This window comes from Pedobacter sp. Leaf194, assembly GCF_001423945.1.
GTDB lineage: Bacteria > Bacteroidota > Bacteroidia > Sphingobacteriales > Sphingobacteriaceae > Pedobacter.
In genome coordinates this window covers 1-115,343 of the sequence record NZ_LMPU01000013.1, presented here as the reverse complement: position 1 = coordinate 115,343, position 115,343 = coordinate 1, and the positions used below count along the sequence as shown (strand labels likewise).

Genomic DNA, 115,343 nt, shown 5'->3' with positions numbered 1-115,343 from the left:
TGAGTGCAGAGAAAGCAGCTGCATTAGGCATTAAACCTTTGGCAAAAATAATTGGCTATGCAGATGCACAGCAGGCACCAGAGTGGTTTACAACTGCTCCATCCAAAGCAATTCCATTGGCTTTGCAAAAAGCAGGTTTAGATTTAAAAGCAGTAGACTTCTTCGAAATTAACGAAGCTTTTTCTGTGGTTTCAATCGCAAACAACCAGATTTTAGGTCTGGATGAGCAAATTGTAAATGTAAATGGTGGTGCAGTTTCTTTGGGTCATCCGCTTGGCGCATCGGGCGCCCGAATTGTGGTGACACTTTTATCTGTGCTTGAACAGAACAGCGGCAAAATCGGCGTTGCCGGAATTTGTAACGGTGGTGGCGGTGCAAGTGCGCTGGTTATCGAAAAAATGTAAATCTATCAAATGAAAAACATCAAATTTCTTCTTATTATTCTGGGGTTTTTGGCTACAAAACTACACGCTCAGCAAAATGCGACTAAACTTGATGTTTTTCAGGATAGCTTAAAAAATATAACGCTTCGCGTTTATAATGAGCAGCAAAGTGATGCAATAAAATTTGCGGAAAATGGCCGGTTTGTGAAAACGCTGGTTGAGGCATTAAAAGAACCAAATTCGTTTAATTATGGGTTCGATTCACTGAAAACAGTTTCGGTTGTTAACTCTCCCGACCAGGTTTTCAGAATCCTCTCCTGGTATGTTCAGTTGGAAAACGGCACTTACAGATATTACGGTGCCATTCAGATGAACAGTAAAAGTGGATTAAAATTATTTCCATTGATAGACCAAACGGAAAACCTTACAGATGCGAACGCAATTACCACGAACCAAAAATGGTTTGGGGCACGCTATTACGAAATTATTCCGGTTACCACATCTGGCAGATTGCCGTATTACGTTTTACTGGGTTGGAAAGGGAATACTACCGAAACGACAAAAAAAATTATCGAAATACTCTCTTTCGATAAAGAAAATGCCACTTTCGGTATGCCTGTGTTCGACGGAAAGGACCTTAAAGGTAAAAACCGCGTTATCTTCGAATATCAAAAGCAAAATGCGATGATGATGAAAACGGACAAAAAGGCTGGCCTGATTGTGTTTGACCACCTGACCCCTTTCGATGCTGAGATGGTCGGAAAATTTCAGTTTTACGGCTCAGATGGCAATACAGATGCATTTAAGATTGTGGGTGGAAGACTAAGACTGCAGGAGAACGTAGTTTTAAAAAATGAAGCAAGCCCAAGTGATGCGTTATATGCTGACCCAAGTAAAAATGTGAAACCAATCCGAAAATTTTAATGACTGCAGAAACGTAACTTATTCATTATTTTAGAGATAAGTTAAAAATTTGCTAGAATGCGCATCGCTCACTATATTGCGCCTTGTTATCAACACAAAAACAATACACAAATTTTGAAACCATAAACTAAAACCAACAAATGTTCTATGCAAACATCAGCTGAAACACTATCTATAAACCAGGAGAAGGAGCTGAATCTCCATTTGGAAAGTCAAGGGGTTTCTCCTGAAAAATTATTTAACCATCCGGTCGGGCTTTTCGTACTTTTTTTCACAGAGATGTGGGAAAGGTTCAGTTACTATGGAATGCGTGCCATTCTGGTTCTTTTCTTAGTGAGCGATTTAAGTAAAAATGGCTGGGGATGGCCAAGGCCGGAGGCACTACAACTTTATGCTTTATATACAGGGCTTGCCTATTTTACACCAATTATTGGTGGGCTGATTGCCGACAGGTGGACCGGTTACAGAAAGGCCGTTATCATTGGCGCTCTGGTGATGACCCTCGGACATGGCGCCATGGCTCTGGAAGGCATGAGTACAAACTTCTTTTATGTTGGCCTGCTTTTATTAATTTTAGGAAACGGCCTCTTTAAACCAAATATTTCATCAATTGTTGGCAAACTTTACCCGCCTATCAGCGATAAAAAAGATAGTGCATACGCAATTTTCTATATGGGCATTAACTCCGGCGCATTCATCGGGATGTTAATGTGCGGCTACATCGGTGAAAAAGTAGGTTGGCATTACGGCTTCGGCCTGGCTGGCATTTTCATGTTGTTTGGCATGCTGCAGTTTTACTTTGGTCAGAAAATATTTGGGGTAATCGGCTCTGCCATTCAGAAGGCAGAAAAAGTAGAGAAAGCTGATCCTACAGCGGAAGTTATGTCTCCTATTGTAAGGAAACAACGTTTATGGGTTGTGGGGATATTTTCAATTTTCACCATTTTCTTTTGGATGGTTTTTGAACAAGCAGGTGGCTCGATGACGATTTTTGCGAAGGATTATACGCTCAGAAATTTAACCGGAGGGGCTGCCCTAACGTTTAAATGGATTGATGCTATCCTAACAATTTTCCCTTTGGTTGCAGTTTCCTACGTGTTGTTTAGCTTAGCAACGAAAATTTTCAAAAAATATCCTGCTACGATACTTTTTACACTTTTAAGTTTTTTAATTATCTGGGGCATTGCCATTTGGAAGGTTACAAGAGAATTTAGTTCGGTTACAACAGAAGTTCCGGCTTCATGGTTCAGCGTTCTAAATTCATTTTTTATCGTTTCTTTAGCGCCTATTTTCTCAAAAATCTGGGAAACTAAATTTAACCCAAGCGGACCTGTAAAGTTTGGCATTGGCCTTATTTTAGTTGGCGTTGGTTTTGCTGGCCTTGCCTATGGCGGTTCAAGCATTCCGCAAGGCGCTACCGCGGCACAGGTAAGTATGTTCTGGCTAATTTTTGCTTACTTCTTCCATACCGTTGGTGAATTATGCGTATCTCCTGTCGGTTTATCGTATGTTAGTAAACTTGCCCCTGCAAATCTTGTAGGTTTAATGTTCGGCTTTTGGTTTACCTGTACGGCAATAGGAAATTACCTGGCTGGAGCCACAGGTTCCTTAATCGATAAAATAAGCTCGCAATATTCAATCTCTATATTCTTTTTAATTTTTACAGGGATTCCGATTGTTGCCGGCCTGATTATGCTTTCGTTAAATCCATTATTAAAGAAGTGGATGCACGGCGTTCATTAATTTTTATACAAAATCAACATTTAAAAGCCCGGTTTAAATCGGGCTTTTGGCTTTTAACATTTGTTCATGAGTGAAACACAAACCTTAAGCGAGATTCAGAATTTCGAAGGAAAATACCCTAAACAACTCTGGTATTTATCGTTGGTAGAAATGTGGGAGCGTTTTTGCTTCTATGGTATGCGTGGTGTACTGGCATTTTTCATGGTTGATCAATTGCACCTTTCAGATCAGAAATCGAATCTTCAATACGGTGCAATCCAGGCCTTTGTTTATGCCTTTACTTTCATAGGCGGTATTTTTGCCGATAAAATCTTAGGATTTCGGAAATCGCTCTTTTGGGGCGGCTCCTTAATGATTATCGGCAACTTAATTTTAGCTTTCAATCCTCAGGATTTGTTTTACCTGGGCATAACACTCTCCATTATTGGCACAGGTTTCTTTAAGCCAAATATTTCATCCATGGTTGGCGAACTTTACCACGAAAAAGACAATCGCAGAGATGCTGGTTACGGCTTATTTTACGCCGGAATTAACGTTGGAGGCCTTTTGGGCGGAGCGATGTGTATTTATTTAGGTAAATATTACAGCTGGCACCTTTGCTTCTTATCTGCAGCCCTGGTGATGGCCTTCGGCTTAAGCACTTTTATTTTCACAAAGAAATACCTTGGCCCAATCGGCAATTCGCCATTACTTCATTTGGCAAAAACCAAAAGGACGGCCTACGAAATTATTGTTTATGTTGGCTCATTATTGTGTATCCCATTGATTTTTATAATGGTAAAAAATACTGCCTTCACCGATTATTTCATGTACACAATCGGGGTGGTTGCGCTGATATATTTTCTCTATGAAATTTTTATGGTGAAGGAAAGAAAAGCACAATACAAGCTGTTTGCCGCTTTCGTTTTCATCTTCTGCTACTTCATTTTTATGGCTATTTCTGAACAGAGTGGTGGCTCGCTCTCTTTGTTCGCGAAAGATAATTTAGACCATAATCTTCTGTTTCTATCAATAGACCCGAATGTGGTTAACAATAGTGTAAACTCCCTGTTTGTGATTGTATTTAGTCCGATAGTTGGTATTTTATGGCTGTTAATGTACAAAAAGAAGATAGAGCCGAATACCGTTGTAAAGTTTGGAATAGGCTTTTTGCTTTTAGCGCTTAGCTTTTACGTTTTTTACGCAACAAGGTTCTTCGCAAATGAGCAAGGCATCAGTTCGCTAAATATTTTTACGCTTGCTTACCTTTTGCTTACACTGGGCGAACTTTGTTTGGGGCCAATAGGCATGTCGATCATCACAAAACTTTCTCCTAAAAAGATGTTCGGTATGATGATGGGTCTTTGGTTCTTGTCGAGTGCTTTTGGCCAGCTCGCTGCAGGCAAACTGGGCGCAGAAATGTCCAGCATAGAAAACGCTTCACTGATGACAAAACTCATGTCGTACACAGAGGGCTATAAACAACTGGCCATTTATTCACTTATCGCCGGGTTGGCATTAATAATTGTTTCGCCAATGATTAAAAAGCTGATGGCTGAAGTTAGGTAAATATCATTTTAATGGATTTTAGCCTGTTTGAAATGTATGATAAAGGTTTTTTCACATTAAATCTTTACTTTCGTGCCTTTCTAAACCAATAACAAATTTAATTGCAATAACGCGTGTCTGATAGTTTAGTAATCATACCTACCTATAATGAAAAGGAAAATATTGAAAAAATTATCCGAAAGGTATTTTCTTTAACACAACCTTTTCATGTCTTAATTATCGACGACGGTTCTCCCGATGGCACTGCAGAAATCGTTAAAGCACTTCAAAAGGAATACGCCGCCAACCTGTTTATACAGGAACGTGCTGAAAAACAAGGGTTGGGAACCGCTTATATTTTCGGTTTTAAATGGGCAATAGAAAAACAATACGCCTATATCTTTGAAATGGACGCCGATTTTTCGCATAATCCTGATGACTTGATTCGCCTGCGAGAAGCTTGCTTAAATGGCGCCGATGTGGCCGTGGGTTCGCGGTATGTAAAGGGCGTGAACGTAGTAAACTGGCCAATGGGCAGGGTTTTGATGTCTTATTTTGCCTCCATGTATGTTCGCATTATAACGAGAATAAATATTCAGGACGCAACTGCAGGGTTTAAATGCTACCGAAAAATTGTGCTTGAAACCATCCCTTTGGCAAAAATCAAATTTGTTGGTTATGCGTTCCAGATTGAAATGAAGTTTACGGCCATTAAATATGGCTTCAACGTAGTGGAAGTTCCGATAATTTTCACCGACAGAACCGAAGGAACTTCGAAAATGAGTACAAGAATATTTAGGGAAGCTTTTCTGGGCGTAATCCAAATGAAGGTGAACAGCTGGTTCAGAAACTATAAAAGATAGTTTATTCCTCTGTTTTACCTGCTCTAATCATCGCACCAAAATCTTGCTTTTTGTACATTGCGCTTACCGTTTGCGCAAGTCGCCTGGTTCTCGTTGCCTCAGTTTTTGCGTCATTTATCCACCTGATGAAATAGTTTTGATGGGATTTGGGTTGCGCTAAAAATTGTTCCATAAGAAAGCCTTCTTCTGATAAGCAGAGCTCCAGATCTTCGGGCATTTCAACTTTGAAATCTTTATCTTCTTCCAAAAACAGCGTTACTGCGGCGCCTTCTTCTTTGCCGAGTTTTTTGCGAAGCGCTCCTTTTAAGGCGATAATAAAATCACCCGCCCCCATCGGGATTGTCGCAATGCCATTAATTTCTACTGAATCTATTTTTCCTTTTACCCTAAAACTCTTTTTACAGTCGGCTTTAATTTTGTTTGCCAAAGCCGCAGGAATGAAAATGTAACTCCAGCCGGTTTTTTCACCCATAGACTGAAACTTCTCTATTTCTGCTTTAAAATTAACCATGCTTTAAAGATAAAAATTCTTTCCTTTAACCAACACCAACGGGATTTAAATGAATATCCAGTTTGGCAAACTTCAATACTTCTATACTCGGAAAACTAAACTCTTCCACAACTCTACCTAAAATCAAATAGCAGCCTTTACCTTTAAACGGATAAATGGGCGTAGCGTTTGGAAAGTGGTTCGTATCGAAAAAATCACCATTGGCATCAAGAAAAGTTCCGAACCACATTTTCGTATTTTTAACCGTATGTACCGTTTTTTCACAAACGTAGTTTCCAACCATTTTTACAATTTCACCAACGTGATTGTTTAAATCGCGAGCCATTATATCTCCGCGATAACTTGTTTTTAGTAAATCAAACATGCTACAACTGAACGGAAAATTCAACAACTCGAGTTCGGCATAGGCATCTTCTACCGCCGAGTTGTCAAGTTTAGGCAAGCGGAAATCTTTATGTTCGACACGAAAAAGTTCGGCATGGTTTAACATCTTCTGTTTGTGGCCCAAATGGGTGTACACATCCCAGAGCAATGTTTTTTTATCCTTTCCGGTAAAACGAAGTGCGCCCAGTCTGATGAGTAAAATGGCTTGTTCGAGGGTAATTTGGGTACGCTTTAAAAACTGCTCCAGGTTTTGGTAAGCACCGTTTCGCCTGCGCTCGGCCGGAATAAGGGAAATGAACTTATTTTCAAGACCCTGTACACCGGCAAAACCTAGGTACGCTTCATTATCCTCAATATTCACAACTTCGTCGCTATGGTTTACACAAGGAAGGTGCACGTTTGCACCGGTTTTTTTTAGCTCGTGTACATAAACCCAGCGACTGTAAAAGCCACCATAATTATTTAAAACAGCCACCATAAATTCCTTTGGATGATATGTTTTAAGGTAGAGACTCTGGTAACTTTCCACCGCGAAAGACGCCGAGTGTGCTTTAGAAAAACTGTAGCCGGCAAAAGATGAAATCTGCCGCCACACTTCGGAAATAAGGGCCTCCGAATGCCCTTGTTCCCTGGCAGAATTAAAAAATTTATTAACCAGCTCATCGAGAGCAAGCTTTGAACGGTATTTACCACTCATTGCTTTCCTCAAAACGTCCGAATCGGCCAGGTCCAATCCTGCAAAGTAATGGCAAACCTTTATTACATCTTCCTGGTAAACCATAACGCCGTAGGTTTCCTTAAGCTGTTTTTCCATCTCCTCACATAAATAAACGACCTTTTTCGGTGCGTGATAGCGCTCTATATATGCCTTCATCATCCCCGAACTCGCCACGCCTGGCCTAATAATAGAACTTGCTGCCACAAGCGTTAAATAATTATCGCAGCCAAGCTTCTTAAGTAATTGCCGCATCGCCGGCGATTCAATGTAAAAACACCCAATCGGCTGGCCTTCCTTTAAAATGGAATTTAAGTTTGAGTCGTTCTTAAACGCTTTAAAGTTATGGATATCAACCTCGATGCCTTTATTTTTCTTCACCAACTGAACGGCTTCCCTGATATGGCCAATGCCTCGCTGGCTTAAAATATCAAATTTTTCATATCCGATAAGTTCTGCCTCATACATATCCCACTGTACGGTTGCAAATCCTTTAGGGGGTAAATCCAGTGCAGAATAGTAAGTTATTGGCTCCTCAGAAATCAGGATTCCACCGGCATGGATTGAGCGCTGATTAGGCATCTCCCGCATAAGACTGTGCACCCTTCTTATTTTTTGATAGGTTGGGTTTTGAATGTTAATTTTCTCCTTAGTCTGGTCGCTGAAACTATCGATTTCTTCGGTCGACAGTCCCAGCACCTTTCCTATCTCGCGGATGACGGCCTTATCCTTAAACGTGCTCATGGTACCCAAAAAGGCGACATGATTTTCTGGGTACTTCTTAAAAATATAGCGCTGTATTACTTCCCGCTCATCCCAGGCAAAGTCTATATCAAAGTCTGGCGGACTGGTTCTTTTCTCATTCAAAAAACGCTCAAAATATAAATCAAGGTCTATCGGATCCACATCGGTTATGCACAGGCAGTAGGCAACGATGCTGTTTGCTCCAGAACCCCGGCCAACATGATAAAACTTCTTCTTCCCCATTGCAAAGCGAACAATATCGAAAGTGATTAAGAAATAAGCGCAATAATTTTTGAGTTCGATAATTTTAAGTTCCTTCTCCATTCTTTGCCTGGCGACTGAATTGTCCTTTCCATAACGATACTCCAGGCCTTTAAAAGCGATTCTACGCAACAGAATTTTATCAAATTCATCGCCTTCTTTGGTGTACGCAAGCCTGTTTTTCGATTTTGTGTCAGTCTCGAAATATGCACTCATGTCGCAAGCAATGAGCAGCGTTTTCGTATTCATCAACATAAAAGGATAAGCGGAATAATTTTGCTCCAGCTCAGCTTCAGCAATGAACATTTCATCCTTTAAGCATTTCGCTTCCTCTGGTACTTTCGTTAGCAGCGTATTCAATTCAATAGCCCGCAAATATTCGTGCAAACGATAACCGATCTTATTATTTATCGTAACAGGATGCCAGGCAACCAATTTTTCCTGCTGTTGCAATAAAGGATGTTTGAATAAATAATTGAGTTGACTCTGCCTTACACCCACAAACTCATTCCCTCTTAATTGGAAACTGAAATCCTTTTTGAAAGGATAAATTATAAAAGCATTTTCAAAAAGCGGAGCCGAATCAGGCAGCGGGACATCCTTTATATTGTGCAAACTCAAAAATTCGTTTAATTCCCGCATGCCCTCCTTATTTTTTGCAATTCCGATGTATAGAAGCTCGCCGTTCTTTCGAAATTCGATGCCCGTTACAGGTTTCAAATGATAAGGTTTGTTCCCCTTTTGCGTTTCATCAGATTCTTTATAAAGGCTTTGTTTATAGCATTCGCGGATAAATTCTGTGCAGCCTGTAGAATTATTAATATCTGTTAATACGAGCTGACTAATCTCGAGTTCGCGTGCGGCGGCGATTATGGTTGGAATATCCATAACGCCGTATTTTAAACTATAGGATGAATGCACGTTTAGGAACATAGCACTAACTATCGTTTCTTTTTGTCCCGGAAGAGATGTCCGAATTTATAAAGGTCCTTATTCTAGATTTTTTTCGCTCCTCATCTGCTTTGCTTCGCGGATTATACTTAACAACCTTGTTTTGTTCATCTCTTGCCGGTTTGGAAACAATGCATGCTTTAACAACAGATTCCACCCCGAATTGCTTTCTAACTCTATCCATTGCCTGGTACAAACCATATTCCTCCTCCGAAGTATGGTATAAACCGATTTGCTCGAAGCCATTAACCAGATGGGAAAACTTCACGCCAACCAGTCGCAGCAACATGCGCTTACTGTACAACTTCTGAAATAAATCATGCGCCTTCGCGATTAGAAAAGAATCTAATGCGGTGTAAGGGATTCGGGCCTGTTGGGTAACCGTTTCAAAATTTGAGTAACGGATTGTAACAGTTATGCAGGCGGTGAGTTTTTGCTGGCTGCGCAGTTCAAATGTTAAGTTTGTAACCATACCGGTAATTATGGATTTCATCTTGTTCACATCCATACTATCGTTTTCAAAAGTAGTTTGCGTACCTATGGATTTGCGCTCACGATAAGGAACAACCGGCGATAAATCAATTCCCCTGGCTTTTTGCAACAGGCTTAAACCATGGTCGCCTAAAATTTTAAACATAAGTTCCTGAGGGATGTCTGCCAGCGTTTCAATCTTCCTAACGCCCATCTCACTCAGTTTACGATAGGTCGCGTTCCCAATGCCTGGGATTTTATTCACCGATAAGGGATTGAGAAAGGGCCTTACTTCCGGAAAAAGAATTTCCATTTCGCCGTTTGGTTTGCATTCATTGGTCACCACCTTCGCCACAGTTTTGTTAACCGATAATCCAAAAGAAATAGGCAATCCTGTTTCAGTGATGATTTTTTGCCGCAGGTCTGATGCGAATTTCATACACCCAAAAAACCTGTCCATTCCAGTCATATCGATATAATGCTCATCTATACTTGCTTTTTCAAACAACGGAACCCGGTCTGCAATAATTTCAGTGATTTCATGTGAGGCTTTTGAGTAATCATCCATATTGCCTTTTACAAAGATTGCCTGCGGGCATAAAATTCTGGCTGTTCTACCGGGCATTGCCGCATGAACGCCAAACTTTCTGGCTTCGTAACTACAGGAGGTAACAACTCCCCGATCCGAACTGCCACCAACGATAACAGGCTTCCCGATAAGCTTTGGGTTTTTTCTCAACTCAACAGATACAAAAAAAGCATCCTGATCCATGTGAATAATTTGCTTCCCGCGCTCCATAATCAATATTTTGGTAAACAAATTTATACTAATTTATTTAGCTTTAAGATAGTTTTAATCTTTATTTACTAAAATTTTGCTAACATATTTAGTTTTAAGGATTTAATTAAACCTTTTTTCTTTTTATGCTGTTTTACTTAAACAAAAGCCAATATTATGAAAAACGAAAATCCAGCAGATAAATATCCTGTACCACCGTTCCCCAAGCAGGAACAATCTACGCCGGGAACTGAAGCCGAATTATCTCCATTAGCAGACCATGGCGAAAAATCTTACCGCGGCTCCGGCAAGCTTAACGGTAAAAAGGCAATAATTACGGGTGGCGATTCAGGCATCGGTAAAGCTGTTGCCATTGCTTTTGCACGCGAGGGTGCCGACGTATTAATTAGCTATTTAGACGATTCGGAAACCGTTGATGCAGAGGATACCGCCGAGTACATAAAAGCTGAAGGTAAAAAAGCGATTTTAATTAAAGGCGATATCAGAAGTGAAGCGCATTGCAAAGAAATAATAAACCTGGCTGTAGAAAACTTTGGCCAAATCGACATCCTTGTAAATAATGCTGCTTTTCAAATGGCTCGCGAATCTTTGGGAGAAATCCCTTCTGAAGAATGGGTTAAAACTTTCGAAACAAACATTCATCCGATGTTTTACTTAAGTAAAGCAGCAGAACCACACATGAAACCCGGAAGCAGCATTATAAATACCACTTCCGTAAATGCCTATTCTCCAACACCATTGCTTCTACCCTATGCCGCAACTAAAGGTGCGATACAGAATTTTACGGCAAACTTAAGTCAGATTTTATTAGAGGCAGGTAAAGGAATTCGAGTAAATGCCGTTGCACCAGGCCCCATCTGGACACCATTAATTCCATCTACAATGCCTGAACCTGAAAATTTTGGAAAAGACACGCCAATGGGCCGCCCTGGCCAGCCAGTAGAGGTTGCGCATGCTTACGTATTTTTAGCATCAGATGATGCGAGTTATGTATCAGGAGCTACCCTTCCGGTTACCGGTGGAAGAATCACAATTTAAAACCTAAAAATGAAGTATCATGGACAATAAAGATGAAAAGAACAATACAAACGAAGATGCCAAGAATTCGGGTACATCTGAAGAAAAGGCAAGTTTCGACCAGAATGGAGCAGGCGCTTCTGAAAAGTTTGGCCAGGCTGGCGAAAAACCTAACGAGTCGGGCGAAGAAGGCCCGGGTACAGTAAACAAAGAAAAAAAACCATAAAAAAAAGAGCCTTAATGGCTCTTTTCTTATTTTACAGCAAAGCGCTGAAACTACTTTTCGTAGATACTCATCTTTTCTGCCAGCTCGATAATGCTTTTTATTTTTAACTTCTGAAAAAGCCTAAGTTTATAAGTGCTAACCGTACCCATCTGTAAATTTAACTGGTTAGAGATTTCCAATACCCCAATTCCTTTTGTCAACAACTCAGCTACTTCCAGTTCTCTTGCAGATAGTTTTGTGAAAGGATTATCCGCATCATTGCCTAGAATACTGTTGAACATATTCTCTTTAACATTACGGCTCGAGTACCTGCTCCCTGCGAGGATTGTGGTTATCGCCGTCACAATTTCCGATTCTTCAGCATTCTTCGTCAAATAACCGGAAGCGCCCGCTTTTAAATAAGGAACTGCGTAAATGTTTTCATTGAGAGATGAAAATACCAGAATCTTAGCATTGGGCTGTACGAGTTTTATCTGGTCAATTACCTTTAAATTGTTCCCGCCAGGCAAATTTACATCTATAATAACAAGGCTCGGCGATTTTTCGGTTTCTATCAAGGCCTCTTGCATAGTTGAAGCATTTAAAATTTCGACACCCGCCCAGTAATCTGATATCAGGTTTTTTAGCCCTCGGCGGATGATTTCATGATCATCAGCAATAAGTACCGAAAAAGTACTTACAGTGTTTTTTGTTTTCATTGTTTGGATATTGGGATGAATGGGTGCTAATTAGTTTTATACTCAGGCATGATATTCCACTTTCGAAACAAGAATTTTTGTTTCTTCCGCTTGTAGTCGTAAATGTACAGAATTTATTAATTATGCTGAAGATAATAAACGGTCTTTTTATTACGCGATGCAAGTAATTACAAAAACTGTTTGACATTTATCATCATAATATTCAAAAACGAACGAAAATATTGTCTGCTGATTTTTCTAACCATCTAAAATTTGCTGGCAACAAGTCGTTTTGCTGGATGTTCATGCTGATGCCCGAGACAAGTCTGTCGCAACTTCGCTTCAACAATTTTCGGGCTCCATTATAAACTTGATGGTTTTTCTAACCTATATTTGCAACAAAAACAAACCAAATTATGAAAAAATTAAAATTAATGCTAAGCATAGCATGCTTCACAGCAATGCTGGCAACTACAAAGGCACAAGAAACCACAGCTACAAAACTTGCCGAGTGGGAACGGGCGAAAGCGTACACCAGGGAGTATCTGGAGGTGATGCCGGAATCGGGTTATGCGTTGAAGCCAACGCCACAAATGCGTTCTTTTGCAGAGCAAATGCTGCATTTAACTGATGCAAACTATGGTTTTGCAGCAACTGCCACAGGCGAAAAAAGTCCGTATGGGCTGGGAGAAGTAGAAAAAATTCAGGACAAATCAAAAGCAAACGTTACCAAAGTTGTTCTGGCCGGATATGACTACGTAATTGCCGCATTGAAAGCAATGTCGCCTAAGCAACTCGGCGAACACGTAAAATTCATGAACCGCTTTGATATGACAAAGGAAATGGTTTTCACCAAGGATTTTGAGCACCAAACCCACCACCGCGGTCAGGCGACTGTCTACCTCCGTTTGGCAGGCGTAACGCCACCACAAGAGAAGCTATTTTAAGATAACACCACCATCGAATGATAATCAGATTAGCCCAGGAGGAAGATATCCCAAGAATAATGCAGCTCGTAAAAAAGGTGGTGCCAGTTATGCGTGCTTCCGGCAACTATCAATGGGGAGATGATTACCCAAATCCTGAAGTGTTTAATGCAGATATTTCAATTAACCAATTATGGCTCTGCGAAATTGATGAGCAAATAGCCGGTATATCGGCAATTACGACAGATCAGGATCCGGAATATGCTGACGCTGGCTGGGACATCACAGAAACTGCTATTGTTACGCACCGGCTGGCAGTAGATCCGGATTATCAAGGCATGGGTGTTGCAAAGGCCCTGATGCAACAAGCGGAAAAAGTTGCAGCGCAATCTGAAATTAAAATTTTAAGAGTGGATACCAACAGCGAAAATATGGCTACCCGCAAACTTTTTCCGAAAATCGGCTATGAGTTTTGCGGCGAAATTAGCCTGGCCAAGCGCCCCGGACTTAAATTTTATTGTTATCAGAAATTATTATAAAGCTCAATGACGACACAATTTACAGGCCATGGCTCAGGTTGAGTATGCACTCCGGAACTTAAGTTCTATAAAAAAGCCCTTGTTTCAGCTGAAACGAGGGCCTTTTGTTATAACATATTTGGGATGTTCATGAATTGTAGATGTCGCCAATTACCGTTTCAACATCGTCTATCAGCTTGCGTTTGGCAATGTTCCAGGTATTTGGCGATGAAAAATCCTCAATAATTCTATCAAGGCTGTTTTCTGGAAGGTTTGTAAATCGCTTGAATTCGTTAACCAGGCTATATGAATCCATATCTCCGAAACCTCTAAGCTGCTGCACTTTTTTTAAAAATGAGCTCATTTGAGAAATTTTGTTGGGCGTTTCCATATCACAAATATAATTATTTGTCTGTTTTATAATACCGTAAAATCACCTTTTTATCAATAATCCAACAATTAATAGATAAGGTATACCTATCAGTGGGTAAAGCGCAGAAAAAAGTCGATATCATAGCTAAACTGGAAACCTTAGCGACAAAATTGTTGAAAACATCATTGCCGAATTTCACTTTGAGGTGTTATTTTTGCCGGCAATGAACTCCAGCTATCAAATTCTTTATCTTTTTGAGAACCCAGACATCTTAATAACTGAAATTAAGCGATTGGATTTACCTGCCGACGCCAAAGCAGACGAGCTTTATCATTGGCTGTTTCTGGAAAAAAGCTCGTTATCATTCATTAAACTCTGGTTCCGCTCAATGGATTCATCGTCGGAAATTGAAGAAAGATATTTTGAGCAGGGTTATTTAAAGTTTAACGAAACCGAGGCCACTTATATTGAAAAATATAACTCTTCGCAACACAAACTCATCAACCGAATTAAGGAAGCATCAAACCATGAAGTGCGAACGTATATTGATGCCTATTTAAAACAGGTTTAGAGCGGGGTAACATCAATTGGTTTTTTTCTCTGAAGGAATGTCAATCTCGGCATCTGTTTTTAAGGGCAGGCCAAAATTCGGCGTTCCGTCTGCATTCCAGCTAAACTTTTGCGCTCTGGGTGAACGAAAATTACCACAGCCTTGTCCTGGTTTATCATTGGCGTGATACAGAATCCAATCTTCCTTGCCATCAGGCGACTTAAAAAAAGAATTGTGGCCGGGAGCATAGACACCGTTTTCAACCGACTTTTGGAACACTGGTTTAGCAGATTTAACCCAGGCTTTAGCATTGAAGAAGTCGCTGTTTAAATCAGCGGAGAGCATACCTAAGGCATAAAAATCTGTCCAACAGCCACTTGCAGAGTAAATAATAAAAATTTTATTGTCGTGAATCAAAAACTGCGGTCCTTCGTTAACACTAACATGAGGTGGGTTGTTTGGATCGTTTAAATCGCCATGTTTTTCCCATTCAAATTCCGGCGAAGATATTTTCACCCGGTCACCATCTACTGTCCACGGGTTTTTAAGTTTAGCCATAAATATCTCCTGCTTTCCGTTTTTATCACCCTCCCATCCAGACCAAATCATATAAAGCTGTCCTTTAATTTCTGCTACATCTCCATCTATAGCCCATTTATTTGTCGGGTCAGAAATTTGTCCTTTAAAAACCCAATCAACCTGCATTGGGTCGGCAGAGGCATTTTCTAAAACATACATTCTGTGGTTTTCATTTCTGCCGTCGTCTGCAGCAAAATAAGCGTACCATTTCCCGCGGATATACATCACCTCCGGTGCCCAGATATTTTTCGAATAAGCGCCGGTTGCAGGCGCCTTCCAAATGGTTTTATGTGGTGCATCTTTTAAACCGGCCAGGCTTTTACTTTTCCAGAGTTCTACCCTATTGCCAGTGCTGTTTGTGTAATAATAATAGCCATCCTTATAAAAGCTATATGGGTCGGCGCCAGCAGGAAGCAAAGGGTTTTTAAAAGTTTGGGCATTTAAGGTTGCGGTGATGAAAAGCGCTAATAACAATAGGAATGTTCTCTTCATAAAAAGTACTATCTAAAACAAGGATTTTTCTTTTTTCACATCTGTAGCCGCATCAATCTTCGTTTAACAGTAAGCGGCACCAAACAGAATTTTCTTAAAAACTAAGATAAGTAAAACATATTAAAAGACAAGAACCATAACTTCAAAGCAAATAAAAATCGCTTTACTTGCAATTAAAGCACCTTTCGAAATCAGAAAAAAAATTTAAAGGGAGAAAAAAATTATCGCCTGACTAGATTCAATTGAATTTCATTTCATAATTTGCGCTCTTAACGGATAAGGAAATGGCTTCAGGTTTTTTTGCAATTTTGGATGATATAGCAGCTTTGATGGACGATGTAGCGGTAACCGCTAAAATTGCCACGAAAAAAACAGCCGGAATACTAGGCGATGATTTGGCTGTAAATGCAGAAAAAGCGACAGGTTTTCTATCCTCAAGGGAACTTCCTGTACTTTGGGCAATAACAAAGGGCTCATTTGTAAACAAACTTATAATTGTTCCCATTGCATTGCTGCTCAATGCTTTTTTTCCTGTTGCCATTAAATTTATACTGCTAATCGGTGGTTTTTACCTCGCTTACGAAGGCGCAGAAAAAATTTTCGAATACCTCTTTCACCGCTCAGAAGCTGTGCCGCAGTCCACTGAAGTTATAAAGGACGACAAGGATGCTGAAAAAGCGAAAGTCAAATCGGCCGTTACCACAGATTTTATCCTCTCCGTAGAAATCGTAATCATTGCATTGGGCACGGTGCTTACTGAAAATCTTACCTTGCAAATTGTTACGGTTTCCATTGTGGCATTACTGGCAACCATTGGTGTTTACGGAATTGTTGCCATTATCGTTAGAATGGACGATACCGGCTACAAGCTTATCAAACGCTCACAAAATAAAGGGTTTTTAAATGCAGTGGGCAATTTGCTGGTTAAAGCTTTGCCAATTCTAATCAGAATTTTAGCCGTTGTTGGCACCATTGCACTCATACTGGTTGCGGGCGGCATTTTCGTACACAACATTGACTACCTTCACCATTTATGGCCTGCTCTACCATCAATGGTTAAAGAATTTTTATTCGGCTTAATCGGTGGTTTTATTGCCTTGCTCCTTTTTACAATCGCGAAAAAGATATTCAAGCTTTTTAAAAAGTAATTCTCTACAATTTGACTTCGTTTAGTACAGGATTCTGACTGGCATTAACCTGATAGGTACTTATCTTATTTTCATCAGAAACTTCTACAATCCGGTAACCTTTGTATGCCGTTCCCCAATTGCCCCCAATGTGCGAATCAAAGAAATGCGGAAGTTTGTTTGTATAGAAAACGCTATCCAAACTGTGGTCGTGACCATGAAACACAGCCTTAATATTTGGGTACTGATGCAATAGACTAATCGTATCCGGACATTCTACAAACGGACTTTCTGGCACCCAAAAATGAGGTGGAATATGTAAGATTACGAAAACAGTTTCGAGTGTTTTAAACTTTTCAAATTCCTGTTTCAAAAATTTGTTATCCGGGCAAATATATGTCCCTTTCGTATCAGAAGTATTTGCCAGCACAAAACCAATTCCGTTCTTTTCAAACGAAAAATTGTCTTCGTAGCCGAATACAGACTTCCAGATTGTCGCATCGGCATGGTCGTGATTGCCCGGAATTGCATAAAACGGAACTTTTAGCCGGTCGTAATAATTCTTTTTCACTTCCGATAAAAGTTCAGGGCGGTCGTGTACAAGGTCTCCGTTTATAATTACGAAATCTAGTGGCGTTTGTTTATGAGCTTCATTTAACCAGCGCACAATATTTTCATGATCATTTTTAAAGTCAGTTCCGGGTTGACCATAGTGCCCGTCTGATGCAATTGCAAACCTTAATCTTGCCTTCTTTTCAGGATATTCTATGTTTTGCTGCGTTTCGCTTGCCGCTGAAATAACCGGAGCCAGCCCAGCCATAACAACTGAGGCCAAACTACTTTTTATAAAAAATCTTCTATCCGACATGGTTGTGTTATTGAGTTGAAGCAATATTAATCATCATCATCTTTTTTCTTTTTCTCCAGGATAACAAAAGCGCTCCTTTTCGGCGCAGGCATTACAGCGTTCTCACCCTTTACCGATTTCCAGATTACTTCATTTAAATCCAAATCCGGAGCAGAGTCTTCTTTTGCAAAATTGAAAAGTTCCGACCGTTTGCTGCTTTCATTAACCGCAACATTTCTATTATCAAGGTTGATTAAAGGCGTTATCACATTGTAGGGTGTAAAGTCTGGCTTATTGGTAAAGCATTCAAACAATGGCACCGCTGCTGCGTCATACTGGCTCATTGGCGGCAACCCAAGGATGAGTTCCATCGTTCTTAGAAAACCCGAAGTTGAATACATGGTATGAACTGCCGTTTTCTTTTTCACATAAGGCCCAACAACATAGGCGGGCGAACGGTGTGCATCAACGTGGTCGGGGCCGTTTTGAGCATCATCTTCAAGGATAAACACAACAGATTCTTTCCATATTTCGCTGTGCGATAACCGTTCTAATATCCTGCCTACGGCCAGGTCATTATCAGCAACAGCAGATTGAGGCGATACTTTGCCCTTTTTCTGTCCGCTGGTATGGTCATTTGATACCCTTAAAGTACTAAATTGCGGAACTGATTTGTTTACTAATAGAGAGTCGAAATCTTTTATCCAGGCATCGGCACGTACCTGGTCGGTAATATCCATATCGAAGCCTGGCGAGCTTGCACACATGTGCCCCTGAAGCGATTTTATATTTGCTTTTCCATAATCGCCAAATTCCCCATAACTGCGGTAAGATACTCCGGCCCGCTGGCAATAATCCCAGATAAAACCGCCTTTTGGATAGGTTACCGGGCGGCCGCCTTCATAATTGGTGGTCCCTCCGCGAGCGCCATAACTCGTTGGCCAGGTTTTTTCAACCACATCAGTTGCGTAGGCCGCCATACTCCAGTTGTGTCCATCAGCACTTACTTCAGCATCAACATAAAAATTGTCGAGCAACACGTAATTTTCGGCAAAAGCATGCTGGTTAGGCGTAATCTTTCTCCCGAAAAGCGTTAAACTCGAATCGCCATTTCCCTGAGGCATATCCCCAAGCACCTGGTCGTAAGTCCGGTTTTCTTTAATGATGTAAAATACATGCTTAATCGGCGACTGCTCGCCTTGCCTGCGGGGTATCGGGTTTCCCTCCTCGCCATCGGCAATTAAGGTTCTCTTATCCGTAAAGGGCGTATTGGCGTAAACCTGAGCTGTATATGCTTTCAGCTGCTCTACCTTTGGCACATCAATAAAAGATAATGTTCCCTTAAACAAGCCGGCGATATATTGTAACTTATTGTTTGCGGTGCTGCCCATCTGGTAGCCACTATTATCTGCTTTTGAAATGGGTTGTGGCCCCTGCGGGTTTGCCATAGAGGTGTTCCCCTTTCCATTGCTAACCATAATTTTTGACCCTACAACTTTAACGCTTGTCGGATACCAGCCTACCGGGATAAAGCCCTGACTCTGACTCGTTCCAGGCTTGCTCACATCGAAAACGGCCAGGCAATTGTTATCTGCATTGGCAATGTAAAGTGTTTTTTCATTGGCGCTTAATGCAAGTCCGTTGGTGGTAGAACCGGTTAGCTGCGTGGCGTATAATGTTGTTGCAATGGTTTCAACTACCTTATTGTTTAACGTGTTGATGACAGACACCGTGTTATCATTTGCATTCGCCACAAAGAGGTAATTTCCCTTTTTGTTTAGCAAAAGTTCGTTCGGATGGTCGCCAACGGCTATTAGGCTGGCAATTTTTTCGGCTGCGAGGTTTACAATAGCAATCGCCCGGCCGCCCCAAAGCGAAACGTAAAGAGAACTTTCATCAGGCGAGAGGATGCAACTGTAGGCAATAGCAGGCAACTGAATCTTTTTCAGAATTTTTTTCTCATCCGGATTTATAATATATAAGCTGCTGTCTTCTTTTGTTACCGTAAAAAGCCTGCTGTTATCTTTATTTACTGCAATACCCGCCGGACTGATTTTTCCTTTTGGCCACACCTCGCCCAGTTTAATGGTATCGCTCTTTGCAAGTTTGTTTGCGCTGATACCAAAATCCAGAATAATATTATCATTTCCACCAGACACATAAAGATGCTTCTCATCCCTGCTGAATGCTAATCCGTACCAAGATTTCTTTAGTATTTTTTCATCAAGAATCTGTTCCGTTCTTGTATCAATAAGCTGAACCGACTGGGTGCTTTGCCCATTGTTCGTAATTGCCGCAAACTTTCCGGAAGCACTTACCTGCATGTTCAAAGGCAAATCGCCAAGCTGAATTGAATGCCCTGCCGGACTAAGTTTCCATCCGTTAGGCAACAAAATTTGTTTACCACCCTGAATTTTTCCGGGTTGCTGCGCCACAGCGCTGTTGACGCAAAAGGCTGTAAATAAAATGAAAAGATATTTCATTATTGAATGATTTTATTTAATGATAGAGCGCCATCAAAAGTAAGCAGATGATGTTAAGTTTATGTTAACCGGAATATGAAAACACAAATATTACAAACCATTTTTTAATTGAATTTACTAAAATGCCCCAACAATTTCGCAACGATATTTCTTATCGTTCGTTCTTCAGCTTGTTTGGTTTCTCTGCCAGGGTTAACCGTTACAACTAACAGATTTGGTACTTAGCGCAAAAAATTTGTAAGTTAAACGGCAAAACATTTCTTCGCTTCGACCATGCATACACTGTTACCGTTTTTTTTGGCCATGATAGCGGCCATTGTTCTTTTAAATATGTGGGCAACGAAGCTCCGTGTGGCTTATCCGATACTACTGGTTGTAGCGGGCTTATTAGTTAGCTTTGTACCGGGTTTGCCGGTTGTTAAAATAGACCCCGACCTCATATTCTTTATTTTTTTGCCACCGCTTCTGTTTGAGGCATCATGGTCAATTTCCTTCAAAGAAATGAAAAAATGGTGGCGCATAATTGGCAGTTTTGCATTTCTTGTCGTTTTCTTCACAGCCCTTTCCGTAGCGCTGGTAACAAATCACTTTATTCCGGGTTTTAGCATTGCCATCGGGTTTTTACTAGGTGGAATTGTTTCACCACCTGATGCAGTGAGCACAGGCGCCATTATGAAATTTGTGAAAATTCCCAACTCTACTTCGGCCATTTTGGAAGGCGAAAGTTTGTTGAATGATGCATCCTCATTGATTATTTTTCGCTTTGCATTAGTTGCGGTTGGAACCGGGCAGTTTATATGGCAGGAGGCTGCAACGAGTTTTATATGGATGGTGGCCGGCGGCGCCGGAATCGGTCTTGCTCTTGCATGGTTCTTCGTTCAGGCGCATAAGCGATTGCCTACAGATGCGCCGTCAGATATCGTATTTACACTTATCGAACCCTATATTCTGTACTGGGTAGCCGAACAGCTGCACAGCTCGGGCGTTATGGCTGTAGTTTGTGGCGGGCTGTTTATGTCGGCCAGGCGAATGATTTTTTTAAACAGCGCCAGCCGGATTCGCGGTTACAGTGTTTGGGAAAGCTTTGTTTTCATTTTAAACGGAATCGTGTTTCTCATTATCGGATTAGAACTCCCTGAAATTGTTGCAGGCATAAAAGCGGAAGGAATTCCTTTGCGTCTGGCCATAGAGTATGGTTTTTTGGTCACTGGGATTTTAATTGCAGCAAGGATGATAAGTTCTTACGCAGCGCTAATCGCTACAACGATTTTCAGGCCAGGCGTAATGCCGCATGCCTCGTCGAAACGAAGGCGGTGGATGATGCCGCTTTTACTTGGATGGACCGGCATGCGGGGTGTAGTCTCCCTTGCCGCAGCACTGTCCATTCCTGTAACCTTAAAAAATGGCGTAGAATTTCCGCATCGAAATTTAATTCTCTTCATCACCTTCATGGTTATTTTACTCACCTTATTAATTCAGGGCCTTACACTACCCTACTTAATTAGCCGAACGCACTTTTTCGATGGCCTTCTCAGTGAAGAATCCGAACTAACATCGCGAAACAAAATGAAGCAAGGCCTGAAGCAACATGTTTACGAAGTGCTGAAAAAGAAATATGATAATGGATTACAGGGTGATGCTGGCATCGAAAAAATATTAAAACAATGGGAAGACCGGGCGAAAGCCAGCGATGACAGCTGGATGAATGAGCAAACAAAAATGGTTTTTATCGAACTTCTGGAAAGTCAGCGGAAGTACCTCACACAGCTCAATAAAGACTCTTCCATCGATGAAGAAATCATTCGTCAGCAATTCTATCAAATAGATTTAGAGGAAGAAAGATTGAAAATCATTTAGCGCAAGTTACAGCGCAAAAAGAAACACCTTGCGTGTTGCAAGGTGTTTCTTAAATATTTATCAGGTAAATGTATAGTAACAACCGTGGAAATCTGTAATTGTTTTCCTTATTTTTTATTTTTTTCATTTCTGCAGCGTTCGCTGCAATACAACACTTCATCCCAGTTTTGGGACCACTTTTTTCGCCATGAAAACGGACGCTGACAAGCTGGGCAAACTTTCGACGGAAGATTAGCTTTTTTAATCATTTTCATCAACCGAAGTTATTAAAAATTGCCGAGGTATAATTCTACCTTTTTGCAGGCTTTATTTATAGCAAAATCGTTGCAAATTAACCAGGATTTGTAGCCTCAATTTTACAGCGCAGTAATGCTGCATCGCTTATTTTAGCAAAAATTTTTAACCCTATGTTTAAATCTGTTTCATCTTTCGCATTTTTTGTAGCCCTAACCGCAACAACTTTAGCACAAACCACTACACCCGCAACCCAGACACCGCAGCGCAGGCGCAACGAACCCCGCCCGTATACGCTAACTATCGTGAACAATACTAAAGTAGCAATAGATTCGGCTAAAATAAACGCAGCTTTTAAAGCGACCTATCCTGCCTTCGCAACAGCAGATGGCTACCGCACAAAACGAGAAGTAACCATGCGGGTAATTGATACAGCAAACAATTTTACATTGAAGGCCGTTCCCGGAGAAATTGTTGCCAACAGTAAATGGATAAAAAAGAAGAAAAACCTCGCCAATTTCCAAATGAACCTGCAAGATGCTCTGCATCAAAACTGGTCGTCTGTTGACACCATAAAGAAAGATGGCTATCAACTGGTTTTCATTAATAAAAATTCTGCTTTCAATCCGAAAATTAAACAGGAACTGATTGAAACCTACTTCAAAGTTTTTCCTGTGCTGGTTAGCACTTTCAATGATAAAACAACGCATGATGTTGTTTTCGTAACTGATACCGCCTATAAAGGTGTGGCAGAAGCGAGTGGAAACCGAATTCTGTTTAGCACAACATATATGAATGCGCATCCAACCGACATCGACATCGTAACTCACGAGGGCATGCATCTTGTTCAGGGTTATGGTTATGGCTCTGGCCCGGTATGGCTAACTGAAGGTATTGCAGATTTTATCCGCTATAAATATGGTGTTGACAATGTTGGCTCAAAATGGGCCTTGCCTGCACTAACAGAAAAACATAACGAAAAGAAATACGAAAACAGCTACCGCGTAACTGCACGCTTTTTTGAATGGATAGACCAAAAAGTTAAGCCGGGTATGATTATTCAAATCGACAAGGAATTAAGAAACCATACCTACACTGCTGATACCTGGGTAAAACTTTCGGGCAAAACAATAGATGAGCTTTGGAGCGATTACGCCAAAAACCCTGAACTGAACCTTAAATATAGTGGTAAGGAAAGAATATAATTTGAAACAACATCTTGAGGCCGTTAGAAATGCTTTCTAATTGCCTCAAGATATTTTAAGTTATTCGTTTTCGCAAAGCCAATGTCATGACATTGATTAAACTGCACGAATGCCTTGAGTGCATCTGCAAACTTGTCGATAAGCTGATCATCCAAAATAACAGCTTCAAAATGAAGGTTATGCACCAATAAAACGCTTTTCTTTCGATCCGCTTTTGCGTCCATACGAGCAATGAACCGTTCGCCGGCGAGTATTGGCAGACAAAAATAGCCATAAAGCCTTTTGGGTGCAGGCACGAAACACTCCACCTGGTAATCAAATTCGAAAAAATCACTAAGCCGGTGCCGAAAAACATTTAGCACGTCAAAAGGCGAAAGAATAAAAACATCGTCTGCTAATTGCACATTAGTATTTGTCCCGGCCAGCATAAATAGCGGTCCTTTCACACCATTTACCTGAACGGGAAGAACCTCACCTTCCGCCAACATCTTTGCCAGTTCAGTTTTAACCAGATTTCCTTTTACCCTTCTCGCCCGCCAGTTCATTTCTTTTACAGAACATATTCCCAAAGCGCCTAGTGTTCTTTTAATGATGTAGCGGGCAAATTCTTCCGGAGCAGGCATTTCCATATCAATTTCCTGAGGGACCAGATTTAGAGGCACATCATAGCGTTTATGAAACTTACTATCGCGGCTGATCATTAAAACGCCCTGAAAATAGAGCCTTTCCAGCGCAACTTTCGCAGGCCGCCAATCCCACCAGCCCGTACTTGCTTCGACGCGGTCATCATCAAAATCACTTACTTTTACCGACCCGTCCCGTTCCACCCGATCGGTAATTTGTTGCATAAGCTGGCTTTCGGGCTTACTCAAGTCGATTGCCTTTGCTTTAAAAGCCTCCTTAACTGGCAATGAAAATCTATAATCATTCATTGGTAAGTAGCCAGATTCCGAGCTGAAATATTCAAACACCTTTCCATCGTCGCAAAGTTCGGCAAGCCAGCTCGTTTCATAATCCGGAACCCTGGCAAACAGTGCGTGGTGGTGTGCACGCTCTACAACATAATTTGTATCCAGCTGCAAATAGCCCAGATGTTCGATAAAACGGTAAGCTGCGTCAATTCCGTAGCCGAATTGCGCCTTGCCGGCCAAACCTGCAGCATTTATGATAATTTTTCTTGCTTCAGATTTCGTTAGGATGATAGTTTGCATCATACTAAATTAAGAAATTTGTTCGCTGATAGTTGATCGGCTTAAAGAAAGAAATCTGGCGATTATCGCCAGCGGTTCTTAAAAGCCAAGCTTAACACCCGTTTGCTTGCGAAGGCACCAGGTTGTCATGCAACGCAGGTTTTGCACATTTGTCGTTTTAATGGGCTCAGTCAATTCGGCGCCAAGCTTGCTGGTCAATTCAAGTAACATCTCCTGGTTAACAAGAAAACGTTCTGAATCATCGGGCAAAAGGTAACGGCCATTTCCTGTTGCTATAACGGCAGATTCGATGCCGATATTGGAAGCCAGCCTGCAAAATAAATATCCGCAAGGCTTTAATACCCGCCACATTTCATTCAACATGGCTTCGAAATGCGCCCGACTTTCGGCAAAGTGTAGCACTGCACTGCTGATTACCAAATCAAACTTATGGTTTTCAAAAGGCAGATCTTCTACCGGTGAAACCAGAAAATTTGCATCCAGACCTTTTGCAACATATTGTTTTGCAACATGTTTCATTTCTGCAATGGCTTCAGGATTCAGATCTACACCATAAACATCGAAGCCGTTTTTTAGAAAATACAGAAGATTTCGCCCCGTTCCGCAGCCTGCATCTAAAATGGTTTTAGAATTTGCGTAAGTTCCCTTTAGCAACTGGTCAAAAAGATAAATATCGATGTTCCCGAAGGCATCCTGAAGATTATAACTGGCGCTCATTTAACTGCAAATATAAAGAATGAAAGCATCGAAAATACTTTGGCTTTAGAAACAAATCTCTTCAAATTCTACAGATTATTTTCATCATCGTCCAGAAAAAGCTTTATATTTCTTCACGATGAGCTGGAAAGATGGCAAGGGCATGCCATCCGGCTTTGCCCTTGTTGTTTAACCAAAAATACGGGTGGCTTCGAAACACCCAGATAAATGTTGCTAAATATTATTTGCTTTTTACTTACTTTAACTCAAGAATGTATTCGCCTTTTGCAGGTATCGAGATTTTTGAATCGAATGCAAATGTCTTTCCTGTGAGCACATCTTTTCCGCCTGTAAATCCCTTAGTGACGTCAGTGAAGCGTTCCATAGTCACATCCTGTTCTTTAAGGCCGCTGTTCAACATCACTAAAACCGCTTTTCCAGCCTTCATTCTTCCGTAAACATAAATACCATTCCGGGGTGCATAGTGCATCATTGTCCCCTGCGTTACCGGAATGCTCGTTTTGCGCCACTGAAGCAGCTTTTGCAAATAATCCCATGCCTCATTCTGCAATTCGCTACGCCCGGCTTTTGTAAATTCATCTCTCTTATCTCCCGGCCAGCCGCCCGGAAAATCTACCCTTAAGCGGCCATCCCCATCTTCTTTTGTACCAACCATTAATACTTCTGTGCCATAATATATCTGCGGAATGCCACGTGTGGTTAAAAGCAAAGCCAATCCCTGCTTGTATCGTTTAAGATCATTATCCTCCTTTCTGCTAAACCGGCTTAAATCGTGGTTATCCAGGAAAGTAAGCATGTTGTATGGGTCGGCATAAATAAAATCCTGAGCTATATCTTCAAAAATATCATTCAGATATCCGTTATCTGTCTGGCCATCAAATGCTTTTTGCATGGCAAAGGTGAGCGAAAAATCCATTGGTGTTTTCAGATATGGATTTTTCTTATTCAAGGCCGACTTTGCCTGCCACCACGCTGGCGATGTGGCTTTGTTATACCAGGTTTCGCCAACAATATTGAAATTTGGGTATTCATCATAAACTTCCTTGTTCCACCTGGCCAGAAAATCAAAATCCATGTATGAATAAGTATCTTGTCTTATGCCGTCGATTCTGGCATATTCAATCCACCAGATGCTGTTTTGGATTAAATAAGTTGCAAGATGAGGATTTCTTTGATTGAGATCCGGCATGCCTCTTGTAAACCAGCCATTCAAAAAAGTGTTTCTTTCGGTAGGTGATGCATGTATGTCCATAACGGAAACCGTAGCATGGTTGGTTTGCAGGAAAACACCATCGTTGTTGATCCAGTTTTTGGCGGGCAAATCCTTCATCCACCAGTGCGAGCTACCGCAATGGTTTAGCACCATGTCCATCACCATTTTCATCCCTTTCTGGTGCGTCGTTTTTGTCAGTTCTTTAAACTCTTCATTCGTACCGAAGCGTGGATCAGAATTATAAAAATCGGTTATGGCGTAACCGTGGTAAGAGCCGCCCCGCATTTTGTTTTCCTGTATAGGATTAAGCCAAACGGTTGTAATACCGAGGTCTTTCATGTAATCTAATTTCTGGCTAACCCCTGCGTAATCACCACCATGACGGGCATTCGGGCTATTTCTATTCACCGAAACACTATCCCAATTGTCATTCGCAGTGTTTCCATTTGCAAAGCGATCCGGCGTAATCAGGTACAATACATCGGCAGCGTTAAAGCCCGAAGCACCCGATTTATCCGTACGGCTTTTTATTGGATACTTGTAAACAAACTGCTCGGCGCCCAAGGCAAAAGTGATGGGAACATTTCCGGCTTTTGCAGTTTTGGCTACGTTAACGTACAAAAATACATAGTTAGGGTTTTCTACCTTAGCCGCTGATTTTAAAGTAACCCCCGGATAGTTAATGCTTACTTTTGCATTCGCGATGCCCGGCCCGTAAATTAGAATCTGGAACTCTGATTTCTTCATGCCGGTCCACCAATTGGCGGGTTCTACCCTGCTTATTGCAATCTTCGCGAAAGCGCTTGCCGCATTCAGAAAAAGCAGAAAAAACAGCATATTAAATATTTTTATATACATCGCTAGTGGATTTTTAATTTTTAAAACTTACTATTTTGTCAAAACCAGATATTGATATGGTTGCATCTTAAGCGCACCATTTAAACTAACTTTAGTCCCGTCAAAAGCATTCTTCCATTGCTTACCCGCAATGGTTGCAGGCAAAGTGAAGTCCACCTCTTTGTTCCTCAAGTTAGATAAAACGAGCACTTGCTCTTTCCCAAGGGATTTGGTAAAAGCACACACATCATCACTGCTGTATGAGGCCAGTTCGCCCCTTCTAATGGCATTACTTTTATTGCGGAAAGCAATTACCTTTTTGTATTCTGCGGTTACTTCGCGGTTTGCATCGCCAAGCGCCCAATCTATTCTGCGGCCGGTAAACGGAAAGGTAAGGCGAAAGGGCGTGCCTATTTCCTGCCCGTTGTAAACCATGGGGATGCCCTTCATATAGGCGACAACTACAAACGCCGCCATTGAACCGCTTTTACCGCCAAAAAGTTCAAGTGGTGTTCCGTCAGAACCATTTACATCATGATTGGTTAGGTAACGAACCACAGCCTGCCCTTCCTCGGCATCTTTAAAATCACGCTCGTTTAAAGCATCGATGGATCTTACCGATTTGTTTCTGTTGTAAATGCTTTTTAGATTTCCAAAGTAATTGAAGCCAAAGAAATAATCAAAACCCACGCTCAGGTATTTTGGGCTGCTGCCTTCGGCGAGCATTAAGAGCTTGTGCGTTTTAATCGTTTTCAAACTGTCAATAACCTGTTTCCAAAAATCGAGTGGCGGACCATCAGCATAATCACAGCGGAAACCGTCTATATTAGCTTTATAAACCCACGATTTCATCGAATGTATCAGAGATTGCCTCACTGCGTCATTTTTGAAATTAAGCTGAGCAACATCTTTCCAGGTTTCAGGGTATTTAATATTTCCAAGGCTATCCTTAACGTAGTAATCTTTGTTGGCCATCCATGGATGATCCCATGACGTATGGTTGGCAACAATATCCAACATGACCGAAATCTTCCGTTTATGGGCGCCATCTACAAGTGTTCTTAAATCTTCAAGCGTGCCAAACTCTTTACCAACCGAATCATAATCGCGGGTTGCATAGGGTGAGTTAGCGCCCTTTAATACCCCTACTGGATAAATCGGCATCAGGTAAATTACATTCACACCAAGGGCCTTGATGGAATCCAGACGGGCAGTTACACCGGCGAAATTACCTTCTTTACTAAAGGAACGGGTGTTTACCTGGTAAAGCGTTACGTCTCGCCTGTCGGGCACACCATTAAAAGGCTTGCCATATTGTGGCGGATATGGTGAATTGTTCTGCGCAAAACTGGCAGAAACCTGTATCAGGCAGCAAATTGCAGCAATGAAAACACTTTGGAGGTTTTTTCTCATGTTAAAAATTGAAATTTAATGTATCGGCAACTTAACACATCGAAGCATCAGGAGGTTTTTTATTACTCCTCCTGATGGCACCCGATGGCTAGTACCCAGGATTTTGTTTTAAATTAGGATTTGCATTCATGGCTGCAGTTGGGATCGGGAAAAGCTGCCAGTGGCTATCTACCGCAGGCACGAGGCCATGGCCAAGGGTAAAAGTACCAAAACGAATCATGTCCTGGCGGCGATGCCCTTCCCAGTTCAACTCAAAGCCACGCTCATCGTAAATGTTATCAAGTGTTGGATTTGCAGCCAAAGGACTTAATCCTGCCCGCACCCTAACCTGATCGATAAATGGTTTTGCAGCCGCAGCATTGCCTAAGCGTACGTTACATTCTGCAATCATCAACAACACATCCGCATACCTGTAAATTGGAAAATCATTCGAACTTCCGCTGCCATCGTTAGGTGCCACCGGATAAAATTTAACGCCACGAACGCCTTCGGTAATGCCTGCGCCAGGATTTATCAATGAAGTAACTTTCGGTGTATAAGTTACGCCACCAGGCTGAGGGCCAATTAAAAACTGTTTTCTTCTGATGTCATCGCTGGCGTATTTATTGTACGTTTCTTCGGGTACAATGGTGCCATTCCACCCCGCGAAACCAAACATTGCTATCCCGTTAGGTCCATTTACACTTCTTAATGCAAGCACATTGTTGCCAATAACGTTACGTTTTAACCAAATGGCCAGAATGGTTTCATCATCCGGGCAAACATCGCCAAAAAGTTCAAAGTAGCGGTTGCCAAGCGGGCTCGAAGTACTTGCAGTACCCGGGTGTAAGGTGTAGCCGCCAGATGCCACTTTTGTACAGGCTGCAAGGCACTCCGCCCATTTCGTTGTTCCGGTATAAACACCGGCATTCAGGTACACTTTGGCCAAAAACGTGTAAGCTGCCCATTTGTTAAACCTTCCGTAGAACACGCCACCTTTTGTTTCTGGCAAAAGGTCGGCATTTGCAGTTAGCTCGCCTACAATCCAATTAAAAATCTGCGTCCTGGTCTGTGTTTTCAATTGAGCCGTTGTAATGTTATTGTCGGTATAAAAAGGCACATCGCCAAAATCATCTATCAGCAAATAATAAAACCAGGCCCTCAACACCTTTACTTCTGCCAGTTTTGCAGCCGGCGCATTTGCCTTTTCCAACTGTTCTACAGCAAGGTTTGCCAGATAGATGGAATTGTAACAGGCGTTCCAGGTGGTATTGATTTGCCCGAGTGCCGGCGTCCATGCCCTTGTATACAGGTAGGCATTTTCCGGCCCCCAGTCTCCGCTTACACGATGCGGCACAACCTGCTCATCGGTACACATGTTATTTGTGTCATAGTAGCCATTATCGCCACCGCCAAACTGCGGCATACGGGCGTATACACTTGCAAGGGCAATATCTGGCCCTTTTGGATCTGCAAAGAACTGGTCGGCGGTGTATTTATCGTAAACATTTTCGTTTACCTTGGTACAACTCTGTGCAATTATTGCCGCCGCTATAATGGTTATTATCGTTAGTTTTTTCATGATGAATCTATTTTAAAATGATGTTAAGGCCCAGTGCAATGTTGCGTACCCTTGGATAAATTCCATTGTCGCCGCCTGTTTCTTCAGGGTCGATTCCTGAATATTTGGTAATGAGCCACAAATTCTGACCGGTTAGTGAAAAACGAACTGCACTGATGTGCTTCGATTTGGAAGTAGGGATTCTGTAGCCAAGGTTAACATTTTCCAACCGGATAAACTTGCCATCTTCCAACCAGTAGTCTGATGCCAGAGGATATGCAGAGGTGAAAATATTATCATCTATCGCACTTGCCAGTAGGTTCGACTTACCCAGGTTTTCCAGAAAACTTAGGTTAGATCTCAAAGCATTAAACAGCTTATTACCGCCCGATCCACGCACCAGAATCGATGCATCAAAGTTCTTATAACTAAAGCTAGGAGTAAAAGCGAAGGTATATTTCGGTTGCGTCTGGCCGGCAAAAATCCGGTCCGGACTGGTTGCTCCGGCGTCTATTCTGCCATTTTTATCCTGGTCTACAATCGTTTCAGCACCATTCGTGCCCACGCCCTGGTGCTGCAGAATGTAAATTGAACCAATTGCCTGTCCAACTACGAGGTAAGCGTTCTGCCCGCCATAGCCAACATTGTTCGTAATGAGAGGTACGCCGTTTAAGGAGCCGCTCAAATTTAACACCTTCGAATCCATCAGGGTTAAGTTACCCCCAAGGCTTAACCTTGTGGATGAGTTGCGTATGAGTTCGTAGTTTAAGGCCATTTCTACACCCCTGCCCTGTATACTGCCAACATTTGCCTGAATAGAGCCTGTTGGAAACGGTGGCTGAGGAACGGTATAGCCATATAATAATTTATCGGTTACATTTTTGTAAATGTCGAAGCTTCCGCTTAAACGCCCGTCAAACAATCCAAAATCCAGACCTATGTTAGTCGATTTTTTGCGCTCCCACTCTAAATCGGCATTGGCATTCTGGGTAACCCTGAAATTGGTTTGCACGTTTCCCGCAAAATAAACTGTACCCGAGCCCTGAACAATTTGCAGTGACTGCAACACGTTTAAAGGTTGCTGGTTACCGGTAATACCGAAACCACCTCTCAATTTTAAAGTGCTGAATATTTTCTGATTTTTCATAAACGGTTCCTGATCTATTTTCCAGGCCAATGAGGCAGATGGAAAATTACCCCACTTATGGTTGGCACCAAAAACTGTTGCCCCATCCCGCCTAAAGTTAGCGGTAAGCAAATAGCGATCTAAGAACGAATAGTTAAACCGGCCTAAAACAGACACTGTTCTACGTTGATTCCGGTATGAAGAATAGTCGCCGGCCTGAACCTTTGAAAAATCGCCCAAGCCCAGGTTATTATAAGTAGCCAGGTCATTCACAAAGCCTCTGGCAGCACTTCCACTACCCGAATCCATCTGCGCCTGCCACTCATAAACCGCAGCGGCGTCGAAATGATGCCTGCCAAAATCCTTACTATAATTTAGCTGGAAATCCATCAGCTTATAGTCTGAATTGTTATTATTTACGCTGGCGTAACCTTTTTGGTCAATCGCCGCCGCTACTGTTGAAACTGCCGGAGTGTAATTGCCCGAAGTACCGTTCGTTTTCTGCCAGCTTCCAAAGGCTTCAGCCGAAAGGCCACTGATAATTTTGTAGTTTATGCGCATTGAACCAAGCAATCTATTCGTTTCGCTTTCGCTGATGATGGTATTGGCGGCAGCGAGCACATTCAGCGGCTGAAACAAATTCGGATCAGTAAAATAAGAACCATCGGCTTTGTAAACCGGATCGGTTGGCCGCGAGATGTAGGCGTTGGAAATTAAGTTGGAAGTAAAAGCAGCCCTGCCAATTGAACCCGGACTACCATTATTTTGTGAATTCGTTCCATTTAAGGTCATCGTTATAGAAAGCTTATTATCAAGTGCTTTCTGTGTGGCTTCAATCCTGCCGATAAACCTTTGGTTATCTGAATGAATAACAATACCGTTTTGAAGCACCATACCCAACGAAGCCCGGTAGCTAAAATTATCGCTGCTTCCGCCAAGTGTTAGGGTATGATTTTGGGTAGTTCCTGTTCTGGTTAATAGTCCGAACCAATCTGTATCTGCCCCAAAATTTGAAGAAGCAGGAATGCCACGTGCAGCAGCTTGCTGGCTCCACTCAGCAGCCGTTAACATTTTCAGCTGCCTGGTTACAACATCTACAGAGGAGTTTGCATTGTACTCAATTGAAGTGCCACTACGGCTCTTTTTCATGGTCACAATTAATACACCTGATGCACCTCGCGAACCATAAATGGCCGTTGCAGAAGCATCTTTAAGCACTTCTATACTTTGGATTTCTGTTGGTGGTATCTGGTTTAGAAAACTTACATCGCCCTGAACACCATCTATTACCACGAGTGGATTATTATTGCCCTGAATAGACGTTATTCCACGTATTTTGATGTTGGGCGCACTTCCTGGCTCGCTACCCGTTTGTGTAATAACCACACCTGCAGCTTTGCCGGCTATTTGTTGCAGCGGACTGGTGATTGCCCCCTGGTTAAAATCTTTACTGCTAATGCTGGCTACAGCCCCGGTTAAATCAGATTTTTTCGTGCTTCCGTAGCCAACAACCACAACATCTGCCAGCGATTTGGCGTCTGGTCGCAACTGGATAACCATCGGTTTACCTGCAAGCAAAACCCGTTCCGCTACATCGTAACCAATAAAACGAATGGAAACCGTTAGCGCTGTCTGGCTGCTGCTAATTTGAAAAGCCCCTTTCGCATCAGTAGCAACCATTTGATTGGTTCCTTTTACCTGCAGTGTTGCACCTGCAACTGCCTCGTTATCTTCATCAACAACCCTTCCTGTAAACGCAGCCTGTTGCCCATGGGCAATGCTTAACGTCAGCAGAAAAAGCACCGTTAGTCCATACTTAAAAAAGTAAAAAAAGTAGTTTTTTCTCATAATGATTAGTTCTTAAAATTTGGTTAGTGCAACTTCAAATGGGGGTCTGAAGAATGCAAATCAAAGTAAACAGACTTTAAAATCAATCACAATAGAGAAGAAGCCGGATATTGAAAAAAATGTTATCAACATCAAACTAAATCCTTAACTAACAGTACGTTATTAGAATACCCAACTCCAAAATATATAGATTTTTAGCTTCCTAAGCCTACAATTTCCTAAAAATCAGCCCTGAAATTCGAGCTTTTCAAGCGGTTTTTAAGCCCTTTTAAGATAGAATTCACCTCGTCATACTTCAACAAAAAAACCACACATAATTTGCGTGGCTAACCTTAAAGTTTCCCTCATCTAAACTGTTGAAAAATCAATCTTTAGGCGGGTTAAATCTTACTTTAACTGAAAGTTGCAGGCAGTTCATTTTTAACTGTCCTGATGTTCATAATTTTCTTTTTGAAACAATCATTAGCAACGAGCGAACGGTTTTTAACCTTAGTTTTATAGGTGTAGATGGTGTTGACAGAGTAATTTAGAATTTTGGCAATCGTCTCATTTTCGTCGATGCCCAATCGGATTAGTGCAAATATCCTCAGCTCATTATTGAGCAAGTGGCCGGGAACAATTTGTGTCTTGTGTTCATCATCAAATAGTTTATTAAATTCCTCAATAAAATCAGGGAAAATATTCAGGAAAACCTCATCAAAGCTCTGATAGAAACTTTCCCGCTCAAAATTGGTGTTCAAACGGTTTACAATAACCTGCAACTCATCATATTGTTTATGATTAACGATCTTCTCAAGCGAACGTTTAAGCCGGTCTAGCTTTTCAATATAATCGGCGTTTACATTAAAAAAATGCCCGATATATTCTTCCTTAATCATATTTACCTCGTCAAGCTTTCGGTTGGTTAGGGTTAGCGACTGATTGGCCACATCCAGCGAAGTATTAATTTTCATCAGCTTAGCATTAGCTTTGTTCAAATCCTCGTTTTGATTTACAATTAACTGGTCCGCTATCCTTAATTTCTTCAACTGCCTGAAAGTTGTAGAAGCAAAATAAATCGTCAGGACGATTAATGAAGTAATTATGGATGCGTAGATCAATAACGACTGCTTCTGCTTTTCAATGTCGTTCACCTTTTCGCGTTCAATAATAGGTAATATGTTGCTTATTTCTACCTTCCGCTGCTTTGCGCCGTAAAAATTATTATCCTCAATTGCACTGTGTATATAAGTAAAAGCCTCCTTTATCTCTCCTTTTTGATATAGGTATTTCGCCAGGTTTACCAGCGCAAGCGACTCTTTTGTAGAATGTACATTATCAATTATCGATGATTTCAGCAGATAACTTAAGCCGAGCTCGGGTTGGTTAACGCTGAAATATAAATAGCTTAGGCAACTATAATTTATGGCACTATCCTGAAAGGTCGATTTCTGCTTTAGCAATTGTTCGTATGGCTGTATGGCGGCCCGGTAATGTTTGCTCCGCAACAATTTTAATCCGATTCCGGATAAGGATTCATAAGAGCCTTTTGGATACCTCGCCACAATGGAATCGCAGAAAGTTAAGCCCCGCTGCGTATACAATTTGCTGTAATAATCTATTTTGTTGTAATCGGCAAGATCGAAATTACTCCTGGCCATTAAAAAATAATACTCAAATTTTTGCCTCGCATTTAAAAACCTGGTTTGCACGGTCTGCAAAGTATCAATACCCTCTTTAAACATGCCCGACGAAACCAGAACAAAGCCGAGGTTAACTTTAGCGTAACTTATTTTGTTATCATCTTTTAAAAGATAGGCGCAGTCACCAGCCTTTTTGCAGTAAACATAGGCCGAATCATGAATGAAAGATTTATAAGCATTAAATAAATTAAGATAGCTCTGGTAACGTGAATCGATGGAATTGAAATTATTTTTTAATTGCTTTTGAAGCAGCGTTATACTCGCCCATTTCTTCTTGTCGAGATTTTCTTTGTTAACAAGAACGGTACCGAGCACTTTTTTTAGACTGTCTACCTGCGTGCTCGCCTCAGCCCGAACACAGAAAACTGGTTGGAAAGCTAAAGTAAACAGCATGCAGATGGTTAAACCCCCATTTCTTAAAAAGCGTCTCATAATTGTTGGAGATGATTAAATTAAGACGCTCAGAAGTATTTGTGCAGCATGAATTAAAATTTCAATGCTGACCATACAAAATCACGTTCGTTATACCTAGTAAACCAAATATAATATAAAATGAATCTGAAAGTTCAATTTGTCACTTATGTTACAAAGCGATAAGCCATGTGTTGCACATCCCGCAGCAGGGCGTTTAGAAGCACTTACATATTAGAAACGGATCGTCTTTTACTTTTCATGCCGTTTTGAATGATAAACAAAAGTAAAATAAGCATTACCGCGTAGCAGGCCCACACGATGTTTTCCCCACCCGGGTTAGCCTTGTTAGAAACGGAAATGGCAAACAATGCCCATATGCCCACCACCCCAAACTCCCGGAGGTTACGAAAATAGATCATAAGAATATTTACCAATCCGGCAACCGCAACCATAATAATGGCCCAGGTAGCATTGCCGATACCCCAACCCTGCCATTCCAATTTAGTAAGAAACGCAGAAACATCTGCTACCAGGGCCACCGTAATCCATCCGCTATAAATGGCAAATGGCCAGTAAATAAATAAATATGCTTTTAATGGATGGCCATCCAGTTCCATTCTGGTATTGATTATAATTTTCACTAAAGAAAAAAGTAACACCAGCATAATCAGAACCGATAAACCAATGTTATCGGTTAACCAGGCAACTACCCAGCTGGCATTTGCCAAACATGAAACCACAAACCACCAGCCTATTTTTGAAACCACTTCTGATTTCGACGGATTGTCCTTTACATTTATTGAGGTGTAAAGTACAAAACCCAGCAAGCCCAAATAAATAACCCCCCAAATCGAAAAAGCAAACCCTGCCGGCGTAAAATAGTTGAAATATCTATCAGAAATGGTTTTCATGCTATTGCCATTGAGCAAACCCGCGTTGGCAATGTAGTTAACCGCAATGGTAATAATCAATGCGATTACATTAGCGATAGGAAGCAGTTTATCAGTCTTTTTCATGCTGGGAATGGGTTATTAGGCAGCTTGTAAATTCATTTTGAAAGATGCCTGAAGGTAAAACCAAAAATAACTCAAATTGTTGGTAGGCTTATTAAACGGTAAAGCAAGGAAAAGGTTTGTATGGGCGTGGGTATCGGTTGTAAGCGCTATGGTTGGGACTGTGTTGCTTATTTTCCGATACAAAACTTGGTAAAAATATTTTCCAGTAAATCATCGGTCGTTACCGTTCCGGTTATTTCACCTAGGTAATGCAAGGCCTGTTTAATATCCATCGCTAAAAAATCAGAAGTTACGGGGTTGTCAACATTTTCAAGCACCCGTTGCAGCGCATTTTCCGTTTGTTTTAAAGCTTCAACATGGCGGATGTTCGTTACCAGCGTTTCACTGGTGTTGATGTTATGCAGGTTTACCTGCTCCAGCAACGTGGTTTTGAGTTCCTCTATGCCCTGACCAGCTCTGGCGGCGATAAAGGCAACATTTATGTGCTTAAAAGCCTTGCGTTCTTCATCAGAAATTAAATCCGCTTTATTAATAAGCACAAGGTAAGGAATCTGCAATTTATTCAGTCCATTTACCTGTTCCTCAATTTCTGAAATGCTTTGGGCAGCATCGGCCATGTAAATGATAAGCTTGGCCTGCTTCATTTTTTCGAGCGTACGCTCCACCCCCAGCGCTTCAATAATATCGGCAGTATCACGAATACCCGCAGTATCAATAAAACGAAAAACAATGCCGCCAATCGTAAGCTCATCCTCAATGGTATCCCTGGTAGTGCCGGCAATGTCAGAAACAATGGCCCGCTCTTCGTTCAGTAAAGCATTTAACAGCGTCGATTTACCCACGTTGGGCTTACCCGCAATTACAATAGGTACACCATTTTTTATCACGTTACCCATCTCAAAGGAGGATATCAGTCGGTTTAAAACATGATTAATTCTCGTAACCAGATTTCTTAATTGTTCGCGGTTCGCAAACTCCACATCCTCTTCGGCAAAATCAAGTTCGAGTTCTATCATCGAAGCAAAATGAATCAACTGCTCACGTAAAGCTTTTAGTTCGTTCGCAAAACCGCCACGCATCTGCTGCATGGCAACATCATGAGATGCCTTGGAGTTCGAGGCAATTAAATCGGCCACAGCCTCGGCCTGACTTAAATCAAAAGCACCATTTAAAAAGGCACGCAACGTAAATTCGCCAGGTTTAGCCGCCCGTGCTCCCTTGCTTATCAAAAGGTTTATAATCCGTTGGATGATGTAGTTTGAACCATGGCATGAAATCTCTACCACGTTTTCTTTGGTGTAAGATTTTGGCGCAACAAATAATCCGGCTACCACCTCATCCACAATTTGCTCGCCGTCTTTTACTAAGCCAAAATGTAACGTGTGCGACGCCTGCTGCTCCAAATCCTTTCCTGCAAAAACCGAATTCGCGAGGCTAATGGCATCCGGACCCGAAAGGCGGATGACACCAATGGCTCCCGAACCTGAAGGCGTAGATAAGGCAATAATAGTATCCTGATTATTCATTGTCGTTTTATAAAAGGAACAAAAATAAAGTTAATCTACGGGTATATCATTAATGCGAAGTAAATTTTTAACCCGGGCCATTGCAAATAAAGATATCTTCCAGACAAATCTTAACTTTAAAAAAATGCGGGTATTTAGATATGCATCCCTTAAAAATTATTTTTGGGTGTTCTACCCCGCCAATTTATGCCGATACCAAACATTTACGACTAAAGCCTGTTTAAATTTCAAACCGGAGAACTATGACTAATAATTTACCACTTACTGTAAAGCGTTCGATAGAACTGCTTGGCCTTATTGCGCTGGTTACAGTTATCGTAATCGGACGCGATATTATAATGCCCATACTAATGGCCTTCTTCATTAGCATCGTATTATTACCTGTTTATCGTTTTCTTAAACGAAAAAAATTTCCGGAAAGCTTGTCCATCATACTTGCAATTATGCTGGTCGCACTATTTGTTGCAATGATTGTCTGGTTTTTTTCCAACCAGATTGGCATGTTGGTTAAAGATTTTCCTCAGATAAAAAACAACGTAACGCAGCACATTAATTCGCTGAGCGATTGGGTTAGCCGCATTACACATTACAACGATAAGCAACAAAAAGCATTTATTCAGGCTAAAAGCGACGACTTGATGAATATGGGAACCTCCCTCGCCGGAGGTGCTGCCGTTACATTAAGTGGCATTTTCGTTTTTATCGGTTTACTGCCAATTTATATTTACCTGATGCTCTTTTACAAAGACATTCTACTGCGCTTTATTTTTATGTGGTTTAAAACAGACGACCATCCAAAAGTAAAAGAAGCCATTTATGAAACTGAATCCATAATTAAAAGCTACCTGATAGGGTTGCTGATTCAGGTTACTTATATGACCATCCTGCTCGGCGGCATTTTAATGCTCATCGGAATTAAACATGCATTACTAATAGGTGTGGTCTTCGCCATTTTGAACCTCATCCCCTACGTGGGCGCCCTGATTGGAAACCTGATCGGCGTGTTGCTAACACTTACTTCATCGCAAGAATTATGGCCTGTTATTACCGTTTTGGGTGTCATCGCTTTCGTTCAGTTTCTGGATAACAACATTTTAATGCCGAGGATTGTAGGCTCAAAAGTTAAAATAAATGCACTGTTCGCCATTTTGGGGGTCTTCATCGGCGGAAGCATCGCCGGTGTGTCGGGCATGTTCCTAGCCTTGCCAATTGTTGCGGTTTTAAAAATCATTTTCGACCGTACAGAGTCATTTAAACAGTGGGGCGCCTTACTAGGAGATGAACGCCCGGCAAAAAGCCCGATGAGTTTCCCCGCCTTCAGAAGAAGGAAACCGGTCGCCGTAAAATCAGGAGTTGAAAAAGAATAACAACAAATAAATATGAAAAAAATCACTATCGTAGCCGGATTATGCATCGCTTTATTGAGCGCTTGCGGAAACAATGAAGACAAGACAGCAGCAAATGCCGACACCACACTTTTGCCGGAAAAAGAAGCCGTTAAAAAAACGGACCCAATTTTAGGAAAAATGACTTTAGATGGCACCGCAAAACTCGGCGGACCAATAAACATCAGATTTTCAGTTTACAACAATACCGACAGCACCGTGAAATTTTGTAAATGGCATACGCCCTTCGAAAAGTTAATGAGCAAATACCTTGATGTAGCCATGGAAGATTTTACAGATGTTGCCTACAAAGGCCCAATGGCCAAAAGAATGATGCCGCCACCGGCAGACAGCTATACCTCGCTAAAGAAAGGCGACAGCACAAGTGTAAATTTTTACCTTGCTGATGGCTATGCAATTACTAAAGCAGGCGAATATACCGTAAAATATAACGCAACAAATATCAGCGGTATTGTAGTAAGCGATAGTCTGAAAATCAAGGTGATAAACTAAGTTTTTTATTCGCTTTTTTAAAACCATTGGCTTTTTACAATGTTTAAATAGTAATAAAATTGAAAAGATATGGGATTGTTAAAAACAGCTATTATAGGCGCAGCAATTTATGCTGGCGTGAAATACATCACTAAGAAAGACCCTTTAACCGGTAAATCCGTAGTTGATGATTTAAAGGATAAAGCTCCGGAGTGGATGGAGAAAGCCAAAGATTACAAAAATGAGTTCGAAACAAGAACTGCCTATGCAAAAGATGATTTAGGCATTTAAAGAATTCAGTTAAGAGAACACCGCTTGTGATTACAGGCGGTGTTTTTTTTTATGTCCAGGTGATTTTAAATACCTAGAATACGAAGGGTGTTTTTGTCTTGTTCCCCTTTAAAAAACTTTTCGAGTACGGCGCTGAAAACCACGTTGCTGTTTGGCACCGCAGCAAAAAGTGTCATCGATGATTTCAGCTTCATGTCATCCGGTCGACCAAAAACTTCATCGGCCTGCACGGATTTCAGCTTAAGCAAAGCTTCACAAATTTCGATTAATCGTTTGCCCAAAACAGGGTGCTCAAGGTAGGCGCTGGCCTCGTCTAAACTTTCAATGCCATAAAACTTCGAAGTTTCTGAAAAACCTAAACCTTTTACCTGCGGAAATATGTACCACATCCAATGACTCGTTTTTCGGCCCGATTTTATTTCTGAAAGCGCAACGTCGTAAGCACTTTGCTGGGCATCAATAAATCTGCTTAACGTTTTCATTAGAGAAGAAATTTGTTTTCAAAACACCTCAACTTTTAGGCCAGAGGAGACTCAAAAATTGTACTAAGCTTTTAAAGGTAATGCTTCAAAATATCGTAGGCGAATCTTAAAATTGTGCCCAGAACAACCAGGAGGAAGAATATCCTTATAAATTTATTGCCTTTTAATAATGCGAGTTTGGTTCCTAAAAATGCGCCTGCAACGTTAAAAATTGCCATGGGTATCGCATACTGAAACAATATATGCCCCGTCGAACTGAAGTAGGCAATTGCAGCCAGGTTGGTTGCAATATTTACAATCTTAGCGTGCGCACTTGCAGCTAAAAAATCAAAGCCAAGCACAGCAATAAAAACAAGAATCAAAAATGAGCCCGTTCCCGGTCCAATTAAACCGTCGTAAAAACCAATAACCAAACCAAACAGCGCCGCCATACTTACCTGCCTTTTAACAGAATGGTTTTTCTCCTGATGGATGCCAAACTGTTTGTTAAAATAAGTATAAATGGCAACCAGGATAAGTACAACCAAAATGACTGGTTTAAGAACCGAATTGTCTATCCGGCTAACCAAAAATGCGCCGCTAAATGCAGCACAAAATGCTGCAACTGCGCAAACAGTTAATACCTTAAGGTTAAACTGAACATGCTTTGAGTATTTAAAAGCAGCAATCGTTGTGCCGGCAAGCGATGGAATTTTTGTGGTGCCAAGCAAAGTTGCCACCGGGTAGTGCGGCAAAATGAGTAGTGTAGCAGGAGTTTGCAATAAACCGCCTCCGCCAACAATCGCATCTATAAATCCTGCACAAAATGCAGCTAGGCAAAGTAAAATTAATTCGTTAGCCATCTACCAGTTTCGAAGTTTAACACTGAAGGATACAATATCGATATACCCGTTTCAGAAAACACCTACATTCTTTCCGGCGAGGTGATGCCTAAAATTAACATGCCTGCATGGATGATGTCGGCCGTTTTCTTACTTAAATTCAAACGGAATTGCTTTGCATCGCCTTCTTCAGTTTTCACAATTGGGGGTACCTCGTGATAAAACTTGTTGAAAAGCTTCGCCAGTTCATATAAGTAATTAGCTAAACTCGCCGGACTATGCGCCTTCGCCGCAATTTCAACTTCCGAAGGGTATTTAGCCAGCAGCATAATCATTTCAAGTTCCACTTCGGAAATTCCAGAAAACTGGTCGCTACTTACCGCAAATTGATAACCAGCCTTGCCTAACAACGACTTTATACGTGCATGCGTGTACTGAATAAACGGACCGGTATTGCCCTGAAAGTCAATACTTTCGTTTGGATCGAACAGGAGGCGTTTTTTCGGTTCAACTTTTAAAAGAAAATATTTTAATGCACCTAAGCCTATATTTTTATAGAGTTCTGCCTTTTCAGCTTCAGAGAAATCGTTTATTTTACCTAAATCTTCCGTTTTTTCCTGCGCAGTGTCAATCATATCGGCAATTAATTCGTCTGCATCAACCACGGTTCCTTCCCTGCTTTTCATCTTACCGTTAGGTAAATCAACCATTCCGTATGATAAATGATAAAGCCCTTTTGCCCAGCTTTTACCGAGTTTTTCAAGTATCAAAAACAACACCTTAAAATGGTAGTCCTGCTCGTTTCCAACTACGTAAATAGATTCTTCCATACCGAAATCATCAAACTTCATCTTCGCAGTTCCCAAATCCTGGGTAATATAAACCGAAGTTCCATCGGCACGAAGAACAAGCTTCTGGTCTAAGCCATCAGCCGTTAAATCTATCCAGACAGAACCATCTTCTTTTTTAAAAAACACACCTTTCTCAAGGCCTTCATCAACGGTATCTTTTCCTAATAAATAGGTATTGCTTTCATAATAGAATTTATCAAAGTCTACACCCAAATTATTGTAAGTAACAGCGAAGCCGTCATAAACCCAGCCATTCATGGTTTTCCAAAGCGAAACAACAGCCTCATCACCTGCCTCCCACTGCTGCAACATAATTTGTGCTTCTTTAATTAGTGGCGCATTTTTCTTCGCTTCCTCTTCGGTTTGTCCGCCGGCTTTTAAAACCTCTATTTCTTTCTTGTATTCTTTATCAAAAATCACATAGTACTTGCCTACCAAATGGTCGCCTTTTAATCCTGAACTTTCCGGTGTTTCGCCATTTCCCCACTTTTGCCAGGCCAGCATCGATTTGCAGATGTGGATTCCCCTATCATTAACAAGGTTTACTTTTGTAACGTCGTAACCATAAGCCTTTAGCAGTTCGGCAACAGAATAACCCAATAAATTATTACGAACGTGACCTAAGTGAAGGGGTTTATTTGTGTTTGGTGATGAATACTCCACCATAACCTTCTTTCCGTTTGGCGCAAAAACACCAAACTCGGGCGATAGAATTTCTTGATTAAACTGATTTAGAAAATAACTTTCGGCAATACTTAAGTTTAGAAAACCCTTAACAACATTAAAGGCAGTAACTTTATCAACGTTTTCAACTAAATACTCGCCCAGGGCCTGCGCAGTTTGTTCAGGCGATTTTTTGGATATTTTTGTTATCGGAAAAACAACAATGGTAACCTGCCCCTCAAATTCTTTACGGGTTTCCTGTATGTTAATTGCGCTCTCTGCTACTTCTTCGTTATATAGTTGTTTAATAGCATCAAGCGTTGCGGTAATAATAAAGTTCATGGTGCAAAAATAGGGATTAAAGCGCAAAGCTGAAAGACTAAAGAAGAAAGCCATTTTGAATACCAATACCCGGCATCAACTGCGCATTACCCAAAACCTGATACTTGCTACTCCATGAAATTGTAATAGCTTTGTGTAACTAAATATTCATGAGCGAACAAAATCAAAATTTCAGAGTAAACGTAAAAACCGAAATCGGCAGACTGCGTAAGTTGTTAATCCATAGTCCCGACAGCGGTTTGGGCAAAGTTGTGCCATCAAAAGCGCAAGACTGGCTTTTCGAAGATATTGTTCATTTAGATACCATTCGAAAAGGTGAGTATGATTATTACATTAAGCTTTTGATGTACTTTCTCGATCCCGAAAAAATAAAAGGTAAGCTGGCAAAAATAGATTCGGTAGAAGACGACCGCAGTTTCTATAAACCAAATCACCCTGATTTTCATAACTCGAAATCGGTAATTGAGATTCAGAATCTCTTGAGTGAGATGCTCGAAAATGAATCCATCAGAAAGAAATTAGTAGCCGCAGTTTGCGCCATAGAAGGTTGTACTTACAAAGTGCAAATAGAACTAACCAATACTGACCCGAAACAGCTTGCCGAGATTTTTATTTCAGGTACTTTGGCAAACGATACCATGATTTTTGCGCCAATACCAAATTTGATTTTCACCAGGGATGTAGGCACAACCATAAATGATCACATTCTCTTAAATAAACCCGCAAAAAAAGCCCGCGTTCGCGAAACGCTTTTAATGCGCTACATTTTCTTCAATCACCCGCTTTTTGAACCTTACCAGAACAGAATTCTTGAAATTCCGGATGTTACCATGCATTTCCTGCGCCCCGGTGATGAACCTGCCTTTAGTACCACTTTGGAAGGTGGCGATGTGATGATGGTTAGTCCAAATCATGTGCTGATTGGCTGCAGTGAGCGAACATCAGAACATGGTGCCAACGAGGCTATTAAATTATTGTTTGATAATGATGTGGTAGAGAAGGTAACAGTTGTTAAAATTCCGAGCAAACGCGATTACATGCACCTCGATACCGTGTTTACCCAAGTTAAGCGCAATACCTGGGTAATTTTAAACTCTATTGCCCATTCGCCAAAGTTTAACCCGCATGAGCCGATTAACTTCTTAAAGGAACCTGAAAGGCTCGAGGCAACAACAGCAATACAGTTTACAAAGGCAAATCCCGGCGAACCAAAACATTTCGAACATGTTGAAGCGCTATTAAACGATATTAGTAAAAACGATTTGCAAAGTGCCGAACCAACCCAAATTATTTACAGCGGAAACAATACTTTTCCATACGATTCCAGAGAGCAATGGACAGATTCATGCAATTTGTTAGCGATAAAAGAAGGTGTTGTTTTAGGTTACGACAGAAATGATAAAACGGTAGAAGCTTTCAAGGCAGCCGGCTTTAGCGTTGTTGACGTGAAGGATTTGATTCAGGATTTGGAAAGTGGCAGGGCAAACGCTGAAACCATTACAGATACATTAATTTTAATGCCATCGGCAGAACTTTCCAGAGCCCGCGGTGGTTTCCATTGTATGAGTTTACCAATCCTGAGAGACGATTTGTAGTTGGTCGCTGGTTTATCAAAATGTTCATTGGTCATTGGTTCATTAGGCATTTAGCATGACGCCTAAATGTTCATTGGTCATTGGTTCATTGGTCATTAGGCATAATGCCTTACTGTTCATTGGTCATGGTCATTAGGCATTTAGCATGACGCCTAAATTCACATAAAAATGATCATAAAGCACCTGACATTAAACCAATGAACTGAACGATGAACTTGACTAATGAACTAGTGAACAATTGAACAAATGAACTAATGAACTAATAAAACAAAAATGAAGCAACTCACCAACCATATATTAATGATTCGCCCTGTTGATTTCAAATTCAACGAGCAAACCGCTGGCAACAACATGTTTCAGGTTGCATCGGCAGAAAAAAACGTACAGGCACAGGCTTTGCAGGAATTCGATGGTTTTGTCTCGCTGCTTAGAAAAAATGAGGTGGATGTTACCGTTGTTGATGATACGCTGCAGCCCGCAAAACCCGACTCTATCTTTCCAAATAACTGGGTGTCTTTTCATGAAGATGGCTCAGTTTATTTGTACCCCATGTTTTCTGAAAACCGCCGCTTAGAGCGCAGAAAAGAAATTATTGAGGGATTGAAAGGTAAGTTTGAAATGAATCATGTAAGCGATTTGAGCTTTTTCGAGATGCAACATGCTTTTCTTGAAGGCACGGGCAGCATGGTTTTAGACAGGGAAAATAAGATTGCATACGCTTGTTTGAGCGTTCGTACGGATATGGAAGTGCTAAACAACTTTTGTTTGCTTACCGGTTACCAGGCTGTTTCCTTTCAGGCAGTAGACAGTACTAATTTCCCGATTTACCATACCAATGTGATGATGTGTATCGGGGAAAAGTTTGCAGTAATTTGCCTTGAATCTATTCCAAATGCTGAGGAAAAAGAAAGAGTTGCCATGAGCTTAATTGATGGCGGAAAAGAAATCGTAGAAATATCGCTTGAGCAGATGAATCGCTTTGCGGGCAATATGCTTGAGGTTTCAAATGCAAAAGGCGAGCACTTATTGGTGATGTCTGAGCAAGCTTATTTGGCACTGAATGCACAACAGATTGAGCGGTTGCAAAAGTACAGCAGAATTATTTATGCCCCGATTTACACAATCGAAAAAAACGGCGGTGGCAGTGCAAGATGCATGTTGGCTGAAGTACATTTGCCTTTGAAATAACGATTAATCATTATATTAACCATAAATAAAAGCACATACAGGAGTATTTAAACCTGATGGCAGTGTGCACGATTCCCGGTTTTTTCAATCGGGATGAGTAAAACGGACAGCAGGACCAACGTGGATTGTTACAGGGATGCTGCTTTCCAAATCGTTTTTTTAATTCTTAGTCCAATTTAGCCGTTTTCTGCAGGATAATAATTTCAAACCTTCCGTGAACAAGAAAACTAGTGGCATAAAACAGCTTAGTTTCGCCCAAAATAAAGTTATTTATAAAAATGCTTGTCCAAAAAAAACGGTCTCAATATTCACTCTAAAACGATTGCGTTTCCATACAGTAAAAATATCTTCAATAAAGATTAATTCTCGATTTAAAATTACATTTTTGCAAAAAATTATTTAATGTAAATGCAGAGTTACTCAGAATTTCTCGATCTAAGCGTTGGCTTTCCGCAGGAAGGCTTTGATGTTATAGATGATGAATTATATTTTCAGGATTTAAACCTGATGGAAATGATTGAAACTTACGGTACCCCCCTACGTTTCACGTACTTACCTTTGGTGAGTAAGAAAATTCAGCAAGCAAAAATTCTTTTCCAAACTGCCATTTTAAAGAACAACTATCGTGGTGATTATAAATATTGTTACTGCACGAAAAGTTCGCATTTTCGCCACATTGTAGAAGAGGCTTTAAAGAATAACATCCACCTGGAAACTTCTTCTGCTTTTGATATGCCGATGGTTGATGCTTTGGAAAAAAAGGGGCATTTAACTAAGGATACAACCATCATTTGCAACGGTTTTAAAACCTACCAGTACAAGCAATATATTATTGATATGTTGCATGATGGCTACACAAATATTATCCCGGTTTTAGATAATAAAGAGGAATTTAACCTTTTTGATGATGAAGTTGATATCGATACACCTTGTAATTTAGGTATCCGTATTGCAGCTGAAGAGCAACCCGATTCGCAATTTTACACGTCACGTTTAGGTGTTCGAATGGAAGATATTATTGATTTTTACAACAATAAAATCGTTCACAATCCGAATTTCCGGGTTAAGTTGCTACATTTTTTCATCAATTCAGGAATTACTGATTCGCCATATTACTGGAATGAGCTGGAAAAATACGTAACCCTTTATTGCAAGTTCAAAAAAATCAACCCTGATTTAGATACATTGGATATTGGTGGTGGAATGCCATTTAAAGATTCTTTGGTTTTCGATTTCGATTACGAATACATGGTAAATGAAATTGTAAAACGGATAAAGGAGATTTGTGCAATACACGACGTGATGGAGCCCGATATTATTACCGAGTTTGGTAAATACACTGTTGCCGAAGCATCGGGAATTTTATATAAGGTTTTGGGTAGAAAGCAGCAAAATGACCGTGAGCGTTGGTTAATGTTAGATGGTTCTTTCATTACTAACCTGCCTGATGTTTGGGCGCTGAATCAAAAATACATTTTGTTGCCGATTAATAATTGGGATGCTGAATATGAACGGGTTAACCTGGGTGGTATAACTTGCGACGGACAAGATTATTACAATCAGGAAGCACACATGAACAGTGTATTTATGCCTAAAACGCGTAAGGTACAGTACCTCGGATTTTTTCACACCGGTGCTTACCAGGAAGTATTAAGTGGTTACGGAGGCATTCATCATTGTTTATTACCAAGTCCGAAACATGTTTTAATTCGCAGAAACCGTGATGAAAGTTTCAACTTTGAGGTTTTTGGAGAAGAGCAGAATAGTAAACAGGTTTTGAAAATTCTGGGTTATTAATAATAGGAATCTGAAGCGTAGCAGGCTAATGCTTTCAAAAGTTAAAAATTTAAAGCGCTGGGAACTAACCCAGCGCTTTTTTTTTAAAATTTGATGCGCAAGTGCGAAACATCCACAATATGTAAATTGTAATGGGGTCTCTTACTAACTAACCTAAATTCCTTTAACCAAAACACGACTTCAAGTTCTGTGTCATTCTGTGTTTCTGTGCCAGAAATTATGCAAACAGTTTTGATGTATAAACTGATCTTAGTTATCACTTGGATTAAAACCATTGTTTTGTATTAACAATTGTTTATATTTATAATATGGAAAGTCAGGACAGTAAATTATTAAAAAGAATTACTTTCATCCCCGGACTAATGGGTGGTAAGCCCACAATCAGAGTAATAGATTCACGGTAATCGATATTCTCGAAATGTTATCGTCAGGAATGACAAACGAAGAAATTTTAGAGGAGCATCCCATCCTCGAAGGTGAAGACATAAGAGCCGCACTGGTTTTTAGCGCAAAACAACTCAGGGATGAATACATTTACGAATAATTGGGAATTTTGGTTGGATGAAAACATCTCTCCTATTATCGCAAAATGGCTTACAGACGAAATCAATGTTAATTGTATTTCTTTTCATTTCCTGAAATTTACACTAAAACACCCGATGTAGACGTTTACGAACGTGCCAGAAGCAAAAAAAGGGTCATTATCATATCAAAAGATTCTGACTTTCGATAGCTCGTGGCATGGAGAGGAACACCTCCAAAACTAGTTTTTATAAAATTTGGTAATTGTTCAAACAAGAAAGTTTACGAACAATTGAAAAGCAAAATTTATGATGCTATGGAGCATCTAATCTATGGGGATTTGGATATATTTGAAATAAATAAAGACTAACATGCAATTCGGTAAAGTAGACGACCCATCCATTATAGATTACACCCTCCCTGCTGATGCACCTGAAACAGCGGCAATTTTAGCTGCCAACAAGCCTAAGCAAAACTTCAGAGCTTATGTGGGTTGTGCGAAATGGAATAGGGCTGATTTGAAAGGTTTTTATCCGAAAGGAACAAAAGACGAGTTAACCTACTACTCCACGCAATTTAATTCTATAGAGCTTAACGCTACCTTCTACGGAATGCCCAGCAGCGAGCAGGTAATTGCATGGACACAAAAAACGCCGGCCGACTTTAAATTTTTTCCTAAACTAACAAATTCCGTTAGCCACTTTAAAAGACTAATAAACGTAAAGGAACCTGTTGAACAGTTTTGCGATGCGATAAGTAACTTTGAAGATAAACTTGGCATGGCTTTTCTTCAATTGCATGATAATTTCAAACCAAAAGATTACGACAGGCTTGAAAAAGTCATCAGGGAGTTTCCGAAGGTGATTCCTTTAGGTGTTGAGGTAAGAAATGGTGAATGGTTTTCGAATAAAAATGTTGCCGATGAGTTTGCTAAACTGTTCGAGGATAATGGTGTTGCAAATATTATTGTCGATACCTCCGGCCGCAGAGATATGCTACACATGCGCTTAACCACGCCAACCGCGTTCGTTCGGTTTGTTGGCGCCAACGTGAACGAAATTGATAAAAAACGCCTGGATGACTGGATCGAAAGAATTGTTGAATGGAAAAAGCAAGGACTGGAAAATCTATACTTTTTTGTCCATCAGAATGTGGAGTTATCCTCTCCCTTATTTTCAGCATACTTTACCGAAAAATTAAATAAAGCCCTGGGAACAGATTTAAAAATTCCGGAAATGGCAAACGGCACAGGCACAACGCTCAGTTCCTTGTAGAGTGAAACTTCGGTTTTAAAATACCTTGAGAAATCAAATCCTTTTTAAAATCGTTTCGGTCGCTTTGGCTTCTTCACCTTCCGGAGAAACATTATAGGCTGAAAAGATTATCTGGTTTCCATCAACAATTTTCAGCTCCGTTCGCCATCCCCATAGTTTTTCGCCATATTCGGGACTACCATATGTGCCTAAAATCGAAAAGCCATTTTGAGTTGCATCACCGCTGGAAATCATAATCTGGGTTCCCATATGGAAGCTGTCAATCCAGCTGCTGGTGAACTTTTGGTAAGGGATATCGAAGCCAATGATCATTTTACCTTCAAGCGGTTTATCGTTTAAACTTCCCTGGTAATCGTAAGAAACAAATCTTTTCTCCAAAATTGAAGATATTACGCCTTCAACCGGAGATTCATCAGCTAGAATGTCTTTCTCAAACCAGGTTTTCGTAGTTCCTCCCCATTTTCCTACCAAATTAGATAGAACTTTATGTGGGCCTTCTTCCAGAGAGTTCTCAAACTTAAGCTTTGCCATAATCCAAATATAGAAAAATTGCTGTCTTTTCATCAACAGCTGCGAAGCAACGACGAAATGAAAATTAATGATTAACTTGTTTTATGCTAAAAACATTGGATCTTAATCAGGTGATGGTTATCGATATCGAAACTGTGCCACAATACGCTAATTACGATGAGGTACCACAAAATCTGCAAGACCTTTGGGAACAAAAAACGCACTACCAACGCAAGGCAGATCAAAGTGCGGATGACTTTTACGAAAAGGCAGGAATATTGGCCGAATTTGGAAAGATTGTATGCATAAGCATGGGCATATTTTACACGCAGAATAAAGTGCAGTGCTTACGAATTAAATCTATTTCCGGTGATGATGAGCGCATGGTGCTTCAGGAGTTTGCCAACCTGCTGAACAAGCAACCGGCGGCGCTGCAGTTTTGTGCGCATAATGGCAAAGAGTTTGATTTTCCGTACCTATGCAGGCGCTTACTCGTTAATGAAATCGAAATTCCTGCCCAGCTTCAAATATCGGGTAAAAAACCCTGGGAGGTTACACACATTGATACAATGGAATTGTGGAAATTCGGCGATTACAAACACTACACCTCGCTAAACTTACTCGCCGCCATCTTTAACGTTCCTACGCCAAAAGATGATATAGACGGGAGCATGGTTCGGCAGGTTTATTATGAGGAGAAAAACCTGCCACGAATTGTTACTTATTGCCAAAAAGATGTAATTACAACGGCTCAAGTGCTTTTAAAATTCAAAGGCATGAAGATAATTTCCTCAGAAAACATTACAATTGTAACCTGATGTTAAATGTAGAAAACCTGAATATCGATTTTTTTAATCAGGAGGAGAAGACCTGGTTTAAAGCCGTAAAAAAAGTTAGTTTCAATGTAAAAAAGGGAACTGTATTGGGCATCGTTGGCGAATCCGGCTCCGGAAAATCAGTTACTTCTTTCTCTATCATGCGATTACACGATGAAAGGGCAACTAAAATTACCGGAGATATAGATTTCGACAGCGTGAGCTTGCTTAACCTAAACGCCAATGAAATCAGGCAATACCGCGGAAATCAAATTTCGATGATTTTTCAGGAACCGATGACCTCGTTAAATCCGGTTTTTACCTGCGGATACCAGGTTGCCGAAGCCATTATCTTGCATCAAAGCGTTGGAAAAGAGGAAGCAAAACGCCAGACAATTGAGCTCTTTAAAGAAGTACAACTACCCAGACCAGAAAAAATATTTGAGAGTTATCCGCATCAAATTTCTGGCGGACAAAAGCAGCGGGTTATGATTGCAATGGCTTTAAGCTGTAACCCGAAGCTATTGATTGCTGACGAACCTACGACTGCACTAGACGTAACGGTTCAAAAAACCATTTTGCAACTGCTTTTAAAGCTTAAGGAAGAACGCCACATGGCGATGATATTTATCTCGCACGATTTGGGCGTAATAAACGAAATCGCGGATGAAGTTGCCGTAATGTTTAAAGGCGAGATTGTAGAACAAGGAAATGCCAGGGCAATATTTCAAAATCCCCAACATCCATATACAAAAGGCTTGCTAGCTTGCCGGCCGTCGCCAGCATTACAATTAAAAAAATTGCCTGTCGTGGCCGACTTTTTAACTGGCGCTGTCGAAGATTCATTTGCGCACTTAAATGCTTCCAATCAGATAACAAAGGAAGAAACCGAGGCGAGACGGGCAGAGCTTTATTCAAAAAAGCCGCTACTCGAAATCCGCAACTTATCCACCTGGTATCAAGTTAATAACGGTTTTTTTAGTAAAAGCAAAGAATTTGTTAAAGCCGTAGATCAAATTAATTTCGATGTTTTTCCTGGTGAGACGCTGGGCCTGGTCGGGGAATCTGGCTGTGGTAAAACTACTTTAGGCAGAAGCATTTTGCGCCTCATTCAACCAACTTCAGGAACGATTTCTTTTGATGGTAAAGACATTACACACGTCGGTAAAGCAGAAATGAGAAAGTTGAGGAAAGATATTCAGATTATCTTCCAGGACCCATACGCATCGCTAAATCCAAAATTAACCATTGGGCAATCAATCCTTGAACCGTTAACCGTCCATAATATTTGTAATAACGATGCGGAAAGAAAAGCCAACGTGCTCGAACTTTTAAAAAAAGTAGGTTTAAACGAATCGCATTTTAATCGCTATCCACACGAGTTTAGTGGCGGACAAAGGCAACGTGTTGTCATTGCCAGGGCCCTGGCGCTAAAACCAAAATTCATCATTTGCGACGAATCTGTTTCCGCACTAGATGTCTCGGTACAAGCTCAGGTACTTAACCTGATAAAAGATTTGCAGCGTGAATTTGGCTTGACCTACATTTTTATTTCACACGATTTAGCAGTTGTTAAGCATATATCCGACCGAATTTTGGTGATGAATAAAGGAAAGATTGAGGAAGAAGGCTTTCCCGAAGAAATCTTTAATTCGCCAAAAGCTGCTTACACTAAAAAATTAATTGATGCGATTCCCGGCACTTAAAGGAGCAGAACTTACATATTGTCTTTTGATAACTTTGGCTTTAGCAATTCCCGCCATTACCAAAGCTCAGGTGCAGGAAATTCGGGTAGTCCAGTCTGGTTATGTTTTCGAAAATGCGCCCTTCGCTGCTTATCATGCCTCAACGCTTATTTCATTAAATAACCAAAAAGTTATTTGTGCCTGGTTTGGCGGCAAATTTGAGGGCAGCAAGGATGTTTCTATCTGGTCGTCTACAAAAAATGATGGAAAATGGTCTGAACCAGTAGAAATTGCAAACGGTGTGCAAAATGACACTGTACGCTACGCTTGCTGGAACCCCGTATTATTCAAAGCACGAAATGGCTTGTTGTATTTGCATTATAAAGTTGGCCTAAATCCAAGAGCATGGTGGGCTGAATACAAGACTTCAAAAGATGACGGAAGAACATGGTCGGCAGCTAAAAAACTGCCAGGCGGTTTTTTAGGACCAATAAAAAACAAACCAATTCAACTGCCAAATGGTAATATACTTTACCCATCAAGTACGGAAAGCGCCGATGAAAAAAAGTGGCAAATTCACATCGAAAAGTCGGATGAGTTTGGACGTAACTGGAAGAAAATTGAAATAGATTGCGATACTTTTGGCGTTATACAACCTTCTATACTTAGCTATCCACATGGGAAACTCCAGCTTTTGTGCCGGAGCAGGCAGAATGTAATTGTAGAAAGCTGGTCTCGCGATAACGGCGAAACCTGGTCTAAATTAGCGAAAACTAATCTACCTAATCCCAATTCTGGCAGCGATGCAGTAACCTTAAAAAACGGTAAGCAATTATTGGTTTATAATCCGTTAAAAGCTGGCAAAAACTGGTGGGAAGGTCGCTCGGTTTTAAAATTGGCAATTTCTGATGATGGAAAACTTTGGCAGGATATTTACACTCTGGAAAATCATCGAGAAGGAGAATACAGTTACCCTGCAATAATTCAGGATGAAAACGGCAACGTTCATCTAAGTTATACCTCACTAAGAAAACGAATTAAATACGTCGAACTCAGTCTCAAATAGTCGCTGTTTCCATAAAAAGAACATCACAACTATCACATTTTCCAGCTTCATCTTTACATCATTTTCTTTCTTTTCTGTATCTTCGGTAAAATACATTTGAACATATGGCAAAGAAAAAATCTGCAAATATAAAATTGGTTCTGAATCAGCTGGTTAGTGATGTCTTCGAGAAAAACAGCAACCAACCACTAAATTATAAGCAGGTTTCTGCCAAGTTAAATTTAAATGATCAGGAATCCCGCGAAACCATCTTAGAAGTACTAAAGGAGGGCAAAAGCGCCGGCATTTTTCTCGAGCCTGAAAAAGGCAAGTTCAAACTGAAGGAGCTTCAGAATTTTATTACTGGCCGGGTAGATATGACGGCCGATGGTTCAGCCTACATTATTCCGGACGATGAGTTTGAAAAAGACGTTTTTGTTGCACCACGCAAACTTAAAAATGCGCTTCACGGCGATTTGGTAAAGGTTTATGTTTTTGCAAAAAAACATGGCCGCAAAAACGATGGCGAAGTTGTGGAAATTGTTAAGCGAGCCAAATCTGATTTCACTGGTGTAATAAAAATCTCTGAAAGGTTTGCCTTTGTAATTGCTGATGATAAGAAAATGATGCACGATATTTTTGTACCCCTTTCAGATACTTTGGGTGCAAAAAATGGCCAGCGTGTTTTAGTTAATTTAACTGATTGGCCTGAAGGTGCAAAAAATCCAATCGGAACCGTTAAGCACGTGCTTGGCGATCAGGGCGAGAATAATACAGAAATGAACGCTATTTTGGCGCAATATGGCTTTCCCCTCTCCTTTCCACCTGCCGTAGAAAAAGAAGCCAATGCAATTCCCGAAGAAATTCCGGAGACAGAGATTGCCAAGCGTAAAGATTTTAGAAAAATATTAACCTTCACTATCGACCCCGCAGATGCGAAAGATTTTGATGATGCGATTTCTTATCAGAAATTACCGAATGGGAATCATGAAATCGGTGTCCACATTGCTGATGTTTCTCATTATGTAATTCAGGGAACGGAGTTAGATAAAGAAGCTTATAGCCGGGCAACTTCTGTTTATTTGGTTGACAGGGTAATACCAATGCTTCCCGAAAGATTAAGCAACGGTGTGTGTTCGCTTCGCCCACATGAAGATAAACTTTGCTTTGCCGCTGTTTTTGAACTTGATGACCAGGCCAATATCCAGGCAGAATGGTATGGTAAAACCATTATTCATTCTGACAGACGCTTTAGCTATGAAGAAGCCCAGGAGGTAATCGAGAATAAAGAGGGTGATTATGCTTCGGAAATACTTAAGCTGAATGAGCTCGCTTATATATTGAGGGAGCGAAAATTTAAAAATGGCGCAATTAGCTTTGAGAGTACAGAGGTAAAGTTTAAACTTGATGAAAACGGGAAACCTATAGGCGTGTATGTTAAGGAACGCAAGGATGCGCATAAACTTATTGAAGATTATATGCTGCTGGCGAACAGAAAAGTTGCAGAATTTATTGCCACAAAACTGAAAGGAAAGAACAAGTTAACCTTTGTATATCGTGTTCACGATTCTCCAAACATGGAAACCCTTAACACGTTTGCAAATTTCGCCTCGCGTTTCGGGTATAAAATAAATACAAAATCTGATAAGGAAATTGCGAAGTCGCTGAATCATTTAATGGCCGATGTTGAAGGAAAGAAAGAACAGAATGTTTTAACTTCCCTGGCCATTCGTTCCATGGCGAAAGCGATTTACACCACTAAAAAAACCAGTCACTACGGCCTTGCCTTCGATTATTATACGCATTTTACATCTCCAATTCGCCGGTATCCCGATGTTATGGTGCACCGTTTACTTCAAGATTATTTAGCAGGAGAAAAATCTGCCGATGCGGAGTTTTATGAAGTTGCAAGTGCCCATTCATCTGCCATGGAAAAAAGGGCCGCTGAGGCTGAGCGGGCATCTATCAAGTACAAACAAGCCGAATACCTGGAAGAAAATGTTGGCAATGTTTACGCTGGTATTATTACGGGTGTTACCGAATGGGGTATGTATGTAGAAATTGAGGAAAACAAATGTGAAGGCATGGTTCGTTTGAGAGAAATTTCTGATGATTTTTATGTGCTCGATGAAAAAAACTACTGCATAATTGGACAACGCAAAAAGAAAAAATACCAATTAGGAGATGAAGTGACAATTAAAGTCAAAAAAGTGGATCTCGCCAAACGACAAATAGATTTTTCGCTGGTTTTATAAATGATAAAAAGCATCCTTTTATTGCTCTTTTTTACGCTGACTGTAAAAAGCTATTCGCAAACCATACAGGGAAAGGTTGTTGATGAGGTTTCAGGCGAAGCAATCCCTTTCGTATCGTTAATGATTGTTGGCACGCAAATTACCTCAATTACAAATGAAAACGGAGACTTTATAATTAAAGCTAACAGCTTGCCTGTTAAGCTGAAGTTTAGCCATGTAAGTTATTTAAATGGAGAAATTGAAGTTAAAAGCACATCAGATAACCTGATTGTAAAGCTAAAACAGGCTGCCATAAACTTATCAGAAGTAACGATAGACCCAAACCGGGGTAAGAACTTGCTGAAAAGTGCATTGGAAAAGGCTACGAAACAAATCAGCGATAAGCATTACCTAAAAGCTTTTTACAGACAGTTAACGTCTGTAAATAACGAACCTGCAAAAATCCATGAGATATTTTATGATCTTAGATGGAATGCTACCAAAACAACTGGTTGGATTGCGAAACAAACACGCTTTGCTGAGCGAAAAAACCAGCCTGCATTCGATTTAAGCAACCAGTCATACTTCACCTTTAGTTCCAGCGGTTACCTAACCCAACCGAATTCGGGCACATTTGTTACCCTGAAAACGCTTGATAAATACAGCGTTGAGATTGAACGCTACATTGAACAGGCAGATCAGGATATTGCCGTAATTACATGCACGATAAAAAAAGCCGGTAGAAATCAGTTTTATGCAAACACAACCTTTTTTGTCGGCACAGATGATTTCAACATTTATCGGGTCGAAAATAATATATTAAATCTTCCGATGGACCTGGGTGCAGATGCGAGTTTCAAATACCCGCCCATTGTAAAAACCGTAGCCACATTTAAAGGTGGTCCTGCTGATGTTAATGTTTTAGAAAGTATCTCTACAAAAATGTATTTGGCAATAAGTAATGGTGAGCCAATGCGTACGAATGATTTAAACGCAATCGTAAGCTCACTGCTAACCGTTTATCAGGAAGATAATAATCTGCAGAATGAAAGTTTCCAAAATGTAAGAAGAACTACTAATGATAAAAATGTTGTAGAATCTATTAAATATAATGCCGATTTTTGGCGAAATAATCCAATTGTTAAGCAAACATCACTTGAAGCTAAATTTAGCCAGTTGATGGAGGGCCTAAATGCCTTCGGAACAATGGTTAATCCATAAAACTACGAATGTATAGCACGATACAGTTACAAGAAATTTTAGAAACGGCAATTGGCAACTTAACGTTTCCTGAAAATCCAAAACAGCTTTACGAACCAATTACCTACATCATAAATTTAGGTGGCAAAAGAATCCGGCCTTTACTGGTTTTAATGTCGACAGAGTTATTTGGCAAGGATCCAAAGGATGCTGTGCATGCAGCAATGGCTATTGAGGTATTTCACAATTTCACGCTCGTTCATGATGATATTATGGACAATGCCCCTTTACGCAGAGGCAAAGCAACAGTGCACGAAAAATGGAGCACAAATACAGCAATTTTAAGTGGCGACGTGATGATGGTTGAAGCCAATAAAAATCTTGCAAAAGTAAACCCACTGTATTTAAAAGATGTGCTGGATACCTTCAACGCAACCGCCCAGGGGGTTTGCGAAGGGCAACAGCTTGATATGGAATTCGAAGACCGTGATGATGTAACCATAGAAGAATACATCAACATGATAAGGTTGAAGACGGCAGTATTGCTTGGAGGTGCGCTGAAATTAGGTGCCATTATTGCACAGGCGTCGGCAAGGGATGCAGATTTGATTTACCAGTTTGGCGAGAATATTGGCATTGCCTTTCAGCTTCAGGATGATATTTTAGATGTATATGCCGACCCTGAGAAATTTGGAAAACAAGTTGGTGGAGACATTATCGCTAATAAGAAAACGTTCCTTTTATTGAAAGCATTTGAGTTGGCAGAAACCGAAAATCTTCATTCGCTCAAAACCTGGACTGATTACGAACAGTTTGATGTGAAAGAAAAAGTGGAGGCCATAAAGCAGGTTTACGATGTATTGGATATCCAAAACATTGCCAAACAAACCATGGACAATTACATGAACAAGGCACTTGCATTGATGGAGCGAATAAGTGTTAGTGACGACGCTAAAGCCAATTTACTACACTTAACCAACCAGTTGATGGCGAGACAATATTAAAAAGGGCAATGCAGGTTCCTGATTTTTTATAATGCTTATGCAATCGCATTGCTAAAAAGCACTTTTTTGCCCTTAAATTGGATTTCTGAAATATGGTTTGAAGAATTTGGAACTTTGGGAGCTTAGCGATGCCTTTTTCCACTTCTACTTTCCTGCTCGCCAGGTGACTGAGCCCACATACGAACTTAATCAGCCGCTGCTTGATTTTAAAAAATGAAAAGCAACGCGGGATATTTTAACATCGAACTAAACGCACACAAATCCTATAACGCAAAAAAGCTTCCGGAAAAAATCCGAAAGCTTTTTAATATGAATTTAAAACTAATTATTCTGCTGGTGCAGCTTCTTCAGTAGTTTCTTCTTTTTTAGCTACTGCTTTTTTAGCAGGTGCTTTTTTTACTGGTGTTTCTTCAACAAGTTCTTTAGCTTCAACTTCTTTCTTTGCTTTTGGAGCTTTTGCTACCGCAGCTTCAATTTCAGCTTCTGTAATAGGAAGAATAGATACATAAGATTTGTTGTCTTGTTTCTTTTTAAAGATAACAGTACCATCAACTAAAGCGAACAAAGTATGGTCTTTACCAATACCAACGCCTTTATCTGGGTGGTGTTTTGTACCGCGTTGACGTACCAAGATGTTTCCAGCGATAGCCAATTGCCCACCGAAAATTTTAATACCTAAACGCTTACTATGCGATTCACGTCCGTTTTTCGAACTACCGGCTCCTTTTTTGTGTGCCATGATTTTATATTTTTTAATTCACTTAACAGTGAATTATTGGGTTAACAATTAATTATAGCGTGATGTCAGAAATCTGAATCTTTGTGAAAAACTGGCGGTGACCATTTTTCTTTTTGTAACCTTTTCTACGTTTTTTGTGGAAAATAATTACTTTATCACCTTTTAAATGAGATACGATGGTAGCTGAAACTTTAGCACCTTTAACCGCAGGAGCACCTACAGTAATTGCACCACCATTATCAACCAACAATACGTTATCAAATTCAATACTAGCGCCTTCATCTCCTTGTAATCTGTGTACAAAAAGGTGCTGGTCTTTAGCAACCTTAAATTGCTGTCCTGCTATATTTACTATTGCGTACATTGTTTAAATATTAGTTTTTTAATTTTTATTTAACGAGGTGCAAATATAGAACAAATTCAATTAACACACAAACACATATCGAAAATAATTTTCACTAAAACGCTGCCGAACCTGGAATGCCGGATTCGAACATTTCATAATCATTTAACATGCTGCTTTGTTGAAACGCAGCGCTGGCAATCTCACCCATAACCTGCCCTCCCTTTACACCATTTCCCTTTGCATTGCGAACCGACCATCACCTCCTGGTTTTTACACAAATGCCTTTTGATACGGCAGCTCCGGTCGTTTAGCAAACTCATATAAACTTAAAAAGAATGCAAGCAGAAGGTTTAGTTAAAAAATGTTAAAGCGTTTTTATATTACGAGAATTTCGTAGATTTACGAAAATTAAATAACTTAATTATATGAAACACATTATTACCATCGGCTGTACAGCACTTTTATCTATATCTGTTTATGCGCAAAAGCCAGATAAAGCTTTGGCAAGGGTTCGCTACACTTTAACTCACATACAGGATACGACTCAAAAAGACAAGCCCAGCACAGAGAACATGTTATTGGTTTCTGGCAACAATGCATCGGTTTTTACAAGTTATGATAAGATTAACCAGAGTATGAACCTGCAAAAACAAATGCAGGAGCAAATGAAAAACCAGGCTGGTAGCGGTAATTTCACCATAAACATTAAAAGCGAAAGCAAAGGGCCAATAACACAAGCTGACTATTTCTATTTCGCTGCAGAACACAAATTAGTTACTAAGGAACGCTTAGTTAACAATTACCTGATTGAAGAGGCAGCACCAATAATAGACTGGAAAATACTGAAAGACACCACAAGTTTTTCGGGAATTCGCTGCCAAAAGGCGACAACACACTTTAAAGGAAGAAATTGGATAGCGTGGTTTGCAACTGAAATTCCTTTCCAAAGCGGCCCATGGAAGCTTAACGGACTACCGGGCCTAATTGTAGAAGCCTACGATGAAAGGAAAGAAGTGAAATTTGAATTCGCAGGTTTAGAAAATGTTAAAGAAGAAACTGCTAAAGAGGCAGAAAATGATGATTCCAAATTATTGATGCCAAATGGTAGTGTTGGCACCGTTAAAATTGTTGGGCTAGACACAGGGAACCCATACCTTGGGCCAGAAATTAAACTCCCGGCAGACGCCATAAAAACAACTAAAAAAGAATTAGATAGATTAAAAGAGGCAAGGGATAAAGATCCGCAAGGCTTTATGCAAGCACAAATGGCTGCAAATGGCATACAAGGTTCATTTAAAAGTTCGACTGCTTCCAGGCCAGCTGGCTCAAATTCAATCTCGAAGCCGGTTATCAACAACCCTATAGAACTTCCTGAAAGAAAATGAGCAAGCCATTCGCATTCATCTTAGTTTTCACATTGATAAGTTGGGGCACTGCACTCGCACAGAAACAGCTCAGGGGCAAGGTTAAAGACAGTTCAGGAAAAGGAATTTCGTCAGTAAATGTTACGCTGAAAGATTTGCAAGGCAATATCGTTAACTATAACCGCTCAGATCCAAAAGGCGATTTCGCGATAAGCCTCAAAAATGAGGATGTTCTTAATTATAGTATCGAAGCCACCAGCATTGGCTATAAGAAAACGGCAGTAAAGATAGCAGATGTAAATAAAAGCTATGATTTAGTGCTTGAACATGGTGAAATAAACCTTGAAACGGTTACCGTTAAAAACCGGCCAAAGCTAACCTCAAATGGTGATACACTCAACTATAAGCCGTCTGATTTTGCCGACAAACAAGATAGAAGCATAGGAGATGTTTTGAAGAAAATGCCCGGCATTCAAGTTGCTGAAGATGGAAAAGTGAGCTATAACGGAAAGGCGATTTCGAATTTATATGTTGATGGAGATAACCTGCTTGATGATAAATACAATATTGGCACCAAGAGTATCCCTCAGGGTGCTGTTGATAAAGTGCAGGTAATCCAGAATGACCAGCCGATTAAAATGATGCGTAAAAATAACACCAGCGACGATGTGGCCCTGAATTTGGTGCTGAAAGACGAAGCTAAACTTAAGGTGATGGGCGATGCAACCGCTGGTGGAGGGACACCCGACCGTTTTGATGAAAATTTAACCGCTATGTTATTCAATAAGAAACTGAAATTCATCAACAACGTTAAAGCAAATAATATCGGTATCGACCCCGGAATTGACCTGACGTCACACAATTTTTCTGATTACCTTAAAAGGTTAGATAACGACAAGCCATCTGGTTTACTTTCTACAGGAGCTGCAGGCGTTCCTTCTTTACCGCAAAGCCGGTACCTGTTTAACAAAGCTGGTTTAATCAATTTGAATAATCTGTATAAGTTCAACGAGGACCTGCAGCTCAGAGCCAATCTTTCTTATTTGTATGATGAGAGAACGCAACAGTACAGCAAATTTTCAGAGACCTATCTACCTGAAAAAACGGTAAGGTATAGCGAAGTCCAGAATAACGGTATAAATCCACAGAAATTGAGGGCGCAGTTGAATTTAAACGGGAATGCTAACGAGTATTTTCTGAATAATAATTTCGTGTTGGATTACATCCCTTTTAAAACAAATTCAGAAATTATAATCAATGATTTACCGGCATATCAGACACTCAACAGAAAAACCTTTGAGGTCTCAAACGAATTTAATTATCGAAAAAAATTAAAATCGGAGGATGTATTAAACTTTTACTCTTATTTAAACCGCTCAACGCAACCAGAGCATTTAAACATTACGCCGGGGTTAAATGCCGATGTTTTAAATGCTGGCCAAACTTATGCAGGCTTAAATCAATTTATCAGAATACCAACCTCCTATACAAACAACTACGTTTCGTATGTTCTGACTAGAGGTAATTTTATGCAAACCTATCGTGCAGGGTTTAATATTCAAGACCAATATTTAAATTCCCAGCTATATAAAATCCAAGCCAATGGAGCAAATGAGTTGGTTTCACAAAATGCGGTAAATGATTTAAAATGGCTTAAAACCAGGATTTATTCGGAAGGCAGCTATGACTTTACCGGAGAAAAAGTAAAAATTAACCTTTCAATCCCATTAAGTTACAACCTGATAAATTATGATGATACTGGGAATAGTCTGAATAACAGCTTGTCCAGGTTTTTCATCAACCCATCATTAAACTTTAAATACCAAACCAGCACAGAAAATTACATCTCGGCAAACTATTCTTTTAAAAATGACTTGGGTGGCATAGAGGATGTATACCGGGGATCCATCTTGCGGAACTACCGGTCGCTTTTTGCAAACGATGCGCCAATTCCTGAGCGAAAAACGCATAATATTGGCGCCGGCTTTAATTTTAGAAAAGCAATGCAAATGCTTTTCATTAATGTTAATACCAGTTATAATGATGCCGAATTAAATACAATTTCGGCATATACGCTCAGCAATAACATTCAGCAGCGAATTGTGTTGCCCTTGTCAAACCACGTTAAAAGTTTTTCATTCAATGCAAATGCAAGCAAATATTTATTTGCATTAAAAAGTACAGTTAACCTCGGACTAAGCTTTGTACAAAGCAAGTATAGCCAATTGCAAAACAACAATTTATTGCCCATTAAAACGCAAATGGTGACTTATACAGGAGGTATCGATGCAAAATTAAACAATTTTATACGCTTCTCTTACAGCGCCGTTTATTCGACAAATAATAATACGGTCGAAATTGAAAAAGCTGTAACAACAAATTTTCAGCAGTTGAGACAACAGTCTACCCTGTCATTTACAACGGTTAAAAATGTGTACATAAATCTTTCTGCCGAACATTTGTTTACGCACCAGAACACACAGCCAAATTTGAGTTATCTCTTTGCCGATGCCAACATTAAATACAAATTACTAAAACTTAAAACAGATTTGGAGTTTGGAATAACTAATCTCGCGAATATTAAAACTTTCGATGCAGTAACCCTATCTGCGAATTCACTTACAAAAGGAAGTTATTCCATCCCGGGAAGGGTAGCAATGCTGAGGGCAAGATTTAATTTTTAATTGAAGCGTATGTATCGGGATAAACCCAGTCTGCCCGTCGAAGGGTACAACAAAGCCGCTGATAGGTTTACATAGAATGAGAGATAGGAAATTGAGATCAGGTTAATGTATGATACTGCCTTTATTTATTTTTGTTTTGTACTGATATCTATCATTCCGTTTTGCTTTACGACAATATTTTTGATTTGTTCAGTGGCTAATTTACTTAAATCCGCAGGAGCAACTTTATTGCCATCTATGGTGTAAGTGGCTGAATGCGTAAAGAAAAAATGTTTTACTTTTTTTGGTATTGCCGAAGAATCGGAAGCTACTTTCCCGGTTAAAGGATTATTTACCACAGCGGTCGCATTATCAACAGCTGAAAACGAATAAGTACCGGAATTTTCATTGCGCATTCTGATTTCAATATTCCTAAGCTTAGTTTTCGGCTGACTACTTGCCGTATCTTTAAAAGTGAAACTGCTTACGAAAACCCTTTTTCTGCCTTCTGCAGCTGTAGAACCTTTCCCCGTCCCTTCTTTTAACACGACTGTAAAAATGCGAGGCAAGGAATCTGCCTGCGCTACGCTATCAGAATTGATGATGGTTAAACGCCTAATTGAATGAACTTTACCCGCCGATAAATTTGCCCTGCTGGCTGTTCTCGTGAGATTTACCTTCGGTGATATATTTTTTATTTCAGTTTCTTGTGGGGCTGTAATAATTCCAATGGTCGACTTTAAACCCTTCGCTCTTTCCTTTTTATTGATGGTAAAAGCAAGTGTTATCATTAACAGAATTGGTAACACAAAAGCATATCTGGTTAAATTTAAGTTTGATGAACGCCTCGCATTCATCATTTTAATTCGCTTTTTAAGGTCAGACGAGTTAAAATTGTTTACAATTGCCACTGATGGCTGCAAACTGCCCACATCAAGCAAACTATATTGATAGGCCTTTTTATCTACACCCTTCTTTAAAATTTTCGAATCGGTAATAAACTCAATATTTTCGCGAACGGCCTTTTTTATCAGCCAAACACCTGGATTAAACCAGTAGAAAACAAGGCTCATCTCCGCAAGTATAATATCAAGGGTATGCCACTCTTCCACATGGACACTTTCATGCTCAAGGATATTTTTTAAATCTTCTTCTTTGTGAAGGGTCGGATTTACATAAATAGTTTGCCAAAAAGAAAATGGACTCACTTTGTCATTCAATATACGTACTTTGAAATTATCGACCCGGCCAGGCTTTGAGTTTTTGTGTACACGGCGAAGCGAAACAAACTGAATCGTTAACCTCAATGCCATAAAGATTACACCTAAATAAAATACAACGGCAATAAACTGCCAGAGAGGCTCAGCAGAATTGTGCTCGGCCAATTGGCTAATGCGCTGATTTAGTTGAGGTAAATAGGCCGGAGCCGCCTGGAATCGATTTGCAAAACGAGTTAAGTTAATGAAAGGATAAATCGTAGAAAACAAAATACCAAAAAGGAGAAAAACACGGTTCAGTAAATAAAAGGTTAACCTACGCAAAACCAAATAATAAGCCACGGCAAAAACCACCAGAATTAAATTTATTTTGAAAAGAATTACGAAGAAAAAAGGCATAACATTACTTTTCAGGGTTTTCTATCAGGTTTATTATTTCCTTTAATTCTGCAGCACTAATTTTTTTATCCTTCGCAAAAAAAGCAACCAGTTCCTTGTAAGAACTTTTGAAATAGTTATCTACAAAACCACTCATAAAACGCTTTTTGTAATCGGCCTCCTTAACTTTTGCACTATAGCGATTTGCATTCGCAAAACGCTCGCTAATAAGATAACCTTTACGTTCGAGGTTTTTAACGGTTGAAGCTAGCGTGGTGTAAGGTGGCTTCGGCTCTGGCAGCACTTCCATAAAATCTTTGATAAAGCCTTTTTTTATCTGCCAAACGGCAAGCATTGCCTCTTCTTCCTGTAAAGTTAACTTCTCCATTTATTACGAATATCTCGTAAATATACGAAATGCCTTTAACAGAAAAAAGGCTTTAATAAAATGTTGATGATAACAATTTATTAAAGCCCTTAGAAATTCATAAAAAAGAAATTTTATTTTCCGCTTCGCTTCTCGGCCTGGTTTATAGTTTCTTCAATAACTTTCCTCATTTGCATTGCGGCATCTAAAAGTTTCGGGTTACCATCAAAATCCCCATAAATTACAACATGCTTAGATTTCTCTTTGTATTTGAAAAGCATATCGTATCGTGGCACCGTTATAGATTTTGCACTTTTCTTGCCTATTGTATCCGGAAAATTCCATAGCCCGATTTCATTTGCTTTGCCATGCATATAAAGGATATCGTCGTTATTTAAGAAAATGGTTTTTTTAATCGTAGAATCCTGACTGTTTAAATACTGATATGCGCCGGTTTTAGAATCGTACTGATTTTCCAGGGTATCTTTTATTCCCCATTTGTAAGTCATTGATACAAAGTCATTTTTTCGGAATGGCGCATTCTGAATAATAGGCTTATAGTAAATATAACAGTAAATTATCATCGGCACGATGATGGTTAAAGCCAAAAATATCTTCTTTCCTCTGGTAGACATTATAAAATTATAAATGATTCGATTTTGATTTATTAAACGCTCTCAAGGAATTTTCTCGTCAGCATTTAAAAACAGTGCAAAGCTTAAAATTTTTATTGATTATCATGACATCTTAAAATCAAAAATAAATCGATTTGATTTTAGTACTAGCCTTCTTTTAGTTCGCCTTCCCATTTACTAACTACGGCAGTTGCAATACTATTACCCACAACATTAGTTGCAGACCGGCCCATATCCAACAGCGGGTCGATACCAATTAATAACGCTAAACCTGCTTCAGGAATATTAAAACTTGCAATTGTTCCTGCAATTACAACCAGCGATGCTCTCGGTACGCCTGCAATGCCTTTACTGGTCAACATCAGAATTAGAAGCATAGATATTTGCTGTTCAAAACCCAGGTGAATGCCATATGCCTGAGCGATAAATAACGAGGCAAAGGTCATGTACATCATCGAGCCATCAAGGTTGAAAGAATAACCCAATGGTAAAACGAAACTTACTATCTTATCTTTACAACCAAAACGTTCTAAAAGCATCATGGTTTTCGGGTATGCTGCTTCACTACTTGCTGTACTGAACGCTAAAATGGCCGGTTCTTTCATATCGTTAACCAACCTAAAAACACGTTTCTTTAAAATTAAAAAACCTAAGAAAATCAAGATTGCCCAGAGAATGGCTAAACCAAGATAAAATTCACCGATAAATATTGCGTAGGTATTCAGCACATTTAGACCTTGTTTAGCAACGATTGCCGTCATGGCGCCGAAAACTGCAAGCGGTGCAAAATTCATAACATAGCCCGTCATTTTAAGAATAACATGTGCAATTGCATCGAAAGCTTTAATTACAACCTGACCCAAATCGCCGATTGCAGCGGTTGCTACACCAAAGAATAATGAAAAAACAACGATTTGAAGGATTTCATTCGTAGCCATAGATTCGGCTATGCTCTTCGGAAAAACATGGGCAATAAAATCTTTAACACTCATCGCCGTTTTTTGAATTCCTGTATTTACCAGCTGGTCCGGCAATGTTAGTTTCATGTGTTTTCCCGGCTCGAAAAGATTGACCAAAATTAAGCCCAAAACAAGTGACATTAACGACATGGCTAAAAACCAACCTAAAGTTTTACCGCCAATGCGTCCAACGGCTTTAATATCACCAACTTTAGCAACACCAACTACCAATGTTGTGAACACTAAAGGCGCAACAATCATTTTTATCAGACGCAGAAAAATGTCACTTAGTAAGGTGAAATACTCAAGCTTTTTCTCTCTTATTTCCTCATTTTCACGCTTAATCTTCGAATTTGCTTTTTTATCGGCCTTTAGCTGCGTAAAAACAGCTGTAGTTGTATCAGTAGTTTTCGCAATGCTTACTTCAATACTTTTCACTTTTGCATCTGCTGTTAGGATATTCTGATTGTAAACATCGATGGAATTTACATTCAAAATGTAGCCTAAAGCAATACCTGCAATGAGGGCAATAAAAATAAACAGCGTGAGTTTGTTTTTCTTCATGAATAATTAAGTTTGTGGCTTTATTAATTTGGTAAAACTACGATATTTAGCGCTGACAACAAATTTTTGATCGGTTCGGCACAAGGAGAATATGTGTATTTTTATATTTTCCTGTAACAAAAAATATCCTGCATCATCTAAAACGTAATTATAACCCACTCAATGGAACAAAAAGACAAGTTATTTAAGCAAATCTTCGATTCGAATTCCAAAAAAATATTCCATTTGTGTTACGGTTATACAGGCGACACCGATGCAGCAAACGACCTTTTGCAGGAAACATTCCTAAAAGTGTGGCAAAACCTGGATAAATTCAGAAATAAATCATTGATATCTACCTGGATTTACCGAATTGCGGTTAACACTTGTTTAACCTACCTACGCTCTGAAAAACGGCAGGCAAAAGATGAACTGACTGAAAACATTATTGAAAACAAAATTGAAGAGTTTTCTGAAAAAAACGAGCAGGTCGCTTTATTATACACTTGTATATCCAAGCTTGAGGAAAATGACCGTTTGATTATTACTATGGTTTTAGATGAATTACCATATCATGAAATTGCAGATATCTCTGGCATTAGCGAGGGAAATTTGAGGGTAAAAATTCATCGCATTAAACAAAAATTAACAGAACTATATAACCAGTATGCAAGCGTTTGATCAAATACAGGAGTTGTGGCAAAAGCACGAGGTAGAAGTAAAAGTTTCTGCTGATGAAATGTTACAACAAGCCAAGAAAGAAGTTAACGGTTTAAAGCTAAAATCGGCTTTGAACATTATGGGTATGCTTGCATCTTTTTTAGCAATAGCGGCTATTTGGATGTTTTACCATTTCGAGTCGTGGACAACTCACGTTGGAATTAGCATTACCTTGATTGCAATTGGCGTTTACACCTTGATTCTGTATCGGGATCATCGCCTGATTTCCAAGAGCGACTACACGGTGCATCCGAATGAGTACCTGAACAACCTAAAAACCTATCAGCTAAATAGATATAAACTTTACAACTCTCTTTATTGGTTCTACGCAATCGCTTTATCTTTAGGATTGATTTTTTATTTTGTAGAGATTCTTGCATATTTCAGCACCAGTCAAAAACTCATCGCAATCGGTTTAACAGCAATGTGGATAATTTTTTGTTCTACAGTTTTGCGAAAAGCAGTAATCAGGAGAGAAAAAGAGCGTATTGCACTACTCATTGAAAAATTTGAACGGATTAGCAGTCAATTCTCGATAACTGAATAATTTAGGCACGGTTTTTTCGTGAACTTTTGTCTATGAAAAACCTGCTAGTAGTTATTTTATTATCAATCTATCCGATTATTGCCCCGCTAAAGCAAGATTCAGACCAACCCGAGCAGTTGGATTGGAATATTCATTTTAAGGGTAAACCTGATAACAATTCGCCATTTTATGCGCTTACAGCAATGACTTGGAAATATAGTTATGCCTCTACAGTTTATAGAAACCGGGTTGAAATAAAATTGCAAAATGAAATTAGTATTGATAAAACTCGCTCGTGGGTTAAACTCGATAAGGTGAAGACAGAAGAATCGAGGCAAAATCTGCTACATCACGAGCAAGGCCATGTAGACATTCAATACATTTTATATTTAGAGGCAGATAGGGTTTTAAAAAACAGAAGTTATTCGGTAAAAAATTATAAAGCACAAATTTCGCAGTTGGCTAATGAGATAAGCAATTACTTCGACACCATGCAAAAAAACTACGACGAAGAAACCGAACATGGCAGCAACCACAAAATGCAACAAAGGTGGGATAAAATTATAAGTGACAAAATGGAAGAATCAAGAGCGGCCAGAAACTCAGAATAGTTTAGGAATAAAAATCAGGGCGCCGACTGCTACCGCAAGAAACGCTGCTACCAAAACAGCACCCGCAGCTAAATCTTTTATAATTTTAATTTTAGGACTTATCTCCGGATGCACCACATCGGAAAGTTTTTCTATCGCAGCGTTTATCATTTCGGCAATTAAAACCGCAGCTATAACGATTAAAATAGCAATCCATTCAAAAATAGAAAGGTTCAAACAGGCAGACAAAGTTATGGCGAGAATTGCAGCAAGCAAATGAACCCTGCCATTATGATCATTCAAAAAAAACAGTTTCAACCCGTTAAAAGCGTATTTAAAACTTCTAATTCTATCAATCACCGAAAATTTTCTATTGTCTTTCATCCGAGTTTCAAGCCTTGATAGCGAATTAGTTAAATACTTAGTAAAACAAAAAATGAGCTGGCCGGCTTAACTAAGGCGTTACCTGACTTGCGCTAAAATTGCTGCCTCTCAGTTTATATTGGTAAACCTCGCTTATTATTTTTGTGGAGTCTGTTTTATCTTTTACAGGAAATGAACGAAACAAATCACCGTTTTTGATAAAAAACTTATCATTACCCGAATAAGACTTTCTTTGAGCCCAATTAAGTGATGGAAAGCTGATTTTGTTGAATCCACCTCCGGCATACTCGAAAACATTCAGGTCGAGCGAATTCTTTTTAGTCAACAACTGAACATAAATCTCTGGATTTCCATCATTGTCCAAATCCATGTTCCAGGCATCGTTTACAATGCCATTACGCTCAACCGCAAGCGATTTATAGCTTCTCTTCACAGAATCGGACATTAATATTTGATAACCGCCAACCGAATCTACCCCTTTTCCCCAGCTTACAATTTCAAAATTCAATCCTGGTTTTACTTCAACATCTTTGTAAAAGTGAAACGGATTCTTTTCAATCCGGGCGTTTTCTACCTTAATCTCTTGCGGCTTTTCTTCATTACAGGCAAAAAAAAGCAGCATCCCTGCTATTAACAAAAGATGCTGCGTTTCAAACTTATTTATTTTCATTTGTTCTTGGGACAATTTTGTAATCCCAAATTAATGATTTTAGTTTTTTAAACAAAGTATTTATTTTTTCGCTTCTGCCTTCACTTCCGGTGCCCCGTTATTCAAAACAGTCTCAGTCATTACACTTCGTCTGCCGCTCGGTGCGAAAACAATCGTTTTCATAATACGTTTTTCGCCCTGCGGCACAGTTACCTTCACCGGCGTTGTATATAAAAATGCATTTTCAGATGGACGGGAACCGTCTAAAGAGTAATAAATTTTACCACCTTTCACAGGTACTTTTAAGTCGATAGTAAAATCGCCACCCAAAAGTGGTTGCTCACTTTGTCCAATCGGCGTTGGAATCCAATAATTAATGTTCATTTTATCTAATCGAGCTAAGTGGTTGGGTAACCGCTCCTCAGAAAAATTCTTTAAGTCTTTACGCTCAACAGGCGACCATGCAATTTCTGAGAGCGCCAACAAACGCGGGAATGCATGGTTTTCAGCTTTCGCAGGCGTTTTAATGTATTCTGTCCACAAATTGGCTTGTACTCCTTTGATATATTTGCGCTGATCTGCGGTCAAAACCTTCGGAACAGGGTCGTAGCCATATATTTTCTGATATGGAGCATAGCCACCAATCGTTACAGGCTCATCAGGCGAATTTGATTGCTTATGGTCGATATACAAACCCATTGACCCCGGGGTCATAATCACATCATGATTTTGCTGAGCCGCAGCGATACCGCCATCTTCTCCACGCCAGCTCATTACCGTTGCATTTGGTGCCAAGCCGCCCTCCAAAATTTCATCCCAACCAATAATCGAACGGCCTTTTCCATTTACATGTTTTTCTATGGTTTGTATGAAATAGCTTTGCAACTCGTGTTCATCTTTTAAGCCCTTTTCTTTCATCAAAGCCTGGCAAAAAGGCGATTCTTTCCAATAAGTTTTTGGCGCTTCATCTCCCCCGATATGAATATATTTAGAAGGAAAAATAGCAATAACTTCATCTAACACATTATTAAGAAATGTAAAAGTATTTTCTGAGGGAACAAAAATGTCGTCGAAAACACCCCAGGTTTGTTGTACTTGTTTACCTTTTCTGGAGCCCGCCCAAGGCGTTTTGTCGCTTACAAAAGTATCTCTATTCGGGAAACAACTCAGTTCAGGATAGGCGGCTATCGCTGCCGATGCATGTCCGGGCAATTCGATTTCTGGTATCACAGTAATGTAGCGTTCTGCCGCGTACTTAACAATTTCCTTAGCTTCATCTTGTGTATAAAAGCCCTTAACCTCGGTTAAATAATTTCCATTACCAGGATAGTTGCCAATGATAGAACCATTTCTGCTCGAACCAATAGTTGTTAACTTAGGATATTTTTTAATCTCCAGTCGCCAACCCTGGTCATCAGATAAATGCCAGTGAAAGGTATTTATTTTGTAATAGGCTAGCTGGTCGATGTATTTTTTTATGAACGAGATTGGAAAAAAATGTCTGCAAACGTCGAGCATTGTTCCGCGATACGCGAAACGAGGATAGTCACTAATATCAACCGCAGGAATATTTATCTTATCTCCAACTTTGTCAGGAATCATTTGCATTGCAGACTGCACCGCATAAAATAATCCAGCGCCCCTACCTGTAAGAATCATCTGAGTGGGTGTAACCTTAATGGTATAACCTTCGGCGGGTAATTTATCGGCACCAACAGATGTTAGCACGATGCTTTTTTGATTTGGCTGAGCAGTTTTTGTTTCTCTTAGTGCAAATCCCGATTTGGTTACAATAAAAGCATTCAACAAATCTGCAGATTTTGCGCCATCGATACTTTGATTGATTAAAACGGTTGTTTTGTCGAGTGTAAAGTTGCCATTTGCCCTGGTTACTGAAACTGGGGCCGGTATGATTCCCAGATTGGGATCAGACTGGGCAAAGACATTTGTGCTGATTAATACGCCAATAAAAATCGATAATGCTTTGTTCATATTTGGTTTGAAATTAGAATAAATATTTGTTTAAATCGACCTAAGATAAAGATTACCTTAAGAACCTCTTGCTCACTTTTTTGTTACAATCTACAACAAACGTTTGATTTTTAAAAATTAAGGCTAAAAAAAATCTCTCAGAAATTAATCAGAGAGACTTTAAAGCTATTTTTTATAATTTATGCTTCTACCGGATGTTCCTTTGCGGCCAAATACCTTTCAGCATCCAGCGCTGCCATACAACCCGAGCCCGCGGCCGTTACCGCCTGACGGTAGTACATATCCTGCACATCGCCACAGGCAAAAACGCCCTCAATGTTTGTTAAGGTAGAGCCAGGTTTAGTCAACAAATAACCAGTTTCATCCATTTCCAACTGACCTTTGAAAATATCCGTATTTGGTTTGTGGCCAATGGCCACGAAAAATCCTTCAACAGGAATTTCCGAAGTGATATTCGTTTTGTTATCAAGAACTTTTACAGCAGTTACATTTTTTCCGTTTCCTAAAATCTCCTGCGTCTCTGTATTGTAGTGAACAATGATATTTGGTGTTGCTAAAACACGGCTTACCATTGCTTTAGATGCCCTAAACTCATCTCTACGAACCAATAAATGAACAGTTTTACACAGTTTCGCAAGGTAAGTTGCTTCTTCTGCAGCGGTATCGCCAGCGCCAACAATTGCAACATCCTGTCCCTTAAAGAAAAAACCGTCACACACGGCACAGGCCGAAACCCCGAAGCCATTATATTGTTGCTCGCTTGGTAAACCCAGCCACTTTGCGGTTGCACCCGTTGCAATGATAACAGAATCGGCAGTTATTGTTTTAATTTCATCTATAACAACTTTATGCGGGGCCGACGAGAAATCTACCGAACTTACGTAACCAAAACGGATATCCGTTCCAAAACGCTCTGCTTGCTTGCGAAAATCTTCCATCATCTCCGGTCCCATTATTCCCTGCGGATAACCCGGAAAATTCTCTACATCCGTGGTTTGCGTTAACTGGCCACCGGCCTGCATTCCGGTATACATAACTGGCTTTAAATCCGCTCTAGCTGCATAAATGGCCGCCGTATAACCCGCCGGACCAGAACCTATAATTAAACACTGAACGTGTTCGTTTTCTTGTGACATTATTTTAGGTGTTTGAAATTCTTTAATAAGGTACAAATTTAATGCTTTAAGTAATTGTTAACAAGTCTGCATTGTCAACATAGTTTACTTATTAACATTCAATTTTATCAGGATAGTATATTGCAGTAGCTATCGAGACCAAAAAGCCTAGAACCGGCCCTCAATTTCCTTTATTCTCTTTGATGAGCCGCACCACGTTAGCGCCCATAATTTTCTTTATGTCCACCGCAGTATATCCCTTCCGCAATAATTCGGAAGTGATTTTCGGGTAATCAGCCACGCTGTTGATTCCCAAAGGAAACGATTCTGCACCATCAAAATCTGCACCCAAGCCAACATGATCTACACCAATTAACTTAACAATGTGGTCAATGTGTTCAACCAGCAAGGAAACTGGCGGCCTTGTGGCGTCGGCATCTGCCTGATGATTTGCTATTAGCGTATCAATGGCATTGCTACGGCCGTATTTTGAAGAAAGCTTCTTCAACTCATCATCATATTTTGCAAAAAATACCTTTTGCTTGTTGCTGAAGGTTGAATCTAAAAATCCGCTATAGAAATTTACGCAAACAACGCCGCCATTTTTACCAACCGTTTTAATTTGTTCATCCTTCAGGTTTCTGGGAACGGGGTTTAAACTGTAAGCACAACTATGAGAAACAATTACCGGTTTTGAACTCGCTGCTATGGCATCGTAAAACGTCTTTTCTCCAACGTGCGATAAATCGACCATTACGCCGAGTTTATTTAATCGCCTAACAACCTGCCTTCCGAATGCGTTTAACCCAGCCTTTTCGGACTTCACTTTGCCCGACGTTTCTTCGGCCGCAGAGCTGGCCCAAGAAGTGCTGTTGTTCCATGTTAAGGTAAGATAAGCCATTCCGCGTTTTGCCAGGCTATCGATATAATCCAAGCGGTTTTCTATCATATGGCCACCTTCAACGCCAATCATTGCCGCTAATTTCTGCTCTTTAACAGTACTCTGCAATTCTGTTGCTGTTCTTGCTAGCCCGATACGGTTTGGATACCGTTTGATTAGACTATAAAGCGAATCAATTTCCTGTTTCGCAACAGCATAACCTCCTTTTTCATCACACCAAATCGAGAAAAACTGAACATCCAACCCTCCTTGCTTAGCTCTTACCAAATCAAAATTTCCTTTCGGCTGCAGTTTTCCAATATCAATTCCCGATTTAATCTGGTTAAAGAGAATATCGCCATGTGTATCAACTACAATGGCATCCTGATGGATTTTACTCACCATTTGGGCTTTTACATGGACCGATAAAATGATGAAGAAAGCGAGGCTTAATAAACTACTTTGAAGCTTTTTCAAGAATTCCGTTTTTGTAATTTTCAATTCGTTTTAGGGTACCATCGAGAAAAAAAACACGCCAGGCGCCCTCCTTTTTATTATTAACGATATGCCCCTGCTCCGTTAAATATGATTTTGGCCGTGGTCTGGTCACTTTAGTCGAACCATCACCATCGAGCGCCTGATACTCAGAAAATTTATCACTTAGCACTTTATAATTCTTAAAGAATCCATTTGCAATTGTTAATGCCTCATCGCGGAAAGTTCCATCAACAATAATTTGCCCAGACAAACTATACTGCTTCACCCTATAAAGGCTATCATCGGCAACCTTGGGAAAAATTATAGCATATGTTTTTGCCGATGAAGAATCGGTGACAAAATTACGCTGATCGAGGTAAATTTTCTTTTGTGCAGATGCAGAAAAAGCAAAAGCTATGATTATGCTAAGCACTAAATATTTCATATTCTATAAACTTGAAGCTATAAACGGCGTCTTGTCTGCAAATTACAAAAATAGCAGGATGAAACCAAAGGCATAAAGTATGATTAAAAACTTTCGTAATCCATTAAGTTTGAATTATCCCGACATTAAAGCGCTTAGTTATTGGCGATTGATTTGCGGCCTCAATACCCATTGAAATTACTTTTCGAGTTTCGAGCGGGTCGATAATTCCATCCACCCAAAGTCGCGAGGCGGCGTAATAAGGCGTGGTCTGACTATCGTATTTATCTGTGATTTCTTTTAGCATTTCAGCTTCCTTTTCTGGTGTAATAACTTCGCCTTTAGCTTTGAGTGAAGCTTCCTGAATCTGTAACAGTGTTTTTGCAGCTTGTGAACCGCCCATTACAGCAATTTTGGCTGTTGGCCAAACATAAATTAACCGTGGGTCGTACGCTTTTCCACACATGGCATAATTGCCTGCGCCATAAGAATTGCCAATTACAATCGTAAACTTAGGAACCACTGAATTGGCGACGGCATTTACCATTTTAGCACCATCTTTGATAATTCCGCCATGCTCTGAGCGGCTACCAACCATGAAACCTGTTACATCTTGTAAAAATACCAAAGGAATTTTCTTTTGATTGCAGTTCATGATAAAACGAGTTGCTTTATCTGCACTATCAGAATAGATTACCCCGCCAAACTGCATTTCGCCTTTTTTCGATTTGACTACCTTTCGTTGATTGGCTACAATACCGACTGCCCAGCCATCAATACGGCCTAAACCGCAAACAATGCTTTGCCCGTAACCTTGTTTATATTCCTCGAATTCAGAATTATCAACCAAACGGTTGATGATATCCATGATCTCATATTGTTTGTCTCTGTTTTCGGGAATAATACCATACAACTCCTCTTCCTTTTCTTTTGGTTTCGATGGTTTAATTCTGTCAAAACCTGCATTTTGAGGTGCGCCCAGCATGCTCATTATGTTCCTGATGCTATCCAGACAGGCCTCATCATTGGGATGTTTATAATCAGTTACACCAGAAATTTCACAATGTGTGGTTGCACCGCCCAGCGTTTCGTTGTCAACCTCCTCGCCTATCGCCGATTTTACCAGATAAGAACCTGCTAAAAATACCGAGCCTGTTTTATCTACAATCATGGCTTCGTCGCTCATTATAGGCAGATATGCCCCGCCCGCAACACAAGCACCCATAATGGCCGAAATTTGAACAATCCCATCCGAAGACATCATTGCATTATTTCTAAACATCCGGCCAAAATGCTCCTTGTCCGGAAAAATTTCATCCTGCATTTGCAAATAAACGCCTGCACTATCAACGAGGTAAATTACTGGCAACCGGTTTTCCATAGCAATTTCCTGCGCCCGAAGATTTTTCTTGGCCGTCATCGGGAACCATGCGCCTGCCTTTACAGTGGCATCATTTGCAACGATAACACACTGCCGTCCACTCACATATCCAATACCACAAACCACGCCTGCAGATGGGCAGCCCCCTTGTTCAGCGTACATTCCGTCGGCTGTGAAAGCGCCAACCTCAAGAAAGTCAGAACCATCATCAATAAGGTAAGCGATGCGCTCACGAGCTAACAGCTTACCCTTTTCCTTCTGCTTAGCGGCGTTTTTTTCACCTCCGCCAGCGTAGATTTTTTTAAGCTTGGTTTTTAGCTCGTAAACCAGCTGCTTGTTCACATCTTCGTTTTTGTTGAATTCAATATTCATGGAGGCAATTTAAATTTAATTTCATAAAAACTAAGAAGACTGAAATGGTTTCTGGTCTAACGTTGCATTTGGCGCAAAGCGAAACAGAAAAAATCACAAAATTCAAGAAACCGGTCTAACTAAAACAAAAGGATAACAGACACCGGTGCCCGGCAACAATAAGGTTAAGCTATTTACCTAAGTGCATCTTCAATGAAAACTCATTGAGCGTATGGTTAGCGAATATCAGCTCAGTTATCTACTCATAAATTGTACGCAAAGAATTTTACCCACTTTGCGATTAACAAAAAAGATATCCGATTAAAATAATATTTTTGGATAAATCGCAACGAATGGAACTTACCGTTAATATCCCCGCATTACTATTCCCGGCAATTAGTTTGATAATGCTGGCCTACACCAATAGGTTTTTAGCACTTGCTGCTTTGGTGAGGAGCTTAAAAGCAAAGTATGAAGAAGGCGAGAAAAACGTTGGCCTGCAAAATCAAATTAAAAACTTGCGCTACAGGTTAAGACTTATAAAAAACATGCAGGCTTTCGGCGTTTTAAGTTTTTGCCTTTGTTTATTCTGCATGTTTTTTATTTACCTGGAATGGAACGTAGTGGCGGAAATCCTCTTCGCCTTAAGCCTGATATTTTTCATGATTTCGCTGATTATCTCTTTAATTGAAATTCAAATTAGCACAAAAGCGCTTGAACTTGAGCTGAGCACTCTTGAAGATTTGGAAGATGAATCGATTGGCGGTTTCATCAAGAAAAAGTTCAGAAAAGAATAATTAACGAACGGGCGATAGTATTTAAGCTGTAATAAAATGATATAGAAAAACGACTTCGCCGGTGAATGCTGGCTTTTTTTGTTCCTCAATCTCCATTTCAATACCCATATGTACTTTAGTAACACCACGTAAATTTACAATGGATGCCAGTTTTGCTTTCAGTCTGATTCTACTATTTACCGTTACGGGCTGTGCAAACTTTAGGGTATCAATGCCATAATTGATTTCCATTTTAAGATTCTGGATATCAACGATCTCTTTCCATAAATAAGGAATCAGCGATAGCGTTAAATAGCCATGAGCAATGGTTGAACCAAACGGCCCTTCATTTTTTGCCCTATCCTCATCGGTATGAATCCATTGATAGTCTAAAGTGGCATCGGCAAATTTATTTATTTGCTCTTGTGTAATGGTGTGCCAGGAAGATACACCAAGTTCTTTACCTAAATGTTGTTCAAATTCTGCGTGAGAAGAAATAATTTGCATTTTTTATGAATGTTATATTGCTAAATTGATTGTTGTTAACCGGCTATTAAGATTTTCATCAGGTTAGATTACGCTCTTTAAACCAAACTTCGTCTGGAGTAGCCGAGAAATTATCCATTTTATTAATTAAAGTTACGGCATCGGCTTCATTAAAAACCAAATCGCGGTTCGCAGGTTTTAAAAATCTGTTGTTTACCATGATTTCCATTTGGGCGAAGAGCGGATCGTAGAAACCGTTAACATTTAATACTCCGATGGGCTTATTATGTAAACCCAATTGCAGCCAGGTAAGCACTTCGAAAAATTCTTCGAGTGTACCAAACCCACCGGGAAGTATAACAAAACCATCGCTTAAATCGGCCATTTTTTGTTTGCGTTGATGCATGTTTTCGGTTACAATCATTTCTGAAATGCCCTTATGCCCTACTTCTTTATCCACCAGAAACTGAGGAATAACGCCAGTTACCGAGCCGCCAAGTTCTAAAACATCATTCGCCAAAACACCCATTACGCCAACACTTCCACCGCCATAAACCAATTTTATTTCTTGTTTTACAAGTGTTTCTGCCAGTTCTTTTATCGCCTTGCGCAATTGTAAGTCGCCATTAAAATTAGAGCCACAGTACACGCAAACAGATTTAAGCTTATTCATTTAGATTAAAAATTTACCGAAGTTAAGACTTTATCGGCTTTCTGTAAATTTTAATTCTGCACAAGGCCTAAAATGTTTCAGATTTTAAATGTCTCAATTGCGTTAACGATAGTTTATTTTTACAGTTTAAGTGACGTTAACGTTATGGTTCGCTTTAGCAATTAACAATTTTGAAACTAAAAGGCTTTACCATTTAGCTGGCAAAAGAATTACTGACTTCCGATTATAGACCTGATGGAAGTGAAATCCTTTTTTGTTGCCAGCTACATTGATTTGCTGTCGGAATGCTTTACGAAATAGCTTAAAAACAAAACACTGAGCAGAGCCGAATCACCGGTTCATGCGCACAACAGAATCGCAAAAAAGATTGAACGAACAGCAGGCGTACCGCAACCGAAAAGTGTAGAAACCTGGTCTCCAAAAAAAAGCGCCGGAATAACCCGACGCTTTTTAACCAAATATAAAAGAGAGAAAAGATTGCTGTATTAAAACGAAAACCTTAAAGTAGCGCCAAAAGTTCTAGGGTCGCCAAGAACGCCTGCATATAGGCCTGAGTTACCTGCAGCTGCCTGCAATTGTTCGTAGTAATTTTTATTGCCTATGTTTCTACTCCAGATAAATGCAGAGAATTTCTCCGATCTGAAGCCCAATCTGGCATTAAATAATGAATACCCTGCTACGTTTAAAACAGCGGATGGCGTTGCGTTGGAGGAATAATCTGAACGGTAACTTGCATCGCCAGCAATAAAATACCGGCCTGATTTTGTGGCCAAATTTCCTGCTGTGCTTAGCTCCGCACCCCCGGAAACGTTCCATTTAGAAATGCCGGGCAATCTGCCGCCCGATGCATCTTTGAAAGCAACTTGGGTGGCAACCCCATTTATCAGTTCCGTATGACCAGTTTCTTCTAAAGGAAGTGGTGCGTTGGTAAATTTCACATATTTGCCATCCAAATATGATAATGCGGCGTTCAAACTTAAGAATCTTTCCAATTGATAAGTTCCATCGATTTCTAACCCTTTCACATTTACTTGTTCCGCATTTGCGAGATAGCCACGGTTTACACCGAGCTGTGGAGATTGAACGTTGGTTTGATAGTCATCAATATCGGTGTTAAAAGCAGTAACATTTAAAATTGCGCCTTTAAAAGGCTTGGTTTTAACGCCTAATTCGTAGTGCTCTACGTATTCAGGTTTAACCACCGCAAGTGATAAATCGGCAGCGCCTGTTGAAGTTGTTGGCAAACCACCAACGTTAACGCCAACGGGTTTGTAGGCGGTTGAAAAGGTTGCATAAGCATTTAACCTTGGCGTTGGGCGGTAGGAAACTGTAAAGTTTCCGGAAAGATTATTGTTGTTGGTGCTCGTATTAAATTGTTGGTTGCTGTACACTGCAGCCTTTAAAGCCAGTAAAGCGGCGTCGGTTGTTTGCAAACCTCCATAGGTATTTCGGTTATAGTCTACATCTTTTTTATCGTAGGTGTAGCGTAAGCCAGGCAAAACGTGAAGGTTTTTAACCACTTCCCAATCTACCTGACCGAAAACGGCTGCACTTAGCGATTTAATGGTAGAGTTGGTTTTAATACCATAACCATCTAACAAGCCTGGTGTTGCATATAAGGCCTGACTTCCGGTTGCGCTCGTTTGCACAAAGCGCCATTGGTCTTTGCCAACTTCTTCGGTTTGATCCAGACCTTTTAAGTTCTGCCCCAATGCGAAAACGCCGATTACCCCGCTTAATTTTTCAGTAATATTACCCGCATACCTTATTTCCTGCGAGTATTGATCGTGGCGGGAGTTACCCTGCGATTTTGTTAATGCGGCCAGCTCGGAAAAATCCCGGTCGTTGGTTGGGTCCCAGTTCCAAAATCTCCAGGCCGTTGTAGAAGTTAAGGTACCGTTACCGATTTTATAATCTACGTTTACAGAAACGCCACCGATAGATTGGTTATGCCTCCAGGGCGTGTTGGTATTAATTTCCCTGGCGAAAGGATCGATTTTTGGTTGCTGGTAGCCGAGAGCGGAAACGATGGTTGCGTACTGGCGGTAAGCACTTCTTTCAGTTTGAGTAACGCCAGCAATTACCAATGGATAACCTGCCGGATGTTGAACACTAACATCGCCGCTTAACAAAATCTGCAACCTATCTGATGGAGTATAGTACAACTGCCCTTTAAATCCAAGATTGTTTTGCCCGCTGTATTTACGTTCTTCTCTCGTATTCCAGATTGTGCCATCGCGTTGCGTACCCGATAAGGAAATTTTAGCCGCGAGATTTTTTGCGAGTCCTCCGGAAACAGAAGCTTTTGCCTGAAGAAAATTATAGTTACCTACACTCATTTCTGCCTTTGCGGTTGGCGTTTGAGTGGGTTTGGTTGTAGTGATGTTAAATGCACCCGCAGTGGTGTTTTTACCGAACAAAGTTCCCTGCGGTCCACGAATTACCTCAATTCGTTCGATATCAAGAAAGTCGGTTGAGGTTGCAGCCGGGCGGGCGTGGTAAACGCCATCAACATAAAAGCCAACACCTGGGTCTATCCCGTCATTTGTTAAGCCAAAAGTTGAACCCAAACCACGAATATTCAGCGTTGTATTTCTGGCATTCGAGGCATATAGCTGAACAGAGGGAACCAGTTCTTTTAAACGATTAACATTGAAAGCACCAGCATTCTCTGCAGCCTGGCCACCGATTACTGTAATTGGGATTGGCACATCCTGCAACACCTCAGAGCGCCTTCTTGAAGTTACAACAATCTCATCGAGTTGGGTATCCTCAACTAAAGTGAGTTCGAGAGGCGTTTCCTGTAACTTTAAAATCTGAAAATCCTGCGGTTTATAGCCCACATAACTTACGCGAATGTAGAATGGTGGCTGTTGCCTGGCATCTATTGTAAAACTACCGGCAGCATCACTGACGGCGGTAATATTTGTACCCCTAACAGTTATTGTTGCGCCGGGTATTGATATATTATTTGCCCCTTTTACAACGCCGGTAACCGTGTTTTGGGCAAATACCGAAACAGCTATGAAATTTAGAAATATTAAAAGTAGTAAAGGTTTTTTCATGTCTTATGTAAGTGTGTTTAAATTTAATAACGCATCGAATCTTCTATTTTTAAGCATTGTCAATGTAACCAGGCCGGCAAAATGCCAGATTTGATATCATTTTCAATTTTAAAATATATAAAGCCTATGGATTTAGTCGACAAATATATTAAAAAAATGTATTTGCCAAATTTTATTTTGTTAAATATTTAAATCAGTAAACTAAGACATTTATTGGACGCAATAAATAGCTGATTTTTAAAGTGAAACACCTTAGGAAAAGGGAATTATTCCTACAAAAAAAAGCAGGGCAATCGAAAACGAAGCCCTGCTATATTATTTATGATTTGTATTCATGGACCACATTTGATATGATCCGCAACGTCAAGAATCTTATTTATCCTTTAACTGCTCAGCTTACCTGGTGTAATTTGGAGCTTCTTTGGTTATTGTAATATCATGGGGATGACTTTCACGCATACCTGCTGCTGTAATTTGAACAAACTGGGCTTCTTGTAAAGCTTCGATGCTTGCTGCACCACAGTAACCCATGCTAGCACGCAAACCGCCAATGTATTGGTACATCACTTCTGCTAATGTTCCTTTAAACGGTACTCGGCCAACAATTCCTTCAGGTACTAATTTTTTAATATCATCTTCTACATCCTGGAAATAACGATCTTTAGAACCTTGCTCCATTGCTTCGATAGAGCCCATACCGCGGTAAGATTTAAATTTACGTCCTTCGTAAATAATGGTTTCGCCCGGCGACTCTTCCACACCGGCGAACAATGAACCGGCCATTACGGTGCTGGCTCCAGATGCAATTGCTTTTGCAATGTCTCCGGTATGTTTAATACCGCCATCGGCAATAACAGGTACACCCGTGCCCTTTAAGGCTTTGGCACATTCGTAAACTGCATATAACTGCGGAACGCCAACGCCTGCGATAATTCTTGTTGTACAAATTGAACCCGGACCAATACCCACTTTAACAGCATCAGCACCAGCATCGGCCAAAAATTTAGCGGCTGCGCCGGTTGCAATGTTACCAACGATAACCTGTAAATCCGGATATTTTGCTTTAACTTCTTTCAATTTATCTACCACACCTTTTGAGTGTCCGTGAGCGGTATCAATGGTAATTACGTCAACACCTGCATTAACCAGGGCATCAACCCGCTGTAGGGTATCAGCAGTTACGCCAACCGCTGCACCAACGCGTAAGCGGCCACGCTCATCTTTACAGGCAACCGGATAATTTTTAACTTTCGATATATCTTTAAAGGTGATTAATCCACTCAAAAAACCATCTTTAGAAACCACAGGCAATTTTTCGATTTTATGATTCTGAAGAATTTCTTCGGCTTGGATTAAGTTAGTACCTTCCGGCGCAGTAATCAGGTTTTCTTTGGTCATCACTTCCGCAATTGGGCGAGCCATGTTTTTTTGAAAACGTAAATCGCGGTTTGTGATAATACCAACCAGCTTATTGTCGCTGCTTACCACAGGAATACCACCAATTTTGTGCTCTTTCATTATTTTGAAAGCATCGGCAACAACTGCTGTTTCTAATAAAGTTACCGGATCTTGAATCATTCCACTTTCTGAACGCTTTACTTTACGAACTTCTTCCGCCTGTCTGTCGATAGTCATGTTTTTATGCAACATACCAATTCCACCATTTTGTGCTATGGCGATGGCAAGTTCAGCTTCGGTTACCGTATCCATGGCGGCCGAAATCAACGGAACGTTAAGCTTGATTTTTTTTGTTAAGAAAGTGGCTGTATTTACATCACGAGGCAGAATTTCTGAATATGCGGGTACTAAAAGTACGTCGTCATAAGTTAAACCTGTAGCAATAAATTTTGTGGAGTCGAGTTGCATAGCAAATAAATTAGGATTTATTATTTGCCAGGCAAAGATACAAAAAATCCAGGAAAATAAAAGTGAAAACCCAAAATCGCTTAAATATTGAGCTTAGCTGACAAACCTTAAAGGATAACAAAAAATTCGCTGTCCTTCAAGGTTTGAGTTATCAAATGTTACTACTTCTTCCCCACTACAACCTCTGAAAAGGTTTCAACAGTTAAATATTTGTTAGCCAAATCCTTAATTTCAACGGATGTAACCGTTTTAACCTTTTCTATATAGCGTTCGTAATATTCATAGTCCAATCCTGAAAAGTAAATGTTTTTGAATTTATCGGCATGCGAAAAAACATTCTCCAAACTGCCCAGCATAGAGCCTAACATGTAATTCCTGACCAGTTCAAGCTCTTCATTTTCAACAAGTTCACTTTTAAGCAGTTCTACCTCTTTGTAAATTTCCGTTAACGCTGCCTTGCAAACATCGGCGCCAACCTCTGTTGCAATAAATAAATACCCTGCATTTTTTAATGATACGATGCCAGAACCAATGCCATAGGTGTAGCCTTTATCTTCGCGAATGTTATTCATTAAACGAGAACCGAAATAGCCGCCTAATACGCAATTTAAAATTTGAAGTCCCGGAAAATCTTCGTGTTTGCGATTAATTGCAAGTTGGCCAATTCGTATTGCAGACTGTAAAGAATCGGGTTTCTCTTTGTAAACGTCATTCTTTCCTGAAATGCTGAATTCGAATTTATTTTTAACCGCATTGCTTGGTTGCCAATCCTTGCCAAATTGTTCGTTAAGCAACGAAAAGCTATCGTCATCAAACTTTCCTGCCACCACAATTGTGCAATTATTTGGTGCATACGCAGCTTTGAAATATTCGATAAGGTCATCACGTTTTACGGCATCGTAATGTTTTAACTGAATATCTACACCATAAGCCGTATCACCAAAAAGAGCATTCGAGAAATCCTTGCGGGCTAAAACGTCGTTTTTCTGTAAGTTAACCTGTAATTTCTGCTTTTGGTTCTGAATGTAAATATCAATCTCTCTCTGCGGAAACTGGCTGTTTGAAAGTACATCTTTTACAATTGGCAAAACCGAAGCCAAATGCTTATTTAACGAGTAAAGCGTTACCGTAGACTGGTCCTGGCCGTATTCTGTTTGAAAAAATGCACCGTAAAAATCGATATTTTCGGCAATTTCTTTGGCAGAAAGTTTATTTGTACCATTATTTAGCAAGGCGTTAACGGCGATGGCCTGTAAAGGTTTCTCAATATTCCAGTTAACATTATCAAATAAAAATTCGATCCGAACCAAATCCTGTTCGCCAGAATAAATGGTAAAAACAGGGATGCCGTTCGTTAACTCAGATTTTGTAGGTTTTATAAAATTAATGGTCGATACCTGTTTAAAATCAGGTGCCTGAGTACGATTAAGCATTTTCTTCGGTTAAATAATATAGTGTTGATGATGAATTTTTATCGAAAGTTTCTTTGGATATCCTGCTGATGTCTTCCGCATCCACTTTCAGATATTTTGATGCTTCCTGGTTTAAAATATCGGCGTCGCCAAGCAGTTCGTAGTAAGCCAAATTCATTGCCTTATCCAGCAAACTCATTTCAGAAAACACTAAAACGGATTCTACTTTGTTTTTTACTTTGGTTAATTCCTTCGCCTCAATAGTTTCATTTTTTATTTTTTCCAGCTCTGCCCAAATTGCGGCTTCCGCCCTTTCCATCGAAACCCCTTCAACAAGTTTTCCTTCAACTATAAACAAACCTGGGTCTAAACTACTTGAAATGTAGGCGTTAATATCGCTGAAAAGCTGTTGTTCCTTGAGCAGGCTATTATGTAGCCTGGATGATTTTCCACCAGAAAGGATATCAGACAATAAATCGAAAGCGTAATAATCCCGGCTCATTCTTCCCGGCATTTTGAAGGCAACATAAATTGCATTAAGTGGCACCTTTGCTTTAACGGTTTCAAACCTGGCTTCGGTTTGTTGCTCTTCCTGTGGTAAGTTTCGGTTATATTTTTCTCCCGCTGGAATGGGTTCAAACCATTTTTGCGCTAGCTTTTTTACATCTTCTGTTTTTACATTTCCGCCTACAACCAAAATTGCGTTTTGCGGATTATAGTGTTTAGCAAAAAACGCCTTAACATCGCTCATTTTTGCCTCTTCAATGTGCGAAAGCTCCTTACCTATTGTTGCCCAACGGTACGAGTGCTTTTTGTAAGCTAATGGTCGTAATTTAAGCCAGATATCGCCATATGGCTGATTGAGATAGCGTTGTTTAAACTCCTCGCTAACTACATTAATCTGCGTTTCTAAACTCTTTTCAGAAAAAGCCAGATTCAACATCCTGTCGCTCTCCAACCAAAAAGCAGTTTCTATGTTTTCTGCCGGAAGGGTGATGTAGTAATTTGTGATATCGTTACTTGTAAAAGCATTATTTTCTCCTCCAACACGCTGTAGCGGCTCATCATAATTTGGAACATTTACAGAGCCACCAAACATTAAATGCTCGAAAAGGTGGGCAAATCCTGTTTTTTCGGGGTCCTCATCGCGGGCACCAACATCGTATAATATATTTAAAACTGCCATTGGCGTGGTGGCATCTTCATGCACCAAAACTTTTAAACCATTGGCTAGTGTAAAGCGATTAAAATCTACCATTATCTATTTTTAGGATTGTAAAGATAGAATTTTAAGGTAAAAAGGACGATGAAAATTGTAAGCGCTGTAACACAATTAAATTTTTTAAAGTTTAACGCTTTTTTAACATTGTATTTACTAAAGCCTGACGAGTATGCGCCCGCGACTGACGAGTTTTAATTATCTTTGTGGTATGAATACAGCCGATTTACTGCAGCGGGCATTACATTTCGATTTCTTAACACTTGAAGAAGGTGTGCATCTTTATCACAATGCCGATACGGCATTTCTAATGTTTGTAGCCAACGAGCTTAGAAAAATTCAGGTTCCGAGTGGAAAGGTTACCTGGCAGATTGATAGAAATGTAAATACGACAAATGTGTGCATTGCAAACTGTAAATTCTGCAACTTCTTTCGCCGCCCCGGTCACGATGAAAGCTATATAACTGATATTGAAACATACAAGGTTAAAATTGAAGAAACCTTTCGTTTAGGAGGCGACCAACTTTTATTACAAGGTGGCCACCACCCAGATTTAGGCCTCTCTTTTTATGCTGATTTGTTTAAAAAGCTGAAAGAATTGTATCCTGACTTAAAACTCCATGCTTTGGGTCCTCCCGAAATTGCCCACGTGGCCAAGCTCGAAGGCATCTCGCACACAGAAGTTTTAAAAGTGTTGAAGGAAGCAGGAATGGATTCGTTGCCGGGTGCGGGCGCCGAAATTTTAAATGACCGTGTAAGGCGATTAATTTCTAAAGGGAAATGTGGCGGACAAGAATGGCTTGATGTGATGAGGGCTTGCCATCAACTGGATATTACCACTTCGGCAACAATGATGTTCGGCCACGTTGAAACCATTGAAGAACGTTTTGAACATTTGGTTTGGATTCGCCAGGTGCAGAGCGAAAAACCGGCTGATGCAAACGGATTTTTGGCTTTTATTCCCTGGCCTTTTCAGGATGACGGAACATTACTGAAAAGATTGAGAGGAATAAGCAACAATGTTACAGCTGACGAATATATCCGCATGATTGCCCTTAGCCGAATTATGTTGCCTAACATCAAAAACATACAGGCAAGTTGGCTAACGGTTGGTAAAGCTACCGCACAATTGTGTTTACACGCCGGGGCGAATGATTTTGGCTCTATCATGATTGAAGAAAATGTCGTTTCTGCAGCAGGAGCACCACATAGATTTACGGCCAATGGAATTCAGCAATCTATTAAAGCAGCTGGTTTTGAGCCACAGCTTCGTGGGCAAAAATACAATTACCGCGATTTGCCTGAACATCTCGAAGAGCAGGTAATTACCTATTAATTATGCACAAATATTGTTTTTGCCTGCTATTGCTGGTTTCAGTTTCATTAAACTTAAAGGCACAAACCAGTTGGTACAGAGTTAAATTAGGCGACAGCATAAGTGTTGCATTTCCAAAAATGCCAGGTAAAGGTGCTGGCCGTTCGTATGGTTGTAAAGACAGTACGGGCGTTGTTTTTGCCGCTAGCGTGTCTGAGATTGCCAAAGCCATCAATTTTGATATAGCAACATTCGATAGCGTTGTAGTTGAACAGGATTTTGCGAAAGATTTTTTAGAAGGCTTTAAACCTTCAATGCCAAACTACAATTTTGGCCCCGTTTCTATATCAGATTTAACCGGAAAAGTTTCTTACCAAATTGAGGGCAAAAGTGAACTAGATAAATCAAAGGTCTATTTTATCGCAATTTTTATCGATGGTACTGCCTATAGCTTTACCTGCGTGCTGCCGGATGGTAAAAGTGTAATGACTAAAAATCTTTTCTTCAAAAGTATAAGAATAGGTAAATCGTAATTACTTATAATTTTAATTCCGAAATTCCTGCGGACGCAATGCCCATAAAAAAGGGAAACAAAACCTAAGTTCTGCTTCCCTACCTTAAACTAAACATTTACTTAAAAAATGTTGGATTTTTTTACAATTTGTTTCCTGCTTTTAGGAATAAGTTTGCGATGGTTACAACACTTGCAGTGTCTAACGGCTCATCAAAACATTCTACCGCAGCAGCTCTTGTTACCCCAGTTTGGCCATTAATACCTGTAATGGTTACACCAGCCTGAACGTCAAGGTTCTCGCCTGCGTAAACAGCATCAACTGCTGCAACACCTGTGTCGTTTGATACAGTTGCCGAACCAGTAATCCATGGTTTAATTGTTGCACCGTTTGCAGCAAGCATTTGACGGATGTGCGAAGCGTGACGAGCCTCTACAGAGTGAATTTGCAAAGCAGTAGTTAAAACTGACAAACCTTTTAACACAGTAGCCTGACCTTTGTATGCTCTAACGCCTGTATCTTCAAATCCACAAGCAACTTTTAAGAAAGTTACGTAGTCTGAATAAACTGTTGGGAAGGTACCACCAGCTGTAAAATCCGTCATTGCATATGTGATCTCAGCTCTTGCAGAACTACCCAAAGCACCTTTTAACAAATTTACGTGAGCCATTTCGTGGTCGCGGATTGTTGTAATTGCGGCTGTTGGAGCACCTGCAGGGATTAAACCTGGAGCAGCTACTAAAGCGTGATTATAAAAGTTGTACTCTAAATATTCTAATGCTAATGCGAAGTTTAATGTACCAACAACTGCTGTTGGCAAAGTTTGGCCATAAGCTTTTGTAAACATTGAACCCAATGCTAATGGTGCTGCTGCGAAAGCGATTTTTTTACCCATTGAGTAAAAATCTTTCATTGCAGATCTTCTCGGACTTAATCTTTCATAGATTTCGCCGTCAACTTTTTCAATTTCTTCTAATATATTTACGATATTCATGATTTCAGGAGATTAAGATTAAAGATTAATTACGTTAATTTTTGTTTTGATGTATTTACCAGCAATTGCCAATACTTTATCTGGTGTTAATGCGCCGTCTAAACCGCCAGCATTATTTGCACCTAAAGCAGTTAGGCTTGTTAAATCGGCAAATGATCCATTTGAAATAATGTCTCTGATGTAAGCAGCATGACGTGCTTCTACTGAAACAATTTTACCGGCTAAAACTAAATAAGCATCAGTTTTAATACGTACACCTGCACCATTGTAAGCTGCAACACCTAAATCTTCGAAAGCCATTGCTGCACCTAAAACACTTGTTGCACTTGTAAAATCAATTGAAGAAAAATCAACTTCTAAACTTCCGATTGCAGCAGTGCTCAATGCGTTTTTAAAGAATTCTCTGTGTGCAATCTCATGAAACTGAATGTCTTGGAAATAAGCTTTTTGTGCTGTAGTAAACGATGCTGGTGGAGCAGAAGCAACTTTCACATAAAATGCAGCCTCTAATTGCTCTAAAGCATAAGCATAATTTAATACGCCAAAATCATCTTTAAAATCTAAAGTTGCACCAGCTGTTGTTGGGTAACCACGGTCTTTTTTACAACCGGCAGCAATTAACGCCATTCCGGCAGCACTTGCGCCAGCAAACTGAAGAAAAGACCTGCGGCCTAAACTACCATTAAATAAACTTTCTGTTTGAAGTTCATCTTTAATTTTTAGTTCATTGTTTTTCATATTTTTTACGTTTAGGGATTTTTAAATCTCGGTTTTGCTGATATATACGTGACAATCGAATGAGCGGTTTTTTGCTTTTGCATTTTTTTTTACAACTCGTTTTTAATACATTCACAAACCCTTTGCCATGATTACACTAAAAGCTATTATTGTTGATGATGAGGAGTTTGCGAGATCTTCATTATTTTTTTTGCTCCAGCAGAACTGTCCTCAGGTAGAAATTACCGGAATTGCCCGTTCTGTTGCAGAAGCTAAAGATATTCTGGCCCACCACCCTATCAACCTTATATTTCTGGATATTGCCATGCCGGGTGGAAACGGATTTGAACTCATCCCCGATGCCCAACAACACAATGCTGCTGTTATTTTTACTACAGCATATGATCAATATGCATTAAAAGCAATAAAAGCCAATGCCCTTGATTACCTTTTGAAACCGATAGACATCGACGAATTAAAAACTGCGGTGGATAAAGTTTTGGAGTTTACCCGCTTACATAGCACCATTAACCGAGCCGATGAACGCATAAAAAATCTTGCAACAAGCCTCAGCAGCCGGGCAGAAATTCGTAAGCTAACGTTGCCTTACGGCCAGGGTTTTAAGATGGTTGATGTTGACGATATTATTTATATCGAAGCGGACAGCAATTACTCGGTGTTTCATTTAAGTAATCATGAGAAAATTACGGTTTCGAAAGTGCTTCGCGAATTTGAAGAAGTTTTACCTTCGGAGCAGTTTGTTCGCATCCATAAGTCGAGTATTATAAACCTCAATCATCTACGGGAATACAATTCTAAAAACGGTTTACAAGCATTGCTAAAAAATGGCGAAAGCATTAACGTATCACGAAGGAGAGCCAGTGATTTTTATGAGAAAATAAAACTTTTTACAAAATCGAATAGTGAGCATTAAGACTTGCATTTATAGTTTAAGTACGGCGTATACAAGGTGTTTTCGCCTAACAAAGGCGGTTTGCTTTCAGGCAATGCTCATGCTATTAATTCTGGCTGGCTTATCAAAAAACGCTCAGGCTCAAACCACCTACCTACCACATTATACTTCCAAAAATGGCTTGGCAAGCAACAACTGTTATTTTATTTTACAAGATAAGAAAGGGTTTATCTGGATTGCAACTGACGCCGGACTGAGCCGCTTTGACGGTACCAATTTTCAAAATTTTAATATTGAAGATGGTTTACCAGACACCCAAATTCTTCAAATTAAAGAAGATAGAGAAGGCAGATTATGGTTTTTAGCCCTAAACGGACAGTTAAGTTACCTCAAAGACGGTAAGTTTTACAATCGAAATAACGACAAGGTTTTAAAAGCGCTAAATTCAAATACAGTAATCGTTTCCTTCCTCGAAGATAAAAAGGGAAGAATCTGGCTGGGCACTAATTCAAATTTAATTATCCTTTGGGATGGAAAATCCGTTAAAAAGTTTGTCTCGCCAGGCATCAATACGCAATTTACGAATGCGTTTCTACATGAAGATGAATTCGGTAACATCTACGCATACAGCGATTTAAGCCGACAGAAGTATAATGGTAAGACATTTACGGTAACAGATAATAAGGTTAACCCACTATCGTATATGACCGCCTGTAACCTGCCCAGCGGATCGCTTTACTATCTGGACGAGCAGGGCCTGAAACGCTATCAAAGAAACAAGATTACAAGCATTATCGCCATCCCCGATAACCTTTTAAAAAACATGGCGGGCTATTTTTATTACGACGATATTAATAGAGAAGTTTGGTTAGCCAGTAACAATGGTGCCCTTGTAATGAACCCGAGCGGAAAAACGGTTATGTATTTACAGGGCATTTCCGTAAACCAATCTGTTAAAGATAATAGCAACAATATGTGGTTTGCCACGAATCAGGGTATATATATGCTACCCAACATCAATTCAAGGCTATCAATAATTGATGCAGAATCGGGTTTGAGCAGTAATGTAATTAAAAGCATAACCAAAGATGGCAGGAACAGGTTGTGGTTGGGAACAGACGACGCTGTTATCGATATCCTAAACATAAAAAATTACCAGATAGATGAAGTTGGCCTGGACGATTACAAAAAATATAAAACAATAAAACAGATTGTTTACGATAAAAAAAATGAGTCCGTTTATTTTTCTTCCGACTACGGATTAGGCGTTTTTAAAGATATTTATCAATCTAAAGATGATGTAAAATACCTTAAAGAAACAAATAACTCGATGTTCGTTATTAAGCACTTTAGTTTAAGTGAAACCAACAATCGGTTGGCACTTGCACTATCATCTGGCGTTGTTTTCCTTGCAGACCGGACAAACAAACTTGAATTTAATTCGCTAAAATACCGGGAAAAAGAGGATTTTTTTAAAGATAGGTCATACCATGCCTTTTATGATAAACAAGGCGCTTTATGGTTTTCTAATGTCGATGGGCTGTCGCAATTTTTAAATGGCAAGTTAATTCAACATTTTAAAAATAACCAGTTGTTAACCAAACGTATAAACGACATCCAGCAGCTGCCAGATGGAAGCTTAATCTTAGCAACCGACGGTTATGGAATTCTTTTTTACAAAAACGGAAAGATAGAAAAGCAAATAACTCAAAAAAATGGCTTAACAAATGATATTTGCACAAAGCTTTTTATCAAGAACAATGAAATTTGGGTTTTAACAAACAAGGGCGTTAACAAAATTTCTAACTACGCAAATAAAGCCGAGGTTATAAATTTCGACTACGGAAAAGATTTACTTACAGAAGATGTAAATAACCTTTATATCGATGACAGCACGGCCTATTTCGCCACCAATAAAGGATTGATTCTCTTCAATTACAATAATAAAAACAGAATAAAAAGCCAGCCCAAAGTCTACATTACCTCAATCATTAAAGATGGAGAACGATTGCCGCTAAATCAGGATAACTTTACCTTTGAAAGTGGCAATAATACGGTGCTTTTCACCTTCGGCGCCGTCGATTTTACGACAAGTGACATTACCTACAGGTATCGCCTGAATGAGAACTCTGTTTGGCTGGAAACAAGAACCCGCCGGCTGGATTTTTCTGCGTTGCAAGCTGGCGATTATATATTTGAAGTGAGTGCTAAAAGTCAGAACAACGACTGGGGACCAGCTGCAAAAATATCATTTACAATAAAAAAACATTTCTGGCAAAGCTTGTGGTTCCTTTCTATTTTAATCTTATTGGTAGGCTACGTTTTTTACAAGCTAGCCGTCTACATCACGCGAAGACAAAAGGATAAAGAACAAGAACAATTACTGCTTAAAAACAGAATATTAATGCTTGAGCAACAAGCTTTGCAGGCAATGATGAACCCCCATTTTGTTTTTAATGTAATGAATTCGATTCAGCATTATATAAATACACAAAATACCACGTCTGCAAATAAAGTTTTAACCGGTTTCGCGAGGTTGATACGCAAAAACCTGGAGATATGTACAAAAAGCTATATCTCTATTGAGGAAGAACTGGATTACCTGAACCTTTACCTAAAGCTGGAAAAAAACCGTTTTGGCGATAAACTTCACTACAAAATAAATGTTGGCGATGACATTGACAAGGATGAAACCCTAATCCCATCGATGCTGTTGCAGCCTTATGTAGAAAATGCGATTTGGCATGGCATAATGCCCAAAGAAACCGGTGGTGAAATTCAAATTAACATCACTTCTCAGGATGACCATTACCTGAAAATCGAAATAATTGATGATGGTGTAGGAATTGAAAACTCATTAAAAAACAAAAAAGACAAGCACATTAGCAAAGGAATGCAGCTAACACGTGAAAGGTTAAATTTGCTTGGACAAATTGAAGCAAAACCTATACAGTTAGATGTGCGTCAAAATGTAGGAAATGGTACTACTGTATTAATTTCTATACCGTTAAAATGACGACTTTACCGTTTACTCAATTATTAATACCACTTACTAAATAGAAATTACGTTGCATGAAGTTTAGCCTTAAACTTGTATTAGAAATAAACGATAGTGTTTATCAAAACGTTCTTATAGAATTGATATAGATATTTAATAACCTAACCTAAAACTATATCTTAATTCAGGTTTCATTTGTGTGTTGAAAGCGGTCTTGTTTTTTAAAAAGCGAGACCGCTTTTTTTTGCCCAAAAATTTTATTTTTGTTTATGCCACAAACTAATGTTACCAACCATATCGAAGCGCTCATCTTTTCCTCTGTTCAAAGTATTAGTTTACAGGAGATTATCTTAGCCTTAAATTCGGTATTGGAGACGGAAATAACTGATACACAGGTGCAGGAAAGCCTTGCTATTATTCAAAATAAGTATAGCGAAAAAACATTCGCGATAGAACTGGTTAGTTTAAATAACGGTTATCAATTTTTAACTAAAAAAGAATATCATCAAACGGTAAATCAACTTCAGTTACATAGATCTAAGAAAAAACTTAGTCAGGCTGCTATGGAAACACTCGCCATAATCGCTTACCGGCAACCCATTACAAAACTGGAAATAGAGCAAATTCGTGGCGTAAACTCCGACTACTCGGTACAACGCTTGTTAGAAAAAGAATTGATAAGTATAGAAGGCAAAGCGGAAACGCCAGGCAGACCCATCCTTTACACAACCAGTAGTTTATTTATGGACTACTTTGGCTTAAACAATTTATCGCAGCTACCGCAGTTAAAAGACATAACCAGGGCAGAGAATACAATTGGCGAAAATACCGAATAGTTAATTTTAAATTGTTTAGAACCAGTTTGTTATTAAAAAAAGTTTTTTCGTATTTTTAAACTATAAAAGCAATTTTTATTTTTGTGGCATGAAAACTCCAAAGAAATCCCCGACAAAACCGACTACTAAAAAAGAGGTAGAAGATAATGACGATTTTGAAGATGATGCAGATTTGAAACCTGCCAAAAAAACCCAGGATGATGATGACGACGACTTTGACATGCCGCTTGATGACCTCGATAATTTCGATAATTTTGATGATGACGAAGATGATTATTAATTTATAAAAACTATATATTTGAAAAAGCATTCAACTTTGGTTGGATGCTTTTTTAATTTAAAATCTGCCCATGCAAATTATACAGGTAAACAACATATCATTAAAAAACGATTTCCTACAAACCCCAAAAATTCTTTACAAAAGCGACAAAAACTGGATTTGCCCTTTAGATTCTGAAGTTGAAAATGTATTTGACCCAAAAAAGAACAGTTTCTTCACACATGGAAAGTGTACGCGTTGGGTCCTGAAAAATAGTGAAGGGAAATTAATTGGAAGGGTTGCTGCTTTTATAAATGATAAAAAGGCATTTAATTACGAGCAGCCAACGGGTGGTATGGGTTTTTTCGAATGCATAGATGATGAAAAGGCAGCATTTCTGTTATTTGATACCGCCAGACAATGGCTTGCTGAAAATGGCATGAAAGCGATGGACGGCCCCATTAATTTCGGTGAGAACGATAGCTTTTGGGGATTGTTGGTTGAAGGCTTTACGCCGCCGTCTTTCGGTATGAATTATAACTTTCCTTATTACAAAAAATTCTTTGACAACTACGGATTTACAACCGAATACGAACAATTAACTAACCACATCAATTTAACGATTCCTTTTCCTGAAAGATTTACGAAAATAGCCAATTGGGTAAGAAATAAACCCGGTTACACTTTCGAATATTTTAGTAAGGCCAATTCGGCGAAGTACATTTCCGATTTGATGGAAATATATAACGATGGCTGGCAGGATTTTGAAAACTTCGTACCGATAAAAAGGGAAACTTTGGAAGAAAGCTTCAAGAGCATGGCGCCGATAATGGATGAACATTTGATTCAGTTTGCATACTTCAATGGCGAACCGGCATCGTTTGTAGTGCTGATACCTGATGCAAACCAAATGATTAAAGGCTTTGATGGAAAACTCGGCTTAATTGAAAAATTAAAATTTGCCTACCGCCGCTGGGTTGGTGTTAGCAGAATGCGGGCAATTGTTATGGGTACGAAACCAAAGTTTCAAAAACATGGTCTGGAATCGGTATTATTTATCCGTTTGGGAGAATATGTGCTTCCAAAAAATCAGTATAAAGAATTGGAATTGAGTTGGGTTGGTGATTTTAATGATCAAATGATTGCCATTCACAAAGCTACCGGCGCAACATTTGGCAAGAAGCACTTAACTATGCGAAAGGTATTTTAACCATTGAAAAATATTTTGAGAAAAAAAAGCCAGAGTGCTGAATAAATGGAAAGAAATTAAAACTGGCCGAAAGAAATCTTAACTCATTTTTCCTTTTCGTTTCAAAGCGCTGGCCTGGTCTTCTAGCCTGGCTGCCTGCTTTTATCGTTTTAGGTCTACATCCCCAATTTATCGTATAAATCGATAACCTTTTTCCTAAGCTTGTTGAGCTCTTCCTCTTTTTCTACAAGTTCTTGTTTCAAGCTGTTTATGTTATCTCCGTTCGTTTCAACAACAGTTTCGCCCAAAAGCTCACCTGCCGAAACTTTAAAAGTTTTCGCTATTTGCAGCAAACGGGATAGGTTTAAATCTGTTTGTCCGGTTTCGATTTTACAAAACGCCGGGGTAGAAATATTTAATAACTTCGCGGCAGCGGCCTGACTTAAACCAAGGGCTACCCTACTCGATTTAATATTTTCTCCGATGCTTTTCATCAAAATGAAGCGTTAGTTTCGATAAATTATCTGGTTAAAGAAGCAGCAAGTTCCGGTAAATCGAATCCTGCATAGTTTCCCGAACTCATCATTAGTAAATTAGAATTTTTGTAATTTAAACTTAAAAGATAGCGCTTAAGTTCAGAAGCATCGTCAAAAAATTTAAGGTCAGAATTTGAGAAAGCATCCTGAACGTCCTGTTCAGAGAATGGCTCCATCCGCTTTTGCTCAAAAGATTTTAAATCGATAAATACGATTGCTTCATCTGCCTTATCCATCGCTCCAGCGTACTCTTTTAAAAAATCTTTGTTTAAACTACTAAAGGTGTGCAGTTCAATGCAGGCAACTAATTTTCTATCTGTAAACTGAGCTTTAACGGCATCAATAGTAGCCTTTAATTTTGATGGAGAATGTGCAAAATCTTTATAAACATTGGTTAGTTCATCAGCAGAAATAACCTCTAATCGCTTCGCTGCGCCGGTGAAAGACGCTATCGCTTCGTTGAACTGAGCACTACTAATGTTCAGCTGTTCGCAAACGAGTTTAGCAGCATTCATGTTCATTAAATTATGGTCGCCGAAAATTTTCAAAGCAGTTTTTTCGGGAAGCAGGTAGGTAATGCCACTTCTAATCTCATGCTCGGGAATGGCGTACCCAATTTTTTTAATTCCCGCTTCAGATTTCTGCACAATTTCGGTTAAATCAGCATCTGCTTCACAATAAATTAAGGTGCCGCCGGCTTCAATCGTATCGATGAATTTATCAAACTGAGCAGTATAATCTGCATATGTTGGAAACACATTTATATGATCCCAGGCGATACCGCTTATCACCGCTACATTGGCTTTATATAAGTGAAACTTTGGGCGCCTGTCAATTGGCGACGACAGGTATTCATCGCCCTCGATAATCATTACAGGCGCTTCTTTAGTTACTTTAACCATCGTTTCAAACCCTGCCAGCTGCGCACCAACCAAATAGTCAAAATCTCGGCTGTAATAATTCAAAACATGCAAAATCATGCTCGTAATGGTGGTTTTACCATGACTGCCACCAATTACGACACGCAATTTATCTTTGCTCTGCTCATAAATGTATTCGGGGTACGAGTAGATTTTTACACCTAGCGCCTGAGCTTTTGATAATTCAGGATTATCAATTCTTGCATGCATTCCTAAAATTACGGCATCCAAATCGTTAGAAATCCGGGTTTCATCCCAGCCCATTTCGGCTGGTAACAAACCATATTTATCTAAGCGGGATTTCGCTGGCTCGAAAATAACATCGTCTGAGCCAGAAATTTGATACCCTTTTTTATGTAAAGCGATAGCCAGATTGTGCATTGCACTTCCCCCTATGGCAATGAAATGTATGCGCATATTTTTAATTATTGAATTAGAGAATAATCGAATGAGGGATTGCCCGACATTTGAATCAGCATCCACTCACTAAAAAATTCAATCATTTTTCTTTTCGAATTGAGCCGCAACCCAATCGCCATTTTGTTTATGATCAACATACCTGATGCCGAATTTGGCACATTCTGCTGTAATCATTGCTAAATCGGGATCGAGATAGAAGCCGCTAAAAAAAATCTTTCCGTCAGGTTTCAATACTTCTGAATACCTGCCAATCTGATCAAGCAGAATGTTTCTATTGATGTTGGCAAGTATAACATCGTATTCAACATCCGGAATTACTTCCTTACTTCCACACAACGCCTTTAAGTTTTCGACAGCATTAAGCTGGGCATTCTCCAATGTACTTTGGTAACAAATGTCGTCATAATCAATGGCCATCAATGTTTTAGCACCAAGCTTCGCTGCAAGAATTGCTAATATCCCGGTGCCACAACCCATATCTAAGAGATCTTTATCCTTCAAATCTGCAGCCAAAATGTACTGCATCATCATTGTTGTTGTTTGATGATGACCAGTTCCAAAGGCCATTTTCGGATCAATTATAATCTCGTAAGGATACGATGGCTGAGCCTCATGGAAAGTTGCCCTAACATAACATACATCGTCGATGATTAAGGGACTAAAATTTTTTTCCCATTCAGCGTTCCAGTTTTCATCGGCTACGTCTTCTAAAACATATTCGGTTTTGAAATCTTCAGCATAGGTTGAAATCAGCTTTTCCAGTCCCTCACTATCGAAATTATCTTTTATAATAAAGGCGATAAATCCGTTTTCATTATCCTCAAAGGTATCGAAGCCTAAGTCTGCAAGTTCGCTGATGAGCAAATCCTGCTGATAGTCTTCTATACCTTCGAACTTAAAAATTGCTTTTATATACTGCATTAGCTGTTTAAAGCTTTAATAATATCTGTAAAGTCTCTTGATTTTAACGAAGCGCCACCAATTAAGCCACCATCAATATCCTTTTGTGCAAATAAACTCGCAGCATTACCCGGATTGCAACTTCCTCCGTATAAAATTGTTGTATCATCTGCAACATTAAACCCATAATTGGCTTCAATTTCACTGCGGATAAAAGCATGAATATCCTGAGCTTGCTCCGGAGATGCGGTTAAGCCAGTGCCGATTGCCCAAACTGGTTCGTAAGCAATAACAACTTTTCTAAAATCATCTTCCGTTAAGCTAAAAAGGCCGTTAATTAACTGCTTTTTCAAAACCTCATAGTAACTGCCGTTGTTACGTTCATCTAAAGTTTCTCCAATACAAAATATCGGCTTTAAATTGTTAGCCAGGGCAATTTTAGTTTTTGCTGCTAATAGCTCATCACTTTCAGCCTGATATTGTCTGCGTTCTGAATGACCTAAAATTACGTATTCCACGCCGACAGATTTAACCATCTTTGCGGAGATTTCACCTGTGTAAGCACCGCTCTCTTTATCATGAATATTTTGAGCACCTATTTTAACATCATTTCCACCCAATTTGGCCAAACTATTCAAATGAATAAAAGGAGCGCAAATAACAGCTAATTGATCACCTTTACGCTCATCCTTCACCATATTTACAATCTCACTGAATAACGAAATCCCTTCGTTATAGTCTAAATTCATTTTCCAGTTACCGGCTACTATTTGTTTTCTCATTGTGTTTTATTTTGCTAATTGATGATTTCTATTATAAATGATGGTTAAATATTAAAAATTTCTGTGAGGAGCTGTTAATTCGAATACCTTGGTCAGTATATCTTTTTCTGTATCATCGAAAATTACATTTTTTCTTGCAAATACTTTCGCTGTAGTTTCGAACATTTTATTTAGTTTGTAATCCAAAAACCCATCTGCTCCACCCCAGCTAAAATCGGGAATGTGATTTGGAGGCAAGCCGCCGCCAAAAATATTTGCGCTAACGCCTACAACACTGCCTGTATTAAACATTGTATTAATACCGGATTTAGCATGATCGGCCATAACCAAACCACAGAACTGCAAATTAGTATTACGCATTTTTTTACTTTCGTAATCGTAAAGCTTTACTTCAGCATAATTGTTTTTCAGGTTTGAGTTATTGGTATCGGCACCAATGTTAACCCATTCGCCAAGTACCGAATTACCCAGATATCCTTCATGTCCTTTGGCAGAATTCCCCCATATTACCGAATTATTAATTTCGCCTCCTGCACGGCTGTTAGGTCCGATAGTAGTACCCGAATAAATCTTGGCACCCATTTTAATTGATGAATTTTCGCAAAGCGCAAAAGATCCTCTTATTAAACTTCCTTCCCAAATCTCAGCGTTTTTACCAACGTAAATTGGTCCGTAACCGGAATTTAAAACGCTGCATTCTGCTTTGGCGCCTTCTTCAAAAAAGATATCGTCGCCCAACAATTGATTCGTGCTACTGATTTTTGCAGACGTACGTCCCTTGATTAGTAACACAAAATCCTTTCTTATTTCGGCGGGGTTGTTAACAAAAATATCTTCGGGATAAATAATCCTAACGAAATCCTGCGTGTACTGTATCTTTTTATTAGATGTCACCGCATCTGACTGCGCTGGATCGTTGTGATGTGCAATAAGAAAATCACCTTTAAGCAATACTTCACCATCTTTCAATTGGCTTATGGCATCAACCAAAGCTTCATCAGGACAAATACACCCATTGATAAAAAGATTTGCATTAACTTTTGCGGGATACTTTACCGACAAATATTCCTGGGTTTGGAATCCAAAATCGGCATTTAGATGTTTCGCCCATTTCTCTGCTATTGTTAAAATACCTATTCGTAAATCGGCTACCGGGCGTGTAAAAGTAAGCGGGCGTAATGATTCCCAACTCGAATCATCAAAAAGGTTGATTGTCATAAGCCACAAAAATAAAAAAAGTCCCGATGCTTTTGGCAAAGGGACTTTAAAAAATGCTTTTTACGCCTAAAATTATTTTTTAGCGTAACGGTTTTTAAATTTATCGATACGTCCTGCTGTATCAACCAATTTCATTTTACCAGTATAAAAAGGGTGAGACATGTGAGAAATCTCTAATTTATAAAGAGGATACTCATTTCCATCTTCCCATTTAATAGTCTCTTTAGTATCTACGCAAGATTTTGTTAAGAAAGCATATTCGTTAGACATGTCTTTGAAAACAACTGGTCTGTAGCTAGTAGGGTGCAAATCTTTTTTCATTTGAATATTATTTAAGTTATTTGTGTTGAAAGCATCAAGAACATTTTTGCAATTTGCTGGCAACAACGCTTATGACCTTTCTGTTAGTCTTTTCTATCTCTATTTTAGAGGATGCAAATATCTTAATTTTATTTCTGAAATACAAGTGTAAACTAGAATTTTAAATTTAAGCATTTTTCAAATTGTATTTATTTAAAACATTTATCTTTTATATTTATTGCTCTAAGCTTTTTTATCAACTCCATGAATAGAAGAAACTTTATTAAAAGCAGCTCTGCCGCAGGTTTACTTACCGGTATTGGCTTGCCCGCATCTGCAGCTCTTGTTACTAAACCCTCGGGTAACAGCGAGTTTACTGATGATTTTGAACTGAATGAAATTACAGTAACCGAGCTTCAGAAACTGATGCAAACCGGTAAAACATCATCAAAGGCACTTACCAAAATGTATTTAAAAAGGATCGAGAAAATTGATAAAAGCGGCCCAAAACTAAATGCAGTAATTGAATTAAACCCAGAAGCATTAGAAATTGCCGGCCAACTCGATGCGGAAAGAAAGAATGGAAAATTAAGAGGGATGCTGCATGGTATTCCTGTTTTAATTAAAGATAATATAGATACAGCTGATAAAATGCATACGACCGCAGGCTCTTTAGCTCTAGCCGGGAATGTGGCGAGTGAAGATGCATTTATTGTTAAAAAACTTCGTGAAGCAGGTGCGGTAATTTTAGGTAAAACTAATTTAAGTGAATGGGCTAATTTCCGTTCAACACGCTCTTGTAGCGGCTGGAGCAGTCGCGGCGGACAAACGAAAAACCCTTTTATACTGGATAGAAGTCCAAGTGGCTCGAGTTCTGGCTCTGGCTCAGCAGTATCTGCAAATCTGTGTGCAGTGGCAATTGGAACAGAAACCAATGGCTCTGTGATTGCGCCCGCATCCTACAACGGCGTTGTTGGCCTTAAACCTACGGTAGGATTATTAAGCAGAAGTGGCATTATTCCTATATCAAAAACGCAGGATACGGCGGGGCCAATGGGCAGAAATGTTACTGATGTAGCGATTTTACTTTCCGCGTTAACAGGGATAGATACTACAGACAGCGTGACTAGAAATAGTGAAGGAAAAGCCGCTAAAGATTACACATTCTTTTTAAAAACTGATGCAATTAAAGGGAAAAGAATTGGCGTCGAAAAGTCGTTTTTAACCGGACACGAAAGCGTGGTTGCGCTTTACAGCAATGCCATAAGCAAACTTAAAGAACTTGGCGCCGACATTGTTGAAGTTGAGCTTTTAAAGGAAATGAGGGTAATTGGTTCGGCGAGTTTTACGGTGCTGCAATGTGAATTTAAAGATGGCGTAAACGCATACCTTGCGAACGCACAGGCCAAAGTAAAAACGTTAACCGAAGTAATAGCGTTTAATAAAGCAAATGAAAGCACAGCTATGCCCTACTTTAAGCAGGAAACTTTAGAAAGTAGCGAGAAAGCACCCAACATTGACAGCAAAGAATATAAAGATGCACTCGAAAAAGTAATTTCTTCTAGAAAGATAATTGCTGGTTTAATGGCAAAATATAAGTTGGATGCCATTGCAGGAACTAGTTTTGGAATTCCATCGGCTATAGATCTGTTTAACGGAGATTACAGCGACGGCTTTTATTTCTGTTCGCCTGCAGCAATGGCGGGTTTCCCCCATATTACTGTGCCAATGGGTAAAATTTATGAACTACCTGTTGGGTTATCCTTTATGGCGTTAGCTTACGAAGAACCCAAAATTTTAGCTATGGCATTTGCGTATGAGCAGGCAACTAAACACAGAAGCCCGCCAAAATTTATCAAATCGTCGAATTTTTCTTCTGGTGTTTAGTTGTTTTCAACTAAACCCAGAAACAAAATGAATTTACTGAATCGCGATATCTTTAACGGAAAATATTGTTGCCTCAAAATGGAGCGTTAAGTCTGCTTTAAATTTTCGGCTTTAGCCCTTACTGCTATATTTCTTCCAGGTTTCAATTTTAGCCAATTGCCTGTCCAGGTAAGCGTCGGCGATAACTTCTGCGGAGCTTTTGCCTTCTACAGTTTCGAGAAGTTCTTTAAGTTTATATTGGTCTACATCAGCTTTGTATAAAATCTGAATTAACTTGGGGAAATCGTTATCAATCAGATAGGCGAAAGCAGTTATCAAAACATCCCGAAGTTGGTTTTCTGCAAGGTTCTCGTCTATATCGAAATCTTTGCTGATGATTTTGGTTAGTGACACCGGACAGTGATTTAATGAATTAGCGAATACTAAAGTTGTCTGCTCTTTGCAAACGGGCTTAGAAGCACTAAACTTGATTAATTAAACCTGATAAAAGCGACAGCTCCCGATTCTTCATCGGGACTATAGCGGTTAGCAGGACTGCTGCAAGCGACAGGAATTTGAACGTTCATTTTCGAATCAATATCAGGGCATTTTGAAAAAGCAGTTCAATTTTGGGTCAGGCAAATCTTAACTTTAAGCCGCAGCAGCTGGCTTTACACCCATTTAATTTCCTGACAAAGTTCTATTAACACACCGTTGGTGCTCTTGGGATGAACGAAGCAAACCATTTTATTATCTGCACCTTTTTTTGGCACATCGCTCAAAAGCACAAATCCATTTGATTTTAACCGCTCCATTTCTACGAGAATATCATCTACAGCGAAGGCTATATGATGAATCCCTTCACCTTTTTTTTCTAAAAATTTTGCAATTGCACTCTCTTCAGAAGTGGCCTCCAGAAGTTCTACTTTATTCTCGCCCGTTTTTAAAAATGCCGTGTTAACGTGCTCGGAAGCAACAATTTCGGTTTTATAACAAGAGGTATTCAATAATAATTCGTAGAGTGGTACCGATTTATTTAAGTTGTTTACAGCAATGCCGATATGTTCTATCTTATTCATCGTTTAAAAAGGTTGGTTGAATGTAAAAATGCATGTTTTATCTATAAGGTCATAGCTAATATTTATAATTGTTCGAAAACTTTTTTCGTATCTTTGTAATCATAATTAACAGAATAGAGATGAAACAGCCGATATATTTAGATAATAATGCAACAACACCTTTAGACCCTAGAGTGTTGGAAGCAATGCTACCTTACTTTACTGAGAAATTTGGAAACGCCGCAAGCCGTAATCATGCTTTTGGATGGGTGGCTGAAGAGGGAGTAGATTATGCTCGTGAGCAGGTAGCCAAATTAATCGGCTGTACTGAAAAAGAAGTTATTTTTACATCTGGCGCAACTGAAGCAGACAACCTTGCCATTAAGGGTGTGTTTGAGATGTATAAAGATAAAGGAAACCATATTATTACTGCCCTTACTGAGCACAAGGCAGTTTTGGATACTTGTAAACACCTTGAAAAAAACGGTGCTAGAGTTACTTACCTTGGCGTTAAAGAAGATGGTTTAATTGATTTAGCTGCGTTAGAAGCTGCGATGACTCCTGAAACGATTTTAGTGTCGATAATGTACGGTAATAACGAAATTGGTGTTATCCAACCAGTTAAAGAAATCTCTGCCATTGCACACAGGTATGGTGCATTATTTATGACTGATGCTACGCAGGCAGTTGGTAAGATTCCTGTTGATGTTAACGCTGACGGGATTGACTTAATGGCGTTTTCAGCACATAAAATGTACGGTCCGAAAGGCGTTGGCGCACTTTATGTACGCAGAAAAAACCCAAGGGTTAAAGTAACTTCGCAGATGGATGGTGGTGGCCATGAACGTGGAATGCGTTCTGGTACGTTAAACGTTCCCGGCATTGTTGGCTTAGGAAAAGCTTGCGAACTTTGTCGTTTAGAGATGGAAAGTGAAGCAGTTCGTTTGTCAGCTTTACGCGATAAATTAGAATCGACTTTAAACAAAATGGAAGAGAGTTATGTTAATGGTAATACGCAACATCGTTTGCCACACGTAGCGAATATATCTTTCAAATATGTTGAAGGTGAAGGCTTAATGATGGCAATGAGCGATTTGGCAGTATCTTCGGGTTCGGCTTGTACTTCAGCGTCATTAGAACCATCTTACGTTTTAAAAAGCCTGGGTTTATCTGATGATTTAGCACATTCTTCTATCCGTTATGGATTAGGTAGATTTACTACCGAAGAAGATATTGACCACGCGATTGAAATAACTCAAAAAGCAGTAAATCACTTAAGAGAACTTTCGCCACTTTGGGAAATGTTTAAAGAAGGAATTGATTTAAGTAAAATTGAGTGGGCAGAACATTAAATTAATTTACGATTGTAGATTGACGACTTAAGATTCGGAAATCTCAATTAAATAGAAAATAAAATTAATAATTTACGGCAGATGAACAGTCAGAAATCGTAAATCTAAAATCTAAAATATTATGGCATATTCAGAAAAAGTAATTGACCATTACAATAACCCACGTAACGTAGGTACATTAAATAAAGACAGTAAATTTGTAGGAACCGGATTGGTTGGCGCACCTGAGTGTGGCGACGTAATGCGTTTACAAATTGAGGTTGGTGAAGATAATGTAATTACAGATGCGAAATTTAAAACATTTGGCTGTGGTTCGGCTATCGCATCTTCATCATTAGCTACAGAATGGCTAAAAGGAAAAACAATTGATGAGGCGCTTTCTATCGATAACATGGATATCGTTGAAGAACTGGCTCTTCCTCCAGTTAAAATTCACTGCTCCGTATTGGCAGAAGATGCAATTAAATCAGCTATTAACGATTATCGCGTTAAAAATGGTTTAGAAGCAATTGTTTTAGAAAAATCACACCACTAAAACTTGTTTTGGGTATAAGGAATAAGAGTGAAATTGTATTTTGCCTTAACAACCTTCTACCCGACACTAAAATTTTAATATTATGATTACTATAACTGATAAAGCGAAAGATAAAATTGAGCACCTGATGCAGGATTCTGAAATGGGTTCTGACTACTTTTTACGTGTTTCAGTGAAGGGTGGCGGTTGTTCTGGTTTATCATACAATTTAGATTTTGACAACGAAGAACAAAAAGGTGATCAGTTTTTTGAAGACAGAGGGATTAAAATCGCGTTGGATATGAAATCGTTCCTGTACCTAGCCGGAACTGAATTAGATTTTACTGACGGACTAAATGGAAAAGGTTTCAATTTCGTAAACCCGAACGCCAGTCGTACTTGCGGCTGTGGTGAAAGTTTCTCCGTTTAAAAATTATAAAGCTTATTTAAAAAAGACTCCAAAACTGGGGTCTTTTTCTGTTTTTAGATGTTCTGAAGCTTTTTATAAAAAAGTTACAAACTCATTTCCAGGTTAACTGCGCAATCACTTTAGCCTAAACCAGGTTATGAAATTGCTATATTGTGTTCAGCGATGAAGTCGAAGTCGAATCGCCCGACTTACATCAATTTGCATTTTTTAACCAAAAAGCATTATTATTGTTAATTATATTCAACACCAAATAACGAGCAATGCCATTAATTAACGAATTTTCAACAGTGCCTACATTGTTGCGAAATGTTGTCAAAAATATCCACAAGCCTACAGATACTTTTTTGCTCCATAAGCAAGGTAATGAATGGGCTGAAATTTCCTTCGAAGACACTTTAAAGCGGGCCGATGCGGTTTCTGCGTACTTTTTGGAAAAGGGGATAAAAAAAGGCGACCGCCTTGGTTTAATGATAGAGAATTCGCCCGAATATGTTTATTATGATCAGGGAATTCAGCAAATAGGCGTAATCAATGTTTCCATTTATCCAACGCTTTCTGAGCAGGAAGTGGCTTACATCATTAATGATTCCGGAATAAAGGGCATATTAATTGGCAATAATTTCTTGTACAGAAAAGTATTAAAAGTAGCAGCTAATTGTAAGGCGTTAAAATACATCATCCCTGCTTTTAAAGACTTTGAAAAGGTTAAAATACCAGCTGATGTTGATATAGAGGTTATTTCGTTCTCCGATATTCTCGCCCTTAAGCACCAGATAACCGCAGCTGAGAAAGCTGAGATAGACCAGTGCCGAAACATGGTACAGCCTAATGATGTTTCTTCATTAATCTACACATCGGGAACAACTGGCACGCCTAAAGGCGTTATGCTTACACACTATAACTTTGTTAAAAACGTAGAGGTTTGCCTCCAACAGATTCCTGTAATTGATAAAACCGAAACGTTCCTGTCATTTTTGCCACTGTCGCACGTTTTCGAACGCACGGCAACTTATCATGTTTGCTGCACTCAGGGCTGTAAAATTGCATTTGCCCAAAGTCTGGAGTTGTTGGCCAAAAATATGGGAGAAGTTAGGCCTACGGTGATGAGTTGTGTACCGAGGTTGCTTGAGCGTATACACGACAAAGCCATTAAAAGTGGAACTGCAGGCGGTGGTACAAAGGCGAAAATATTTACCTGGGCATTAAACACCGGGAATAAATATCGCATTGCGAAAGAAGCTGGCAAAAATCCGGGTTTATTGCTAACAGCAAAAAAGGGAATAGCCGAAAAACTCGTTTTTAGTAAGATAAAGGAGAAAACAGGCGGAAGGCTTAAATTTATGATATCTGGCGGCGCAGCCTTACCGAAAAATGTTGGTGAATTTTTTGGTGATTTAGGAATAAAAATTCTTGAAGGCTTTGGCCTAACGGAAACCTCTCCGGTGATGTCGGTAACGGAATACCACAGACAGGTTTATGGCACAGTTGGGCGTGTTATTCCAGGCATTGAAATTGGTATTCAGGATGTGGAGAGCAAAGAGATTATAAACATACAAACCCACGACACCTTTGATGAAGGTTTTGAATGCGCTGAAGGAGAAGTGATTGTTCGCGGACATTGTGTTATGAAAGGCTATTTTAACAAGCCTGCAGAAACCGCAGAAGCTATCGATAAAGATATGTGGTTTCATACAGGCGATATTGGCCGCTTTTATAAAGGTAATCTACAAATCACCGATCGCCTAAAAAACATGATTGTTAATGCCTACGGTAAAAACGTATACCCTACCCCGGTCGAAAATATTTACCTCAAAAGCCCAAAAATAGATCAGTTGTTTTTAATTGGTGATAAACGCGAATTTATCACAGCGATCATTATTCCGAACAGGGAAACGTTAGAGGAAACCTTTAAACTTAAACCTGCTTTTTTTGAGGAAGCTGATCCATTTATCCAAAATAAAGAAATTATAGATTGGATGGAGCTAGATATCAGGAAAATTTCTAATGAACTGGCAAAATTTGAGCGCATCAAGAACTTTAAAATAAAGCGAAACCCTTTCAATATCGACGACGGTGAAATTACGCCGACAATGAAAGTAAAGCGCAGAATTGTTGAAAAGAGATACGCAAACGCTATTGATGAAATGTACGAAGAAGGCATAGAAGCAGAAAGTTGAACAGCTTAAAAACCAAACTTGAGTTATAAATTGGCGCCAGATTACCTTTAATTAACCACAAATAGTGATATTTTCTTTCGTCTTATTTAATTTCTCTACCTTCCAAAAGCGAAATCTAAATTATTAGGGTTTACGTTAAACACTTCCATAGAAAACGGGAGGCATTTAGTTATATGGTTATTATAAACAGTTTTGAAGAGTACAAGGCATTTTTAGGTTCCGAAATAGGTGCATCTCAGTGGCACAAAATCGAACAAAATCAAATTGATAAATTCGCTGATGCCACACTGGATTTCCAATGGATTCATACCGATCCGGAAAAGGCAAAAAACAGTAGCCCATTCGGCTCAACAATTGCTCACGGCTATTTAACACTTTCACTTATTCCATACTTATGGAAGCAAATCGCTGACATACAAAATGTTAAGATGGAAGTTAATTACGGCATCGAGTCGTTTAAATTTAACAAGCCTGTTCTGGTAAATGACGAAGTTCAACTCAGGGCAAAACTTATCGCGATTTGTGATTTGAGAGGAATAACTAAAGTAGTTATTGAAGCCAACCTTGATATAAAAGGGCAAACTAAAACCGCATATACCGGAAACGTCGTCTTTCTTTATCATTTCAAGTAGCTATTTCTCATAGCTAGAACAGTTTACCCTTGTAACGCATTTTTTTGGCTGATTTTTTCATTAGCCAATTCTTATCTTTGTGCTACTTGTGATTGACAATTTATTTGATGCATTAAATTGGATGCACACCGCAGATATATTTGTATCATCACCATAGCATAACTATTATTAAACATCTTGCAAAATTGTTACTTTTGCAAAAAATACCCGAAATGAGTATAGGATTATCAGAACAGGAAATATTGCGACGGGAGTCGCTAAAACAATTACGCGACTTAGGCATTGAGCCTTATCCTGCAGAATCATATGAAGTTAACGCATATGCTGCAGATATAAATGCCAACTATGAAAAAGATAAGACTGCTTACAAGACAATAAGCATCGCCGGCCGGTTAATGACCCGCCGCATCATGGGAAGTGCTTCATTCGCAGAACTGCAGGATTCTACCGGCAGGGTTCAATTGTATTTAAAACGTGATGATCTTTGTCCGGATGAAGACAAAACCTTATATAATACCGTATTCAAAAAGCTTTTGGATTTGGGAGATTATATAGGTGTGAAAGGCTATGTCTTTACAACTCAAACAGGAGAAATATCCGTTCACGTTACCAGCTTTACCGTACTTGCTAAATCGCTGAAGCCACTGCCAGTTGTAAAACGAGATGATGAGGGCAATATTTACGATGGCTTTACCGACCCGGAATTGCGTTATAGAATGCGTTATGTAGATTTAACTGTAAATCCTGATTACAAACAAATTTTCATCAAGCGTAGTAAAGTTATCAATTCGATGCGGAGCTATTTTGATGAACAAGGTTGGATGGAAGTTGAAACGCCAATACTTCAACCAATACACGGCGGTGCGGCAGCCCGTCCGTTTGCTACCCATCATAATGCACTAGACATGCCACTTTATTTGCGTATTGCGAATGAGTTATACTTAAAACGGCTTATAGTTGCAGGTTTTGATGGTGTTTATGAATTCGGTAAAATGTTCCGCAATGAAGGTATGGACCGTACGCATAATCCGGAATATACCTCTATGGAGATTTATGTTGCCTATAAAGATTATATCTGGATGATGGCAATGGTTGAAGAATGCCTGGAAAAAGTAGCAATCGCAACCAACGGTTCGGCTGTAGTTAAAGTTGGCGATAACAACATCAATTTCGAAGGTCCTTACGAAAAACTAACCATGTACGAATCAATTCAAAAATTCACAGGAATTGATGTTTCTGCAATGAACGAAGAAGCATTGCTGCAAACCTGTAAAGATTTGGGTATCGAAACTGATTCGACTATGGGCCGTGGTAAGCTGGTGGATGAGATTTTCAGTGCAAAAGTTGAAGCAAATCTTATTCAGCCAACATTTATAACAGATTATCCAATCGAAATGACGCCGCTCGCAAAAAAGCACCGCTCAGTTGCTGGTTTGGTAGAGCGCTTTGAGATTTTTGTAAACGGAAAAGAAATTGGTAATGCTTATTCCGAATTGAATGATCCGATTGATCAAAAAGAACGTTTTGAAGATCAGTTAAAATTGGCTGATCGGGGTGATGCAGAGGCAATGGCAATGGACGAGGACTTTGTTCGTGCGTTAGAGTACGGTATGCCCCCTACTTCTGGTTTGGGTTTTGGTATTGATAGGATTGTGATGTTAATGACCAATCAAAGTACCATTCAGGAAGTGTTGTTTTTTCCACAAATGCGCCCTGAAAAAAAGAAAATCGAATTATCTCCTGAAGAAACTGAATTGTTTAGCTTAGTAAAAGACGGTGAACAAGTTTTATTGGCTGATGTTAAAGCAAAACTTACCGATTGGAGCAATAAAAAGTGGGACCTTACCTTGAAAGCCTTAACAGGGAAAAATGTTTTAAAGGTTACAAAAACCGATGATGGTTTATATCTTTCTCATAAATAAATGTCTTAACACAATCATAACATAAACTTAAAAGGCTTGCTAACAATTGTTTAGCAAGCCTTTTTTATATTTACAGCAATCGACAATAAAATCATTGCATTATGAATATTTCAAGTTTAGAAATCACCGAAAGAGAATACTGCATCAAATTAAGTAAAGAAGCTTTTGATTTATCCCTGGTTCATCAGTTAATTAAAAGAATCCAGGCAGAAGCGTTTTTCTTTAAAAGAGCCCAAGCTGAAGAGGATGACATTTTAAGTAAAAGAAACCAGCGGGAAGAGCTTGAAGGCTTCGATTATTTAGGTGATAAATAAAACCACCTAAATAATCCGCCAGTTATAATCTTATTACAGAAGAACCTCGCTTAGAAAATAGTTTTCGGTTAATTAATCAATATCGAGGTTTCCTTCTACAGAATCATCCATCGTCTTTCCTGTTACCACCGAAGCGGCCATTTTTAAGAAAGCAACGGCAGCGCCGTGTTTTGTATCCCAGTAATAACCTTCTGAAGGAATTACTTTAATCAACGTAATGTTCGGATCATCTTTGCCGCCTTGAAACCAGGTTTTAATAAAGGGGCTCCATAGCTCATCGATTTTAGCCTGATCTCTGCTAATTTCAGAAATGCCGTAGATATTAACGAAACCGGAGTGTGCGCCAGCCTGAAACAAAAGATGAGTAAAAGGGTCTGCAGCTATTTCCTCGTTCTTGTGGCTGTCCTTCATGCTCATAAACCAAATATTTCCTTCTTCATCCACCTGCTGAATGGCCATAGGCCTGATGGATAGAGGAACACCTGTTTTAATATTCGTACAGAAAAAACAACTTTCTGCTTTTTCTGCCAATTCTTTAAGTTTAGCCACAGCATTTGCGCCGCCTAAATCTTTGATGTTGCCTTCTTCCTGAGTATTATTAGTACTTCCTTCTTGTGATGTTGCCATAGGTATAAAGTTTATATACACTACAATTTTCAATTCACTTTAGTTTTGAACATTTGGCAAAGCCACCCGCTTTAACGAATAAGAAGCCGAAAATAAAGACGCTTTTAAACAAAAAAGCCGATTCATTTTAGAACCGGCTCTTTTTGTTATCTGTAACGAACTTGTTGTTGCTTGTCCATCATGCCCATCTGGTCTTTCATCTGCTTAATCTGATCTGCAAGTAATTTGTTCTTATCTGCTTTTTTTGCTTCGGCTAAATACATTGTTGCTTCGCGTTTATTTCGTTTGGCCATTGCAATACCTGCTAAACTCAATTTTGCTAATGCAACATTGTGTTCCATTTGCATGCCTAAACTTAACGCGGCTTTAAAGTATTTTTCCGACTTCATCGGAGCTGTTCTACTTTCTATTAACCCAACCAGTAAATTATAATAACCGTGCTGAATTTTGATAAGTTGTTTCTCATAATTTGTTATCCTGTCTAAATACATTTTCGCTTTCGGCATATTGTCTTTTCTTAAAAACCATTGCGCTAAAAGCATGTTCTCATTAAAGAAATAGGTAACTAAAACAATTATGCCCAACAATATGGCAACAATTCCCCATGGCCAAAAACCGAAAATAAATAAAGCTACAGCGCCACCCAATAAAGCAAACCCCGCGATCAATCTGATAATATTTGGCATAAATTTTATTCTAATAATATTTTTTTTTTGCAAATATCGTGTTTAAATAGCAGAAATTAGATTTTAAAACAATAATTTCATTAAAAATTTACACTTAAGAATTAAGCAAATTACCAATATGAAATATCTCTTATCCATAACTTTAATCATCATTACTATGAATGTTTCTGCTCAGGAAATCAATAAAAAAATACACGACGCCGCTCATGATAAGGATATTTTAATTAACAAGTGTACCCGGGAAGGCGTGGTAACTTTTCCTGAATTTAAAGAAATGTATGACCCACTTTACGAGGCGTATATCCCAGACGCTGCAACAATAATTGAGCTGAAAAAACTTGTCAAAAAAGAGCATGTAAAAATCATTTTTGGAACCTGGTGCGGAGACAGCAAAGTAAATGTTCCAAATTTCTTCAAGGTTCTGGATGCCTTGCATTTTAATGAAAAGCATGTTGATATTGTTGCTGTTGATGGCCACAAAAAGGCAGAAAATGGAATTATCGATGGTTTGGATATTCAAAAAGTTCCAACATTTATAATCTACGATAAAAAGGGAAAAGAATTAGGACGCATCGTGGAACACCCGAAAACAACTTTAGAGGGAGATTTTTTAGCTATTCTGAAAAAGAAATCATAAACAATTGCGCTTTAACAGCGTTGTAAATTACGATTACTGAATAATCCTAACCTATTTAAGAAAACAAAATATATGTCTGCAGCATTGGAGCCAGGTTGGCTCGCCGTTTTAGAAGATGAGTTTGAAAAAGATTATATGAAAAGCCTTAAATCTTTTTTAGTAGCAGAAAAGGAAAAAGGTTTTCAGGTTTATCCAAAGGGTGCCGACATTTTTAATGCCTTAAATACTACCCCTTTCGATAAGGTGAAGGTGGTTATATTGGGTCAGGATCCATATCACGGAGCCAACCAGGCGCATGGCTTATCTTTCTCCGTTCAAAAAGGAATAACCGTACCGCCCTCGCTAAAAAATATCTATAAGGAATTGGAAACCGACATTGAGGGTTTTGTGATGCCTCAACATGGAAATTTGACGCATTGGGCTGAGCAAGGCGTATTGCTGCTAAATGCTACCCTTACCGTTCGGGCCTCGGAAGCGGGTTCCCATCAAAACAAAGGATGGGAAATTTTTACTGATGAAATTATAAAAGCCCTTTCCGAAAAACGTAAATATATCGTGTTCTTACTTTGGGGCAAATATGCGCAGCAAAAAGCATCGCTAATCGACCAGCAGAAACATTATGTGTTAACAGCAGCCCACCCATCTCCTTTCTCTGCACACACGGGTTTTTTAGGATCGAAACATTTTTCGAAGACGAACCAGTTATTGATTCAAAATAATTTAACGCCAATCAACTGGAAAATTTCGTCTTAATGAATGTTTATTTAGTCAGCGGGTTAGGGGCAGATAAAAGGATATTTTCTAAGATTGGCTTTGACAAAAAACTAAATATTGTCCATTTAGACTGGATACCTTTTGACCGAAAAGAGTTGATGAAAGATTATGCGGGAAGGTTAAGTAGAGCAATAGATGCATCAAAACCGTTTGCTCTAATTGGTGTCTCATTTGGCGGCATGATTGCAGTGGAAATAGCCAAGGTGCTAAAGCCTTCGGTAACTATAATTATCTCAAGCACGATACTAAGCAAACATTTACCATTTGTTTATAAGCTGGTTGGTAAGTTAGGTTTTCTAGACATTATTCCACCTCACGTATTAAAAGCTAGCAACAATTTGACTAGAAATTATTTTTTTGGAACAAAATCAAGTGAAGAAAAAAAATTGCTAAAAAATATAATTGATGATTCAGATTCGCACTTTTTAAAATGGGCGGTTGGAAGCATTCTCAATTGGAAAAATGATATAAGACCTGAAAATCTTTTTCACATTCATGGCACAAGTGATAGAATACTATATTCAAACAAAGCTAAACCAGATTTTACAATTAAAAATGGCACCCACTTCGCAATTTATCAAAACGCAGATGTTATCTCAAAATTAATTAACAAACTAATTCTACGATAAATATAATTCCCCTTCCACAAGATTAATCTCTTAAACCATCCGGATAGCTTTAATACTCTAATGGAACTATAGGCTCTTTTTTCGTCGTAGACATAATCATCATGGTTTGAAAAGTCTTAACCACAGATATCTTACTGATCTTATCCATTATTAATCGTTCGTAAGATTTGATATCCTTCACATAAACTTTTAAAAGAAAATCGGCCTGACCGGTAACATGATGGCATTCCGTAATCTCCTTTATTTGATTTACCTCATCTAAAAAAATCTGAATTGTATTGTTCTTGTGAAAATCAAGCTGAATCTGAATAAAAGTTTTAATACCCAAACCAAGCTTTTCCTCATCCACTAAAGCGTGATAGCTTTTAATGTAGCCGGCCATTTCCAGCTTACGAACTCGCTCTAAGGTTGGTGCGGGCGAAAGGCCAATCTCCTGGGATAAAAGAAGGTTTGTTATTCTGCCGTTTTCTTGTAAGATTCTTAAAATTTTAAAGTCAATTTTGTCTAATTCGGATGCCATATAAATTCAAAGGTATTGAGAACACAAACATAACCAAATTAAATTCTAAATTTTAACATAATTTATCATATAT

General features: G+C 39.5%; 104 protein-coding genes and 1 pseudogene (1 of these 105 running past the window's edge). 51 read left to right on the top strand and 54 right to left on the bottom strand.

All coding sequences use genetic code 11. From position 1 onward, the window contains the following. The 5 genes from ASG14_RS18430 to ASG14_RS18410 form a co-directional block, all read left to right on the top strand. On the top strand, positions 1 to 404 hold the 3' portion of the coding sequence (locus ASG14_RS18430; RefSeq protein WP_056872552.1) for an acetyl-CoA C-acyltransferase. It extends 772 nt beyond the left edge of the window; only the last 404 of its 1,176 coding nucleotides appear in the window; its start codon lies off the left edge, out of view; its stop codon occupies positions 402 to 404. Between the two features lie 9 nt (positions 405 to 413). Then, positions 414 to 1,307 carry a hypothetical protein gene (locus ASG14_RS18425; RefSeq protein WP_056872551.1) on the top strand — a complete coding sequence of 298 codons (894 nt, stop codon included), beginning with the start codon at positions 414 to 416 and terminating at the stop codon, positions 1,305 to 1,307. A gap of 147 nt (positions 1,308 to 1,454) precedes the next feature. After that, positions 1,455 to 3,050: a peptide MFS transporter gene (locus tag ASG14_RS18420; protein ID WP_082491694.1), complete on the top strand. Its 1,596-nt coding sequence runs from the start codon at positions 1,455 to 1,457 to the stop codon at positions 3,048 to 3,050. Positions 3,051 to 3,116: 66 nt separating this feature from the next. Beyond that, positions 3,117 to 4,598: a peptide MFS transporter gene (locus tag ASG14_RS18415; protein ID WP_056872550.1), complete on the top strand. Its 1,482-nt coding sequence runs from the start codon at positions 3,117 to 3,119 to the stop codon at positions 4,596 to 4,598. A gap of 113 nt (positions 4,599 to 4,711) precedes the next feature. Beyond that, complete coding sequence (locus ASG14_RS18410) at positions 4,712 to 5,440, top strand: polyprenol monophosphomannose synthase (protein ID WP_056872549.1); 729 nt, start codon at positions 4,712 to 4,714, stop codon at positions 5,438 to 5,440. Position 5,441: 1 nt separating this feature from the next. Here the strand turns inward: ASG14_RS18410 and ASG14_RS18405 are convergent, their stop codons facing one another. Genes ASG14_RS18405 through dinB form a run of 3 tightly spaced genes read right to left on the bottom strand, consistent with a single transcriptional unit; the run spans position 5,442 to position 10,276 of the window. Next, positions 5,442 to 5,951 carry a YdeI/OmpD-associated family protein gene (locus ASG14_RS18405; protein ID WP_056872548.1) on the bottom strand — a complete coding sequence of 170 codons (510 nt, stop codon included), beginning with the start codon at positions 5,949 to 5,951 and terminating at the stop codon, positions 5,442 to 5,444. Positions 5,952 to 5,976: 25 nt separating this feature from the next. Further along, positions 5,977 to 8,988 (bottom strand): DNA polymerase III subunit alpha, encoded by a 3,012-nt coding sequence (gene dnaE, locus ASG14_RS18400; RefSeq protein WP_056872547.1) that lies wholly within the window; start codon positions 8,986 to 8,988, stop codon positions 5,977 to 5,979. A gap of 4 nt (positions 8,989 to 8,992) precedes the next feature. Then, a complete protein-coding gene (gene dinB / locus ASG14_RS18395) occupies positions 8,993 to 10,276 on the bottom strand; it encodes a DNA polymerase IV (RefSeq protein ID WP_056872546.1) in 1,284 nt (427 codons plus the stop codon). A gap of 156 nt (positions 10,277 to 10,432) precedes the next feature. On the opposite strand from dinB, the gene ASG14_RS18390 reads away from it, so the two are divergent. Continuing rightward, complete coding sequence (locus tag ASG14_RS18390) at positions 10,433 to 11,314, top strand: SDR family oxidoreductase (RefSeq protein WP_056872545.1); 882 nt, start codon at positions 10,433 to 10,435, stop codon at positions 11,312 to 11,314. Between the two features lie 19 nt (positions 11,315 to 11,333). Continuing rightward, on the top strand, positions 11,334 to 11,519 hold the full coding sequence (locus tag ASG14_RS18385; protein WP_056872544.1) for a hypothetical protein: 186 nt from the start codon (positions 11,334 to 11,336) through the stop codon (positions 11,517 to 11,519). 50 nt (positions 11,520 to 11,569) lie between these two features. Here ASG14_RS18385 and ASG14_RS18380 read toward each other — a convergent pair whose 3' ends face one another. Next, positions 11,570 to 12,217, bottom strand: coding sequence for a response regulator transcription factor (locus ASG14_RS18380; RefSeq protein WP_056872543.1), 648 nt, complete (start codon positions 12,215 to 12,217; stop codon positions 11,570 to 11,572). Positions 12,218 to 12,612: 395 nt separating this feature from the next. Here ASG14_RS18380 and ASG14_RS18375 point away from each other — a divergent pair, with 395 nt between their 5' ends. Both ASG14_RS18375 and ASG14_RS18370 read left to right on the top strand, forming a co-directional pair. Continuing rightward, entirely contained in the window at positions 12,613 to 13,143 is a 531-nt protein-coding gene (locus ASG14_RS18375; RefSeq protein ID WP_056872542.1) for a DinB family protein, read from the top strand. 17 nt (positions 13,144 to 13,160) lie between these two features. Continuing rightward, a complete protein-coding gene (locus ASG14_RS18370) occupies positions 13,161 to 13,661 on the top strand; it encodes a GNAT family N-acetyltransferase (protein ID WP_056872541.1) in 501 nt (166 codons plus the stop codon). 127 nt (positions 13,662 to 13,788) lie between these two features. Here ASG14_RS18370 and ASG14_RS18365 read toward each other — a convergent pair whose 3' ends face one another. After that, complete coding sequence (locus tag ASG14_RS18365) at positions 13,789 to 14,004, bottom strand: hypothetical protein (protein ID WP_157274998.1); 216 nt, start codon at positions 14,002 to 14,004, stop codon at positions 13,789 to 13,791. Positions 14,005 to 14,236: 232 nt separating this feature from the next. Between ASG14_RS18365 and ASG14_RS18360 the strand changes: the two genes are divergently transcribed. Beyond that, the gene (locus tag ASG14_RS18360) at positions 14,237 to 14,584 is read left to right on the top strand and encodes a hypothetical protein (protein WP_056872539.1); all 348 of its coding nucleotides are present in this window, start codon (positions 14,237 to 14,239) and stop codon (positions 14,582 to 14,584) included. Between the two features lie 12 nt (positions 14,585 to 14,596). On the opposite strand, the gene ASG14_RS18355 is transcribed toward ASG14_RS18360, so the two are convergent. Beyond that, entirely contained in the window at positions 14,597 to 15,634 is a 1,038-nt protein-coding gene (locus ASG14_RS18355; RefSeq protein ID WP_056872538.1) for a family 43 glycosylhydrolase, read from the bottom strand. A 284-nt stretch (positions 15,635 to 15,918) separates the two neighbouring features. On the opposite strand from ASG14_RS18355, the gene ASG14_RS18350 reads away from it, so the two are divergent. Next, the gene (locus ASG14_RS18350; protein WP_056872537.1) at positions 15,919 to 16,782 is read left to right on the top strand and encodes a DUF808 domain-containing protein; all 864 of its coding nucleotides are present in this window, start codon (positions 15,919 to 15,921) and stop codon (positions 16,780 to 16,782) included. A gap of 4 nt (positions 16,783 to 16,786) precedes the next feature. Here the strand turns inward: ASG14_RS18350 and ASG14_RS18345 are convergent, their stop codons facing one another. Next, entirely contained in the window at positions 16,787 to 17,629 is an 843-nt protein-coding gene (locus ASG14_RS18345) for a metallophosphoesterase (protein ID WP_056872536.1), read from the bottom strand. A gap of 26 nt (positions 17,630 to 17,655) precedes the next feature. Further along, entirely contained in the window at positions 17,656 to 20,091 is a 2,436-nt protein-coding gene (locus ASG14_RS18340; protein WP_056872535.1) for a bifunctional YncE family protein/alkaline phosphatase family protein, read from the bottom strand. A gap of 273 nt (positions 20,092 to 20,364) precedes the next feature. On the opposite strand from ASG14_RS18340, the gene ASG14_RS18335 reads away from it, so the two are divergent. Beyond that, entirely contained in the window at positions 20,365 to 21,948 is a 1,584-nt protein-coding gene (locus tag ASG14_RS18335) for a Na+/H+ antiporter (RefSeq protein ID WP_056872534.1), read from the top strand. Between the two features lie 107 nt (positions 21,949 to 22,055). On the opposite strand, the gene ASG14_RS20095 is transcribed toward ASG14_RS18335, so the two are convergent. Further along, on the bottom strand, positions 22,056 to 22,196 hold the full coding sequence (locus ASG14_RS20095; protein ID WP_235528624.1) for a DUF2256 domain-containing protein: 141 nt from the start codon (positions 22,194 to 22,196) through the stop codon (positions 22,056 to 22,058). Positions 22,197 to 22,355: 159 nt separating this feature from the next. On the opposite strand from ASG14_RS20095, the gene ASG14_RS18330 reads away from it, so the two are divergent. Beyond that, on the top strand, positions 22,356 to 23,387 hold the full coding sequence (locus ASG14_RS18330) for a basic secretory protein-like protein (protein WP_056872533.1): 1,032 nt from the start codon (positions 22,356 to 22,358) through the stop codon (positions 23,385 to 23,387). Positions 23,388 to 23,410: 23 nt separating this feature from the next. On the opposite strand, the gene ASG14_RS18325 is transcribed toward ASG14_RS18330, so the two are convergent. The 9 genes from ASG14_RS18325 to mnmE form a co-directional block, all read right to left on the bottom strand. Then, positions 23,411 to 24,601, bottom strand: a complete 1,191-nt coding sequence (locus ASG14_RS18325; RefSeq protein ID WP_200940372.1) for a winged helix-turn-helix domain-containing protein — start codon at positions 24,599 to 24,601, stop codon at positions 23,411 to 23,413. Between the two features lie 75 nt (positions 24,602 to 24,676). Then, entirely contained in the window at positions 24,677 to 25,315 is a 639-nt protein-coding gene (locus ASG14_RS18320) for a bifunctional 2-polyprenyl-6-hydroxyphenol methylase/3-demethylubiquinol 3-O-methyltransferase UbiG (protein ID WP_056872531.1), read from the bottom strand. Positions 25,316 to 25,550: 235 nt separating this feature from the next. Continuing rightward, positions 25,551 to 27,386 (bottom strand): glycoside hydrolase family 13 protein, encoded by a 1,836-nt coding sequence (locus ASG14_RS18315; RefSeq protein WP_056872530.1) that lies wholly within the window; start codon positions 27,384 to 27,386, stop codon positions 25,551 to 25,553. A 30-nt stretch (positions 27,387 to 27,416) separates the two neighbouring features. Beyond that, on the bottom strand, positions 27,417 to 28,778 hold the full coding sequence (locus ASG14_RS18310; RefSeq protein WP_056872529.1) for an alpha-amylase family glycosyl hydrolase: 1,362 nt from the start codon (positions 28,776 to 28,778) through the stop codon (positions 27,417 to 27,419). An 88-nt stretch (positions 28,779 to 28,866) separates the two neighbouring features. Continuing rightward, positions 28,867 to 30,339 (bottom strand): RagB/SusD family nutrient uptake outer membrane protein, encoded by a 1,473-nt coding sequence (locus tag ASG14_RS18305; protein WP_056872528.1) that lies wholly within the window; start codon positions 30,337 to 30,339, stop codon positions 28,867 to 28,869. 7 nt (positions 30,340 to 30,346) lie between these two features. After that, positions 30,347 to 33,292 (bottom strand): TonB-dependent receptor, encoded by a 2,946-nt coding sequence (locus tag ASG14_RS18300; RefSeq protein ID WP_056872527.1) that lies wholly within the window; start codon positions 33,290 to 33,292, stop codon positions 30,347 to 30,349. A gap of 392 nt (positions 33,293 to 33,684) precedes the next feature. Continuing rightward, positions 33,685 to 35,406, bottom strand: a complete 1,722-nt coding sequence (locus ASG14_RS18295; RefSeq protein WP_056872526.1) for a DUF6377 domain-containing protein — start codon at positions 35,404 to 35,406, stop codon at positions 33,685 to 33,687. Between the two features lie 206 nt (positions 35,407 to 35,612). Continuing rightward, positions 35,613 to 36,404: a hypothetical protein gene (locus tag ASG14_RS18290; protein WP_056872525.1), complete on the bottom strand. Its 792-nt coding sequence runs from the start codon at positions 36,402 to 36,404 to the stop codon at positions 35,613 to 35,615. A 167-nt stretch (positions 36,405 to 36,571) separates the two neighbouring features. Then, complete coding sequence (mnmE, locus tag ASG14_RS18285) at positions 36,572 to 37,930, bottom strand: tRNA uridine-5-carboxymethylaminomethyl(34) synthesis GTPase MnmE (protein WP_056872524.1); 1,359 nt, start codon at positions 37,928 to 37,930, stop codon at positions 36,572 to 36,574. A gap of 242 nt (positions 37,931 to 38,172) precedes the next feature. Between mnmE and ASG14_RS18280 the strand changes: the two genes are divergently transcribed. From ASG14_RS18280 to ASG14_RS18270, 3 genes are all read left to right on the top strand, one after another. Next, complete coding sequence (locus tag ASG14_RS18280) at positions 38,173 to 39,297, top strand: AI-2E family transporter (RefSeq protein WP_056872523.1); 1,125 nt, start codon at positions 38,173 to 38,175, stop codon at positions 39,295 to 39,297. A gap of 12 nt (positions 39,298 to 39,309) precedes the next feature. Next, on the top strand, positions 39,310 to 39,828 hold the full coding sequence (locus ASG14_RS18275; RefSeq protein WP_056872522.1) for a hypothetical protein: 519 nt from the start codon (positions 39,310 to 39,312) through the stop codon (positions 39,826 to 39,828). 69 nt (positions 39,829 to 39,897) lie between these two features. Further along, the gene (locus ASG14_RS18270; RefSeq protein ID WP_056872521.1) at positions 39,898 to 40,098 is read left to right on the top strand and encodes a hypothetical protein; all 201 of its coding nucleotides are present in this window, start codon (positions 39,898 to 39,900) and stop codon (positions 40,096 to 40,098) included. Positions 40,099 to 40,163: 65 nt separating this feature from the next. Here ASG14_RS18270 and ASG14_RS18265 read toward each other — a convergent pair whose 3' ends face one another. From ASG14_RS18265 to argS, 3 genes are all read right to left on the bottom strand, one after another. Beyond that, the gene (locus tag ASG14_RS18265; protein ID WP_056872520.1) at positions 40,164 to 40,580 is read right to left on the bottom strand and encodes a DUF1810 domain-containing protein; all 417 of its coding nucleotides are present in this window, start codon (positions 40,578 to 40,580) and stop codon (positions 40,164 to 40,166) included. A gap of 71 nt (positions 40,581 to 40,651) precedes the next feature. Then, positions 40,652 to 41,422: a TSUP family transporter gene (locus ASG14_RS18260; protein WP_056872519.1), complete on the bottom strand. Its 771-nt coding sequence runs from the start codon at positions 41,420 to 41,422 to the stop codon at positions 40,652 to 40,654. 62 nt (positions 41,423 to 41,484) lie between these two features. Continuing rightward, the gene (gene argS, locus ASG14_RS18255) at positions 41,485 to 43,257 is read right to left on the bottom strand and encodes an arginine--tRNA ligase (RefSeq protein WP_056872518.1); all 1,773 of its coding nucleotides are present in this window, start codon (positions 43,255 to 43,257) and stop codon (positions 41,485 to 41,487) included. 149 nt (positions 43,258 to 43,406) lie between these two features. Here argS and ASG14_RS18250 point away from each other — a divergent pair, with 149 nt between their 5' ends. The 5 genes and pseudogenes from ASG14_RS18250 (at position 43,407) to ASG14_RS18235 (ending at position 49,633) form a co-directional block, all read left to right on the top strand. Beyond that, the gene (locus ASG14_RS18250; RefSeq protein WP_056872517.1) at positions 43,407 to 44,852 is read left to right on the top strand and encodes an arginine deiminase family protein; all 1,446 of its coding nucleotides are present in this window, start codon (positions 43,407 to 43,409) and stop codon (positions 44,850 to 44,852) included. A gap of 273 nt (positions 44,853 to 45,125) precedes the next feature. Then, the gene (gene ctlX / locus ASG14_RS18245; protein ID WP_056872516.1) at positions 45,126 to 46,040 is read left to right on the top strand and encodes a citrulline utilization hydrolase CtlX; all 915 of its coding nucleotides are present in this window, start codon (positions 45,126 to 45,128) and stop codon (positions 46,038 to 46,040) included. Between the two features lie 408 nt (positions 46,041 to 46,448). Further along, a complete protein-coding gene (locus ASG14_RS18240; protein ID WP_056872515.1) occupies positions 46,449 to 47,837 on the top strand; it encodes an arginine decarboxylase in 1,389 nt (462 codons plus the stop codon). A gap of 400 nt (positions 47,838 to 48,237) precedes the next feature. Further along, positions 48,238 to 48,381 (top strand): annotated as a pseudogene (locus ASG14_RS20625) (DUF433 domain-containing protein); the annotation flags it as partial. A 349-nt stretch (positions 48,382 to 48,730) separates the two neighbouring features. After that, positions 48,731 to 49,633 carry a DUF72 domain-containing protein gene (locus tag ASG14_RS18235; RefSeq protein ID WP_056872514.1) on the top strand — a complete coding sequence of 301 codons (903 nt, stop codon included), beginning with the start codon at positions 48,731 to 48,733 and terminating at the stop codon, positions 49,631 to 49,633. Between the two features lie 33 nt (positions 49,634 to 49,666). Here the strand turns inward: ASG14_RS18235 and ASG14_RS18230 are convergent, their stop codons facing one another. Beyond that, entirely contained in the window at positions 49,667 to 50,164 is a 498-nt protein-coding gene (locus ASG14_RS18230) for a DUF1579 domain-containing protein (RefSeq protein ID WP_056872611.1), read from the bottom strand. 83 nt (positions 50,165 to 50,247) lie between these two features. On the opposite strand from ASG14_RS18230, the gene ASG14_RS18225 reads away from it, so the two are divergent. The 6 genes from ASG14_RS18225 (at position 50,248) to ASG14_RS18200 (ending at position 58,126) form a co-directional block, all read left to right on the top strand. Continuing rightward, positions 50,248 to 50,961, top strand: a complete 714-nt coding sequence (locus ASG14_RS18225) for a 3'-5' exonuclease (protein ID WP_056872513.1) — start codon at positions 50,248 to 50,250, stop codon at positions 50,959 to 50,961. Next, the gene (locus tag ASG14_RS18220; RefSeq protein WP_056872512.1) at positions 50,961 to 52,664 is read left to right on the top strand and encodes an ABC transporter ATP-binding protein; all 1,704 of its coding nucleotides are present in this window, start codon (positions 50,961 to 50,963) and stop codon (positions 52,662 to 52,664) included. The genes ASG14_RS18225 and ASG14_RS18220 overlap by 1 nt, the downstream gene beginning before the upstream one ends. Further along, positions 52,645 to 53,709: an exo-alpha-sialidase gene (locus ASG14_RS18215; RefSeq protein ID WP_056872511.1), complete on the top strand. Its 1,065-nt coding sequence runs from the start codon at positions 52,645 to 52,647 to the stop codon at positions 53,707 to 53,709. Before ASG14_RS18220 ends, ASG14_RS18215 begins: the two co-directional genes overlap by 20 nt. Positions 53,710 to 53,813: 104 nt before the next feature. Beyond that, positions 53,814 to 55,943, top strand: a complete 2,130-nt coding sequence (rnr, locus tag ASG14_RS18210; RefSeq protein WP_056872510.1) for a ribonuclease R — start codon at positions 53,814 to 53,816, stop codon at positions 55,941 to 55,943. Beyond that, positions 55,944 to 57,143 (top strand): carboxypeptidase-like regulatory domain-containing protein, encoded by a 1,200-nt coding sequence (locus ASG14_RS18205; RefSeq protein WP_056872509.1) that lies wholly within the window; start codon positions 55,944 to 55,946, stop codon positions 57,141 to 57,143. It begins immediately after the preceding gene. 8 nt (positions 57,144 to 57,151) lie between these two features. Next, positions 57,152 to 58,126, top strand: a complete 975-nt coding sequence (locus ASG14_RS18200; RefSeq protein ID WP_056872508.1) for a polyprenyl synthetase family protein — start codon at positions 57,152 to 57,154, stop codon at positions 58,124 to 58,126. 325 nt (positions 58,127 to 58,451) lie between these two features. Here the strand turns inward: ASG14_RS18200 and rpmA are convergent, their stop codons facing one another. Next, positions 58,452 to 58,865, bottom strand: coding sequence for a 50S ribosomal protein L27 (gene rpmA / locus ASG14_RS20085; protein WP_082491691.1), 414 nt, complete (start codon positions 58,863 to 58,865; stop codon positions 58,452 to 58,454). Positions 58,866 to 58,917: 52 nt separating this feature from the next. Further along, positions 58,918 to 59,229 carry a 50S ribosomal protein L21 gene (gene rplU, locus ASG14_RS18190; RefSeq protein WP_056090270.1) on the bottom strand — a complete coding sequence of 104 codons (312 nt, stop codon included), beginning with the start codon at positions 59,227 to 59,229 and terminating at the stop codon, positions 58,918 to 58,920. 407 nt (positions 59,230 to 59,636) lie between these two features. Here rplU and ASG14_RS18185 point away from each other — a divergent pair, with 407 nt between their 5' ends. After that, positions 59,637 to 60,596 carry a GLPGLI family protein gene (locus tag ASG14_RS18185; protein WP_056872507.1) on the top strand — a complete coding sequence of 320 codons (960 nt, stop codon included), beginning with the start codon at positions 59,637 to 59,639 and terminating at the stop codon, positions 60,594 to 60,596. Then, entirely contained in the window at positions 60,593 to 63,259 is a 2,667-nt protein-coding gene (locus ASG14_RS18180; protein WP_056872506.1) for a TonB-dependent receptor, read from the top strand. The genes ASG14_RS18185 and ASG14_RS18180 overlap by 4 nt, the downstream gene beginning before the upstream one ends. 125 nt (positions 63,260 to 63,384) lie before the next feature. Here ASG14_RS18180 and ASG14_RS18175 read toward each other — a convergent pair whose 3' ends face one another. The 4 genes from ASG14_RS18175 to ASG14_RS18160 form a co-directional block, all read right to left on the bottom strand. Further along, positions 63,385 to 64,854, bottom strand: a complete 1,470-nt coding sequence (locus tag ASG14_RS18175; RefSeq protein WP_056872505.1) for a M56 family metallopeptidase — start codon at positions 64,852 to 64,854, stop codon at positions 63,385 to 63,387. A gap of 4 nt (positions 64,855 to 64,858) precedes the next feature. Further along, positions 64,859 to 65,221, bottom strand: coding sequence for a BlaI/MecI/CopY family transcriptional regulator (locus ASG14_RS18170; RefSeq protein WP_056872504.1), 363 nt, complete (start codon positions 65,219 to 65,221; stop codon positions 64,859 to 64,861). 113 nt (positions 65,222 to 65,334) lie between these two features. Beyond that, the gene (locus tag ASG14_RS18165) at positions 65,335 to 65,835 is read right to left on the bottom strand and encodes a hypothetical protein (protein WP_056872503.1); all 501 of its coding nucleotides are present in this window, start codon (positions 65,833 to 65,835) and stop codon (positions 65,335 to 65,337) included. A 146-nt stretch (positions 65,836 to 65,981) separates the two neighbouring features. Further along, a complete protein-coding gene (locus ASG14_RS18160) occupies positions 65,982 to 67,358 on the bottom strand; it encodes a dicarboxylate/amino acid:cation symporter (RefSeq protein ID WP_056872502.1) in 1,377 nt (458 codons plus the stop codon). A gap of 162 nt (positions 67,359 to 67,520) precedes the next feature. Here ASG14_RS18160 and ASG14_RS18155 point away from each other — a divergent pair, with 162 nt between their 5' ends. The 3 genes from ASG14_RS18155 to ASG14_RS18145 are packed head-to-tail and all read left to right on the top strand — an operon-like array spanning position 67,521 to position 69,194. Further along, positions 67,521 to 68,018, top strand: a complete 498-nt coding sequence (locus ASG14_RS18155) for an RNA polymerase sigma factor (RefSeq protein ID WP_056872501.1) — start codon at positions 67,521 to 67,523, stop codon at positions 68,016 to 68,018. Beyond that, positions 68,005 to 68,604 (top strand): hypothetical protein, encoded by a 600-nt coding sequence (locus ASG14_RS18150; RefSeq protein WP_056872500.1) that lies wholly within the window; start codon positions 68,005 to 68,007, stop codon positions 68,602 to 68,604. Before ASG14_RS18155 ends, ASG14_RS18150 begins: the two co-directional genes overlap by 14 nt. A gap of 32 nt (positions 68,605 to 68,636) precedes the next feature. Next, positions 68,637 to 69,194: a DUF922 domain-containing protein gene (locus ASG14_RS18145; RefSeq protein ID WP_056872499.1), complete on the top strand. Its 558-nt coding sequence runs from the start codon at positions 68,637 to 68,639 to the stop codon at positions 69,192 to 69,194. Here ASG14_RS18145 and ASG14_RS18140 read toward each other — a convergent pair. The 7 genes from ASG14_RS18140 to ASG14_RS18110 form a co-directional block, all read right to left on the bottom strand. Further along, a complete protein-coding gene (locus tag ASG14_RS18140) occupies positions 69,186 to 69,557 on the bottom strand; it encodes a diacylglycerol kinase family protein (protein ID WP_056872498.1) in 372 nt (123 codons plus the stop codon). The two genes, ASG14_RS18145 and ASG14_RS18140, sit on opposite strands and share 9 nt — an antisense overlap. Before the next feature lie 70 nt (positions 69,558 to 69,627). Further along, positions 69,628 to 70,227 carry a hypothetical protein gene (locus ASG14_RS18135; RefSeq protein WP_056872497.1) on the bottom strand — a complete coding sequence of 200 codons (600 nt, stop codon included), beginning with the start codon at positions 70,225 to 70,227 and terminating at the stop codon, positions 69,628 to 69,630. A gap of 60 nt (positions 70,228 to 70,287) precedes the next feature. Beyond that, positions 70,288 to 72,198 carry a beta-N-acetylhexosaminidase gene (locus tag ASG14_RS18130; protein WP_056872496.1) on the bottom strand — a complete coding sequence of 637 codons (1,911 nt, stop codon included), beginning with the start codon at positions 72,196 to 72,198 and terminating at the stop codon, positions 70,288 to 70,290. A 179-nt stretch (positions 72,199 to 72,377) separates the two neighbouring features. Then, complete coding sequence (trxB, locus tag ASG14_RS18125; RefSeq protein WP_056872495.1) at positions 72,378 to 73,334, bottom strand: thioredoxin-disulfide reductase; 957 nt, start codon at positions 73,332 to 73,334, stop codon at positions 72,378 to 72,380. 160 nt (positions 73,335 to 73,494) lie between these two features. Continuing rightward, positions 73,495 to 74,670, bottom strand: a complete 1,176-nt coding sequence (locus tag ASG14_RS18120; RefSeq protein WP_056872610.1) for a dipeptidase — start codon at positions 74,668 to 74,670, stop codon at positions 73,495 to 73,497. Beyond that, positions 74,651 to 75,115, bottom strand: a complete 465-nt coding sequence (locus tag ASG14_RS18115; RefSeq protein WP_056872494.1) for a hypothetical protein — start codon at positions 75,113 to 75,115, stop codon at positions 74,651 to 74,653. Before ASG14_RS18115 ends, ASG14_RS18120 begins: the two co-directional genes overlap by 20 nt. A 103-nt stretch (positions 75,116 to 75,218) precedes the next feature. Further along, a complete protein-coding gene (locus ASG14_RS18110) occupies positions 75,219 to 76,847 on the bottom strand; it encodes an acyl-CoA carboxylase subunit beta (RefSeq protein WP_056872493.1) in 1,629 nt (542 codons plus the stop codon). Between the two features lie 332 nt (positions 76,848 to 77,179). On the opposite strand from ASG14_RS18110, the gene ASG14_RS18105 reads away from it, so the two are divergent. Further along, positions 77,180 to 77,623, top strand: a complete 444-nt coding sequence (locus ASG14_RS18105) for a DUF2721 domain-containing protein (protein WP_056872492.1) — start codon at positions 77,180 to 77,182, stop codon at positions 77,621 to 77,623. A 21-nt stretch (positions 77,624 to 77,644) separates the two neighbouring features. Here ASG14_RS18105 and ASG14_RS18100 read toward each other — a convergent pair whose 3' ends face one another. From ASG14_RS18100 to ASG14_RS18075, 6 genes are all read right to left on the bottom strand, one after another. Next, positions 77,645 to 78,109 (bottom strand): MaoC family dehydratase, encoded by a 465-nt coding sequence (locus tag ASG14_RS18100; RefSeq protein ID WP_056872491.1) that lies wholly within the window; start codon positions 78,107 to 78,109, stop codon positions 77,645 to 77,647. A 58-nt stretch (positions 78,110 to 78,167) separates the two neighbouring features. After that, on the bottom strand, positions 78,168 to 78,761 hold the full coding sequence (locus ASG14_RS18095; RefSeq protein ID WP_056872490.1) for a TIGR00730 family Rossman fold protein: 594 nt from the start codon (positions 78,759 to 78,761) through the stop codon (positions 78,168 to 78,170). Between the two features lie 485 nt (positions 78,762 to 79,246). Beyond that, positions 79,247 to 81,826, bottom strand: a complete 2,580-nt coding sequence (locus ASG14_RS18090; protein ID WP_056872489.1) for a TonB-dependent receptor — start codon at positions 81,824 to 81,826, stop codon at positions 79,247 to 79,249. A 396-nt stretch (positions 81,827 to 82,222) separates the two neighbouring features. After that, positions 82,223 to 83,692 carry an IMP dehydrogenase gene (gene guaB / locus ASG14_RS18085; RefSeq protein WP_056872488.1) on the bottom strand — a complete coding sequence of 490 codons (1,470 nt, stop codon included), beginning with the start codon at positions 83,690 to 83,692 and terminating at the stop codon, positions 82,223 to 82,225. A gap of 161 nt (positions 83,693 to 83,853) precedes the next feature. Next, a complete protein-coding gene (locus ASG14_RS18080; protein WP_056872487.1) occupies positions 83,854 to 85,125 on the bottom strand; it encodes a pitrilysin family protein in 1,272 nt (423 codons plus the stop codon). Further along, positions 85,118 to 86,362, bottom strand: coding sequence for a pitrilysin family protein (locus ASG14_RS18075; RefSeq protein ID WP_056872486.1), 1,245 nt, complete (start codon positions 86,360 to 86,362; stop codon positions 85,118 to 85,120). Before ASG14_RS18075 ends, ASG14_RS18080 begins: the two co-directional genes overlap by 8 nt. Positions 86,363 to 86,534: 172 nt before the next feature. Here ASG14_RS18075 and ASG14_RS18070 point away from each other — a divergent pair, with 172 nt between their 5' ends. Both ASG14_RS18070 and ASG14_RS18065 read left to right on the top strand, forming a co-directional pair. Beyond that, positions 86,535 to 87,659, top strand: a complete 1,125-nt coding sequence (locus ASG14_RS18070; protein ID WP_056872485.1) for a CofH family radical SAM protein — start codon at positions 86,535 to 86,537, stop codon at positions 87,657 to 87,659. A 2-nt stretch (positions 87,660 to 87,661) separates the two neighbouring features. Continuing rightward, entirely contained in the window at positions 87,662 to 88,171 is a 510-nt protein-coding gene (locus ASG14_RS18065; RefSeq protein ID WP_157274996.1) for a hypothetical protein, read from the top strand. A gap of 121 nt (positions 88,172 to 88,292) precedes the next feature. On the opposite strand, the gene ASG14_RS18060 is transcribed toward ASG14_RS18065, so the two are convergent. Next, entirely contained in the window at positions 88,293 to 89,144 is an 852-nt protein-coding gene (locus ASG14_RS18060; protein ID WP_056872483.1) for a ferritin-like domain-containing protein, read from the bottom strand. Positions 89,145 to 89,162: 18 nt separating this feature from the next. After that, positions 89,163 to 89,882 carry a ferritin-like domain-containing protein gene (locus ASG14_RS18055; protein WP_056872482.1) on the bottom strand — a complete coding sequence of 240 codons (720 nt, stop codon included), beginning with the start codon at positions 89,880 to 89,882 and terminating at the stop codon, positions 89,163 to 89,165. 127 nt (positions 89,883 to 90,009) lie between these two features. On the opposite strand from ASG14_RS18055, the gene ASG14_RS18050 reads away from it, so the two are divergent. The 5 genes from ASG14_RS18050 (at position 90,010) to ASG14_RS18030 (ending at position 96,077) form a co-directional block, all read left to right on the top strand. Next, entirely contained in the window at positions 90,010 to 90,795 is a 786-nt protein-coding gene (locus ASG14_RS18050) for a LytTR family DNA-binding domain-containing protein (protein ID WP_056872481.1), read from the top strand. A 73-nt stretch (positions 90,796 to 90,868) separates the two neighbouring features. Next, on the top strand, positions 90,869 to 93,790 hold the full coding sequence (locus ASG14_RS18045; RefSeq protein WP_082491689.1) for a two-component regulator propeller domain-containing protein: 2,922 nt from the start codon (positions 90,869 to 90,871) through the stop codon (positions 93,788 to 93,790). Positions 93,791 to 94,041: 251 nt separating this feature from the next. Next, the gene (gene scpB, locus ASG14_RS18040) at positions 94,042 to 94,608 is read left to right on the top strand and encodes an SMC-Scp complex subunit ScpB (RefSeq protein ID WP_056872480.1); all 567 of its coding nucleotides are present in this window, start codon (positions 94,042 to 94,044) and stop codon (positions 94,606 to 94,608) included. Positions 94,609 to 94,696: 88 nt separating this feature from the next. Then, positions 94,697 to 94,888 carry a hypothetical protein gene (locus ASG14_RS18035; RefSeq protein ID WP_056872479.1) on the top strand — a complete coding sequence of 64 codons (192 nt, stop codon included), beginning with the start codon at positions 94,697 to 94,699 and terminating at the stop codon, positions 94,886 to 94,888. A 70-nt stretch (positions 94,889 to 94,958) separates the two neighbouring features. After that, positions 94,959 to 96,077: a hypothetical protein gene (locus ASG14_RS18030; RefSeq protein ID WP_056872478.1), complete on the top strand. Its 1,119-nt coding sequence runs from the start codon at positions 94,959 to 94,961 to the stop codon at positions 96,075 to 96,077. Positions 96,078 to 96,232: 155 nt separating this feature from the next. On the opposite strand, the gene ASG14_RS18025 is transcribed toward ASG14_RS18030, so the two are convergent. The 6 genes from ASG14_RS18025 to ASG14_RS18000 all read right to left on the bottom strand — a co-directional run bounded on the left by ASG14_RS18025 (position 96,233) and on the right by ASG14_RS18000 (position 101,153). Beyond that, a complete protein-coding gene (locus tag ASG14_RS18025; RefSeq protein ID WP_056872477.1) occupies positions 96,233 to 96,550 on the bottom strand; it encodes a helix-turn-helix domain-containing protein in 318 nt (105 codons plus the stop codon). A gap of 26 nt (positions 96,551 to 96,576) precedes the next feature. After that, positions 96,577 to 97,929 (bottom strand): UDP-N-acetylmuramate--L-alanine ligase, encoded by a 1,353-nt coding sequence (gene murC, locus ASG14_RS18020; protein WP_056872476.1) that lies wholly within the window; start codon positions 97,927 to 97,929, stop codon positions 96,577 to 96,579. A 78-nt stretch (positions 97,930 to 98,007) separates the two neighbouring features. Further along, positions 98,008 to 98,853, bottom strand: a complete 846-nt coding sequence (prmA, locus tag ASG14_RS18015) for a 50S ribosomal protein L11 methyltransferase (RefSeq protein WP_056872475.1) — start codon at positions 98,851 to 98,853, stop codon at positions 98,008 to 98,010. After that, positions 98,853 to 99,614, bottom strand: a complete 762-nt coding sequence (gene tpiA, locus ASG14_RS18010) for a triose-phosphate isomerase (protein WP_056872474.1) — start codon at positions 99,612 to 99,614, stop codon at positions 98,853 to 98,855. The genes prmA and tpiA overlap by 1 nt, the downstream gene beginning before the upstream one ends. A gap of 51 nt (positions 99,615 to 99,665) precedes the next feature. After that, entirely contained in the window at positions 99,666 to 100,832 is a 1,167-nt protein-coding gene (locus ASG14_RS18005) for a putative sugar nucleotidyl transferase (protein ID WP_056872473.1), read from the bottom strand. A 72-nt stretch (positions 100,833 to 100,904) separates the two neighbouring features. Beyond that, positions 100,905 to 101,153 carry a type B 50S ribosomal protein L31 gene (locus ASG14_RS18000; RefSeq protein WP_056872608.1) on the bottom strand — a complete coding sequence of 83 codons (249 nt, stop codon included), beginning with the start codon at positions 101,151 to 101,153 and terminating at the stop codon, positions 100,905 to 100,907. 243 nt (positions 101,154 to 101,396) lie between these two features. On the opposite strand from ASG14_RS18000, the gene ASG14_RS17995 reads away from it, so the two are divergent. After that, positions 101,397 to 103,019, top strand: coding sequence for an amidase (locus ASG14_RS17995; protein WP_056872472.1), 1,623 nt, complete (start codon positions 101,397 to 101,399; stop codon positions 103,017 to 103,019). Between the two features lie 111 nt (positions 103,020 to 103,130). Here the strand turns inward: ASG14_RS17995 and ASG14_RS17990 are convergent, their stop codons facing one another. Both ASG14_RS17990 and mce read right to left on the bottom strand, forming a co-directional pair. Next, the gene (locus tag ASG14_RS17990; protein ID WP_056872471.1) at positions 103,131 to 103,412 is read right to left on the bottom strand and encodes a hypothetical protein; all 282 of its coding nucleotides are present in this window, start codon (positions 103,410 to 103,412) and stop codon (positions 103,131 to 103,133) included. 257 nt (positions 103,413 to 103,669) lie between these two features. Next, complete coding sequence (gene mce / locus ASG14_RS17985; protein ID WP_056872470.1) at positions 103,670 to 104,077, bottom strand: methylmalonyl-CoA epimerase; 408 nt, start codon at positions 104,075 to 104,077, stop codon at positions 103,670 to 103,672. A 119-nt stretch (positions 104,078 to 104,196) separates the two neighbouring features. Here mce and ASG14_RS17980 point away from each other — a divergent pair, with 119 nt between their 5' ends. The 7 genes from ASG14_RS17980 (at position 104,197) to ASG14_RS17950 (ending at position 111,397) form a co-directional block, all read left to right on the top strand. Further along, a complete protein-coding gene (locus ASG14_RS17980) occupies positions 104,197 to 105,408 on the top strand; it encodes an IscS subfamily cysteine desulfurase (RefSeq protein ID WP_056872469.1) in 1,212 nt (403 codons plus the stop codon). A gap of 121 nt (positions 105,409 to 105,529) precedes the next feature. After that, the gene (gene iscU / locus ASG14_RS17975) at positions 105,530 to 105,943 is read left to right on the top strand and encodes a Fe-S cluster assembly scaffold IscU (RefSeq protein WP_025142622.1); all 414 of its coding nucleotides are present in this window, start codon (positions 105,530 to 105,532) and stop codon (positions 105,941 to 105,943) included. Between the two features lie 82 nt (positions 105,944 to 106,025). Next, positions 106,026 to 106,352 carry an iron-sulfur cluster assembly accessory protein gene (locus ASG14_RS17970; protein ID WP_056872468.1) on the top strand — a complete coding sequence of 109 codons (327 nt, stop codon included), beginning with the start codon at positions 106,026 to 106,028 and terminating at the stop codon, positions 106,350 to 106,352. 260 nt (positions 106,353 to 106,612) lie between these two features. After that, a complete protein-coding gene (locus tag ASG14_RS17965) occupies positions 106,613 to 108,529 on the top strand; it encodes a long-chain fatty acid--CoA ligase (RefSeq protein WP_056872467.1) in 1,917 nt (638 codons plus the stop codon). Positions 108,530 to 108,702: 173 nt separating this feature from the next. Further along, on the top strand, positions 108,703 to 109,161 hold the full coding sequence (locus ASG14_RS17960; RefSeq protein WP_056872466.1) for a MaoC family dehydratase: 459 nt from the start codon (positions 108,703 to 108,705) through the stop codon (positions 109,159 to 109,161). Between the two features lie 212 nt (positions 109,162 to 109,373). Further along, entirely contained in the window at positions 109,374 to 111,083 is a 1,710-nt protein-coding gene (gene lysS / locus ASG14_RS17955; protein ID WP_056872465.1) for a lysine--tRNA ligase, read from the top strand. A 101-nt stretch (positions 111,084 to 111,184) separates the two neighbouring features. Beyond that, on the top strand, positions 111,185 to 111,397 hold the full coding sequence (locus ASG14_RS17950) for a hypothetical protein (protein WP_056872464.1): 213 nt from the start codon (positions 111,185 to 111,187) through the stop codon (positions 111,395 to 111,397). Between the two features lie 72 nt (positions 111,398 to 111,469). On the opposite strand, the gene ASG14_RS17945 is transcribed toward ASG14_RS17950, so the two are convergent. Further along, positions 111,470 to 112,024: a pyridoxamine 5'-phosphate oxidase family protein gene (locus tag ASG14_RS17945; protein WP_056872463.1), complete on the bottom strand. Its 555-nt coding sequence runs from the start codon at positions 112,022 to 112,024 to the stop codon at positions 111,470 to 111,472. Between the two features lie 146 nt (positions 112,025 to 112,170). Then, positions 112,171 to 112,710 (bottom strand): DUF2892 domain-containing protein, encoded by a 540-nt coding sequence (locus tag ASG14_RS17940; RefSeq protein ID WP_056872462.1) that lies wholly within the window; start codon positions 112,708 to 112,710, stop codon positions 112,171 to 112,173. A gap of 118 nt (positions 112,711 to 112,828) precedes the next feature. Here ASG14_RS17940 and ASG14_RS17935 point away from each other — a divergent pair, with 118 nt between their 5' ends. The 3 genes from ASG14_RS17935 to ASG14_RS17925 all read left to right on the top strand — a co-directional run bounded on the left by ASG14_RS17935 (position 112,829) and on the right by ASG14_RS17925 (position 114,750). Beyond that, positions 112,829 to 113,347, top strand: a complete 519-nt coding sequence (locus ASG14_RS17935) for a thioredoxin family protein (protein WP_056872461.1) — start codon at positions 112,829 to 112,831, stop codon at positions 113,345 to 113,347. 72 nt (positions 113,348 to 113,419) lie between these two features. Next, on the top strand, positions 113,420 to 114,100 hold the full coding sequence (gene ung / locus ASG14_RS17930; RefSeq protein WP_056872460.1) for a uracil-DNA glycosylase: 681 nt from the start codon (positions 113,420 to 113,422) through the stop codon (positions 114,098 to 114,100). After that, complete coding sequence (locus ASG14_RS17925; protein WP_056872459.1) at positions 114,100 to 114,750, top strand: alpha/beta hydrolase; 651 nt, start codon at positions 114,100 to 114,102, stop codon at positions 114,748 to 114,750. Before ung ends, ASG14_RS17925 begins: the two co-directional genes overlap by 1 nt. Positions 114,751 to 114,799: 49 nt before the next feature. On the opposite strand, the gene ASG14_RS17920 is transcribed toward ASG14_RS17925, so the two are convergent. Then, positions 114,800 to 115,270, bottom strand: a complete 471-nt coding sequence (locus ASG14_RS17920; protein WP_056090420.1) for an Lrp/AsnC family transcriptional regulator — start codon at positions 115,268 to 115,270, stop codon at positions 114,800 to 114,802. Positions 115,271 to 115,343: the final 73 nt, after the last annotated feature.

Coding starts and splice junctions, on each gene's coding strand:
- ASG14_RS18425 (WP_056872551.1), top strand. CDS start 414: ATGAAAAACATCAAATTTCTTCTTATTATTCTGGGGTTTTTGGCTACA.
- ASG14_RS18420 (WP_082491694.1), top strand. CDS start 1,455: ATGCAAACATCAGCTGAAACACTATCTATAAACCAGGAGAAGGAGCTG.
- ASG14_RS18415 (WP_056872550.1), top strand. CDS start 3,117: ATGAGTGAAACACAAACCTTAAGCGAGATTCAGAATTTCGAAGGAAAA.
- ASG14_RS18405 (WP_056872548.1), bottom strand. CDS start 5,951: ATGGTTAATTTTAAAGCAGAAATAGAGAAGTTTCAGTCTATGGGTGAA.
- dnaE (WP_056872547.1), bottom strand. CDS start 8,988: ATGTTCCTAAACGTGCATTCATCCTATAGTTTAAAATACGGCGTTATG.
- dinB (WP_056872546.1), bottom strand. CDS start 10,276: ATGGAGCGCGGGAAGCAAATTATTCACATGGATCAGGATGCTTTTTTT.
- ASG14_RS18390 (WP_056872545.1), top strand. CDS start 10,433: ATGAAAAACGAAAATCCAGCAGATAAATATCCTGTACCACCGTTCCCC.
- ASG14_RS18385 (WP_056872544.1), top strand. CDS start 11,334: ATGGACAATAAAGATGAAAAGAACAATACAAACGAAGATGCCAAGAAT.
- ASG14_RS18380 (WP_056872543.1), bottom strand. CDS start 12,217: ATGAAAACAAAAAACACTGTAAGTACTTTTTCGGTACTTATTGCTGAT.
- ASG14_RS18375 (WP_056872542.1), top strand. CDS start 12,613: ATGAAAAAATTAAAATTAATGCTAAGCATAGCATGCTTCACAGCAATG.
- ASG14_RS18370 (WP_056872541.1), top strand. CDS start 13,161: ATGATAATCAGATTAGCCCAGGAGGAAGATATCCCAAGAATAATGCAG.
- ASG14_RS18365 (WP_157274998.1), bottom strand. CDS start 14,004: ATGAGCTCATTTTTAAAAAAAGTGCAGCAGCTTAGAGGTTTCGGAGAT.
- ASG14_RS18360 (WP_056872539.1), top strand. CDS start 14,237: ATGAACTCCAGCTATCAAATTCTTTATCTTTTTGAGAACCCAGACATC.
- ASG14_RS18355 (WP_056872538.1), bottom strand. CDS start 15,634: ATGAAGAGAACATTCCTATTGTTATTAGCGCTTTTCATCACCGCAACC.
- ASG14_RS18350 (WP_056872537.1), top strand. CDS start 15,919: ATGGCTTCAGGTTTTTTTGCAATTTTGGATGATATAGCAGCTTTGATG.
- ASG14_RS18345 (WP_056872536.1), bottom strand. CDS start 17,629: ATGTCGGATAGAAGATTTTTTATAAAAAGTAGTTTGGCCTCAGTTGTT.
- ASG14_RS18340 (WP_056872535.1), bottom strand. CDS start 20,091: ATGAAATATCTTTTCATTTTATTTACAGCCTTTTGCGTCAACAGCGCT.
- ASG14_RS18335 (WP_056872534.1), top strand. CDS start 20,365: ATGCATACACTGTTACCGTTTTTTTTGGCCATGATAGCGGCCATTGTT.
- ASG14_RS20095 (WP_235528624.1), bottom strand. CDS start 22,196: ATGATTAAAAAAGCTAATCTTCCGTCGAAAGTTTGCCCAGCTTGTCAG.
- ASG14_RS18330 (WP_056872533.1), top strand. CDS start 22,356: ATGTTTAAATCTGTTTCATCTTTCGCATTTTTTGTAGCCCTAACCGCA.
- ASG14_RS18325 (WP_200940372.1), bottom strand. CDS start 24,601: ATGATGCAAACTATCATCCTAACGAAATCTGAAGCAAGAAAAATTATC.
- ASG14_RS18320 (WP_056872531.1), bottom strand. CDS start 25,315: ATGAGCGCCAGTTATAATCTTCAGGATGCCTTCGGGAACATCGATATT.
- ASG14_RS18315 (WP_056872530.1), bottom strand. CDS start 27,386: ATGTATATAAAAATATTTAATATGCTGTTTTTTCTGCTTTTTCTGAAT.
- ASG14_RS18310 (WP_056872529.1), bottom strand. CDS start 28,778: ATGAGAAAAAACCTCCAAAGTGTTTTCATTGCTGCAATTTGCTGCCTG.
- ASG14_RS18305 (WP_056872528.1), bottom strand. CDS start 30,339: ATGAAAAAACTAACGATAATAACCATTATAGCGGCGGCAATAATTGCA.
- ASG14_RS18300 (WP_056872527.1), bottom strand. CDS start 33,292: ATGAGAAAAAACTACTTTTTTTACTTTTTTAAGTATGGACTAACGGTG.
- ASG14_RS18295 (WP_056872526.1), bottom strand. CDS start 35,406: ATGAGACGCTTTTTAAGAAATGGGGGTTTAACCATCTGCATGCTGTTT.
- ASG14_RS18290 (WP_056872525.1), bottom strand. CDS start 36,404: ATGAAAAAGACTGATAAACTGCTTCCTATCGCTAATGTAATCGCATTG.
- mnmE (WP_056872524.1), bottom strand. CDS start 37,930: ATGAATAATCAGGATACTATTATTGCCTTATCTACGCCTTCAGGTTCG.
- ASG14_RS18280 (WP_056872523.1), top strand. CDS start 38,173: ATGACTAATAATTTACCACTTACTGTAAAGCGTTCGATAGAACTGCTT.
- ASG14_RS18275 (WP_056872522.1), top strand. CDS start 39,310: ATGAAAAAAATCACTATCGTAGCCGGATTATGCATCGCTTTATTGAGC.
- ASG14_RS18270 (WP_056872521.1), top strand. CDS start 39,898: ATGGGATTGTTAAAAACAGCTATTATAGGCGCAGCAATTTATGCTGGC.
- ASG14_RS18265 (WP_056872520.1), bottom strand. CDS start 40,580: ATGAAAACGTTAAGCAGATTTATTGATGCCCAGCAAAGTGCTTACGAC.
- ASG14_RS18260 (WP_056872519.1), bottom strand. CDS start 41,422: ATGGCTAACGAATTAATTTTACTTTGCCTAGCTGCATTTTGTGCAGGA.
- argS (WP_056872518.1), bottom strand. CDS start 43,257: ATGAACTTTATTATTACCGCAACGCTTGATGCTATTAAACAACTATAT.
- ASG14_RS18250 (WP_056872517.1), top strand. CDS start 43,407: ATGAGCGAACAAAATCAAAATTTCAGAGTAAACGTAAAAACCGAAATC.
- ctlX (WP_056872516.1), top strand. CDS start 45,126: ATGAAGCAACTCACCAACCATATATTAATGATTCGCCCTGTTGATTTC.
- ASG14_RS18240 (WP_056872515.1), top strand. CDS start 46,449: ATGCAGAGTTACTCAGAATTTCTCGATCTAAGCGTTGGCTTTCCGCAG.
- ASG14_RS18235 (WP_056872514.1), top strand. CDS start 48,731: ATGCAATTCGGTAAAGTAGACGACCCATCCATTATAGATTACACCCTC.
- ASG14_RS18230 (WP_056872611.1), bottom strand. CDS start 50,164: ATGGCAAAGCTTAAGTTTGAGAACTCTCTGGAAGAAGGCCCACATAAA.
- ASG14_RS18225 (WP_056872513.1), top strand. CDS start 50,248: ATGCTAAAAACATTGGATCTTAATCAGGTGATGGTTATCGATATCGAA.
- ASG14_RS18220 (WP_056872512.1), top strand. CDS start 50,961: ATGTTAAATGTAGAAAACCTGAATATCGATTTTTTTAATCAGGAGGAG.
- ASG14_RS18215 (WP_056872511.1), top strand. CDS start 52,645: ATGCGATTCCCGGCACTTAAAGGAGCAGAACTTACATATTGTCTTTTG.
- rnr (WP_056872510.1), top strand. CDS start 53,814: ATGGCAAAGAAAAAATCTGCAAATATAAAATTGGTTCTGAATCAGCTG.
- ASG14_RS18205 (WP_056872509.1), top strand. CDS start 55,944: ATGATAAAAAGCATCCTTTTATTGCTCTTTTTTACGCTGACTGTAAAA.
- ASG14_RS18200 (WP_056872508.1), top strand. CDS start 57,152: ATGTATAGCACGATACAGTTACAAGAAATTTTAGAAACGGCAATTGGC.
- rpmA (WP_082491691.1), bottom strand. CDS start 58,865: ATGGCACACAAAAAAGGAGCCGGTAGTTCGAAAAACGGACGTGAATCG.
- rplU (WP_056090270.1), bottom strand. CDS start 59,229: ATGTACGCAATAGTAAATATAGCAGGACAGCAATTTAAGGTTGCTAAA.
- ASG14_RS18185 (WP_056872507.1), top strand. CDS start 59,637: ATGAAACACATTATTACCATCGGCTGTACAGCACTTTTATCTATATCT.
- ASG14_RS18180 (WP_056872506.1), top strand. CDS start 60,593: ATGAGCAAGCCATTCGCATTCATCTTAGTTTTCACATTGATAAGTTGG.
- ASG14_RS18175 (WP_056872505.1), bottom strand. CDS start 64,854: ATGCCTTTTTTCTTCGTAATTCTTTTCAAAATAAATTTAATTCTGGTG.
- ASG14_RS18170 (WP_056872504.1), bottom strand. CDS start 65,221: ATGGAGAAGTTAACTTTACAGGAAGAAGAGGCAATGCTTGCCGTTTGG.
- ASG14_RS18165 (WP_056872503.1), bottom strand. CDS start 65,835: ATGTCTACCAGAGGAAAGAAGATATTTTTGGCTTTAACCATCATCGTG.
- ASG14_RS18160 (WP_056872502.1), bottom strand. CDS start 67,358: ATGAAGAAAAACAAACTCACGCTGTTTATTTTTATTGCCCTCATTGCA.
- ASG14_RS18155 (WP_056872501.1), top strand. CDS start 67,521: ATGGAACAAAAAGACAAGTTATTTAAGCAAATCTTCGATTCGAATTCC.
- ASG14_RS18150 (WP_056872500.1), top strand. CDS start 68,005: ATGCAAGCGTTTGATCAAATACAGGAGTTGTGGCAAAAGCACGAGGTA.
- ASG14_RS18145 (WP_056872499.1), top strand. CDS start 68,637: ATGAAAAACCTGCTAGTAGTTATTTTATTATCAATCTATCCGATTATT.
- ASG14_RS18140 (WP_056872498.1), bottom strand. CDS start 69,557: ATGAAAGACAATAGAAAATTTTCGGTGATTGATAGAATTAGAAGTTTT.
- ASG14_RS18135 (WP_056872497.1), bottom strand. CDS start 70,227: ATGAAAATAAATAAGTTTGAAACGCAGCATCTTTTGTTAATAGCAGGG.
- ASG14_RS18130 (WP_056872496.1), bottom strand. CDS start 72,198: ATGAACAAAGCATTATCGATTTTTATTGGCGTATTAATCAGCACAAAT.
- trxB (WP_056872495.1), bottom strand. CDS start 73,334: ATGTCACAAGAAAACGAACACGTTCAGTGTTTAATTATAGGTTCTGGT.
- ASG14_RS18115 (WP_056872494.1), bottom strand. CDS start 75,115: ATGAAATATTTAGTGCTTAGCATAATCATAGCTTTTGCTTTTTCTGCA.
- ASG14_RS18110 (WP_056872493.1), bottom strand. CDS start 76,847: ATGAATATTGAATTCAACAAAAACGAAGATGTGAACAAGCAGCTGGTT.
- ASG14_RS18105 (WP_056872492.1), top strand. CDS start 77,180: ATGGAACTTACCGTTAATATCCCCGCATTACTATTCCCGGCAATTAGT.
- ASG14_RS18100 (WP_056872491.1), bottom strand. CDS start 78,109: ATGCAAATTATTTCTTCTCACGCAGAATTTGAACAACATTTAGGTAAA.
- ASG14_RS18095 (WP_056872490.1), bottom strand. CDS start 78,761: ATGAATAAGCTTAAATCTGTTTGCGTGTACTGTGGCTCTAATTTTAAT.
- ASG14_RS18090 (WP_056872489.1), bottom strand. CDS start 81,826: ATGAAAAAACCTTTACTACTTTTAATATTTCTAAATTTCATAGCTGTT.
- guaB (WP_056872488.1), bottom strand. CDS start 83,692: ATGCAACTCGACTCCACAAAATTTATTGCTACAGGTTTAACTTATGAC.
- ASG14_RS18080 (WP_056872487.1), bottom strand. CDS start 85,125: ATGCTTAATCGTACTCAGGCACCTGATTTTAAACAGGTATCGACCATT.
- ASG14_RS18075 (WP_056872486.1), bottom strand. CDS start 86,362: ATGGTAGATTTTAATCGCTTTACACTAGCCAATGGTTTAAAAGTTTTG.
- ASG14_RS18070 (WP_056872485.1), top strand. CDS start 86,535: ATGAATACAGCCGATTTACTGCAGCGGGCATTACATTTCGATTTCTTA.
- ASG14_RS18065 (WP_157274996.1), top strand. CDS start 87,662: ATGCACAAATATTGTTTTTGCCTGCTATTGCTGGTTTCAGTTTCATTA.
- ASG14_RS18060 (WP_056872483.1), bottom strand. CDS start 89,144: ATGAATATCGTAAATATATTAGAAGAAATTGAAAAAGTTGACGGCGAA.
- ASG14_RS18055 (WP_056872482.1), bottom strand. CDS start 89,882: ATGAAAAACAATGAACTAAAAATTAAAGATGAACTTCAAACAGAAAGT.
- ASG14_RS18050 (WP_056872481.1), top strand. CDS start 90,010: ATGATTACACTAAAAGCTATTATTGTTGATGATGAGGAGTTTGCGAGA.
- ASG14_RS18045 (WP_082491689.1), top strand. CDS start 90,869: ATGCTCATGCTATTAATTCTGGCTGGCTTATCAAAAAACGCTCAGGCT.
- scpB (WP_056872480.1), top strand. CDS start 94,042: ATGCCACAAACTAATGTTACCAACCATATCGAAGCGCTCATCTTTTCC.
- ASG14_RS18035 (WP_056872479.1), top strand. CDS start 94,697: ATGAAAACTCCAAAGAAATCCCCGACAAAACCGACTACTAAAAAAGAG.
- ASG14_RS18030 (WP_056872478.1), top strand. CDS start 94,959: ATGCAAATTATACAGGTAAACAACATATCATTAAAAAACGATTTCCTA.
- ASG14_RS18025 (WP_056872477.1), bottom strand. CDS start 96,550: ATGAAAAGCATCGGAGAAAATATTAAATCGAGTAGGGTAGCCCTTGGT.
- murC (WP_056872476.1), bottom strand. CDS start 97,929: ATGCGCATACATTTCATTGCCATAGGGGGAAGTGCAATGCACAATCTG.
- prmA (WP_056872475.1), bottom strand. CDS start 98,853: ATGCAGTATATAAAAGCAATTTTTAAGTTCGAAGGTATAGAAGACTAT.
- tpiA (WP_056872474.1), bottom strand. CDS start 99,614: ATGAGAAAACAAATAGTAGCCGGTAACTGGAAAATGAATTTAGACTAT.
- ASG14_RS18005 (WP_056872473.1), bottom strand. CDS start 100,832: ATGACAATCAACCTTTTTGATGATTCGAGTTGGGAATCATTACGCCCG.
- ASG14_RS18000 (WP_056872608.1), bottom strand. CDS start 101,153: ATGAAAAAAGATTTGCACCCTACTAGCTACAGACCAGTTGTTTTCAAA.
- ASG14_RS17995 (WP_056872472.1), top strand. CDS start 101,397: ATGAATAGAAGAAACTTTATTAAAAGCAGCTCTGCCGCAGGTTTACTT.
- mce (WP_056872470.1), bottom strand. CDS start 104,077: ATGAATAAGATAGAACATATCGGCATTGCTGTAAACAACTTAAATAAA.
- ASG14_RS17980 (WP_056872469.1), top strand. CDS start 104,197: ATGAAACAGCCGATATATTTAGATAATAATGCAACAACACCTTTAGAC.
- iscU (WP_025142622.1), top strand. CDS start 105,530: ATGGCATATTCAGAAAAAGTAATTGACCATTACAATAACCCACGTAAC.
- ASG14_RS17970 (WP_056872468.1), top strand. CDS start 106,026: ATGATTACTATAACTGATAAAGCGAAAGATAAAATTGAGCACCTGATG.
- ASG14_RS17965 (WP_056872467.1), top strand. CDS start 106,613: ATGCCATTAATTAACGAATTTTCAACAGTGCCTACATTGTTGCGAAAT.
- ASG14_RS17960 (WP_056872466.1), top strand. CDS start 108,703: ATGGTTATTATAAACAGTTTTGAAGAGTACAAGGCATTTTTAGGTTCC.
- lysS (WP_056872465.1), top strand. CDS start 109,374: ATGAGTATAGGATTATCAGAACAGGAAATATTGCGACGGGAGTCGCTA.
- ASG14_RS17950 (WP_056872464.1), top strand. CDS start 111,185: ATGAATATTTCAAGTTTAGAAATCACCGAAAGAGAATACTGCATCAAA.
- ASG14_RS17945 (WP_056872463.1), bottom strand. CDS start 112,024: ATGGCAACATCACAAGAAGGAAGTACTAATAATACTCAGGAAGAAGGC.
- ASG14_RS17940 (WP_056872462.1), bottom strand. CDS start 112,710: ATGCCAAATATTATCAGATTGATCGCGGGGTTTGCTTTATTGGGTGGC.
- ASG14_RS17935 (WP_056872461.1), top strand. CDS start 112,829: ATGAAATATCTCTTATCCATAACTTTAATCATCATTACTATGAATGTT.
- ung (WP_056872460.1), top strand. CDS start 113,420: ATGTCTGCAGCATTGGAGCCAGGTTGGCTCGCCGTTTTAGAAGATGAG.
- ASG14_RS17925 (WP_056872459.1), top strand. CDS start 114,100: ATGAATGTTTATTTAGTCAGCGGGTTAGGGGCAGATAAAAGGATATTT.
- ASG14_RS17920 (WP_056090420.1), bottom strand. CDS start 115,270: ATGGCATCCGAATTAGACAAAATTGACTTTAAAATTTTAAGAATCTTA.